Consider the following 97,761-nt stretch of genomic DNA (forward strand, 5'->3'; position numbering starts at 1 on the left):
CTAACCGATACTAATTGCTCGTGAGGCTTGATCCTATCATTTGAGTGGCTTGGGAGACTGAGCGACGAAGTGTGGATGTGCGACACAATTGAATACCGAATATATGTGGGCTGATCAAAGATCAGCCCAGGCTTCTTCTAGTTTGTACCAGTTTATGTCTGGTGGCCATAGCGAGGTGGTCCCACGCCTTCCCATCCCGAACAGGACCGTGAAACGCCTTAGCGCCGATGATAGTGTGGCATTCGCCATGTGAAAGTAGGACACCGCCAGACGCCCGATTGCGAAGCCCAGCTCAGACGAGCTGGGCTTTTGCATTGGTGTTGTCAGATCTTGCCAAGCCTCCCCATGGGAGGCTTTCGCGCGTCTGGGGCGCGCTGGAGGCAGAGTAAGCACAACGGCAGTGCCGTTTTCTCTATTTCCTTCTTGTTTCTCTTCTTTAGAGTTGTTCGAGGCTTTGTGTTCGGCAGCCTGCAGCCGGAGCGGCACTTTTCATCACCATGTCCTAATTGCCTGTGCAGTGAACTAAGTCGCTAACTATCATCTAATTAGATAGTTACTAAATAAAATTAAAAAACTTTATACCACTGTACCTTTATGTCACTACACTAGGAAAGGACGCGAATGAGCGAGCATCTGTGTCGGGAAGTGAATTGCGGCGAGTCTATCGGCCGACGGACGGTGATGAAAACCGCCTTGGGCGCCGCGGCGCTATTTGCCATGGGTGCCGGCGGGGGCCTGAACGGCGTGGCGTATGCGGCGTCTTTGAGCAAGTCCCAGCGAGATGCGATGACGCCGGAGCAAGTGCTGGCGGAGATGGCGAAAGGCAATGAGCGCTTCCGAAGCGGCAAGCCGATGCAGCACGACTACTTGGCGCAAAAGCGTTCCAGCGCCGAGGGGCAGTACCCCTCCGCGGTGGTGCTCAGCTGCATAGATTCGCGCGCGCCGGCGGAAATCGTGATGGATGCGGGCATCGGCGAAACCTTTAATTCCCGGGTTGCCGGCAATGTGGTGAATGACGATTTGTTGGGCAGCATGGAGTTTGCCTGTGCGGTTGCCGGCGCCAAAGTGGTGCTGGTGATGGGGCATACCGCCTGTGGCGCTATCAAGGGGGCTATCGATCACGTGGAGTTGGGCAATCTGACGGGTTTGCTGGCGCGCATTCGGCCGGCGGTTTCTCTAACCAAGTATGATGGCGAGCGCAGCAGCAAGAATGCGGAGTTTGTCGATGCGGTGGCGCGCAGCAATGTGCTGCATACCATTGATCAGATTCGCAAGCGCAGCGATGTGCTGGCCAAGCTGGAGAAAGAGGGCCGGATCAAGATTGCCGGCGCGATGTATCACCTGAACGGCGGCCGCCTCGAGTTTCTGTAAAGGTCGTTCACGAGAGCGTCTAGGGGATTTACTCCCCAGGCGCTTTCAGCAATTCTTCCATGCGGTCCTCCGAACAGACCTTGATGCCAGCTTGTCGCAACAGGCTGGCAGTCACACCTTCCCCGTCCTTGAGCTTGCCGGAAAATTCGCCGTCGTAGATGCGGAGCGTGCCGCATGAGGGGCTGTTTGCCTTCAACAGCGCCTGTCGGCAGCCATGGGCCTGAGCCAGGCGCAGGCTGGCCTGGGCTCCGCGCACAAAGGCGGCGCTGACATTTTCGCCGGCGGCGGTTTCCACCGTGGCCTGACCGCGCAGCGCGGCAGCGCCGTCGCCACCGCGCAGCTCCGCCGCGGGCCTGGGCGTAGGTAGGCCACCCATGCATTCTGGACAGGCGGGGATCAGGGTGAATTCCCGGCGCAATCGCGTCCAGTCATGTTCAGCCAGCGGTTTGGCCTTGCCGTCGTAGCGTACGGGCTGCCCCAGCAGGCAGGCGCTGATCAGCAGCGTAGGTTTCACTTCCATCGCGTTTCCAATAGCGCCGCCAGCTTGAGCGCGGCGGCGTGAAGTTCCTGTTCTTCCACTCCGGCGTAGCCAAGCACTAATCCGTTGCGGTCCACCGGGCCGATGAAGTGCTTGGTCAAAGGACGCAGCCATAGTTGCTGCCGGGCGGCGGCGGCGCTGAGTTCCCATTCATCGAAGCCGGTCGGCAACTGAGCGACCAAGTGCAAGCCGGCCTCGCCGGCGGACAGTGGCAGCGCGTCGCCCAGCGCGCGCTGCAGAGTGCCGCGCAGCAGGTGTTGCCGCAATTGGTAGAGCTCGCGCATATGCTTGATATGGCGGGCGAAATGACCTTGTTCTATGAAGTCGGCCAGCGCGGCTTGCACCTGGTAATTGCCCTCCCGGTACAAACGCGCCTGGACGCGGCGGAACGGCTCCACCAGCGTTTCGGGCAGGATCAGGTAGCCCAGTCCCAGCGCGGGAAACATGACTTTGCTGAAGGTTCCGAGATAAATGACGCGCTCGCTGTCGGCCAGCCCTTGCAGGGAGGCGATGGGGTGGGTGGTATAGCGGAATTCGCTATCGTAGTCGTCTTCTATGATCCAGCTGTCGTGTAGCTTGGCTAACTGAAGCAGCGCTAGTCGTCGTGCCAGCGACATGACGACGCCGGTTGGATATTGATGGGACGGGGTGATGTAAATCAGACGCGGAGGCGTGGCCTGATGCGCGGGCGACGGGGCCATGCCTTGGGCGTCAACGGGAACCGGGACGATGTTCAGTTCCGCTGCTCGCAGCGCGGCCTGCGCGCCGCTGTAGCCGGGATCTTCCACCCAGGCGTCGTCGCCGGGGTCGGCCAATAGCCGGGCCAGCAGTTCCAGTCCTTGCTGCGCGCCTTGGGTGATGACGATTTGCTCCGGCTGGCAGCGCACCGAGCGCGATAGATACAGGTATTGGCTGAGGGAGCGCTTGAGTTCGGGCAGACCGCCGTCGTGGCGGTAGTGCAGATGGTCCAGCTGCGGGCGTTGGATATGGTTTTGCAGGCAGCGCTGCCATTGGGCGTGGGGGAATTGTTTCAGCTCTGGCGTCCCAGGGGCGAAGGCGCCAGCCAGCCCAGTGGGCAGCGTGCAGTGGCCGGAGACGCGCTGGCCGCGTTGCGACAGCCCCGGGTGTTGCTGAGCGCGCTGCGGCGGCGCGGAACGCGGGCTGAATAAGGCCGCGACATAAGTGCCGGAGCCGTGACGGCTTTCCAGATAGCCTTCGGCGCCCAGTTGTTCATAGGCGTTGAGAATGGTGTTGCGGCCCAGAGCCAGTTCCGCCGCCAGCGCGCGGCTGGCCGGCAAGGGCGCGCCGCCGGCCAACTGACCGGCGCGGATCAGTTCGCGCAATAAGCGGTACAGCTGGCGAGCCAGGCTTTCCGCGCCTTGACGTTGCAGCCGCTGGCGCAGGAAATCGATCAACCACTCGGTGGACAAAGTGGTTCCTCCATATTTTGCATGGTGGCACTGTTTGGGGTATGACTTGTCGCTTAGGCTAACAGCATTTACAAGGCCACAGGAGAAAAAAATGTTGAGTCAGCAAGATTTTTACGCCGCCAAGCTGGCGTACGAGATGGACGCCGCCGATGTCTGGAGTGCTTTGCAAGCCGGAGAAAAATTGGTGTTGATCGACGCGCGCGCGGAAGAGGCCTTCCTTAAGGAAACCCTGCCCGGCGCCGTGTCCGTGCCGCATAGAACCATGGACGAGGCAAGCACCGCGCACTTGCCCAGAGATGCGGTTCTGGTGTCGTTCTGCGATGGCATCGGTTGCAATGCGTCGACCAAGGGGGCCATGAAACTGGCGCGTCTTGGCTTCAATGTGCGCGAATTGCAGGGCGGCCTGGATTGGTGGGTACGCGACGGCTATGCAACCACGGAGCGAGCTGGCGTCGCCGTGTCCTGCGCATGCTGAAGGGGACGGCGATGATTGAGGCGAGCATGGCGTCGGCGGGCACGGTCAATGCCTTGGGCCAGGCGGTGGGGCTGCCGGTGTCGGAGTGGCGCGAGGCGGCCTGGCCCCCTAAGACGGATCTGCGGGGAGAGTTCTGCCGGCTGGAACCGCTGCAGGCCGAGCGGCACGGCCCAGGCCTGTTCGCGTCGATGGGCGCGGACGCGGAGGGGCGCAACTGGACTTATCTGAGCTATGGCCCGTTTGCCGCTTACGCCGACTTCTCTGATTGGCTGGCCGAGCAGCAACGGCAGCGTGATCCGCACTTTTACGCGATCGTGGACGCTGTCAGCGGGGAGGCGCTGGGCGTAGCCGCCTATTTGCGCATTGACCCGAAGATGGGCTGCATCGAGGTGGGGCATCTGAATTTCTCTCCCTTGCTGCAGCGCAGGCCGGCGGCGACGGAAGCGATGTATCTATTGATGCGTCAGGCCTTCGCGCTGGGTTATCGCCGTTATGAATGGAAATGCGACGCCTTGAACCAGCCTTCACAGCGGGCGGCGCTAAGGCTGGGTTTCCGCTTCGAGGGTCTGTTTCGGCAGGCCATGGTTTACAAGGGGCGTAATCGCGATACCGCCTGGTTTTCCGTCCTGGATCACGAGTGGCCGGCATTGCGGCTGGGCTTCGAGAACTGGTTGTCCGCTGACAATTTCGACGCGGCGGGCGAGCAGCGTCGAACATTGGCGCAATGGAGGGGAGAGGATTGATTTGGCCAGCGGACTTCAAGCCGCCACGCTAGGCAGGTACAATGAGTGTTTGATTTATTGAATAGATTCGCTTGCCAGATGAAATCCCTGCCGCGTAATGCCCGCATCAAGGGCGAGCCGTTTTTGCCCAACCGCTTCATTTTTGGTGATGCCGTTGACGATCAGGGCCTGGAAGGTTCCGAGTACCTGATTCACACCGAAGCGCCGGCTTTTGTTTGCCGTTTGGTTGGCGACGACGACACGGACTTTCCCGGACGCGATCGCGAAGGTCTGACTAGCGCCATGCTGTTCGACGAGGCGGACAATGTGACGGTCTATGTCTGCAATCTGCGTCTGCGTTTATTCGACTTCAACTTCAGCAATGAAGACGAGATGCCGACCGTGGGCCAGTTGCAGGCGATCTGCGACGAAGCGATGCAAGCTTATCAGCGTCTGCACAAGGCCTATGCCGACCGCGAGGCCGCGGGGCCGGTTCCGCGCGAGATGCGCACCGGCCCTACCGAGCCGCTGCCTCCGGCGGAGCGCGGTCGAGCGGTGAAGCAATTGGTGGAGCTGGCGCGCCGCGCGGTGGATCAGCCCATGGAGCGCGCGCAGCTGGCAGGCGAGGTGCAGATGGCGCTGGCGGCCGGCGACCAGGCCGTGTTCACCGAGTCGCAACTGGCGCTGTTGTCCCAACCGGCCGCGCGTCAGTTGCTGGTCAATTGCGCGCGCGACGCAATCGCTTTCCCCGAGGTGATGCGCAAGGATGGCTCGGTGGTGTCGTTCGAACTCTGGGCCTTGCCGTTCGCGTTTTCACGCGCCCAGGGCGGCGTGTGGTGGCATTTCCCTCAGCTGGAGCGGCTGGAAGTGGCGCTGGCGGATGCACTGGAGGTGCCGGAGCAGTCGATACTGTGGATTTCGCCCACCTTGTTCTCTCTGGAGATGCTGAACGAACGCGCCTGCCAAGACCTGGTGCAGTTGGCGCCGGTGATGGATGCGGGTTGCGATTTCGCGCCGCTGGATCCGGACTCCTCGCGCGCCACATACGAGGCGGCGCGCAAGACCAACGAGCCGCAACTGGTGCTGGCCTGGATTCCCTTCTTGGTGGAGCGCGGGGCTTTGCCGCCGGAGCAGGCGCGCCGTTTGGCGCGCAAGGCACTGGATGCGGCGATGCCGCTGGTACAGCAGGCGGTGGGCGCCGAGATGGAATACGGCGAGGCCGAACTGTTCGCGCCCTTGCCCTGGTGGGAGGCGGTGCAGACCGGTGTACGAGCCTGGAACCGCAAGCGCCTGGGCGTGACCGCGGCCTTGCTGGCCGCGAGCGCGGGCGGGGTGCAAGAGCTGGAGGCTGTTGCGGAATATCAGCCGGAAATGCAGGGCTACGAAGTGGGCTTCCGCCTGCGCGGCCGAGAGGAAGTGGCGGCGCACGCGCCGTGGCTGGTGACGCCGGATGTGGCGCCTGAGCGCGACGAGGCCTGGCGGGATCTGGCTGAATGCCTGAAAGAGGCCGGGATTCCCCTGTCGGAGACCTTGGCCAAGTTCCACTAAGAGTGGCTAACAAAATACCTGATGCTGCGTTGCGCCGACTTGCCGTACTCAAGTACTGCCTGCGTCGGCGCGCCTTGCCTCAGCCGTGAAACTGATTTTTGTTAGCCGTACTTGTTCAATGTGTGCTGAGCTTCGGCGGTGCGGCCTTGGAAGGCTCTTCAGAGTGCTTGTGTACCGTGTGTACATTCCACTTCTTCTGCGCTTGCTCTTGCTCGCGAGATTTTGAACAGGTTCTAAGCGTCGCGACTGCGGCAATAAAAAACGGGCTGGATATCCAGCCCGTTTCGCATTGGCGGGGCGCTTTACTGGTCGATGCCGCCTAGCAGTACGTATTTGATTTCCAGATAGTCCTCGATGCCGTACTTGGAGCCTTCACGCCCCAGGCCGGATTGCTTGACGCCGCCGAAGGGCGCGGCCTCGTTGGACAGAATGCCGGTGTTGACCGCCACCATGCCGTATTCCAGACCTTCTGACACGCGGAAAATGCGGCCGATATCGCGGGCGTAGAAGTAGCTGGCCAGGCCGAACTCGGTGTCGTTGGCCATCCGGATCGCCTCTTCTTCGGAATGGAAGCGGAACAGCGGCGCCAGCGGGCCGAAGGTTTCCTCCTTGGCCACCTTCATTCGCGGCGTAACGTCGGTGATTACCGTCGGTTCGAAGAAGCTGTGACCCAGCGCGTGGCGCTTGCCGCCTGCCACCAGTTTGCCGCCCTTGGCCAGCGCGTCGGCGATGTGTTCTTCCACTTTGGCCACTGCGTTCATGTCTATCATCGGGCCTTGAGTGACGCCAGGTTCCAGACCGTTGCCCACTTTGAGCTTGGCCACCGCGGCGGCGAACTTCTCTGCGAAGGCGTCGTAGACGCCATCCTGCACCAGCAGACGGTTGGCGCAGACGCAGGTCTGGCCGGCGTTGCGGTATTTAGAGATGATGGCGCCTTCCACCGCGGCGTCGAGGTCGGCGTCGTCGAATACGATGAAGGGCGCGTTGCCGCCTAATTCCATCGACACTTTTTTGACGGTGTCCGCGCATTGAGCGATCAGCTTGCGGCCCACTTCGGTGGAGCCGGTGAAGGAGAATTTCTTTACCAAGTCGCTGCCGGTCAGCACCGCGCCGATTTCGCTGGAGCCGCCGGTGAGCACCGAGAACACGCCGGCGGGAATGCGCGCGCGTTCTGCAAGCACGGCCAGGGCCAGGGCCGAGAGCGGGGTCTGGCTGGCCGGGCGCACCACCATGGGGCAGCCGGCGGCCAGCGCCGGGGCCGCTTTGCGCGTGATCATCGCATTGGGGAAGTTCCACGGCGTGATCGCTGCGGTGACGCCGATCGCTTCCTTGTTGACCAGGATGCGCTTGTCGGCTCCGGGAGAAGGGATGGTGTCGCCGTACAGGCGCTTGGCTTCTTCAGCGTACCACTCGATATAGGACGCGCCGTAGGCGATTTCGCCCTTGGCTTCCGAGAGCGGCTTGCCCTGTTCGCTGGTGAGGATGACCGCCAGGTCGTCCTGATTCGCCATCACCAGATCGAACCAACGGCGCAGCAGGGCGGCGCGTTCTTTCGCCGGCTTGCGTTTCCAGAGAAGGAAGGCTTCAGCCGCGCCGGCCACGGCGCGCTCGGCCTCGGCCTTGCCCATTTTGGGCACGCTGGCGATAGTTTCGCCCGTGGCGGGGTTAGTGACGGGAATGGTTTCGCCGTTGTCGGCGTCTAGCCAGGCGCCGTTCACATAGCACTGCTGCTTCAGCAGCGCGGGGTCTTTCAAATTCAACATGGGTTCTCCAACGCAGAGATGTCGGACTAGGCCCGCGCCGGCGGCGCGGGCACGGCGCGGCCTTTAAGCTTTGAGCGCGGCTTCCAGCTTGGCCAGGGCTTCTTCGAACACCGCGTCTTCTATGGTCAGCGGGAACAGGAAGCGCACCACATTGGCGTAGACGCCGCAGGTCAGCAGGATCAGGCCGGATTCCAAGGCCTTGGTCTGTACTTTCTTGGCGAAGTCCGGGTCGGGTTGCGGGCTGCCGGGCTGATTGAATTCCACCGCCAGCATCGCGCCCAGCCCGCGGACCTCGGCGATCTGCGGCACCGCGCTCTTCAGGCCGTGCAGTTTTTCCTTCAGCAGCTCGCCCAGGCGGTTGGCGCGGTCCAGCAGCTTTTCTTCGGCGATGACGTCGATCACCGCCAGCGCTGCGGCCACCGCCAGCGGGTTGCCGGCATAGGTGCCGCCCAGGCCGCCGGGGGCGGGAGCGTCCATCAGCTCGGCCCGGCCGGTCAGCGCGGACAGCGGGAAACCGCCGGCCAGCGATTTGGCCATGGTGATCAGGTCGGCCTGCACCGGATAGTGCTCCATCGCGAACAGCTTGCCGGTGCGGGCGAAACCGGACTGCACTTCGTCGGCGATCAGCAGGATGCCGTGCTCGTCGCAAATCTTGCGCAGCCGGACCACCCACTCGCTGGGCGCGACGTAGAAACCGCCTTCGCCTTGCACCGGCTCAAAGATGATGGCGGCGACGCGTTTGGGGTCGACGTCGTACTTGAACAGCTTTTCCAGCCCGTTCAGGGAGTCTTCCACGGACACGCCGTGCAGCGCGTTGGGATAGGGAGCGTGATAGACGTCGCTGGGGAAGGGGCCGAAGCCCACTTTGTACGGAACCACCTTGCCGGTCAGCGCCATGCCCAGCAGGGTGCGGCCGTGGAAGGCCCCGCCGAAGGCGATCACCCCGGCGCGGCCGGTGGCGGCGCGCGCCACTTTCACCGCGTTTTCCACTGCTTCGGCACCGGTGGTGAACAGCGCGGTTTTCTTCGCGTGCTGGCCCGGCGTCAGTTGGTTCAGCCGCTCGGCAAGACGGATATAGGATTCGTACGGGACAACTTGATAGCAGGTGTGACTGAACCGGGACAGCTGTTCGGCGACCGCGGCCTGTACTTTGTCATGCAGATGGCCGGTATTCAATACGCCAATGCCGCCGGCGAAATCGATATAGCGTTTGCCGTCGGTATCCCAGACTTCGGCATTCTTGGCGCGCTCGGCAAAGAAGCCGCACATCACGCCCACGCCGCGCGGGGTGGCGTCGGCCTTGCGTTGCATCAAATCCTTATTGCTCATCTGCTATCTCCTCGACGTTGTGCGGTCGGCACCGCGTCTGGCGGACCGCCGCGAATCGGTGTCGGAGCGATGCCGGTCTATCGTGGCGCCGGCTGGCCGCTCCGTGGCTTGGCTTTCATTATTCTTGTCTGACCGTCTCAGCACCTGTTTACGATCTGTTGCGCGTTGGCGGAATAGTTTAGACAAGGGCGTTAAAAACGGTTTCGAAATGCGTACATTCCGCTCTCTTAGCCGCAATGCCTTGTCTCGCCCACGCTCGCGATATCGTAAGCACGTTCTCAGGCATTCTATGTTTGTGTTTAGCAAAAAGCTACACGCGCACTAAAAAATTAAACACCTGTTGCGCGGATGCCAGCGGAGGAGCGTGGAAGGGGCGGGGAGACGGCGGCCATGCCTGCTGGCATGGCTGCGGAGAGCCTAAGCCAAGGCGCGCCGACGCAGGCAGTACTTGAGTACGGCAAGGCGGCGCGCAGCATCAGGGGTTTGTTAGCCACTCTTAGCGGGGGTTAACGGCGGATGACGGCGTTGAGCTTGCTCAGTACCTCGCTATCCAATTGGCCGGCGGCTTGGGACAGCGACAGCCGCGCGATCAGATACTCATACTTGGCGGTGGCCAGGCTGGTGAGCGTCGAGTAGTAAGCCTGTTCGGCCTGCAGCAGGTCGATATTGGTGCGGATGCCCACTTCCTTGCCCAGGCGGGTGGACTCCACCTTGCTCTTGGCGGAGATCAGCAATTGCTCCTGAGCGCGCACCAGAGCCGCGCCGTTTGTAACGCCCAGGAAGGTGCGGCGCACGTCTTCGCGCACTTGGCGGCGGACGGCTTCCAGCTTGTCTTTGGCGGACTCCTGCTGCGCCGCCGCCTCGCGCACTTGCGAGTTGATGCCGCCGCCGGCGAACAAGGGCAGGGTGATGCCGACGCCTATGCTGCTGCCGCGGGTGTGAGGCTGCTGCATCGGGGCGCGGGTCTGGGTATCGCTGTAGCCGGCGGTCAGGCTGATCACCGGCAGGTGGCCGCCTTTTTTCTCGGTGACGTTCTTGCCGGCGATTTCCAGCGTTTGCTCGGCGGCCTTGATGCTCAGACTGTTGCGCAGGGCGATCCCGATCCAGGCTTCCAGGGTAGCCGGCGTCGGCAGTTCCAGCGGCAGCTTGTCCAACACCGGTTGGATGGTCTTGGGGTCCAGCCCGGTGATGCGGCGCAGATTGTTCTCCGCCAATTCCAGGCTGTTGATCGCCTTGATTTCCTGGGCCACCGCGCCGTCGTAGCCGGCTTGGGCTTCGTGGGTGTCGGTGATGGTGGCGGTGCCCACTTCGAAGGCGGTCTTGGCTTGTTCCAATTGTTGCTGGAACGTTTTCTTGCTGGCGCTGGTGGCGGACAGGGTGTCCTTGGCCAGCAGCACGTTGAAATAAGCTTGGGAGGTATCCAGGATCAGCTGTTGTTCAGCTGCGCCGTAGCTGGTTTCCGCTTGCTGAGTGGCCAGCTTGCCTTTTTGGTAGCCGGTGTATTTGCTGACATCGAACAGCGGCTGTTGCAAGTTGACGCCGTAGGTGGTGGAGTCGTAACCGCCTTGGCCCGCGGGTGCGATTGGATTGGTGTAATTGTAATTGGCGGTGGCGCCCACCTGGGGCATCAGCAGCGCGCGGCCTTGCGTCGCTTTTTCCCGGCCGGCGTCGAGGTCGGAGCGCGCGGCGGCGAAGTCCGCGTTGTAGTCGCGGGCGGCGCGCCAGGCTTCAACCAGGTCGAAGGCGTGGGCCGGCAGGGCGAAACCCAGCAGCAACAGGCTGCCCAGTAGGGGCAATCGGAATCGGGTCTTGTTCATTTGTGTTTATATGCTCGGTTTGTTTTGTCTCGTCGCGCGGCAAGGTGTCGTCAGGCCTGAGGCCGCCGTACCTTGAACCATTGCGCGTACAGCGCCGGCAGGAACAGCAGGGTTAGCACCGTGGCCACCAGCAGCCCGCCCATGATGGCCACGGCCATCGGTCCCCAGAACGTGCTGCGGCTCAGCGGGATCATCGCCAGGATGGCCGCCAATGCCGTCAGCATGATAGGTCTAAAACGTCTAATTGTGGAGCCGACAATAGCGTGCCAGGGATCGATGCCGTCGCGAATGTCGTGTTCGATCTGGTCAACTAGGATAACCGAGTTGCGCATGATCATGCCGGACAGCGCGATGACCCCCAGCATGGCGACGAAGCCGAACGGCGCGCTGAAAGCGATCAGGGTCAGCGTCACGCCTATCATGCCCAGCGGCGCGGTCAGCAGCACCATGATGCTGCGTTGCACGCTGTGCAGCTGCAACATCAGCAGGGTTATCACCACCACCAGCATCAACGGCGCCACCGCCGCAATGGCTTTTTGCGATTTGGCGCTGGATTCCATGCTGCCGCCGGTTTCGATGTGATAGCCCAGCGGCAGCGTCTGCTCCAGCGCTTGCATCTTGGGCAGCAGTTGCCGGGAGATGTCCGCGCCCTGGGCGCCTTCCGCCGGATCCGCGCTCACCGTGATGGCGGGCAGGCGGTTGCGCCGCCAGATGATGCTTTCTTCCGGCTGGTATTCGATGTGTCCTATCTGCGACACCGGCACAAAGCGGCCGCTGCCGGTTTGTATCATCAAGTTGCCGAGGCCGGCGACATTCTTGCGTTCGTCCGGATTGAGCCGCGCGACGATGGCGATGGCCTGGTCGCCTTCGCGGAAGCTGGTCACGGTGGCGCCGGAAATCAGCATCTGCAATTGCTGCGACAATTGCTGAGAGGACAGGCCGAGCGCGCGCGCCTTGTCCTGATCGATGCGGATGCGCAGGGCCTTCACCTGCTCGCCCCAGTTGATATTGACCTGGCGGGTGGATGGATGCGCGCGCATCAGCGCTTCCACCTGGGCGGCGATGGCGCGCACCTTGACGTGGTCCTCGCCCATCACCCGAAATTGCACCGCGTAGCCCACCGGCGGACCGTTCTCCAGCCGGGTCACCCGGCCGCGGACATTGGGGAAGTCGTTGTCGAATAGCTTTTCCAGCCGTTTCTTCACGTCTTCGCGCACATGTTCGTCCCGGGTCATCAACATCAGCTGCGCATAGTTCAAGTGTTGCAGCTGCTGATCCAGCGGCAGATAGAAACGCGGGCTGCCGCTGCCGACGTAGCTGGTGACGCTGACGATGTCCGGGTCGCGTTTGAGCAGGGCTTCCAGTTTTTCAACTTCGCGCTCGGTGGCCTGATGACTGGCGCCGCGCGGCAGCCACATGTCCACCATCAGTTCGGGCCTGTTGGACGAGGGGAAAAACTGTTGAGCCACCAGCAGCTTGAAGGCCAGCAGGGATAGCACGAAGGCGGCCAGCGTCAGGGCGATCACGGTCTTGCGCCGTTCCAGGCACCATTCCACCACCCTGCGGAAGCGGCGGTAGAACGGTTTGTCGTAAACATCGTGCGCCTCGTGGTGCTGGAGGTTTTCCGGCAACAGCTTGTAGCCCAGGTAGGGGGTGAACACCACCGCGACGATCCAGGACAGCACCAGCGCGATGCCGACCACGGCGAACAGGCTGAACACGTATTCGCCGGCGTTGGACTTGGCGATGCCCACGGGCAGGAAAGTGGCGGCGGTGATCAGGGTGCCGGTCAGCATGGGGAAGGCGGTGCTGGTGTAGGCGAAGGTGGCGGCCTGAAACTTGCTCCAGCCTTGTTCCAGCTTCAGTGCCATCATTTCCACCGCGATGATGGCGTCGTCCACCAGCAGCCCCAGCGCGATGATCAAGGAACCCAGCGAGATACGCTGCAGGTCGATATTGAAGAAATACATGGCCAGAAAAGTCATCGCTAGCACCAGCGGGATGGACAGCGCCACCACGATGCCGGTGCGCAGGCCCAGGCTGAAGAAGCTGACGGCCAGCACGATGACTACGGCCTCCACCAGCGAACGCATGAATTCGCCAACCGCGTTCTTGACCACCTTGGGCTGGTCGGAAACCGAATGGATTTCCAGGCCCACGGGCATCTTGGACTGGATCTGCAGCATGGCGGCATCCAGGTTTTTGCCCAAGCGCAGCACGTCGCCGCCGCCCTTCATGGTGATGGCCATGCCCAGCACCGGTTTGCCGTTGAAGCGCATGGTGCTGAGCGGCGGATCAATGTAGCCGCGTTTGACCGAGGCGATGTCGCCCAGGCGGAAGGTTTTGCCGTTGACGGTGACCGGGGTGGCGGCGATAGCCTCCACGCTGGCGTAGTTGCCGGTGGGGCGGACCCAGATGCGGTCGCTGGCAGTTTCGAACACGCCGGATGGCGTCATCGCGTTTTGTTGTTGCAAGGCTTTCCAGATGGCGCTGGTGTCCAGCCCCAGCGAAGCCAGCTTGGCGGTGGACAGGTCCACGTAGACGCGCTGCTCCTGCACGCCCAGCAGGCTGACCTTGGCCACGTCCGGCACGCGCAGGATCTCGCGTTTGGCGTCCTCCAGGTATTGGCGCACTTCCTCGTAGCTGAAACCGTCGCCGGCGAAGGCGTAGATATTGCCGAAGGTGTCGCCGAACTCGTCGTTGAAGAACGGTCCCTGGACTTCCGCGGGCAGGGTGGCGCGGATATCGCCTATCTTCTTGCGCACCTGGTACCACAGTTGTTGCACGTTCTTGGGCGGCACGTCTTCGCGCACCGAAATCAGCAGCAGGCTCTCGCCCGGTTTGGTATAGCTTTGGACGTAGTCAATCTCGCCCATCTCCTGCAGCTTTTCCTCCAGCTTGTTGGTGACCTGCTGTTCCATCTCCAATGTGCCGGCGCCGGGCCAGTAAGCTTGCACCAGCATGGCCTTGAAGGTGAATTCCGGGTCTTCCTTCTGGCCCAGCTGGGTGTAGGCCCAGACTCCGGCCAGCATCAGCATCACCATCAGGTAGCGCACCAAGGACTGGTGACGCAGCGCCCATTCCGACAGATTCAGTTTTTTCATGGCCGTCTCAGTGCTCCAACAGTTTCACGGCCTGGCCGTCGCGCAGCAGGTGGATGCCGGCGGTGACGATTTTGTCGCCAGGCCGCACGCCCTGGGACAGGGTGGCGGAGTCGGCGTCTACGCGGCTGACTGTCACCGCGCGGCGAGCGACCTTGCCGTTGGGGGCGATCAGCCAGACATAGTGCTTGCCCTGTTCGTCCAGCAAGGCGGTCAGCGGCAGCCGCATCTGCGCGTCCGCGGCGTTAGGCAAGGCGACGCTGGCGGTCATTCCCAATTGCAGGCGGCTGGAGTCGCCGCTGATGGCGACGCGGGCGGCGTAAGTGCGGGTAGCGGGATCGGCGTCGGCCGCCAGCTCGCGCAGCGTGCCTGACATCGGCGCGCCGCCGTTCCATAGACTCACCTGGAATTGGCCGGCGCGGCGCACCTTGTCCAGCGCGTTCTCCGGCACTTGGACCGCGACCTCGCGCGCGCCGTCCTGCGACAGTCTAGCCATGGCCTGACCGGCGGCCACGACCAGGCCGGGCTCGGCAACCATCTGGCTCAGCACGCCGTCGGCGTCCGCCACCAGGCTGGTGTAGCCGGTTTGATTGCGGCTGGCGGCGAGCTGCGCCTTGGCTTGATCCACCTTGGCCCGAGCGGCGTTGACCGCGTTCTGTTGCCCGTCCACCTGAGCCTGGCTGACGAACTGCTTGGCCAGCAGCTCGCGGTAGCGTTTCAGGTTCAGCTCTTGTTGGCCCAGGTCGGATTGCGCGGCGGCCAACTGAGCTTGTTTGGCCGACAGGTCCAGCGCGTAGTCGCTGGGGTCCAGCCGCGCCAGCACCTGACCTTTTTTCACCCGGTCGCCGCTATTGGCCAGCTTGGCCACCACTTTGCCGGCCACGCGGAAGGCCAGATTGGTCTCGTGACGGGCGCGGATTTCGCCGGAGTAGCTATCGCCTTGTTGCTGGGCGGTGGCGCCCGCCACCACGTAACGGACGGGGCGAGGCGCTTCCGGAGGCGCCTCCGGTTTGCCGCAGGCGGCGAGGGTCAGACTGACGATGCCTAGCCAGAGGCAGTGAGCGGCGGTTTTCATGTCAATTCTCACAGGTTGGATTCTTCAGGCCTTGCAGCACCAACTGCAAGGCTTCGCTCAGGTGCGCGCGGGAGTACTGATGCGAGTAGCCGCAAACATCGGGCACCACCTTGGCGAAGGAGTGGGCCCAGGTCATCGCCATCACCAGGGGGGCCAGCAGAGCGTCGCTGCTGCTGGCGATGGGCAGGACGCGGAATTCTCCGCTATCCATGCCGCGGCGCAGGATGTGCTCGATCATGCTCAGACAAGGGGAAATCACTTCCGTGGTGTAGAAGCGCGCCAGTTCCGGGAAGTTGGTGGCTTCGGCAATGGCCAGCTTGCACAGGCCGGCGGCGGGCGTGGCGCCCACTTCATCCCACCACTTGAGCAGGAGGATTTGCAGCAGCTCGCCCACCGGCCCCGTATGTTGTTGTTCCAGTTCTACGAAGGCGCTGAGCCGGCTGGATAGATGGTGGCGCACCATGGCTTTGAAGATCTCTTCCTTATTTTGGAAGTACAGATAAGGCGTGCCCTTGGTCACGCCGGCGGCGCGGGCGATGTCTTCCATCTTGGTGGCGCTGAAGCCTTTTTCTACAAACAGGGTCAGCGCGGCGTCCAGGATTTCGCTGGGACGCGCGTCTTTTTTGCGCTGCCAGCGCGAGGCGGGGACTTGTGCCATGGGGATATAGCTGAATATTGGTTCATTAATAAGTTGGACTGTATTGCAAAATGCCGTTGTTCTGCAATTAATAAATTACAGTTCATTAACCGGCTTGATTAAAATGCAACAGATCAGACCACTAGGTCAGAACCGTCATATCGCCGGCCGGCAACGGTCCGGCGCAACCATGGAGAACGCCGTGCCGACCGATGCAGCAGAAAAAGCCCTGATTCTTGCCGAAGCCCTGCCCTATATCCGCCGTTTCGCCGGCAAGACCCTGGTGATCAAGTACGGCGGCAACGCCATGACCGACGCGGCATTGAAAGAGGGTTTCGCCAAGGACGTGGTTTTGCTCAAGCTGGTGGGCATCAACCCGGTAGTGGTGCACGGCGGTGGGCCGCAGATCAACGAACTGTTGAACCGCGTTGGCAAGCAGGGCGAGTTCATTCAGGGCATGCGCGTGACCGACTCGGACACCATGGATTTGGTGGAAATGGTGCTGGGCGGCTTGGTGAACAAGGAAATCGTCTCGCTGATCAACAAGCACGGGGGCAAGGCGGTGGGCCTGACCGGCAAGGACGGGCATTTCATTCGCGCCAGCAAAATGTATTTGAAGTCCGAAACCGATGATGAGATCGACATCGGCCAGGTGGGCGAAATCTCCGGCATCGATCCGTCGCTGGTGTCTTTGCTGGACAGCCAGGACTTCATCCCGGTGGTGGCGCCCATAGGCGTCGGCGAAGACGGCGAAGCCTACAATATCAACGCCGACCTGGTGGCCGGCAAGCTGGCGGAGACTCTGGGCGCGGAAAAGCTGGTGTTGATGACCAATACCCCGGGCGTGTTGGACAAGAACGGCAAGTTGTTGACCGGCTTGTCCGCGCTGCAAGTGGACGGCTTGTTCGCCGACGGCACCATACATGGCGGCATGCTGCCCAAGATCAGCTCGGCGTTGGACGCGGCGCGCAACGGCGTCAATGCGGTGCACATCATCGATGGCCGCGTGCCGCATGCGCTGTTGCTGGAGATTCTGACCGACGCGGGCGTCGGCACCATGATCCGGGCCTGACGCGCCGCAAGGTCTCGGCTTGGGGATGGCGGGCAGGCTTGCGTGCTTACCGAGGCGTCGCAGCCTGCGCTATAGTGGATTGGTAGGCGCTCGTCCGCGTCGTCCGGCGGTGGGAGAGGGCTACGGGAACGGCCGGATTGCCGGTTTGAAAGGGGACATGCATGCAAACGGTAAGACAGTTGTTGGACAGCAAGCCAAACCGCGCCTTGGTCTATGTGAACCCGGAGAGCACGGTGTTCCAGGCTTTGCAGGTGATGGCGGAAAACGATATTGGAGCGGTGCTGGTGATGGAGGAGGGCGGCATCGTCGGCATCTTCTCCGAGCGCGATTACGCGCGGCGCATCGTGTTGCAGGGACGCACTTCCGCCGGCACCAAGGTGCGAGACATCATGACCAGCCGCGTGGTCTACGTGACGCCCAGCCAAACGTTGGACGACTGTATGGGCCTGATGACCGAAAAGCGCATTCGCCACCTGCCGGTATTGGAAGGCAGCGATGTGATGGGCATGTTGTCCATTGGCGACTTGGTCCGCGCCACCATAGAGGAGCAGGAGCAGGTGATCAATCACCTGGTCCATTACATCCAGTCCGCCTGAACCCGGCGAGCGGTCTCGCGCGCTTAGAGCCTGTTCAAAATCTAGCGAGCAAGAGCGAGACAAGGCGAAAACGGCCGAGAAAGCGGAGTGTACACACGGTACATGAGCATTTCGAAGCCGTACTCACCGTGCAACGCTCCACGACGCACAGCCAATCGTAAACAGGTTCTTAGCCCAGCGGTGCCAGCCGCTGACGCAAGGCCTTCAAGGCCGGCGCGATGCGTTCGCGCATCGCGCTTTCGTTCAAGGCGAAGGCCGGGCCGCTGGCGTTCAGCGCCATCGCCGGCTGGCCGGGCACGGCCAAGTGCACGCCCACCGCCATCACATCCGGCTCGTACTCTCCAAAGGACGCGGAATAGCCTTGGTGCAGATAGTCTTGGCGGGCCTCCTCCAAGCGCGCGCTGATTTCCCCCCATTCCGCGCCGTAGCGCGCGGCCAGCACCGGCTGCAGCTTGAGTTGCTCCGTCGCCGTCAAGCCGGCGTAATAAGCGCGGCCTATAGCGGTGGTGGCTAGCGGTACCCGCGAACCCACGGTCAGCTGTACCGAAATGCGCGCCGGGCTGCGGCAGGTCTCCAGATAGACCATATCGCTGCCGTCGCGCAGCGCCAGGCTGATGGACATGCCCTGTTCCAGAGCGAACTCGCGCATCAGCGGTCCGGCGATCTGGCGGATGTCGTAGCTGGCCAGGACAGTGGAGCCCAAAGCCAGCACAGCCAGCCCTAGCCGGTAGTGGCCGCTGGCCTCGTCCTGGGCCAGATAGCCCAGCCGGGTCAAGGTGTAGCTCAAACGCGACACTGTTGATTTGGGCAGGCCGGTGCGTTTGGCCAGCTCCTGGTTGGACAGCGCCAGCTCGCCAGGGCGAAACGCCGCCAGTACTTCCAGCCCGCGCGCCAGCGCGGTGACGAACAACCGGTCCTTATCTGTTTCCAAATCCATTGCATCCATCTTGTTTGGTGAGCCTCCGCTTGGGTTGCGCGCTGCGGGCGGGCGTCGAGTTTCGCAAAAACGCTTTACATCCGTCCAGACGGCGATTAGCCTATTCTGCAATGTGAAACCAAGTTCCGCAATGCGGAACAAGATAACGCGGAGACAGAACTTATGGCAGCCCCTTCCAGTCGCGCGCCGTTCAGTTGGGACGATCCTTTGCTTTTGGCGGAATGCCTGAGCGAAGAAGAACGCATGGTGCAGCAGAGCGCCCATGACTACTGTCAGGACAAGCTGTTTCCGCGGGTGTTGAGCGCCAACCGCGAAGAACGCTTCGACCGCGAAATCATCAACGAGATGGGCGAGCTCGGGCTGCTGGGTTGCACTATCGAAGGTTATGGCTGCGCAGGCCTCAGCCACGTGGCCTACGGCCTGGTGGCGCGCGAGGTGGAGCGGGTGGATTCCGGGTATCGCTCGGCGATGAGCGTGCAGTCCAGCCTGGTGATGCATCCGATCTGGGCTTACGGCTCGGACGCGCAGAAAGACAAATACCTGCCGCGATTGGCCAGCGGCGAATGGCTGGGCTGTTTCGGCCTGACCGAGCCAGACTCCGGCTCGGACCCGGCCAGCATGAAGACGCGGGCGCGCAAAGTGGACGGCGGCTATCTGCTCAACGGCAGCAAGATGTGGATCACCAACAGTCCGCAGGCCGATGTGTTTGTGGTTTGGGCCAAGGACGACGAGGACGAAATCCGCGGCTTCGTGTTGGAAAAAGGCATGGCGGGTCTATCCGCGCCCAAGATCCACGGCAAGTTTTCGCTGCGCGCCTCCATCACCGGCGAGATCGTGATGGACGATGTGCTGGTGCCGGAAGACGCCATCCTGCCGGGCGTCAAGGGCTTGAAAGGGCCGTTTGGCTGCCTGAACAAGGCGCGCTACGGCATCGCCTGGGGGGCGCTGGGCGCCGCCGAATTCTGCTGGCACGCGGCGCGTCAGTACACGCTGGACCGCAAGCAGTTTGGCCGCCCGCTGGCCGCCAACCAACTGATCCAGCTGAAGCTGGCCAATATGCAGACTGAGATCGCGCTGGGCCTGCACGCCGCGCTGCGCGTGGGACGTTTGATGGACGAGGGCAAGGCCGCGCCGGAAATGATCTCGCTGATCAAGCGCAACAACTGCGGTAAGGCGCTGGACATCGCCCGGCTGTCGCGCGACATGCACGGCGGCAACGGCATCGCCGACGAATTCCACGTAATCCGCCATGTGATGAACCTGGAGGCGGTCAACACTTACGAAGGCACGCACGATGTGCATGCCTTGATTCTGGGCCGAGCCCAGACCGGTATTCAGGCGTTCGCCTGATAAGCCGGCGCGGCCGGGAGGCCGGCCGCGCCGTTATTCCTGTCTGTCCTTGGAGGCCCGGCTTGCCGGGCCGCTTTTTTTCGATGGACCGATGTATCGGGAGACGCAGATGACGGGCGCGCTGGAAGGCATCAAGGTATTGGATTTGTCCAGGGTATTGGCCGGGCCGTGGACCGGCCAGTTGCTGGCCGACCTGGGCGCGGAAGTGATCAAGGTGGAGCGCCCGGGCTGCGGCGACGATACCCGGCAATGGGCGCCGCCCAGCCTGCCGGACGGTACCGCGGCCTATTTTCTGTGCGCCAACCGCGGCAAGAAATCGCTGACCGTGGACATCGCCAAGCCGGAGGGGCAGGAGATCGTCCGCCGGCTGGCCGCCGACGCCGACGTGCTGATCGAAAACTACAAGGTGGGCGGGCTGGCCAAATACGGGCTGGATTACGCCAGCCTGGCCGAACTCAACCCGCGGCTGGTGTACTGCTCGGTCACCGGCTTCGGTCAGGACGGACCGTACGCGCAGATGGCCGGCTACGACTACATCGTGCAGGGCATGTCCGGGTTGATGAGCATCACCGGTCCGGCCGACGGCGAACCCCACAAGGTGGGGGTGGCAGTCACCGATCTGTTCACCGGGCTCTACGCCGCCAACGCGATTCAGGCCGCCTTGTGGGCGCGGCAAGGCAGCGGTCGCGGTCAGCATATCGACATGGCTTTGTTCGACTGCGCGTTGGCGATGCTGGCCAACGTCAACATGAATTGGCTGGTGGGCGGCGCGGTGCCGCCGCGCCTGGGCAACGCCCATCCCAATATCGTGCCCTATCAGGTGTTCAAGTGCGCCGGCGACGGCCACTTCATCCTGGCCTGCGGCAACGACCGGCAGTTCCGCTCGGTCTGCGAACTGATTGGCCACCCGGAATTGGCCGACGATCCCCGCTTCGCCAGCAATCCGCAGCGCGTCGCGCACCGGGACGTGTTGGTGCCCTTGTTGACCGCCGGCTTCTTGGCCCAGCCGCGCGACGCCTGGCTGGCGCAACTGGACCAGGCGGGCGTCCCCTGCGGGCCGATCAACACCGTGGACGAGGCCTTCGCCGACCCGCAAATTCGGCACCGGCGGATGCAGATTGAACTGCCGGGTTTGGATGGCGAGGCGGTGCCTCTGGTGGCCTGCCCGATCAAACTGTCGGACACGCCGCCTCAATATCGCGACGCGCCGCCCCGGCTGGGACAGCACACCGACGCCTTGCTGGAGCAGGCCGGTTACGACGCAGAGGCTATCGCCCGTTTGCGCGGCGCGGGGGTGATCTGAAGCATGGAGATGCTTTCGGCATTTTAGGCGTCTGGGTGTCGCGCGCGGATTCGTGCGAAAATGCGCCGTCGAGTTGCCGCCGGCGGTCTGCGCCAGGGCAAGGTCCACCGTCATGTTGAATGAAATGCCTAGCGTGAAGAGCCGCTTCATTTTCGCCTGTTGTCTGCTTGCCGGGTTTTTGTCGAGCTCCGCGGCTTACGCGGCTCTGCCGACAATGCCCAAGCCCGCGGCGAAGCAGGCGGCTTCGGCGCCCGCTGTCAGCCTGACGGACAAGCTGGCCGAGGCGCAGCAGGCGCTGGATCAATTGGAAACCATCAAGCTGGACAAGCTGCCGGCCGGCGTGACGCCGGGAGAGCTGTTGTTTCGCCGTGCCTTGCTGGAGCGTCTGGTGGCGTCCTACGCCTGGCAGCTGGATCTCGCGGGCGAACGCGATCAGCGGCTGAGGCAGCAAGCCGAGGCCGAGGAGGCTTTACGGAACTGGAGCGGCTTCGCGCAAGCCGGCCCTTATCCGGTGTCCTTGGTGGAAGGCTTGCGCAGCCGCTTGCAGACTGGAGGCTGGGAGAAAGAGACCCAGCAGGCTCAGCAACTGATGCTGTCGCAGATGCAGGAAGCGATGCGCAACAGCCTCAAGCTTAATGAAGTGAGCTTGCGCCAGGCGCGGGAACAGTTGGAGGGCGCGGCTGCCGGAGAGGCCGAGGCGCTGCGCTGGAAGATGGACGGCGCGCGTTGGCGTCGCGACATCAGCGCGTCGGAGTTGCTGCAGTTCGATGCCTTGGGACAGGTGCTGCGCATCCGCCAGCAAACATTGCAGGCGCAGTTGGCACTTTGGCGCAAGCAACTGGACGGCATCGGCAAACAGGTACGCTTTCAGCCGGCCGAGCTGGACGGGGTGCAAAGGCGGCTGGGAGAGGAACGCCTGCGACTGGAGCGGGAAATGGGAGCGCATGAGCAGCGCCGCCGCCGGGCCAAGGCCGAGTTGGAGGAGTTGGAGAGGCAGCTGGCCGCGTTGAAGCTTAAAAAGGACGCGCCGGCGCAGGCTGCCCTGCTACAGGATTTGACCCAGCGCACTGTCGAGCAACGCCAGGCTCTGGACAATAGCGACCTCGCGGTGCAACTGACGCGCATCCGGCAAGAGGCCAACTCACAGGAAGGCGGTATTTGGGAATACCGCTACCAGCTGTACGCCGGCAAGGCGGCCAACCTGGCCGAAGTGGCCAGCGCCAGCCGCCAGGCCGGCGAGGAGTTGGGCGCGGTGCGCGACTATCTGCAAAAAGAGGCCGAGCTGACGATGGCCAAGATGGCGGACGTGCAGCATGAGATCGGCCTGGACCGCGGCAGCGGCCACGCGCTGGCCATGCTGCAACTGCTGCGCCAGCGGCTGGACATCGTCAACGCCGCTCAGCAGCCGGTGCAGGCGGCTTTGACCGGCATTCTGCTGCTGCAGCAGGAGTTCGATGTCGGCGCGCCGGCGGAGGGCACGCCGCAGGAGGTGTCCCGCCGGCTAAGCGAGCGCGTGTTGCAGGCGTCGCGGGCGCTGTGGAATTATGAGCTGTTCAGCGCCGACGACAGCGTGGAAATCAACGGCCAGAAAGTGCAGGCCACCCGCAGCGTGACCATCGGCAAGAGTCTGGGTGCCATCCTGGTGCTGCTGATAGGCTACGCCGCCAGCACTGCGCTGCTGCGCGCTTTGCGGCGTTTGGCCACGCATCGCTTGGGCGTGAGCGAAGCCGCCGCCAATATCTGGTGGCGTTGGAGTTATGTCTGCGTGATCGCTCTGCTGGTGGTGTTCGCGCTTAATCTGGTCAAGATTCCGCTGACGGTGTTCGCCTTCCTGGGCGGCGCCTTGGCGATCGGCATCGGCTTCGGCACTCAGAACCTGCTGAAGAACCTGATCAGCGGCGTGATGCTGCTGGTGGAGCGGCCGCTGAAAGTGGGCGATTTCGTTCAGGTCGGCGGCATCAGCGGCACCGTCAGCAGCATAGGGCTGCGTTCTTCGGTGGTGCGCGCCGGCGACGGCATCGAAACGCTGATCCCCAACTCCACCTTCGTGGAGAGCGCGGTGACCAACTGGACGTACAGCAACCGGCGAATTCGCCGGAAAATCGCCATCGGCGTGGCTTACGGCAACCCGCCGCGCGAGGTGTGCAATCTGTTGCTGGCGGAGGCGGAGCGTCATGGCCTGGTGCTCAAGGAACCGCCGCCTCGGGTGCTGTTCAGCAACTTCGGCGTCGACGCGCTGGAGTTTGAACTGGAATACTGGCTGGACATCGGCGACGCCGACTCCGTGCAGGTGGCCAGCGACTTGCGCCACATGATAGACGGCGCGCTGGCCAAGGCCGGCATCGAGCTGCCTTTTCCGCAGCGCGATGTGCATTTGCAACAGGGCGAGCCCTTACAGATTGAAGTCAGACGCGCGGGCGACGGTCGGGCGTCTGACAGTTTTTAAACGGTTGTTTGATTTTTGATCGCGCGCCATGCAACATGCATGCGGTAGCGGGGCTTTTGAACCCGGCGCGCGATTAAGGAGATGCAGTGGAACGCGATTACATGGAATACGATGTGGTGATCGTCGGCGGCGGCCCCTCCGGGCTGACCGCGGCGATTCGCCTGAAGCAACTGGCGGCGGAGCAGGGCCGGGAGGTCAGCGTCTGTCTATTGGAGAAGGGCTCGGAAATCGGCGCCCACATCCTGTCCGGCGCGGTGATCGAACCGCGGGTGCTCAATGAGCTGATTCCGGACTGGAAGGAAAAAGGCGCGCCGCTGAACACCGAGGCCAAGTCCGACCGCTTCCTGCTGCTGACTGAGACCGAATCCATCCAGCTGCCGACGCCGCCGCAGATGCACAACCACGGCAACTACATCGTCAGCCTCGGCAATTTCTGTCGCTGGCTCGGCCAGCAGGCCGAGGAGCTGGGCGTGGAGATCTACCCCGGCTTCGCCGCCGCCGAAGTGCTTTATCACGAAGACGGCTCGGTCAAGGGCGTGGCCACCGGCGACATGGGCATCGGCAAGGACGGCGAAAAGACCGACGCCTGGCAGCCCGGCATGGAGCTGTGGGCCAAGCAAACCATCTTCGCGGAAGGCTGTAGGGGCTCCTTGACCAAGGCCTTGTTTGAGCGTTTCCGCCTGCACGACGGTGCCGATCCGCAAACCTACGGCATCGGCATCAAGGAGTTGTGGGAAGTGAAGCCGGAACTGCACCAGCCGGGCAGCATCACCCATACCGTGGGCTGGCCGGTGGACACGGCCACCTACGGCGGCTCCTTCATGTACCACTTGGAGAACAACCAAGTGGTGGTGGGCTTCGTCATCGGCCTGGATTACCAGAACCCCTACCTGTCGCCGTTCGAGGAATTCCAGCGCTTCAAGACCCACCCGGCGATCCGCAAGGTGTTCGAGGGCGGCCGCCGTCTGTCCTACGGCGCGCGCGCCTTGACCGAAGGCGGCCTGCAAAGCCTGCCGCGGCTGACTTTCCCCGGCGGCTTGCTGGTGGGCGACACCGCCGGCTTCCTCAACGTGCCCAAGATCAAGGGCACGCACACCGCGATGCAGTCGGCGATGCTGGCGGCGGAAGCGGTGTTCGAACTGCTGGGCCAGGAGCAGCCCGCGCGCGAAGCCACCGCCTATAGCGAGAAGTTCAAGCAGAGCTGGCTGCATGAGGAGTTGCACCGAGTACGCAATATCCGGCCGTCGTTCCGCTGGGGCCTGTGGCCTGCGATGATTTATTCGGCGCTGGACACCTTCCTGTTCCGCGGCAAGGCCCCGTGGACGCTGCGTCATCACCAGGCCGACCATCAAAGCCTGAAGCCGGCCGACGAGTGCTCGCCCATCGCCTACCCCAAGCCGGACGGGGTGTTGACCTTCGATCGCCTGTCCTCGGTGTTCATCTCCAACACCAATCACGGAGAAGATCAGCCGCCGCATTTGAAGCTGAAGGACGCCAGCGTGCCGGTGGCGCTCAATCTGGCCAAATACGATGCGCCGGAACAGCGTTACTGCCCGGCCGGCGTTTACGAAATCGTCGGCCGCGAAGAAGGCGAGCCGCGCTTGCAGATCAATGCGCAGAACTGCGTGCATTGCAAGACCTGCGACATCAAGGACCCAAGCCAGAACATCGTCTGGACCACGCCGGAAGGCGGCGGCGGCCCCAACTATCCCAATATGTGAACGGGATGATTTGGCGAAACCCCGGAGCGCGCTCCGGGGTTTTTCTTGACAAGCCGGGCCGATTATTGGCAGCATGGACGACATGACTCAATCTTTCGCCTTCTTCAACAGCTATTTTTATTGGTACCGCACACCGGCGGCGCCAAGGGATGGCTGTGAACTGAAAGATTGATCCAGCACTAGTAAAGATTCCCGATAAATGCCGCCGCGCTACCGGCGGCATTTGTTTTTCCTCCCCGAAATACATGACCTCCGGAAGCCAGGCCAGACCCCAGGAGGTCCGTTCCATGAATGAAGTCAGCGATGCCGCGCAAATCGCGCGCCAGTCTTGGTCCCTGCTATGTCCTTGCGACGCCGTGCCGGTGAGAGTGTTGACCGACGGCGAACGCTACGCCAACCATCCGGCGCCGGACGCCGCGTGGATGGCCGCCGCGCGACGCGACGGCGGCGTGCTGGAAAGCCGCTTGCCGCAACTGCGCGCGATGGCCATGCTGCTGGCGGCGCAACGCTGGCGCGAACGGAGCGGGGAGACCTCTGCGCGGTTGGCCGATGCGGCGGATTGGCTGGCGGCGCGCATTCTGCTGCTGGGTCTCAGCCATGTGTTGGTGACGGCGGAGAGCTTTTCCCTGCTGGATTTGGCGAACCGTCGCTGCCGCGCGTGGTCCGAACAGACCGGCCAGCCGTTTGCGCCGGCGCTGCCCATCCTGGTGGCGGATGCCGGCGGCGAATCTTGCCTGCAAGCCTGGAGCCGCAGCGCCGAAGTGGCGCTGGCTTTGGCCGGCGGCAGAGCGGAGGCGGCATTGACGCGGCATTGCGAGCAGCGCTTGCAAGCGCTGCTGGCTAGGGTATCTTGTTAATTGTTTTGCATAAATTTTGAGCCGGGGAGGCATGATGTCGATGGACGTGATTACGCAAGAAGACGAACGCAAACTGAATAATCTGACCCTTGTGGTCTATATCCTGCAGGCAATCAGCCTGTTTGTCGGCCTGACCGGCCTGGTGGCGGTGATCATCAACTACGTCAAGCGCGACGATGCGCGCGGCACGCGCTATGAGAGCCATTTCAACTGGCAGATCCGCACTTTCTGGTGGGCCTTGCTCGGCACCGTGCTGGGCGTGGCCCTGGCCTGGATCCTGGTGGGCTTCGTGATCCTGGGCGTCACCTGGGTGTGGTACGTCTACCGCATTGTGCGCGGTTTTCTGAATTTCAACGACGGCAAGCCGATGCCGGAGTAAAGCGGTAAAAAAGGCGGGTGCGGACATGGATGATGCCCGGCGCCCGCAAGGGTTCTGCGCGAACCGGAAAATGGGCGGCGAACGCCGCTGGTTTTTGAAGGCCGCCTACATGCTAAACCCCGTGCCTGCTCGTCCCCAGCTAAACCCCGCCCGCGTTTGCGCCATGTCAAGCCGTAGCCGGGCAACGGGCATGGTCAGAGCGCCGCGGTTTTGGCACAATGCGCAACTTGCTTGAAGGGAGCCGCAATGCAAGCCGATGATTTGCAAAGCCTGGTGACCCGGGCCATGCCGTTTGGCAAACACAAGGGCACGCTGATCTGCGATCTGCCCGGCAACTATCTGAACTGGTTCGCCCGCGAAGGATTTCCCCCCGGCGAAATTGGCCGCCTGCTGCAATTGATGCAGGAGCTGGACCATAATGGTCTAACCTATCTACTTGATCCGATAAGAAAGCGCTAGAAGCATGGCAATCCAATGGTTCCCCGGCCATATGAACAAGGCCCGCAAGGATGTGGCCGAGCGATTGAAAGACATCGACGTGGTCATTGAAATGCTGGACGCGCGGCTGCCGGCTTCCAGCGCCAATCCCATGCTGGCGCGCATGGCCAAGGGCAAGCCGCGGCTGATGATTCTGAACAAGCAGGATCTGGCCGACGCCGCCGCCACTTCGCAGTGGCTGGAATGGTATCGCGCCAAGAAGAACACCCAGGCGCTGGGCATGGATGCCGGCGAACGCGCGCCCGCTCAGAAGCTGGTGGCGGCCTGCCGCGAGCTGGCGCCGACGCGCGGCGGCCTGGAAAAGCCGCTGCGGGTGTTGATCTGCGGCATCCCCAACGTTGGCAAATCCACGCTGATCAACAGCATGAGCAGCCGCAAGGTGGCCAAGACCGGCAATATGCCGGGCGTTACCAAGAACGAACAGCGCATCATTCTGGCCGACGACGTGGAGTTGTTCGACACCCCGGGCATGCTGTGGCCCAAGATCGAGGTGGAAGAGGGCGGCTACAATCTGGCGGCCAGCGGCGCGGTGGGCCGCAATGCGATGGACGAGGAGGAAGTGGCGCTGGAGCTGCTCAAGTATCTGCTCCAGCACTATGCGCCGGAATTGACCGCGCGCTACAAGCTGGACGACATCGCCGGCCAGCAGGACTGGCAGGTGCTGGAAATGATAGGCCGCAAGCGCGGCGCGGTGCAGTCCGGCGGCAAGATCAATGTGCAAAAGGCGGCCGAGATCGTGCTGACCGATTTTCGCGATGGCAATATTGGCCGCATCACGCTGGAACGTCCGGCCGAATGGCTGGCGTGGGAAAAGCGGGCCAAGGAGTTGGCCGCCATCCGGGCCGCCGAGCGCGAAGCCAGGCAACAGGAGAGAGACAGCAAGAAATCCGGCAGCCGTTGAGCCGGCGTCCATTCTCGCCCCGCCCATACGCGGCCCGATTCCGGGCCGCGTTTTATTTGCCTGGTCAAAGCGGCTGGCAGGGTTCGCTGAACCCATAGCCCACGCCCCGGGCCGCCAGGATGGGATTGTGCTGCGGCGCGATGCCGCTGAGTTTGCGCCGCAGCCGGCTGATCAAGGTTTCCAGCCGGCGCTCATCGTAGTGCAGGTAATTGGCGCCCAGCGCTTCCGCCAATTCGCGGCGGTGCGCCGGTTCCGGCGCGCGCCGCAGCATTGCGCTCAGCACTTGGTGTTCCGCGTGGGTCAGGTGCAACTGTTGGCCGTTGGGCGCGGTCAGCATGCGGTTGGCGGCGTGGTAGCGCCACCCGTCGGCGCGTTCCGCCGCGTCGCCGTCCAGCCGCCGCAGCACGCTGGCCAGCGTGGCCAGCAATTCCGCCAGCGGGGTGGGCTTGACCAGATAGGCGTCGGCGCCTTGCTGCAAGCCTTGAACCTTGTCGTCCAGCGCGCCGCGCGCGGTGAGCATGACTTGTCCCAGGCCTGGGTGGCTGGCGCGCAGCCTCCGGCTGAGCGCCATGCCGTCGATATCGGGCAAGCCCAGATCCAGAATCAGCAAGCGGCAGGGATGCTCGGCCAAGTGCCGCTCCAACTCCTGGCCGCAAGCCAGGCCGGTGGCTTGATAGCCGCAGCGTTTGAGCTGGAACAGCAACTCTTCGCGCAGGTCCGGATTGTCTTCAAGCAAGGCTATATGCGTCATGAGCGGCTTTCGGTAGATACAAGATGAAACTAGCGCCGTGAGGCCAGTCAGGGTCCAGGCCCAGTTCGCCGCCGTGCTGAACGGCGATGCGCCGCGCCAGATGGAGGCCTAGCCCCAGGCCGGGACGGTTGCTGGTCTCCGCCAGCCGAGTGAAACGCTGGAAAATCGCTTCTTCCTGGCCCGGCGCGATGCCGGGGCCGTGGTCGCTGATCTGCCAGACGATGCGGTCGGCTTGGCGGCGGATGCCGATTTGAATGGGGGTGTCCGGGTGCGCGTATTTCAGGGCGTTTTCCATCAGGTTCTGCAACAGCACCGACAGCAGCTGCGCGTCTCCGTAGAGCGGCATGCGCTCTTGGCCGATTTGCAGCCGGAACCGCCGCTGCTCATCCGCGTCCAGCTGTTCCAGGCTGTGGCGGGTCAGCTCCAGCAAGTCCAGCGATTGCGCGTGCAGTCTGGCGTCGCTCACATCGGCGCGGCCGTGTTGTTCGGCCAGCCGCATCAATTCCTGCATCCGCAGCAGCGCGCGCTGAATGCGCTCGTGGCGGGCCTGGCGCTGTGCGAGCACCGTCGGCTCCGGCGCGTCCTCCTCCAGCAGACGCAAGCTGCTGCTGGCGGCGTCAATGATGGCCACCGGGGTGCGGATTTCATGGGTGATCATCGCCAGCAGGTCGGTCTGCTCCTCGCGCGCCTCCCGCTGGCGCAGGCTATCGGCCTGGGCCTGGCTGGCCTGGTGCAGCGCCTCGATGCGTTCGCGCTCCAGCGTGCGCATGCGCAGGAACAGACCAATGTAGAGCAGGGTGATGGGCGGCAGGTCGGCCAGCCGGCCGTATTCCTGGATCCAGGATTGATACGGGATGTGCCCCAGGTGCAATAGCAGCGCGGGGATATTGAGCGCCAGATTGGTGGGCAGGTGCAGCGCGATCAGGCGGTCGCCGCTATCGTTGCGTTGCCATAGACGCCAGCAGACCGGCAAGGTCAGCAGATTGATGAAGATGACGGCGTAGAGCGTGACCGGAATGCTGTAGGCCAGGCCAAACGGCCAAAACAGCGCGCACAGCACGGTGGCGGCGCCGGTGGCGGCCTGCAACTGGTATAGCCGGTAGGTGCGCGGGTAGTCTCGCTTCAGCTCCAGCAGATGGGCGAAGTAGGCGCAACCCAGAATGACGGCGGCGCCCAGGCCGACGTAATTGCACAGCAGCGCGATCTTGGGCTGCTCCGGAAACAGCAGCAGGCGTGCCATGCCGTCGGTGGCGAATCGATGGCAGGCCACCGCCAGGATGTAGCCGAACAGCTTGGCGTGCTGCGCTTGGCGGGTGATCAGCCAGGCCGCCAGCGCTATCAGCACCATGGTGAGCATATAGCCGTAAATCAGGCCCAGTTGCAGCAGGCGCTCGTTGTGGTGGGCGACCAGATCCGGCTCGCTCCACAGGCGCGGCTGCGCGTTCAGAGCCAGGGACTGGATCTTGACGAACACGGTCTGTTCGTGCGGCTGCAGGGAAAAGCTGGCGGCCATCAGCGGCAGCTCCATCGCGGACATCGGCCGCCAGGAGCCGATGTCCTGCCTTCGCCAGCCGCCGTCTGGCAGGGGTTGAAATAAGCTTAAGCGGGCCAAATAGCTGGGGATCAGCTCCAGCCAGGGCCGTGGCGGCACATCATGTAGCTGGAGCCGCAGCCAGCAGGTGTCGTGGCCGTAGCCGCGCGCCAGTTTGCCGTCTGGCAGCGGCTGGAAACGCGCTTGCCAGCCGGGGCTGGATATTTGATTGATGCCGAGACCGGCGTCGGCGCTGCAAAAGGCGCTGGCGTCCCGTTCGCTGAACGAGCGGAAGCCGGCTTGCGCCGCGTTGACGGCGAAGAGCAGGCATAGCAAGAGCAAGATCGGCAACGCGCGAGGCATGGCTAAGCGGCTTGTAGTTTCAGATGGGGCGACATTGTGACGGCAATGTCATTTTTTGTCAGTGGCTACTACTTGGTGATTAGAAAAATTTCATACCGTAGTAGTTATAGCCATAAAAATGACTTTGGTATTTTCAGGCTTGTGCCGTTGCGGCTGAAGGCGGGATAAGCGGGGAATGGCCGCGGCCGTAGAGGCGGCATTCCGCCGCCAGCGCCAGCAGATTGGGATCGCGCTCGCGTTTGCTGGCCAAGAGTAAATGGATGTGCTGGGTCCGCCGATACGGCGCGGCCAGCGGAATCAGCTGCAACTGCGGGCTGAACAAGGCCACGCGGCGCGGCAACAAGGAATAGCCGATGCCGCCGCACACCAGATTGCTCAGCGAAAAAATGTCGGCCACCCGCATCACCACATTCGGCAGGACGCCGGCTATGGCGAAGGCTTGCATGAAATCCTGGCCGGTGGCGAAGCTGTCATGCAGGCTGACAAAAGGCAGCTTGGGCAGCGTGGCCAAATCGATGCTTTCGGATTGCCCCAAGGGCGAGTTGAGCGGCGCGGCGAAGCAGATTTCGTCTTCGAACATGGGGATGCTCACCCAGGCCGGGTCGGCGCGTGTTTCCCGCGCGACAATGACCACAGCGTCCAGCACGCCATCGGCCAGCTTTTGCCGCAGTTCCTGATTGGAGGCCAGCGTCAGGTCCACCGTCAATTGCGGCCTGCGTGTTTTCAGGCCCGCCAAAATGCGTGGCAGCGCGCCTGCGGTCAGCGAGTACAGTGCGCCCACCCGCAGCCTGGCCGAACCGAAGCCCGCAGCCTCCCGAGTCTGGCGCACGCCATGCTCCAACTCCAGCAAAGCCCGTTCAGCGCTGAGCAGCAAAGCCTGGGCGGACTCCAATGGAATCAGCCGGCGGCCGCTGCGCTGGAACAACGGGCAGGCCAAGGCTTGCTCCAGCGAGTGCAGGGCGCGGTGCACGCTGACCGGGCTTTGTCCCAGCGCTTCCGCCGCGCGGCTCATATTTCCCAAGCGCATGAAGGCCAGGAACACCCCCAGCTTTTTCAACGTGACTTCATCGTGCGTCCACATGCGACCTCCCAGCGGCTGGCTGAAGCCAATCATTAACTTATTAGTAATGATGCGCCAGTGTGCTTGATTGATGGCCGCGTTGCCAAGTCCTTAAGGTAGCTGCATCAAGTGAAGGCCTGGAGGATGGTTCATGGGCGATACGCGCGGCTGGGAACACCGGCGGCAGGACAAGCGGCGGCGAGTGGAGCGCTTGGGGGCGATGGCGAAGGGCAAGCTGTTGGCCGGCGCCGACATCGTCCCCGCTTTGCAGGCCTTGTTGCGGTCGGGCGACAAGGTGGTGCTGGAGGGCAACAACCAGAAACAGGCCGATTTCCTGTCGCGGGCCTTGGCGCAGCTGGACCCGGAGCGGGTGCGGGATTTGCACATGATCATGCCCTGCGTCAGCCGCAGCGAGCACCTGGACGCGTTCGAGCGCGGCATCGCCCGCCGGCTGGATTTTTCTTTCGCCGGGCCGCAAAGCCTGCGCATCAGCCAACTGTTGGAAGACGGCTTGTTGGAGATCGGCGCGATTCATACATATATCGAGCTGTATGCGCGGCTGCTAGTGGATTTGCAGCCCAATGTGGCCTTGGTGGCCGCTTTCAGCGCCGATCGCGCCGGCAATCTCTATACCGGTCCCAGCACCGAGGACACTCCGGCGCTGGTGGAGGCCGCCGCCTTCAGCAACGGCATCGTCATCGCCCAGGTCAACCAAGTGGTCGACGACGCATCCGAACTGCCGCGCGTCGACATCCCCGGCGACTGGATAGACTTCGTGGTGGCGGCGGATCGGCCTTTCCATATGGAGCCCTTGTTCACCCGCGATCCGCGCCACATCAAACCCTTGCAGGTTCAGATGGCGATGCTGGCGATACGCGGCATCTACCAGCGGCATCAGGTGCAGTCGCTGAATCACGGTATCGGCTTCAATACCGCCGCCATCGAATTGATCCTGCCCACCTATGGCGAGCGCTTGGGCTTGAAGGGGCGGATCTGCCGGCATTGGGCGCTGAATCCGCATCCGACGCTGATTCCCGCGATTGAGAGCGGCTGGGTCGACAGCGTGCACTGTTTTGGCAGTGAAGTGGGCATGGAGAACTACGTCGCGGCGCGGCCGGATGTGTTCTTTACCGGCCGCGACGGCGCTTTGCGCTCCAACCGCCTGCTGTGCCAACTGGCCGGGCAATACGGCGTGGATCTGTTCATCGGCGCCTCGCTGCAAGTCGATGGCGACGGCAACTCCTCTACCGTGACGAGTGGTCGCCTGGCTGGTTTTGGCGGCGCGCCCAATATGGGCCATGATCCGCGCGGCCGTCGTCACGCCACGCCGGCCTGGCTGGCCATGCGCCCCCCAGCGCCGGAACCGATGCTGGAGCGCGGCCGCAAGCTGGTGGTGCAGATGGTGGAAACCTTTCAGGAAAACATGCAGCCCACCTTCGTCGAAACGCTGGACGCGTTGGCGGTAGGCCGCAGCAGCGGCATGCCGCTGGCCCCGGTGATGATTTACGGGGACGACGTGACCCATCTTCTGACCGAGGACGGCATTGCCTATCTCTATCGGGCGGAATCGCTTGAGCAACGACAGCAGATGATCGCGGCGGTGGCTGGAGTCACGCCGGTAGGGTTGCGCAGCGATCCCGCGCAAAGGGCAAGCTTGCGCCGGCAGGGGCTGGTGGCCTTGCCGGAGGACCTGGGCGTGGCGCGTGGCGAGGCCGGCCGCGAATGGCTGGCGGCCAAAAGCATGGCCGAACTGGTGGAGTGGTCCGGCGGCCTGTACCGGCCTCCCGCGCGGTTTCGGAGCGGATGATGCCGGGCCGGATGAGCTGTGCTCCCGAGCCGAGGACAGGACATGTGTCGCCTACGGCTTTGGCCGACGCCGCCGTGGCGGCCTTGTTGGCGGAGGCGACATTGACGCCCAAGCCCGGCCTGGTCGACCTGCGAGGCGGCGGCGCGCACCGGGACATGGATTGGGCGCTGCTGTGCCGGTCGGCGCGGGCGCTGCGGCCTGGCTTTCTGGCCATGGCGGAGGCGGGAGAACAGGGAGCAGGAGAGGACCGATTGCCGGAGCTGCGCGCCCGGATCGGTGCGGCTGGAAGGCAAGCCGAGGCGGCGATGCTGGCCGCCAGCGGCGGCGTCAATACGCATCGCGGCGCGATTTGGGCTCTGGGTCTGCTGGTGACGGCCGCCGCCGCTTGGCCTGTGCTGCCGCTAAGGGCCTTGGGAGCGCGGGCTGGGGAGCTGGCGCGGGTCGAGGATGCCGGCGCGCCGCCGCTGCTTGCCTTGCCGGGTGGGCGCGTCTGTGCCCGCTATGGAGTGGGCGGCGCGCGCCATCAGGCGGCAGCCGGTTTCCCGCAGGTGATGGATCACGGACTGCCGGCCCTGCAAGCGGCGCGGCGGCGCGGCGCGGCTGAGACGCCGGCGCGGCTGGACGCGCTGCTGGCGATCATGCGGCAGCTGGACGACACCTGTTTATTGGCCCGAGGCGGCAGGTTCGGCCTGGAACTGGCGCAAGACGGCGCGGCGGCGGTATTGCAGGCGGGGGGCTGCGCCAGTCAAGAGGGATGGCGGCTGTTGTTGAAGCTGGACCAGCGCCTGCGCCGCCGCCGTTTGTCGCCGGGCGGCGCGGCGGATTTGCTGGCGGCGACCTTACTGTTGGACAGCCTGGCGCAGACGCAGGCAAGGGAGGACTACGAGATGGAACGCTACACATTCACTTACTCGGCAGCGGCTGGTCCTGGTGTCCGGCGGAGCTTGGCCGGGGTCGTGGGATCCGGGGATTTGGAGGTACTGCTGGAGCCGTCAACGTCCGGCGTGAGCCAAGTCATGGTGAGCACCGCCTTGGCGGGAACCGAACTCATTTGGCGCAGGGTGCTGGAGCGCGTGTTCGCTGAGACGGCCTGGCCGCCGGTCCGTTTGGAAATCCATGACTTCGGCGCCAGCCCCGGGGTGATCCGGTTGCGGCTGGCGCAAGCGCTGGAGACTGGCCGGCGGACAGGGGGCGACGATGGCCGCTGTTGAGATTCTGCAACGTGACCGCCTGAGCGAGCATGGCGCGCGCCAGCGGCTGAAAAAGCTGTTGGACCCCGGTAGTTTCCGAGAGCTGTTGGATCCGTTTCAGCGGCTGGAGTCGCCATGGCTGGAGCGGCAGGGCATCGTCGCTCAGTCCGACGACGGCGTGGTGGCGGCGCGAGGCCGGCTGGATGGCCATGAAGTCGCCGCGCTGGCGATAGAGGGCGCTTTCCTCGGCGGCAGCCTGGGCGAAGTCTCCGGCGCCAAGATCGCCGGCATGCTGGAACTGGCCGCCGAGGCCAACCGTCACGGCCGGCCGACGGCCGCCTTGCTATTGCTGGAAACCGGCGGAGTCAGGCTGCAGGAAGCGAATCTGGGCTTGGCCGCGATTGCCGATATCCATGCAGCCATCGTCGACCTGCGCCGCTACCGGCCGGTGATCGCGGTCAGCGTTGGACCGGTGGGGTGTTTTGGCGGCATGGGCATCGCCGCCGGCTTATGCAGCTATTTGTTGCTGACCCGCGAGGCGCGCCTGGGGCTGAATGGGCCGGCGGTGATCGAGCAAGAGGCCGGGCCAGCGGAGTACGACGCAAGCGACCGCGAGTTGATCTGGAGCCTGAGCGGCGGCGAGCAGCGCCATGCCACCGGCTTTGCCGATGTGTGTTGCGTCGATGACGCGGCGGCGATCCGCCGGCAAGTGCAGGACTGGTTGCGACGAGGCCCGCCGCCGCGGCACCGCAGCCAGCGCATTGATGATTACCGCGCGGTGCTGGCGCGGCTGGACGCGGCGGAACAGGCTGACGCGGGGCGAGCGCGGAGCGCGTTCTCCCTGACGCAAGGCGATGTCATGGAAGGAGGGCTGTGATGATGACTGGACAACAAGTCGCCGCGCAGGCGCAGGCTTTCTTTGACCGCGGCGAGCTGCGGCAAGCGTTGGCGCGGCGGGTGGCGATGGCGACCGAAAGCCAGGATCCGCAGGGCAGGGAGAGTTTGCTGCGGTATTTGCAAACTGAAATCGCGCCAGCCCTGAGCGCCATCGGTTTTACCTGCGAATTGCTCGACAATCCGGTGCAAGCCGATTGCCCGTTTTTGCTGGCGGAACGGCGGGAAGGGGCGGATTTGCCAACCTTGCTGTGTTACGGCCACGGCGACGTGGTGTTCGGGCAGGCGGAACATTGGCGCGAGGGCTTGCAGCCTTGGACGCTGCTTGAGGAGGGCGATCGCTGGTATGGCCGCGGCAGCGCCGACAACAAGGGTCAGCACACGATTAATTTCGCAGCCTTGCAACAGGTGTACCAGGCCAGGGGCGGGCGCTTGGGCTTTAACTGCAAGATCCTGTTCGAAATGGGCGAGGAAATCAGCTCTCCCGGCCTGGCGGAAATCTGTCTTCGGCATCGGCGGCGCTTGGCGGCGGATATTTTCATCGCCTCGGACGGCCCGCGTTTGAGCGCGGAACGGCCCACCCTGTTTTTAGGCTCTAGGGGCTGTATTAATTTTAGGCTCAGTCTGCAGGCGCGCCAACAGGCTTATCACTCCGGGAACTGGGGCGGTCTCTTGAGCAACCCCGCCATTCAATTGGCCAACGCCATCGCCTGCCTGGTGAATCAGCATGGGCAGATTCAGGTGAGCGCCTTGAAGCCTCCGGCGCTGAGCGCCGGCCTGAAGGCGTTGTTAAGCGATATTGCGCTTGAGCCGCAGCCTGGTGATCCGCTGATTGATCCGGACTGGGGCGAGGCCGGCTTAAGTCCGACGGAGAGACTTTACGGCTGGAATAGCCTGGAGGTGTTGTCTTTCCTGGCCGGGGATCCGGTGAAACCAGTCAATGCGATTCCTCCTTCCGCCGCTGCGGTGTGCCAGCTACGTTTCGTCGTAGGCACGGATTGGCAAGCCTGCGGTCAGCATGTGCGCAGGCATTTGGACGCGCATGGTTTTGAACAGGTGGAGGTTGAGGTATTGAGTAGCTCCCCCGCCACGCGTTTTGATCCGGAAAGCCGATTGGTGTCGTGGGCCTTGCAGATTATTCAACAAGCTTCCGGGAAAAAACCGGCCTTGCTGCCCAATATCGGCGGTTCGCTGCCGAACGAGGTGTTTGCCGACATCCTGCAACTGCCCACTTTATGGATTCCCCATTCCTATCCCGCTTGTGGCCAGCATGGCGCGAATGAACATATGTTGAAATCCATCGCCAGAGAAGGTTTGCAAATCATGACCCGGCTTTTTTGGGAATTGGGAGAGTCGGGAAAACATAGGGTGCCATTGTGCGGCAAGGATTTGGCCGAGCGGTGAAATAGGTGGTCATTTCAGGCATGGCTAACAATATATTGCCTGCGAATAGCGTTCGCCGGGCAAAGAGGATAGAACATGGCTAATTCTGTTGCGGTTGCGCCGAGTGAGGAAAAGCTGGGCAAGCCCAATTTATACCGTACCTTGATAGCCACATGCATAGGCAATGGCCTGGAGTGGTTTGATATCACCATTTATGTGTTTTTTGCCAGCTATATCGGCCATGCCTTTTTCCCTAGCGAGGATGTCAGCAATTCCCTGTTGATCACATTCGCCAGCTTTGGCATGTCTTTCATGATTCGCCCTTTGGGCGCGATTGTCTTGGGCGCTTATGCGGATAGGGCCGGTCGCAAGGCTTCTTTGCTGGTGTCGATCTCGCTGATGATGTTGGGCAGTTTGATGATTGCCGTGATGCCCGGTTATGCCGTCATCGGCATGGCCGCGCCGGTGCTGATCGTGCTGGCGCGGCTGATCCAGGGTTTCTCGGCGGGAGGGGAGTTTGGCAGCTCCACCGCTTTTCTGGTGGAACACTTCCCCGAGCGCAAGGCATTCATCGCCAGCTGGCAGTTTGCCACGCAAGGGGCCAGCACCTTGTTGGCGGCCGGGTTCGGCATGGGCTTGGCGAGCGCTTTGAGCGAGCAGGATATACAAGATTGGGGGTGGCGCATTCCCTTCTTTTTTGGCCTGCTGATCGGCCCGGTGGGGCTGTATATTAGGCGCCATATCGATGAATCTCCCGGTTTTCACCAGGGTTTGCAAGATGAGCAGCCGCTGAAAAATATATTTTTACGGCAAAAAACCTGATTTTTTACCGCTATCGGTTTAATGATGGTCTCCACCGCCATTAATTATGTCATTAGTTATATTCCCACCTATGCCACTCAAACCCTGAAGTTGCCCAGTCTTGACGCTTATACCTCCACCTTTGTCGGGGGAGTGATTCTGACGGTGGTCACCCCGCTGGCTGGACTGTGGGCGGAAAAAATAGGGCGTATGACTTTGATGAAATGGTCGGTGCTGCTGGTAGTGCTCACCACGTATCCAGGCTTCTATCTATTGGGCCAGCAGCTCAGTCAAACCAGTCTGATATTTTTGGTGATGTGGCTGGCTTTGCTCAAGGCGCTGTATTTTTCCGTGATTCCTTCGGTGATGGCGGATTTGTTTCCGCCGGCAAGCCGGGCCACAGGCATTGCCTTGAGTTACAACATCGCCGTGACTCTATTTGGCGGTTTTGCGCCATTGATCTGCATCTGGTTGATTAAATCGACCGGCGACGATTTGGCCCCTGCTTATTATCTGGTGGTTTTGGGGATATTCAGTTTGGCGGCGGTTTATCAGGCAAGGCGGAGTATTGAACAGAAAAAAACCGGCGCCGGCGTCGGTCTGGAATGAACTTGGCGACCATCGACTGAAGGAGGCGTGAAGAGATGGGAGAGCATGGGATATCGCGGAATCGGGCCAGCCGCTGGCTGGCGGCGCTGAGCGGTGCGCCAGCGCCGGACAGTGGCGCCTATGGCACGGCGCTGCGGGTGGTCGATGCCAGCCTGAGGGGACAGGCCGCGCGCTATATCGCCCTGACGCCGGATCCGGACAACCGCTTTGTTCGGGCCCGCCATGGGGAGGTGGGGCTGGAACAGGGCTGGGCGCTGGCGCAAGCGGTGAGGGATGGCATGGCGGCGGATGCCGGCTGCGCCGACAAACGCGCCATCATCGCGGTGATCGATACTCCGGGCCAGGCTTATGGCCGCCGAGAGGAGGCTTACGGCATCCACCTGGCCTTGGCGGCGGCAGTGGACGCCTATGCCAGCGCGCGGCTGGCCGGCCACCCGGTGATTGGCCTGATGGTTGGCCAGGCCATGTCCGGAGGCCTGCTCGCCCACGGTCATCAGGCCAATCGTTTGCTGGCCTTGGACGCCGCCGAGGTCATTACGCAGGCGATGGGCAAGCAGGCGGCGGCGCAGGTGACGCTGCGCTCGGTGGAGGCGCTGGAAGCCTTGGCTGCGGAGTTGCCGCCCATGGCTTACGACATCCGCAGTTATGCCGGCTTGGGGCTGCTGTGGCGCTTATTGCCGGTGGAGGCCATCGACGCCCCCACGGCGGCCGACATCGTTCGGGTTCGCATTGCCTTGGGCGAGGCCTTGGCCGATATCCGGCAGGCTGGCGATCAGGGCCGGCGGCAAGGCGCGGGGATGGCGCAAAGGGCGTCGCGCCTGGTGCGGCAACGGCTGCGCGAGCAATGGGAGCAGAGCTCATGGTGACTTATTGCGTGGTCTTACTGGCGGCCTGCGTTTTGTGTGGCCTGCCGCTGGGGGACGTGCTGGGGTGGCTGATCGGCGTCACAGCCGATGTCGGCGGCGTGGGCTTCTCCATGTTGCTGCTGATCGCCAGCAGCGAGTGGCTGCGTGGTCGGGGGGCGCTGGTAGTGTTTCACGCAGCGCAGCAGGTCGTAAATACGTTCTTAAGTCCCCAACCAATAGCAGGAGGCCGCTATGTCGCTTGAGACTTCTTCCCGTTCTCGCATTCAACAGGTGGCGGCAGCCATCATAGGCAATGCCTTGGAATGGTACGACTTCATCATCTACGGCTTCATGACTGGGGTGATTTCCAAGCAGTTCTTTCCCGCCGATGGTCAGGAGTACACCTCTTTGCTGCTCGCCACAGCCACTTTCGGCGCCGGTTTTGTGATGCGGCCGGTGGGCGGAGTGCTGTTGGGCGTCTACGCGGATCGCAAAGGCCGCAAGGCGGCATTGCAACTCATCATGGGATTGATGAGCCTGGCCATCCTCATCATTGTGCTGGCGCCGCCTTATGCCGCCATTGGAGTGGCCGCGCCGGCGCTCATTCTGCTGGCGCGCTTGATCCAGGGCTTCGCCACCGGCGGCGAGTACGCCAGCTCCACCGCTTTTCTGGTGGAAATGGCGCCGCCGGGCAAGCACGGCTTGTATGGTTCCTGGCAGTTGTTCGGCCAGTCGCTTGCGGTGTTGACCGGTGCGGCCATGGGCGCCTTGGTCAGCTATGCTTTCACCCCGCCGCAATTGGAGGCGTGGGCTTGGCGCTTGCCCTTTGTCTTTGGTTTGCTGATTGTGCCGGTGGGATTGTGGATGCGGCGTCATATGGAGGAAACCGAAGCCTTCGTCCACGCCAGCCGTCAGCCGGCCGCCACGCCGCTTGCGCTGGGTTTGGCCGGCAACATGGGGGGTATGTGGACGACGCTGGCGCTGATCGTGCCGGGCACCGCGGTGTTCTATGTGGTCCTGATCAGCATGCCTGGCTATGCCAGCCGTCAGTTTGGCCTGCCGCTGGAGCAGGCTTTCGCGGCCCAGACCGTTGCGGTGGCAGTGCTGACTCTGGTGACGCCGTTGTCCGGGTGGTGGTCGGACCGAATTGGACGGTGGCCGATCCTGCTGGGCGCGCAGGGGATGATGCTGCTGCTGGTCTATCCGCTGTTCTGGTGGCTGGAGCAGACGCCTAGCATTGAGCGTTTGCTGGCGGTTCAAGTGACCATGTGCGTGTTGCAAGGCCTGTGCAATGGCCCGGTACCGGCCGCGGTCAGCGAACTGTTCCCGGTCAAGGTGCGCTCCACGGCGATGTCGATTTCCTACAATCTGGCGGTGATGCTGTTTGGCGGTTTCGCGCCCTTCATCGTCACCTTGCTCACTCAGCACAGCGGCTCCTCATTGGCGCCGGCCTTCTATCTGATGTTCTGTCTGCCAATTGGACTGCTGGGCGCTTACCGGCTGCGCGCGCCGGCCCGCGCCGTCGGATTCGAGAACCGCGGCCAGCCGCCCCACAAGGAAGGAGCAAGCCGTGTTTAGGATCGAAACGCCTGCCGGCGTACGGGAAATTGTTGAGTTGGACGGGGGCGAGCTGTCCGCCGCCTTGCACGAGCGGCGCTTGTCCTGCCGCGATGCGATGCAGGCTTATCTGCAGCAGATTGAAACTCTGAATCCGGGCGTCAAGGCCGTGGTGTCGCTACAACCCGTCGACGTCTTGCTGGCTGAAGCCGAGCGTTGCGACGCCGAGCTGAGCCGCGGTTTCAGCCGCGGCTGGATGCATGGCTTCCCGCTGGCGGTCAAGGACCTGGCCGCCGCGCGCGGTTTGATCGCCAGCATGGGCTCGCCCCTGTATCGCGGCCAAGTGTCCACGCAGGACGACATCATGGTGGAGCGCATGCGTGCGGCGGGGGCCATCATTATCGGCAAGACCAACACACCGGAGTTCGGTGCCGGCTCCCATACTTACAACCCGGTATTCGGCGCTACCGGTAATGCCTATGATCCGGCGCGCAGCGCCGGCGGCAGCAGCGGCGGCGCTGCGGTGGCCCTGGCTTTGCGCATGCTGCCGGTGGCGGACGGCAGCGACATGATGGGCTCCTTGCGCAACCCGGCGGCGTTCAACAATATTTTTGGTTTCCGTCCCAGCGCCGGCGTCGCGCCGCTGGGCCCCTCGCCGGAGCTCTACCTTCAGCAACTCGCTACCGTGGGGCCGATGGCGCGGTCGGTGCCGGACCTGCTGGCCTTGCTGCGCATTCAGGCCGGGGCGGACCCGCGCGCCCCGCTGGCCTACGATCCGCCGGATTGGCGGCAGCCGTTGGAGCGTGACCTGCGCGGCGCGCGGCTGGGCTGGCTTGGCGACTACGATGGCTATTTGCCGATGGAAGACGGTGTGCTGGCGTTGTGCCGCGGCGCCTTGGCGGATTTCGAAGCGCTGGGTTGCGCGGTGGCGCCGGCGTCGCCGGCTTTTGATATGAGCGCGCTATGGCAAAGCTGGCAAACCTTGCGTCACTGGTTGGTGGCCGGCAGCTTGGAGCACCATTATCGCGACCCGGAGCAGCGACGGTTGTTGAAGCCGGAACTGAAATGGGAAATCGAGGGCGGACTTGGGCTGAGCGCGCTGGATGTCTATCAGGCGTCCAAGGTGCGCAGCGATTGGTATCGCGCCATGCTGGCGCTGTTCGAAGACTACGATTACTTGCTGTTGCCCAGCGCCCAAGTGTTTCCATTCGAGTTGGAGCGGGCCTGGCCTGAGCGGATTGCCGGTGTGCGGATGAGCAGCTACCACCGCTGGATGGAAGTCGTGCTGGCCGCGACCATGGCCGGCTTGCCGGCGGTCAGCGTGCCGGTGGGTTTTAATCGGCAAGGGTTGCCGATGGGCATGCAGATCATTGGGCGGCCGCGCGCGGATCTGGCGGTGTTGCAACTGGCCCATGGTTATGATCTGCGTACCGCCTGGACCCGCCGCAGGCCGCCGCCGGCTTTGAGGGCGGTCTGAGCATGCCTTGTTGGCGGGCGCATGATCTGCTGCGGGTGGGCGATGTCGCCGGACTGCGCTTGCCGGCGGGACGGCCGGACTGGCTGGCCGCGGGCCGGCCATTGGCCGATCTGGTGGTGGTGCGGCGCGATGTGCGCTCCGGCGGCGACATCCCCGTGGGCTTGCGCGCTTGGCGACGGGAACAGCGGCTGGCGGCCTGGCTGGCGCCGGAGGCGGTGGCGAAGCGGCTGAGCCCGGAAAGCCTGTTGGCGAGGCTGGACGATTGGAGCGGTTTCAGGCAGCCGGCCCTGTCGGCGCTGGCCGCGTTGCGGCCATGGATGGACGCGTGCGGCTGGGCCTGGGGGCCCACGGGTAGCTGCGGCTTTGCACTGGCCAGCGGTTTGCCGCTGCTGCGCGCGGACAGCGATCTGGATCTGCTGATCCGGCTGCCGAGCCGGCCTGACCCGGCGCGATTGAACGAGCTGCGGCGTTTGAATGCGTGGCGGGGGTGCCGGCTAGACGTGCAGATCGATGTCGGCCATGGCGGCTTCGCGTTGGTGGAATGGTTGTCGGCGCGTGGCGACGTGCTGTTGAAGACCGGGCGGGGGCCGCGCTTGCTTAGCGATCCCTGGAGGTGGGAGGACGGCCTGTGAGTGTGCTGTTTGCTTTTCCCGGACAAGGAGAGCGGCATGCCGGCATGCTGCGCCGCTTGCCGAATCACCCGCTGGTTGCGCAAACCTTGAGTCAGGCGGAGGAGATTCTGGCCGTCGATCCGTTGGTTCTGGATGGGGCGGCGGCCTTGCGCTCGACCCGCGCGCATCAGCTTTGCCTGCTGATCGCCGGCGTCGCGGCGACGCGCTTGTTGGCGGTCTCAGGCTGGCGACCGGCGATGGTGGCGGGGCTTTCCATCGGCGCCTGGCCCGCGGCGGTGGCGGCGCAAGGGCTCAGCTTCGACGACGCTCTGTGTTTGGTGGCCTTGCGCGGCGAATTGATGGAGACGGCTTTCCCCGCCGGCTACGGCATGCTGGCGGTGACCGGTTTGAGCCAAGCGCGCTTGGAGAGCCTGATCGCCGCGATACATAGCGCGGCGACGCCGCTGTATCTGGCCAATCTGAATAGTGATGTCCAGTTCGTGGCCGCTGGACATGAAAACGGCCTGATGGTGTTGGAGACAGCGGCCAAGGCGGCGGGAGCGCGAGCTTGCCGCCGTCTGGAGCTGGGCGTGCCGTCGCATTGCCCGCTGCTGACGCCGGCGGCCGAAGCATTGCGGGCGGCTATCGCCGGCGTGGAAATACGCGCCCCGGCCGTGCCCTATCTGAGCGTCGGACGCGCGCGGGTAGTGTTCGGCGCGGAGGCCCTGGCCGATGATCTGGCTTTCAATATGGCGAGGCAGCAGCGCTGGGCTGACGCGGCGCGCCACGCGTGGGAACGCGGCATGCGCATCTTGCTGGAGCTGCCGCCGGGGCGGGTGTTGAGCGGCCTGAGCCGGGAGACGTTCCGCGAGGGGAAAGTGCTGGCGTGCGAAGCGATGGATCTGGCGGTGCTTAGAGCCAGTTCAAAATCTAGCGAGCAAGAGCGAGACAAGGCGAAAACGGCTGAGAAAGCGGAATGGTCAAGTGGTACATGAGCATTTCGAAGCGGTACTCATCGTGTCACGCCTCGCGAAGCGCAGCAGATTATGAACAGACTCTTACGAACCTGTTCAAAGTCCTTTGAGTTCAAACAGGCCCTTGGCTACGAGCATCGATGAAGGATCGTTGCTCGCGGGTTGCGGTACTTGTCAGCGCCGCAGCAGCCATAGGCCGACAAGGACCACCAGCGCGCCCACGGCCTGGGCCAGCCACGCCGACCAGTGCTTGCCTGGTTCCAGGCAGGCCTCCTCTGGGTTTTGCGGATTGTAAAACACCTGCACGGCTTGGCTTGCCGGGTAGCGCTGAACGATTTCGAGCGCTTGTTGATCGCTGCTGCCGTAGCCGGGATTGGGGAAGCGCAGCCGCTCGGCGCGGTGGATACGGCCGGCCACGCGGTATTCATAGCGTACGACGGCGCGGTATTCCCTGCGATCCGAGCTGTCGCCGCCGCGAATAGGTCGCCAATCCACTTCGCTGGAGACAATTTGGCCGACGACGCTGGGCCAGCCGGCGGCTTCTTGCGCCTTGGCGGACTGCTGCCACAGATAGACGGAAATGGCCAAGCCGATGGCGATGACCAGCAGGGCGATGACTTTTTCGCTCATGGGGCGCGGATGCCTCGGTGAACGCGCCGGCGCGGCAGCGGCAGCTTGGCCCGCAGCCGATACAGCAGCGCCCAGCCGAACAGCGCGCTTAGCGCCGCCAGGATGAATTTGGCGCTGCCGATATCGCTGTCCCCGCCCTTGATCAGCACGGACTCGGCGGGGCTGCGCGGATTGTAGTAGACGGTGATCGCCTTGCCGGCGGGAAAGCGCCGCGTCAGGTCGTCGGCGTTGCTGCGGTCGCCGGGCAGGGCGTTGTCGACGGCGAACAGCCGGTCGCTGTGGTAGACCTGACCGCGCACCGTGTACAGGTATTGCACATGCGGCTGCCAGTAAAGTTGATCGGGGTGTTCGGCGCTGGACACTACCAGCATGCGGCTGCTCTCCACGTGGCCCGGCGCGTTGCGCCATTCGCGCAATTGATGGCTGGGTGTCAGCAAGACCGCGATCAAGCCCAGCAGGCTGGCGAGAAAGGCCAGCATCAGCGCGCTGACCCGGGCTTGCGGCGAGAGTTTCATGATGGGGTCAGACGGCTTGTCCGGGGTGCTCGAACCAGGTCAGCAGAATGGCCTGGGCCGCCACCTGATCCAGCGCCGGCTTCTGCTTGCGGCCGCGCACGCCTGCTTCTTCCAGCATGGATTCGGCCACCACCGAGGTCAGCCGTTCGTCCACCAGCCACACCGGCAGGCCGTAGCGGCCCTTGAGCCGGTTGGCGAAGCGGCGCGCCAGTTGCGTCATCTGGTGTTCGGTGCCGTCGATGTGCATCGGCAGCCCCACCACCAGCTGCGCCGGCCGCCATTCCGCGATTAAAGCGGCGATGGCGGCGAAGCGCGCGTCGTTGATTTCCGTGTCTATGGTGATGAGCGGGTGGGGAATGCCGAGCAGGGTGTCCCCGACGGCGACGCCAATGCGGCGCTCGCCGAAGTCGAATGCCAAGGCGCAACCTTCAGGCATGGCCGACATCCGTGGACAATAGGGAAGGATCGAAGCCCAGCAGCGCCATCGCGGCGTCGTAGCGCTCCTCGCAGGGCAGTCCGAAGATGATGTCCGGCCGCGCCGGCACCGTCAGCCAACCGTTGTCGGCGATTTCCTGCTCCAGCTGACCGGCGCTCCAGCCGGAATAACCCAGCGTGATCAGCATGCGGTCCGGCTGCTTGTGGTTTTCGGACACCGCCATCAGCACGTCCTTGGACGTGGTCAGCGCGATGTCGTCGGTGACCAGCAGGCTGGATTGCCAATTGCCCACCGGCATGTGCAGCACAAAGCCCCGGTCCGGCTGCACCGGGCCGCCGAAGTAAATCGGCTCGGCGCGGAGCGAGTCGCCGTCCAGCGGCAGATCGATCTGATCGAACAACTGCGCCATGGCGATGCCGGAAGGCTTGTTGACGATCAGGCCCATGGCGCCGTGCTCGCCATGCTCGCAGACGAAGACCAGCGAGCGAGAGAACAGCGGGTCCGCCATATTGGGCATGGCGATCAAGAATTGATTGGACAACGATAGCGGTTCCATGCGGCCATTATGGCATAAGTGGGCTGTCTGGGTAGATGCGGCTGCGCGACGCGCAACAGGTCCGCGCGCGACGCGCGGCCGGCGCGGGCAACTGCTAAAATGCCGATTTTCGCCCAGCCATTGCGAGGACATCTTGCGTCTCACCCACATCAAGCTTGCCGGTTTCAAGTCATTCGTCGATCCCACCAGCATTGCCGTGCCCGGTCAACTGGTGGCGGTGATCGGCCCCAATGGCTGCGGCAAGTCCAATGTGATAGACGCGGTGCGCTGGGTGCTGGGCGAGTCCTCGGCCAAGCAACTGCGCGGCGAATCGATGCAGGACGTGATCTTCAACGGTTCGTCCACGCGCAAGCCGGTTAGCCGCGCTTCGGTGGAACTGGTGTTCGACAACGGCGACGGCGCGCTCACCGGCGCATGGGGTCAGTACGCGGAGGTGGCGATCAAGCGGGTGCTGACCCGCCAGGGCGAATCCAGCTACTTCATCAACAACCAGCAAGTGCGCCGTCGCGACATCACGGATCTTTTCCTCGGCACCGGCGTGGGTGCCCGTGGCTACGCGGTGATCGAGCAGGGCATGATCTCCCGCATCATCGAGGCGCGGCCGGAAGAACTGCGCGCCTATCTGGAAGAAGCCGCCGGCGTGTCCAAGTACAAGGAGCGCCGCCGCGAAACCGAACACCGCATCGCGGACACCCGCGCCAATCTGGAACGCATCGCCGACTTGCGACAAGAGCTGGAGCGGCAGGTGGAGCGCTTGTCCGAACAGGCGGAGGTGGCCGCCCAATACCACGATCTGCGCGGCGCGCTGACCCATAAGCAAAACCTGCTGGCTCTGGCGCGACGGGAAGAGGCCGCGCGCAACGAGGCGGCGGCGCGCGGGGAACTGGCGCGTATTGAAACCGAAGAAGCGGCGCTGGAAGCGGCGGTCACCCATGTGGAGGCCGAGTCCGAAACCGTTCGCGAAAGCCATTTCGCCGCCAGCGACGAAGTGCACGAGGCGCAGCAGCGCTTGTTCGAGGCCAACGCCCAACTGGCGCGGCTGGAAGAGGCGCAGCGCCACCGAGAGCAAAACCGCGCCCGCGTCGACCGAGAGCTGAGTGCCGTGCGCACCGAGCGTCAGGTGCTGGCCGAAAGCCGCGGCCAAGTGAAGGCTGAGCTGGACGATTGGCTGCCGCGGCGCGAAGAAGCGCAGATGAGGCTGGAAGAGGCGCAGATGACGCTGGAAGACGGCGCCGACGAATTGCCCACCGCCGAGTCGGAATACCGCGCGATAGAGCAGCAGCTGAACGGGCTGACCGCGCAGCAGGCCAAGCTCAGCCGGGATCGAGACCTGGCGCGCCAGAACGGCGAGCATCAGCGTCGCAATCTGGAGCAGCTGTTCGGCCGCGAAGACGCGTTGCGCCGAGAACTGAGCGATTTGAATCTGCCGGACCAAGAGCGGCAGCAAGCCGCCGCCGCCGAAGTGGAACGCGCGCGCGGCGCGCTGGAGACGGTGCGAGGCCGGCTGGTGGCCGACGAGGCCAAGCAGGCGGACCTGGCCGCCGAGCGCGAAAAACTGGACGAACAACTGGCCGCGCTGCGCGGCGAACAGGCGCGGGCCGAGGCCGAGGCCGCCGCGCTGGCCGGAATGCTGGCGCGCGAGGCGGCCAGCGAGCAATTGGACGGCTGGCTGCAGCGCCGGGGCCTGGCCGAGGCGCCGCAGTTGTGGCAGAGCCTGCAGGTGGAGCCTAAATGGCAGCCGGCGCTGGAAGCGGCGCTGGGCGAACGCCTGGCCGCGCGCGCCGCAGCGCTGTCCGGCGAATTGCCGCCGGCGGCGCTGGCGTTGGCGGACGGCGCGACGGCGCGCGACTGGGAAGCGGAGCGCTCGTGGCCGACGCTGTTGCAACAGGTGCGAGCCGCCCAACCCTTCCAGGCCGCCTTGCAAGACTGGCTGGCCGGCGTCTACTTGGCCGGATCGTTGGACGAGGCACTGGCCTTGCGCGAGCAATTGCCGACCGGCGCTTGCCTGCTGACGCCGGAAGGCCACCGCGTTTACGCCGCCAGCCTGTGCCTGCACGCCGAAGCCGGCGGCGACGGCCTGATGGCGCGCAAGGCGCTGTTGGAAGCGGCCCAGGCGCGCTTGGAGACTTTGTCGCCGGAAATCGACGCCTTGCAGCGGCGCCGCGAATCATTGCAAAGCCGCGGCGGCATGCTGGCCGAGGCGGTGCGGGCGCAAAAGGGCGCGTTGACCCGTTTGGAGGCGGAGCTGAACGCGGCGACCCTGGAGCACGTCAAGCTGGACCAGGCCGCGCGCCAGGGCGCGGCGCGGCTGGCGGCGATCGAGGCCGAGCGCCGGCGCATCGCCGAAGAGGGCGAATTGGCGCGCCAGAGCATCGCCGAAGCCGAAATGCTGGGCGAAGAGACGGCGTTGACGCTGGAAGAACTCACGGTGCAATTGGAGGACATGCGAGTCGACCGGCTCAATGCCGAGACGGGTTTGCAGTTGGCGCGCAACAAGACGCGCGACGCCGAGCGCATGCTGCACGAGATCAAGCTGGAAATGAGCACCGCCGAGCAGAAGGTGGCGGAACTGGCGCGGCGAGGCCGCGAACTGGATGAGCGCGATCAGCAACTGGCCGAGCGTTTGGAGACTCTAGCCGAGGAAGCCGAGGCGGTGGAGGAGGCGGTGCCCGAAGAGGCCTTGCAACTGGCCTTGGCCGAACGCGAACAGCGCGAGCACAGCCTGGGCGCGGTGCGCGACCGGCTCAACGGCCTGACCGAGAAACTGCGCGAATTGACTCAGCAACAACAGCAAGCCAACGCCGCTTTGCCGGCGCTGCGCGAAGCGCGCTCGGACTGGTTGCTCAAGCACCAGGAGGCGAGGCTGGCGATGGAGCGTTTCGCCGAAGAACTGGCCAGCGCCGGGGCCGACGAAGCCGCGCTGATGGCCGATCTGAGCGAGTCGGTGAAGCCGAACGCGCTGGCCGCCGAGATCGCGCGGCTGGCGCGCGCGTTGGAAGGGCTGGGCGCTGTCAACCTGGCGGCGCTGGAAGAGCTGGATGAAGCCAGGAAGCGCGGCGACTACCTGGCCAATCAGTCCGAAGACCTGAATCAGGCAATGGCCACCTTGGAAGAGGCGATCGCCAAGATAGACGGCGAAACCCGCGAGATGCTGCAAGCCACTTACGATGCGGTCAACACCAAGATGCGCGAGTTTTTCCCCACGCTGTTTGGCGGCGGCCGCGCCGAGCTGGTGCTGACCGGCGAGGACTTGCTGGACGCCGGCGTGCAGATCATCGCCCAGCCGCCGGGCAAGAAGAACAGCACGATTCACCTGCTGTCCGGCGGAGAAAAGGCGCTGACTGCGATGAGCCTGGTGTTCTCGCTGTTCTCGCTGAACCCGGCGCCGTTCTGCCTGCTGGACGAGGTGGACGCGCCGCTGGACGACGCCAATACCAGCCGTTTCTGCGATCTGGTCAAGCAGATGTCGGAGCGAACCCAGTTTCTCTATATTTCTCATAACCGCCTGACCATGGAAATGGCCGAACAACTGGTGGGCGTGACCATGCAGGAACAGGGCGTCAGCCGCATTGTGGCGGTGGACATCGTGGAAGCGTTGAAAATGCGGGAAACCGCCTGAGAATCTGTTCAAAGTCTGCGGCGCTTCGTGAAGCTTTGCACGGTGAGTGCAAGCTCAAAATGCTCATGCACCACTTGACCATTGCGCTTTCTCAGCCGCTTTCGCCTTGTCTCACTCTAGCAGGCGAGGCTTTGAACAGGCTCTGAAGGCTCGAGCTGCCCGCAGACTGTTTTCATTAGTTTCGGTTTGACGGCGCGCAAACTGTAGCGCGCGCGCGAATGGCATACTGCGCAGCTTCCCGGCGGCAGCGGCCGCCGGACGATATCATTGCTGGATGAATAGGCATGACCGTAAGCATCAAGCGTTGGGAGCCTGAAAACCCTATTTTCTGGCTGCGCCGCGGGCGGCGCATCGCCAATCGCAATCTCTGGCTGTCCATCCTGTCGCTGCACCTGAACTTCAATATCTGGATGATGTGGAGCATGGTGGTGGTCAACCTGCCGGCGGTCGGGTTCGCGCTCAGCAATCAGCAGCAGTTCCTGCTGGTGTCGATTCCGCCGCTGGTCGGCGCCTTGATGAGGCTGTTGTACTCATGGATATGGAGCTGGGTGGGCGGCGGCCTGTGGCTGGGCATTTCCACCTTGCTGCTCTTGCTGCCGGCTTTGGGCGTGGCCACGGTGGTGCAGGATATTTCGACGCCGTTTCCCATGCTGTTGCTGGTGTCCGGCTTGTGCGGCATCGGCGGCGGCGCTAGCGCTTCCCATCTGTCCAATACCAGCTTTTTCTTTCCCAAGGCGGCCAAAGGGCTGGCGATGGGGTTGAACGCGGGGTTGGGAAATCTGGGCGTGTCGGTGGCGCAACTGGCGATCCCGGTGGTGATTCTGCTGCCCTTGTTCGGCGCGGCCGGCGGGCCGCAGATCTGGGGCGTTGGCGGCGCCGTGCACCCGGTGTGGCTGCAGAACGCCGGGTATCTGTGGCTGCCCTTCATCATCGTCATCGCGCTGGCCTGCTTGCTGTACGCGCATGATCTGCCCAAGCTGCGCATCACGCCGCATGATCAGCTGGACGCGATGCGCGATCCGCACACTTGGTATATCTGCCTGCTGTACATGGGCAGCTACGGCACTTTCCTCGGCTTCGCCGCCGCCTTTCCTCTGCTGGCGCGCAATATGTTCCCGCTGATCGATGTCACGCCCTACGCCTTTATCGGGCCCATGGTCTGCGCCTTGTCGCGGCCGCTGGGCGGCTGGATGGGCGACCACATCGGCGGCGGCATCGCCACCATGCTCAGCAACGGGGTGATGGCGCTGGCCACCGTCGGCGTTTATCTGAGCATGCCTTCCGCCGGCAACGGCGGTTCGTTCTGGCTGTTCCTCGCCATGTTTCAGTTGATTTTCTTCGCTGCGGGCGTGGGCAACGGTTCGTCTTTTCAATTGGCGCCCAAGGTTTTTCTGTTGCAAGCGGGCCAGCGGGCCAAGGCCGCGGGTCTGGACGTTGCGGAAGCCTACGCGCGCGGCGGGCGGCGCGGCGCGTCGGCGATGAATGTCAGTTCGGTGATGGCGGCGTTCGGCGGCTTCGTGATTCCCAAATCCTTCGGCAGCGCGCTGGCCGCCTTCGGCAGTTTCCTGCCGGCTTTCGGCATGTTCTTTGTGTTTTATCTGGTGTCCATGCTGGTGGCCTGGTGGCATTACAGCCGGCCGGGCAGCCGGATGCGTTGCTGAGGCGAAAGATGGGCGCGCGCCCTGTCTGTTGGGCTTTGTTGGCGTCGCTGGCGCTGCATGCCTTGCTGTTGTTCGCTTGGCAATGCCGTCCGCCTCAGCCAAGCGTGGCTGCGTTGACGCTGAGACTGGCGCAGCCCGCGGGCGGACCTGAGCCCGTTATCGCTCAAAATGCGGCCAAGGCCGGGAATCAGGCCGGCAACAAGGTTGAAAATAAAGCGGCGGCCAGGCTACGCCCCAAGCCAAGCGCCCGTTTTGCGGTGCCTCCGCTTTTACCTGAGGCCGGCCTGGCCGGGCCGGCGACAAGCGCCGTTGAGTCCGCCGGCGACAGTGGTGCGAAGAGCGGGGCCGCCGCGCAGCCGGGGGGCGGCGGCATATCGCAGGGCGGCGCGGACAGCGTGGCATTGTACCGCGCGGAATATCTTAACAATCCGCCGCCGGAATACCCGGAACGCTCGCGGGAAAACGGCGAGCAGGGCACGGTTTTACTGCGGGTGAGCGTTAGCGCCGCCGGCCGCGCCGGCGAGGTGACGGTGGCCGTCAGTAGCGGTTATCCGCGGCTGGACCGAGCGGCCAAGGCCGCGATGGAGCGTTGGCGCTTCGCGCCGGCCAAACGCAATGGCCAGGCGGTGGATTCGGTGTTGATGGTGCCGGTGCGTTTTCAGAGCCCTTGAGCCGTGGGCGCGGCCGGAATTGAAAATGCAATGGCGGCGAGGGCGCGGGCCGCATCGCGGGGCCGCGTCTCGCCGCCGGGTAAAGGGCGGTGACGGCTGGAGAGATTAAGCCGTGACTTCTTCCTGTTCCTCCAGCGCCAGGCTGAAGCCTTCGCGCAGACGGCCCAGTTCCTGGCAGAAACCGGACAGGTCGTGTTCGCCAAAGCGTTTGAAGGCGATCTGCATATAGTCGATATGAGCGGGGAAGGCCTGATCGAACAGACGTTCTCCGTGTTGGGTCAAGGAAACGAATACGCTGCGGCGATCGTTTGGCTGCATGGTGCGGGTAACCAGACCCTTGTCTTCCAGCCGGTCGATGACGCCGGTCAGCGTCCCTTTGGTGATCAACGTGCGGTCGGACAGCTCCTTGCAATTCATGCCCTTGCTATGGCCCAGGGTGGCGACCACGTCGAATTGCGGCGGAGTCAGGCCCAGCTGACGAATGTGCTGGCTGGCAAACTGTTCGAATGCCTGGTAGGTGCGCGCCAGCTCGTGGACCACCGGAAGGAAACTGGCTTGAGAAGTGTTTTTCATCGATCTATCCCTTGCTTTCCTAAGCAGTGTTTAAGACGATTTGGAATCATTCATTTGCATGAACACGAAATATTCTGGCACGAGATATTTCAGAGCGCCCCTGTCAGAAATGTCATCTGCCGGACCTTTCGGCACTGAAAATGACGTTCCGCTTCCATTTGGCCCGCTTGCGGCGGGCCGATTCGCGACGTACAACGGCTGGCTGGAGCCGTTCTACGCGGTCTGATGGAACCAGCAGGGGCGATTCGGCATCCAATTCAGGTTGAGAACCCGGTTTGAAGCGCCAAATTGCCCGCATCAGCTATCGCCCCGGCTTGATTTACGCTGGCGGCAAGGCATTTACGGCTAAATTGCCGCCAAATGATGCGCAAGCTGAGGCTTTCGTTATAATAACCGTGGTCTATCGCCGTTCTCGACTGGCCGAAACGCCAGATTCGAACGGTTTTGTTGCCGAATACTTAAAGGGAGGCTGTCGGCCCGGCTATTGCCGAATGACGCCGCATCGCGCATTGAGAGATGCGCCGGCGCGCGGCGAGGAGGCTGCCGACGGCTTCGATTATTCGCCTTAATGCGGACTGGCTGATGAGCGAATTACAGATTGGTGTATTGATACTGGGCGGCGCGGTGATCGCTCTGGTGTACGGATTCAATGCTTTTCAGGAATGGCGTTTTCGCAAGAAGACTCGCCAGGCCTTTACGCGCGGCCACGACGACGTGCTGCTGGACGTACCCAAGAACAATGTGCGCGACGGCGTGAGGCAGGACCGGATGGAACCGGTGCTGGTGGACGCCTCGCCGGAGCCGGACGATTACGCCGCGGCTTACTTTGAGCCGCAAATCCCCGTGGAGCCGGCGCGAGCCGAGCCTGACCGGCCGCGCGAGGCGGTCTTCGACGCGGTGCCGGTGGTGGAGGAAGAGGACGAAGCCCCGCAGATGGACTCCGCTGATCACCAGGCGCTGGTGGTGGCGATGCTGGACCCGTCTTTGGATTTCATCGCCGAAGTGGTGTTCCATGCGCCGCACGAGCTGGCGGCGATTCCGCGTTTCAACGTGGGCAAGCGCACCCAATTGATAGGCCGCACGGAAAAAGGCCTGTGGAAGCCGGCCGAAGCCCTGCCTGGAACCCGTTACAAGCAGATCAACGTCAGCATGCAGATGGTGGATCGCAGCGGTGCGGTAACTGAGCAGGAACTGGCCGGTTTCTGCCAACAAGTATCGCGTTTCGCCGAGGAGCACGACGCCGCGGTCAGCTTCCCGCAGCGTCAGCAGAAGCTGGTGGCGGCGCGCGAACTGGACCGTTTCTGCGCCGACGTGGACGTGCTGATCGGCATCAACATCGTGCCGCAGGGGCCGATAGAAGGCACCCGGCTGCGCAGTTTCGCCGAGGCCGCCGGCCTGCAACTGGAGCCGGACGGCGCCTTCCATTACCTGGCGGACTCCGGCAACACCCTGTATTCGCTGATGGCGGCCGACCAGATGCCGTTCACCTTCCACACGCTGCTGGACAAATCCTTCCCGGCGCTGACTCTGTTGTTCGACGTGCCGCGCGTGGCCGGCGGGGTCGAGGTGTTCGACCGGGCCGTGTATTTCGCGCGCCAGTTGGCGCAGGAGTTCGACGCCCAACTGGTGGACGACAACCGCCGTCCGCTGTCCGACGCCGGCCTGACCCGCATTCGCGACCAATTGCTGCACATCTACGGCAGCATGGACGACCGCGGCATCGCCCCCGGCAGCGTGGCCGCGTTGAGACTGTTTGCCTGAAGCCGGCAGGAAGCCCCGGTGTCGCCTTGCTGTCCAGCCGCTACACTGGGGTAATTGGCCCGCTCGATAATCTTCCGTTTCCAAGGCCGGCGCCACGCCGGCTTTTTCTGTTTGAGCCCGACTGAACATGAACACCCTCACCCCGCAACAGCGCGTAGCCGAACTGCATCAACTGCTGAATCGCTACGGCCACGAATACTATGTGCTGGACGCGCCCACGGTGCCGGACGCCGAATATGACCGCTTGTTCCGGGAGCTGCAGCAGCTGGAACAGGAGCACCCGGAACTGGCGAGCGCGGATTCGCCTACCCGACGCGTCGGCGGCGCGCCGCTGGACGAGTTCCAGCAAGTGACCCACAGCGTGCCCATGCTGTCGCTGTCCAACGCGTTTTCCGATATGCAGCTGAGCGAGCGCGAACAGCGCCATGAGGAACTGCTGCAGTTCGATGAGCGGGTGCGCAAGGGCCTGGACGCCGCGGAGGTGGAGTACGCCACAGAGCCCAAGTTCGACGGCCTGGCGATCTCTCTGCTTTACCGCGACGGCGTGCTGGTCCAGGCGGCTACTCGCGGAGACGGCGTGACGGGCGAAAACGTCACCGAGAACATCCGTACCGTGCGCGCGATTCCGCTGCGTTTGCCGGCTGGGGCCGCCGTGCCCAGCCTGCTGGAAGTGCGCGGTGAAGTGTTGATGCTGAAACAGGACTTCGACAAGCTCAACGCCGAGCAGGCGGCGCGCGGCGACAAGACCTTCGCCAATCCGCGCAACGCCGCTGCCGGCAGCCTGCGTCAGCTGGATTCGCGCATCACTGCTCAGCGCCGCTTGTCCTTCTTCGCCTATTCCATCGCTCAGGTGGAAGGCGCGGACTGGCCGGCCAGCCACAGCGCTGAAATGGCCTGGTTGCGCGAGCTGGGCTTCCCGGTGGTGGCCGAGGATTTGCGGCCGGTGGTGCGCGGCGTGGATGGCTTGATCGCTTATTACGAGCAGGTGAGGCAGCGACGTCCCGGCCTGCCTTTCGATATCGACGGCGTGGTGTACAAGGTCAACCAGCGCGCCTTGCAGGATGAACTGGGCTTTGTGTCGCGCGCGCCGCGCTGGGCCATCGCCCACAAGTTTCCGGCCGAGGAGGCGCTGACTCAAGTTGAGGCGATCGAGGAGCAAGTGGGCCGCACCGGCGCCATCACCCCGGTGGCGCGCTTGAAGCCGGTGTTCGTCGGCGGCGTCACCGTCACCAACGCTACCCTGCACAATGAGGACGAGGCGCGGCGCAAGGATGTGCGCGTCGGCGATACCGTGATTGTGCGCCGCGCCGGCGATGTGATCCCCGAGGTGGTGTCGGTGGTGCTGGAGCGCCGGCCAATGCAGCCGGCAGCCGGAGGCGATCTGTTCAGCGCCGGCGAAACGCCGCAATACCCCGCCTATCGTTTGCCGGCGGTCTGTCCGGTATGCGGCAGCCACGTGGTGCGCGAAGAGGGCGAGGCGGTGGCGCGCTGCTCAGGCGGCTTGTCCTGCCGCGCGCAGCGCAGCCAGGCGATTCAGCACTTCGCCGGCCGCCGCATGATGGATATCGACGGTCTTGGCGAACGCTATATCGACAAGCTGGTGGAGTACGACTATGTGCGTGGCGTGGCCGATCTGTATCGGCTGACGCTGGAAGACTTGCTGGAGATGAAGCGCCGCGCCGATGAGGACGAAGGCGTGACTCCGGAAACCGTCAAGGCGGGCAAGGTGGCGAGCAAGTGGGCGGAAAACCTGATCGAGGCGATCGCCGCCAGCCGACGGCCGCCGCTGGCGAGGTTGTTATTCGCGCTGGGCATCCGCCATGTGGGCGAATCCACCGCCAAAACCCTGGCCGATTGGCTGGGGACGATGAGCTTGATCCGCCGTTCGCCGGCGGCCTTGTTCGCGGCGTTGCCGGATATCGGCGGCGTGGTGGCGGAATCGCTGGCGGACTTTTTCGCCGAAGCCAATAACGAAGCCGCGCTGGACGCGTTGTTGAGTCATGTCGCCCCGGCCGACGAGCACGCGCCGTCCCCGCGCCTGGCCGAGCGCCTACAGCCGGCCGTGTTGCTGGCGCGGCTGGACATTCCGCGTTTGACCGAGGTGCGCAGCCAGCAATTGGCGGCGCAGATAGACGGCCTGGCCGCCTTGGCCGAACGCGAGCGGCGCGCACTGCTGGATCTGGAGTTGCCGGCCGAGGTGATCAACGCGCTGGCCGACTGGCTTGATTTGCCGGGCAAGCGCGACAGCCTGCGCGCCCTGGCCGCCTTGGTTGACGAGATCCTGGCGGCGCTGCCGGCGCAAGCCGCGTCGGCTGGCGTGCTGGAAGGCAAGACCCTGGTGCTGACCGGCACGTTGCCGTCCATGAGCCGGGATCAGGCCAAGGAGCTGATAGAGGCCGCCGGCGGCAAGGTGTCCGGCAGCGTCTCCAAGAAAACCCATTACGTCGTCGCGGGAGCGGAGGCCGGCAGCAAGCTGGCCAAGGCGGAAGAACTGGGCGTGGCGATTTTGGACGAAGCCGGCTTGCAAGCCTTGCTGGCCGGAGAGTAAGCCAAGGAGCGGATATGGCGGACCAAGCCTTCGAACAAGGCAATCAATTCGCGGCGGAAGGCCGCTGGCGCGAGGCGGAGCAGGCGTTTGATCAATGTCTGAGGCGGAACGCCAAGGATTGGCAGGCGCTGGCCAACCGCGCCAACGCCCGCCTGCGCCAAGGCGACAGCGCGCGCGCGCTGGACGACTACCTGGCGGCCGCCGCGCTCAATCCGCAGTCCGTCAACATCAAATGCAATCTGGCAGTGCTGCTCAAGGAATTGGGCGAATTGGAGCTGGCGGAGGCGCTGTTGCGCGAGGCGCTGGCGGCGGAGCCCGAGCATGCGGACGCCTGGAGCAACCTGGGCGTGGTTTTGCAGCACCGCTTGCAATATCAGGAAGCCATCGCCTGCCATTTGCGCGCCATCGAGCTGGCCGGCGTCAGTCCAGCGCGATGCAACAACCTGGGCTATGCCTGCACCTGCGCCTTATTGCTGGACGACGCCATCGCTGTGCTGCAAGGCGGTCTGGAACTGGACCCGGAAGACGCCAATCTGCGTTTCAGCCTGTCCATCGCGCTATTGCTGGCCGGCCGCTACGCCGAGGCCTGGCCGTATTACGAGGCGCGCTGGGAGGCCATTCTGCAGCCGCGTCACCGCGATCGGCGCTGGCAAGGCGAGGCGCTGGGCGCATCCACCTTGCTGCTCTGGGCTGAACAGGGCTTGGGCGACAGCCTGCAGATGGCGCGTTTCCTGCCGCGGTTGCGAGCCGAGCACCCGCGGGCGCGCCTGCTGTTGGCCTGCCCCAAAACCTTCCACCGCCTGTTCGCTCAATTCGACGGCGTGGAATTGTTGGAGCCGGAGGCCGCGCCGGTGTTCGATTGCCAACTGCCGCTGATGTCCTTGCCCGGCGTATTGGGCGTCACCTTGGACAATCTGCCGGCTCAGCCTTATCTGGCTGCGACGCCGGCCGCGACAATCCCGCCTCGCAGCGGCGGCCGTCCGCGCGTCGGCGTAGTGTGGGAGAGCGGGCAATGGGGCGTGGGCAAGGCCGATCATTGGCGTCGCCACAAATCGGTGCCGCCGGAAGAGTTCGCCGCGCTGTGCCGGCTGCCGGGCATCGATTTTGTTTCCCTGCAGCCGGGCGAGCCGCCTTCGGTTTTGCAAGGTTTGTTGGCCACGCCGGCCTTGAGCGATTTCGCCGACACCGCCGCCTGGGTGGCGGAGCTGGATCTGGTGATCACCGTGGATACCGCCGTCGCCCACCTGGCCGGGGCGATGGGCAAGCCGGTTTGGGTATTGATGCGCGCGGAAAGCGCGCCCTTCTTCCTGGCCGCCGGCGAGCGAGCCCCGTGGTACGACTCGATGCGGGTCTGGCGTCAGGCGGAGGCCGGCGTTTGGGGGCCGGTGCTGGAAAGCGCGGCTCAGGCGCTGGCGCGGGGTTTTCCCGCCGGTTTGTGAGGCTGGGACTTTCACCAGCGGGCCGCGGCGCGGTAGAATGCGCGCCTGTCAACGCTTGTTAACGAGAAATGGGTATGAAAAAAATCACGAAAGCGGTCTTTCCCGTTGCCGGGCTGGGCACCCGCTTCCTGCCGGCCACCAAGGCCAGCCCCAAGGAAATGCTGCCGGTGGTGGACAAACCGCTGATCCAGTACGCGGTGGAAGAGGCGATTGCCGCGGGCATGACCGAGCTGATTTTCATTACCGGCCGCAACAAGCGTTCGATTGAAGACCATTTCGACAAGGCTTACGAGCTGGAAACCGAACTGGAAAACAAGAACAAGCAGAAGCTGCTGGAAACCGTTCAGGGCATTATTCCGCCGTCGGTGTCCTGCATTTTCATCCGTCAGACCGAGGCGCTTGGGCTGGGCCACGCCGTGCTGTGCGCGCGACCGGTGGTAGGCGACGAGCCGTTCGCGGTGATCCTGGCCGACGACCTGATTGAAGGCGCGCCGGGCGCGATGGAGCAGATGGTCAAGCTGTTCGACGAAACCCATGCTTCGGTGCTGGGAGTGGAAACCGTGGCACCGGAAGAAACCAGTTCCTACGGCATCGTCAAGGTGGCGCCGGACGCGCGCGGCCATCAGCAAGTCGAGCACATTGTGGAAAAGCCGCGTCCGGAAGTGGCGCCGTCCAATCTGGCGGTGGTGGGCCGGTACATCCTGACCCCGCGCATCTTCGACAAGTTGGTCAACACCACGGCCGGCGCCGGCGGCGAAATCCAGCTGACCGACGGCATCGCGGCGCTGATGAAGGACGAGCCGGTGTTGGCGCTGCCGTTCAAGGGCGTGCGTTACGACTGCGGCTCCAAGCTGGGCTATCTTAAAGCCACGGTCAATTACGGTTTGCAGCATCATGAGGTGGGCGCCGAGTTCGCCGCCTATCTGCGCTCGCTGGCCAAGAACTAATCGTTTTTTCAATCACGCCGCTCCTGTTTTTTGATGATATGGGCAAGAGCGGCGTTTGCGTGTGTGAATCAAGGAGTCATCATGCCCAATATTGCCGAGGCCCGTGGCCTGATCAACAGCTCCGACGTGCTGTTTACCGCCGAGGAAGTCAGCGCGGCCGTTGACCGCATGGCGGTGGAAATCACCGAGGAACTGGGCGAAACTTATCCGCTGGTCTTGTCCGTGATGGGCGGCGCCGTGGTGTTTACCGGCCAGTTGCTGCCGCGCCTGGCTTTCCCGCTGGACTTTGACTACGTTCACGTGTCTCGCTACGGCGACAAGACCCAGGGCGGCGAGCTGGTGTGGAAACAAGCGCCCAAGGAAGATGTGCGCGACCGCGTGGTGCTGGTGTTGGACGACATCCTGGACGAAGGCCACACCATGGCGGCGATCCGCGACAAGGTAATGGCCATGGGCGCCAAGGCCTTCTACAGCGGCGTGTTCGCCAACAAGCTGATCAGCAAGGAAAAACCGATGCTGGCGGATTTCGTCGGTCTGGACGTACCGGACCGCTATGTGTTTGGTTACGGCATGGATGTGCGCGGCGCCTGGCGCAATCTGCCGGCGATCTACGCGTTGAAATAAGCGTAACTCGATAGCGAAAAATCCCCGGCTTGCTTGCGCGAGCCGGGGGTTTTTATTTTTGGACCGGGTCTCAGAGCGTGTTTACGCTCTTGCGAGCAAGAGCGAGACAAGACGAAAACGGCTGAGGAAGCGGAATGGTCGAGTGGTGCATGAGCATTTCGAAGGGGTGCTCACCGTGCAACGCTCCACAAGGCCCAGCAGATCGTAAACCGGTTCTCAGGCCCCGGCTGCCAGTGCCGTGGGCTTTTGTGCCTGCGCCAAGGCGGCGTTGACCTGCCAGTCGTTGCCGTTGCGCTGCAAACGCACTGGCCAGCGGTAGACCGCCAGCAGCCGCTCCGGCGTCAGCACCTGTTCCGGCGCGCCGGCCACCACCAGCCGGCCCTGTTCCAGCAAGGCCACGTGGTCGGCGTAGCTGGCGGCCAGCGCCAGATCGTGCAGTACCTGCACCACGGTGCGGCCCTGGCGGGACAGCTCCAGCAGCAGTTGTTGCAAGCGGTGCTGGTGGCGCAGGTCCAGGTGATTGGTGGGCTCGTCCAGCAGCAGCACCGGCGCTTGCTGCGCCAAGGCGCGGGCGATGGCCGCGCGCTGGCGTTCGCCGCCGGATAATTGATCCAACCGTTTGTCGGCGTAATCGTCCAGCTCCACCGTGCCCAGGGCATCAGCCACCGCGCTTTTGTCCTCAACCCGCGGGCGAGAGAAAGCGCCGAGGTAGGGCACGCGGCCCAGCATTACGAACTCGCGCACCGTCAGCGGAATGCCGGAGGGAATGTGCTGCGGCACCCAGGCGATGCGGCGGGCGCGCACCGCCGGCTCCATGCGGCCGACGCACTGGCCGGCCAGGCGCACCGCGCCGGCGCTGGGCGTGTCCAGGCCGGCCAGCAGCCGCATCAAGGTGGTTTTGCCGGCGCCGTTGGGGCCTAGCAGCGCGCTGACCCGGCCGGTGGGCAAATCCAGGTTGATGTCGTCCAGAATCCGCTTGCCGCCGATGTCGCAGGCCAGCTGGCGCACGCACAGGGTTGTGGTTTCAGCCATTGATCAGACTCCTTTGTTGTCGCCGGAACAGCCATACGAAGAACGGCGGGCCGGCGAATGCCGCCATCAGGCCCACAGGCAGATCAATGGGCCAGGCGATGGTGCGCGCCAGCGTGTCCACCGCCAGCAGGAACAAGGCGCCGGCCCAGGCCGACAGCAGGATCAGCCTGCGGCGGCAGCCGCCCATCAGCAGGGCCAGCGCGTTGGGGATCATCATGCCGACGAAGCCGATCACTCCGGACAGCGCTACCGCGCCGCCGGTGGCCAGCGCCGCGCCGACGGCGGTGAGCCGGCGGGTGCGACGCACGTCGATGCCCAGGGATTGGGCGGCGTCTTCGCCCAGTAGCAGGCAGTCCAGATCGCGGCCCACCGCGATCAGGATCAGCAAGCCCAGAGCGGCTACGCCCAGGCAGGCCAGCAGCCGTTCCGACGAAGCGGAGGACAGATTGCCGGCCAGCCAGCTGGTGGCGGCGCGCAGGGTCAGGTCGTCGGACATGAAAATCATCAGGCTGGTGACCGCGCCGCAGAAGGCGCCCACCACTAAGCCCATCAACAGCAGACCGGCCAGGCCGCCGCGGACCAGCCGCGACAGCAACAGGATCAGCCAGGTGGCCAGCAGGCCGCCGCCAAAGGCGGCCAGCGGCAAGGACAGGCCGGCGGCGCCGACGGCCAGCATGCCGACCACCGCCAGCGCCGCGCCGCTGGAGGTGCCGATCAGGCCGGGGTCGGCCAGCGGATTGCGAAACAGGGCTTGCAGCGCAGCGCCGCTGGCGGCCAGCGCCGCGCCCACGCCCAGCGCCGCGGCGATGCGCGGCAGCCGCAGCTGGGTCAGCAGCGGATCGTTGAAGTCCGGCCAGGCCAGGCCGTTGCCGCCGCTGGACAAGGCCAACAGCGGCAGCAGCAGGCTGGCGGCGATCAGGCCCAGCAACAAGCAGCGGCCGCGGTGGGGCGTGGCGGCGTCCAGGGTCAGCGCGCTCACATTTTCACCATCTGATCGACTACCGCCGGGCTGTTCAGGCCCACCATCATCGCGTCCTTGGCCGGCAGCAGGTAGATGCGGCCTTGTTTTCCGGCCGGCGTGGAAGCGATTTCCGGCCGTTTGGAGAAGGCCTCCTTGCCGCCGTGCACCGCGCCGGTGTGGCTGCCCAGAATGATCACGTCCGGCCGCAGGCTCTGCCAGGCGTCGCGCGCCATCGGTTTGAAGCCGGACAACTGGCTGGCGACGTTGACGCCGCCGGCGGCGCGGATCAGGGTGTCGGCGGCGGTGTCGCGGCCGGCCACCAGTTGGCCGTCATAGCTGACCAAGTAGCGCACGCCGCGCGCCGGGCGCGGCGTCATCTCGCGCTGCCAGCGGCTGGCCAGTTGCTGGGCGTGGGCGTCGCGGCCCAAGAGTTGCCCCACTTTGCGGATCGCGTCGGCGAAATCCGCGCCGTCCTCGCGGCGCGTCACTTCCTCGGCGCGCACCTGCAATTGGCGCAGCTGGGCCCACACCGTGGGCGGTTGCGCCTCGGCGCTGCCCAACACCAGAGTGGGTTTGAGCCGGGCGATGGTTTCGGCGTTCAGCGCGCGGGAGAAACCCACCACTTGCGCCTGGGCCAAAGCCGGCGCTTTGCTGGAACGGTCGCGGCCGACGACTTCCTTGCCGGCGTCCAGCGCCACTACGATATCGGCGATGTCGGGAGTCATGACCACGATGCGTTGTGCTGCCCAGACGGGCAAAGCGGCAGCCAGGCCCAGCAGAGCGGCGAAGGCGAATTTAGGCGACATCGGCGCGCTCCAGTACCGGCAGTTCGCCCAGCAGTTTGATCCATTCCACGCGTTCCGCTTGGCCTGGCTTGCGCTCGCCAAAGAAAGTGGCCAGCGACAGGCCCTGGTCGTCGAACAGTTCCAGCGAGGTCACCACGCCGTGGTCGCCCGGCTTGCGGGTGACCCAAGCCTCGGCAATCAGATCGGTGCGCAGATGCAGGTTGAAGTGAGAGTCCAGCACATTGAGCCAGTTGCCGACGATCTGCACATTGCGCACCGGTCCGGTGTGGATCTGGATCATGCCGCGGTTGCCGGCGAATACCATGATGGGGGCTTCGATATGGGCGGCGCGGCGCAGCAATTGCTCCACCGCTTCCGGCAGCACGCGCCAGGCCTGGCCTTCAGGCGCCAGGCGAAAGCCTTGTTGACGGGACACGCCCCAGCGGCGCAGGAAGGGGTGGAAGGCGTGCACGTCTTTAAGGCTCCGCCATTCCTGCTGGAAGCCGGCCTTGTCGATGGCCTCGTCGTCCAGCTCCTCCGCTTGGGCTTCCAGAGGGTCTATCCGCAGCGCTGTCTTGGGCGCGGCGAAGGCCTCCACTAGGCGCTGGTAGGCGATCACGTCGCTATTGGCGGTGAGATAGATCTTGTGCACCGCTTCGCCGAAGCGGTCGAAGAATTGCAGGCTGCGCTGTTCGCCGCGCGCGCCGGTCGTGGTGACCGCGAAGGCGTGCTGCCAATGGAACAGGAAAATGCGCAGGTCGATGACCGGGTTGATGGCCAGGCCGATCTTGCCGTCGATCTGCACATTGCGGTAATCGCCGGTGGTTTCATGCACGCAAGCGTGATTGCGCGTTAGCGCCATCACCGGGCCCAGGTGGCCGATCTGGCTCAAGATGTCGTTCCAATGCGGCTGCAGGGCTTGGCTCGCCGGATCGGCGGCCACCAGCTCGGCTTCGCTGACCCCCAGCGCGTCGGCGGCGTCGCGCGCGCGCAGTTTCGGCTGGCTGGCTTTCAGGATTTGGAAGCGATCCCACAGCTGGCTGAAGTCGGTCATATTCGGGTTCTCCTTGGAGCGATCAAAGGCGGGCGCCCGCCAAGGGGCGGGCGCTCGCGGTCAGAAGGTGTATTCGACGCTGGCGCTGACATTGCGGCCAGGCTGAGTGAACAGGTCCAGCGTGCGGTCGCTGCTGGTCTTGCCGCGCACGTCGGCGGCTTTCCAGTATTTCTGGTCGAAGACGTTGAACACGCCGGCGCGCAGCACCGTGTTCTTGGCCGGCTTCCAGTAAGCGGTCAGGTCCAGCACGGCGTAGCCGGGGGCCTTGAACGGCGGGGAGGTCTGGCTGCTGCCCAGTTGCTCGATATTGGGCAGGCGGTTGTTGGCGCTCGCCAGTTTCAGCAAGGCTTCGGCGCCGAAGACGGCTTGGTCATAGCGCAGGCCCAGCGTGGCGTTCAGCGGGGTAATGCTGGCCAAGGGCTCGTTCTTCTGCTTGTTCTGGCCATGGGTGTAGGCGATGGACGCCATCGCGCGCCAGCTCGGCGCGAAGCGCCAGGCGGCGCGGCCTTCCACGCCCTTGATCTCGACTTCGCCGATGTTCTGGTATTGGAAGGCGGACAAGCCGTTGATCATGCCGATGTCGGCACGATCGATGAAGTCCTTGTAGCGGTTGGCATAGGCGGTGACGCCGAAGTCAACGCTGTCCCACTGGCCTTTCAGCCCCAGTTCCACGCCCTGGCTGCTTTCAGACTTGAGATTGGGGTTGGGCAGCACTTGATAGCGTTGAATCAGGTTGGTGAAGGCCATATTGGCGTCGTCGAACGGCGGCGCGCGAAAGCCGGAGGAGAACTGCAGGAAGCCGGTGTAGTGATCGGCGAACGGCAGGCTCAGGCCCAGCTTGGGCGAGAAGGCGCTGTCCTTGAAGGTGGGCACCTGATAGTTCTTGGAGTTGCCGTTGGCGAAGGCCTGGTCCGGCTGCGGCGTCATCTTGTAGTGGTCCCAACGCAGAGAGGGCGAGGCCACCAAGCCGTTGCCGAACTTGATCTCGTCCTGGACAAAGAGACCGATGCGCTCGGAGCGGCTATCCGGGAAGGTCTTGTTGGGGTAGGTTTCCCCGTCGACGATATTGCTGGTGCTGCCGTTTGGATTGTATTGGGTCTTGATGCGCGGACGGCTGGTGTCGGTGCGGCTCAAGTCCGCGCCCCACAAGAGCTGGTGTTTGGCGGACAGCGCCTGGAAATTGTGCTCGGCTTCCAGGGTCAGGCCATAGCTATCCTGCTTGAAGCCGTAGTCGGACAAGATGCGCAGACCGTTGCTGCGCCATTCCGTGTTGGTGTCGGCATTGTCCAGCTTCTGATAGTAGGCTTTCACCGCCAGCCGGTCGAAAGCGCCCAGCTGCTTGCCTTCCCAGGCCAGCGACGCGCGGTCGCGCTGGGTGCGGTCTTTGGCCTGATTGTTGGTGACGACGTAGACATTGCGTCGGGCGGGGCCCAAGGCGTTGAGCAGATTGCTGTCGGTGTCGCGCCGGTAGTGCTCCAGCGTCAACTCCAGCCGCTGATTGGCGGCCGGCTTGAAGCCCAGCTTGGCCAGCACATTGTCGCTGTCCCAGCTTTGAGGATTCGGCTTGGTGCGCAGCGTGCCGCTGCTGTCGTTATTGCCCTGATTATCGGTTTCATGGCCGTTGCGGTGGGTGTAGAGCACCATCAGATCGCTGCGCTCGCCCTTGACGCCCACGCCGGCGCTGCTGCCCCAGCCATTATCGGCGGTGCCGCCAAAGCCCTTGACGCTGCCCCCCACGCCTTGCTCCTCCGGGACGAAATCGTCCACGGTCTTGGTGCGGTAGCCCACCACGCCGCCGATGGCGTCGGAGCCGTACAGGCTGGAGGTGGGGCCTTTGACGATGTCGATGGCGCGCAGGGTTTCCAGTTCCACGTAGTCGCGGCCGGAAACGGCTCCGTTATTGCTGCCGCCGCCGGCATAGGACTCCGGCAGGCGGATGCCGTCGATCAGCATCAGGATGCGGTTGCCGTCTATGCCGCGGATGGTGTAGCCGGCGTTGCCGCGGCGCGCCGGATCGGTGGCCACTTCCACGCCGGGTTCGTATTTGACCGCGTCGGCGATGTCGCGCACCAGTTGATCGTCCAGTTTGTGGCGCGAGATCACGCTGGCGTTGGGGGCGGTTTCCGCCAGCGGTTTGCTGCTGCGGTGAGCGGTGACCTGAACGGTCTCCAGTTCCGCCGGCGTTGCCGCCAGCGCGGGCCAGGCTGCGGCCAGGCTCAAAACCAAGGGGGTGGCGCGAAATAAGGCCATGGAAACTCCAAACTTCCTAAGGTTGGGTGCTTCCGCTGGCTGGCTGATTTTGGCTGGCTTGCGGTGTGTGTGGTCTGGGACCTATTTGATCAGGATGAGCTTGCCGTTGCGGGTCAACTGCAAGCGGTACATCTCGCCCTGATGTTCGATCAGGATTTCCTTGCCTTTGGCGAACAGCTCGCAGCTGCGCAGCACTGGCGACAGGCTGGCAGCGCCGGTTCCGGAGCCGGACTTGGAGGCGGTGTGGGCTTGCATGAATTTATCCATGGCCAAATGGTAACGATTCTCATTATCGAATTCAAGCTGGACAAGGCCGCGAGGCGAACGAAAAGGGCGGGCCTGTGGCGCGGGGGTCACAAAACGGCATGGCCGAGCCGGCGCAGGCCGGGGATAATGGCGGTTTTGCGCGGAGAGGCGGATGGAACTGAACGCTTTGATCAAGCCCTTGCCTTGCCCGGCGGGCGCGCCACAGGTCTTGAACTTGCACCGCGTGCGGCTGGATGTGGACTGGCCGGTGGACGAGGCGCTGCTGGCGGGCTTGAGCCAGGATGAGCGCAAGCGTTGCTTGCGCTATCTGCGCACCATCAATCAGTTGCAGTTCGCTCTGACCCGGCTGGCTTTACGACGGCTGTTGGCGCAAGAGACCGGCCTGGCGCCGGACGCGCTGGTGTTTGAGCTGGGCGAACACGGCAAGCCGGTCTTGGCTTGGCCTGGAGCGCCTGCCTTCAATGTGTCCCATTCCGGCGCTTACGCGCTGATCGCCATCGCGCGCGGCGGGCAGGTGGGGGTGGACATTGAAACGGTGCAGCCCATGCGCGACGTGCCGGCGCTGGCTGAGCAGACCTTGCAGCCGGTGGAGCTTGAGCTATGCGGGCACGGCCGGGACGTGGGGGCTTTTTTTCAATTGTGGACCATCAAGGAGGCGGTGCTGAAAGCCTGGGGCGTGGGCATTGCTCAGCATCTGTCCGCTTTCGCCGCCACCAAACTGACGCGGGGCGAACTGCCTTTGAGCATTGCCGAGCCTGGCCGCTGGCCGTCGACGCGGGCCTGGGCCTTGGAAGCGCCGGAGGGCTATGCGGCAACGCTGGCCTGGGCGGAGGGCTGAGAGAACCTGTTTACGATCTGCTGCGCGTCGGCGATACGGTGTTGAAAACGGCTTCGAAATGATCATGTGCCATGTGTACACTCCGCTTTCTCAGCTGTTTTCGCCTTGTCCCGCCTTAGCTCGCGAGATCGTAAACACGTTCTGAGGCGGGGCCGAAATGACAAAAAGCCCGTCATGTTGCCATGACGGGCTTTTTGAGAAAGCTGGCGTCCCCACGGGGAATCGAACCCCGGCTACCGCCGTGAAAGGGCGGTGTTCTAACCGCTAAACTATAGGGACTCAAATGGGGCGCACCCGGAGCGATTCGAACGCCCGACCCTCTGGTTCGTAGCCAGATACTCTATCCAACTGAGCTACGGGTGCTAGTGGCGTCCCCACGGGGAATCGAACCCCGGCTACCGCCGTGAAAGGGCGGTGTTCTAACCGCTAAACTATAGGGACACTAGTGTGGCGCACCCGGAGCGATTCGAACGCCCGACCCTCTGGTCGTAGCCAAATACTCTATCCAACTGAGCTACGGGTGCGCTGTTTCGCGAGACGTTGTGTCTTGCGAGAAGCGGAATAATATAGATCCGGCTTTTGAGCGTCAAGCATTTTTGAAAAAAATTTCACACGGACATGGCCTGGCGGATTGGGAATGTCGTTTCATGCCAACATGCTAAGCTGGTTTTCACGCCAAAGCCCCTTCCGGGGCTTTGGTCGTTGATTAGGAGCTTGTTCAAAGTCTCGCGAGCCAGGGCGAGACAAGGCGAAAACGAGCGAAAAAGCGGAATGTGCGAGGGGTACATGAGCATTTTGAGCTTGTACTCATCGTGCAACGCTTCACGTCGCGCAGCAGACTTTGAACAGGTTCTTAGGCGAGGTCCGGCATGGAGGCGGCGTGATTGCTCAGCGCGTCGGCGAGTTCGCTGTTGAGATGGGCTAGCACGGCGTCGCGCGCGCTGGCGATGAAGAAGTGGTCGCCGTCGAACCAGTGGACGCGCGTGGGCGAGGTGGTTTCCCGCTGCCAGCCTTCGGTTTGCTCCGGCAGGCGTTGTCGGTCGCCGCGCCCGGCCAGCACGGTGATGGGCAGGGAGAGCGGCGGGGCCGGCTGGTAGCGATAGGTTTCCACCAGTTCGAAGTCAGTGCGCAGGGTGGGCAGCAGCAGGTCCATCATTTCTCGATTGGCCAGGATTTCCGCCGGAGTGCCGTTGTAGTCGCGCAGCGCGTCGATGAAACCGTCGTTGTCCATCCGGTGCAGCATGCGGGGCGGCTGGCGGTGTTGCGGCGCGTCGCAGCCGGACACGATCAGCCGCTGCGGCAGGGGCCGGCCTTGGGCGCGCAGCAGCCGCGTCAATTCGAAGGCGATCAGCCCGCCCATGCTGTGGCCGAAGAAGACGAAAGGCGGGGCGTCGTCCAGCGGGAGCTCCCGCGCCAGCGCGTCCACCAGCGGCGGCAGCGCCTTGAAGCCGGCTTCGCGGAAGCGGGCGGCGCGGCCGGGCAGTTGCGCGGCGCAGACCTCCACTTCGGGAGGCAGCTTGCCTTGCCAGCCGGCATAGGCGCCGGCATGGCCGCCGGCGTAGGGAAAGCAGTACAGGCGCAGCCGCGGCGGCTGGCTGCCGGGCTGGCGCTGGAGCCAGGGTGAGGGGTGCATCGATTCAGTCTCCTGTTTGCAGTGAAGGGTTGGGGCGGAGCTCCGCCGGGCCTGAGCCGCCGGGCGCGCCGATGGCGCGCAGCCGGGGGCTGCACAGCGCCAGCACGGCGACGCCGATCAGCAGCAGGCCGGCGCCGGCGAACAAGGCGCGCACCGGCGCGGACGCCAGGCTCACGCCGGCCAGCGTGGTGGACAAGGGCGTGACCGCCGCCATCATGAACATCAAAAAACTCATGACCCGGCCGCGCATTTCCGCCGGGATGCGGGCCTGGATCCAGGCCATCAGACGAACTTGAACCAGGCCGCCCAAGAGGCCGATCAGGAACATCATCGCGCAACTGACGGCAAACGCGGGAGACAGACCCAGGCCGATGATCAGCGCGCCCATCAGAGCGTCGGCGCAGAATACCATCCATCCCAGCCGGCCCAGGGCCTTGAGCGGCAGCAGGCTGAGCAGGGCCATGCCCAGCAGGCTGCCGGCGCCTTGCGCGGACAGCAGGGTGCCGAAGTGGCCGGCGTCCAGGCCCATCGCGGTTTTGACCAGCAGCGGCAGGCCGATCTGGATGGGGCCGGCGGTCAGGAAGGCGATCACCGCCCAGTAGAAGAACAGCGCGCGAAGGGCGGCGTCGCCCCAGGTCCAGGCGGCGCCGCGGCGGATGGCGCGCAGTATGCCGGCGGCCGATTGCGCCGATGGCGCCTGTGCGGGGGCTGCGCGCGGCCGCAGGCGGCTGAGCATCAGGCCGGCGCTCAGGAAGCAGGCGGCGCCCAGCAGGAAAGCGAGGCCCAGGCCGCCGCCGGCGCGGACGCCGGGCAGGGCTATCAGCGCACCGGCCAGCATGGGGCCGGTCAGCAAGGTGAGCTGGTTGACCGCCATGAACACGGAGTTGGCCTGTTGCAGCTTTTCTTCCGGCACGGTGTTGGGCAGCAGAGCGGCGGCGGAAGGCCCGGTGAAGGCGGCGACCACGCCCATCGCCGCGGCGAAGGGGTAGAGCCAGGCCAGCGGCAGGCCGCCGCGGTAGGCGGCGTAGCCGAGCAGGGCCAGCAGCGCCGCGCAGCAGAGCAGCGAGCACTGAAACACCCGCCGCGGCGAGTACCGGTCCGCCACCGCGCCGCCGACGATGATGAACACCGCGCGCGGCAGCTCCATGGCGGTGACGATCAGGCCGAGGGCGAGGCCGTCGCCGCCCCGTTGCAGCACCAGCCAGGGCAGGGCGATCAGCGCGGTCTGCTGGCCCAGGATGGCGCAGAACCAGGCGGCGGAGAGCCAGAGAAAGCGCCGGTCGCGCCAGAGCGCGGGCTGGACGGGCATGGGCTTAGACATGGCGGGCCCTCATCGCGCTCTCCAGGCTCTCCGCCAGGCTGGCCGCATGTGGCTCGCGCAGCATGTCGGCGTGTTCGCCGGCGGCGCGGAATACTTGGACCGGGCCGGCGGCGTAGTCGGACCAGCCCAGGTCGGCCGGTCCGGCCGTGGCGGTGGCCAGGCCGTCGGTGACCCACACCGCCACCGGGCAGAGCGCGGGCCGCGGCTGGTGGCCGCGCAGGCTGAGCAGGTTGGCGCGGTAGACATCGAACATGGCTTCCACCCGGCGCGGGTCCATGCCTTGCGGGAACAGGCCGGAGTCTTGCACCCGCCGGCTCAGCAGCGCGAAGCGGCCGGCTCGGTCCAGCGGACGCAGCATGTCTTCCGAGACGGCCAGCGCTTTGCCGGTGGCGATTTCCACGGTGCGGCTCATATAGTGCAGCAGCCCGGCCTCGTCCTGGGGCAGTTCACTCAGGAAGCCGGCGTCCGGGCGCGGCGGCGCGTCCAGCGCTGCCAGCAGGCTGACTTCGGCGCCGGTCTCGACCAACCGCCGCGCCAGTTCCGCCGCCACCGCCGCGCCGAAGGAGTGGCCGGCCAGGATCAACGGTCCGGACAGGCCGGCTTGCAGCACCGCTGCGGCGTAGCGCGCGGCCATGGCCGCCACGCTGTCGTCGGACGCGACGGCCGGGTCCAGCCCCGCCGCTTGCAGGCCGTAGACGCGCCAGCGCGGCGACAGCCGCTCCACCAGTTTTTGATAGCCGATGATCTGGCCGGAACCATCGTGGACCAACAGCAAGGTGGCGTCGTCGCCGTCCGTGCGTATCGGTACCAGCACCGACGGCGGGGTGGCTTGGCCGGCCTCCTGAACCAGCCGTGCGAACTCGGCGACGGTGCCGGAGGTGAACAGCGAGGCCAGCGGCAGCTCCACGCCCAGTTCCTCGCGGACGCGGGACAGCAGTTGCAGCGTGAGCAGCGAGTGGCCGCCCATGTCGAAAAAGCTGTCGTCCACGCCTATGCTCGGCAGGCCCAGGGTGGCGGCGAACAGCGTGGCCAGTTGTTCTTCCAGCGGGGTGCTCGGCGCGCGGTAGGCGCGCGCGGCCAGTTCCGGCGCCGGCAGCGCGCGGCGGTCCAGCTTGCCGTTGGGCGTTTGCGGCAGGGCTGGAAGGCTGACCCAGGCGGTGGGAATCATGTATTCCGGCAATTGCTCCGCCAGCGCGCTGCGCAGCGCGGCGGTGTCGATCTCGCCGTTCGTCGGCACCAGATAGCCCACCAGCCGCGCGGCGGCGGGCGGCGCGTGGTGCAAGGCCACCGCGGCGGCGGCGATGCCGGGCTGCGCGCTGAGCGCGGCTTCGATCTCGCCGGTTTCGATGCGGTAGCCGCGCAGCTTCAGCTGTTGGTCGCCGCGACCCAGATATTCGATGCGGCCGTCGGCCAGCCAGCGGGCGCGGTCCCCGGTGCGGTAGATCCGCTCGCCGTCCCGGAAGGGGTTGGGGAGAAAGCGTTCCGCGGTCAGCCGCGGGCGGCGCAGATAGCCGCGGGCGACGCCGGGGCCGGCGAGATAGAGTTCGCCGGCCAGGCCGGGCGCCGTCGGCTGCAGCGCCTCGTCCAGGATGTAGGCGCGGTAGCCGGGGATGGCGCGGCCGATGTCGACGGGCTGGCCGTCGCGCAAGGCGATTTCCGTCGCGGTGCCCCAGACGGTGGCCTCGGTGGGGCCGTATTCGTTGTAGAAGCGTCGGCCCTCGCCTATCAGGTCGCCGGCCGTTACCGCTTCGCCGCCGAACAGCACCGCGCGCAGCGATCCGCCCCAGCCGGCGGGCTGGGCTTGCGCCACGGTCCGGTACAGCGAGGGCAGGCTGAGCCAGACGTCGGCCCGCTCGCGTTCCACCAGGCCGGCCAGATAGCCGGGTTCCAACTGGCCGCCGGCGCGGCTGACGATCAGCCGGCCGCCGCAGGCCAGCGACCAGAACAGCAGCGCCACCGAGCTATCGAAGGAGAAGGAGGGCAGCAGCAGGAAGGCGGTGCCCGGGCGCGACAGCTCCGCAGGATAGAAGGCGAGCCGGGCGGCGGTGGAGGCGTGGAGATTGCCGTGCTGGATCACCACGCCTTTGGGGGCGCCGGTGGAACCCGAGGTGTAGATCAGGTAGGCGGGGTGGCTGGGCCGCAGCGGGCGGACGCGCTCGCTGTCGGCGGGGTTGCCGTCATGCAGCGAGGCCAGGTGCTCTTGCAAGGCCGGGTCGTCCAGATCCAGCCGCGCCGCGCCGTCCGGCAGCGTTGCGTCGCTCAGGGTCAGCACGCAGCGCGGGGCGGCGTCCTTCAACATGAAGGCGATGCGGGCCGGAGGGTAGTCCAAGTCCAGCGGAAGATAGGCCGCGCCGGCTTTCAACGCTGCCAGCAAGGCCACCACGGTATCGGCGGAGCGCGGCAGCGCGATGGCGACGATGTCTTCCGGGCCGACGCCGAGGGCGAGCAGGCGTCGCGCCAGTTGATTGGCGCGGCGGTTGAGTTCGCCGTAGCTCAGGTTGCGGCGCTCGTCGCTCAAGGCCGTCGCCTCCGGCGCGGCGGCGGCGCTGGCCTCGATCAGGGGCAGCAGGGTGGCCGGCGCGGATGCCGCTTCGCCGTCTTGTTCCAGCAGCAGCCTGGTTTCGTCCGCGTCCAGCAGCGGCAGGCGCGACGGCGCTTGCTCCGGCTGCGCGGCCATGGTCAGCAGCAAGCGTTGCAAGCGGGAGGCCAGGCGGCGCGCGCCGGCTTCCTCGAACAGGTCGACGTCGTATTCCAGCATCGCCTGCAGGCCGCCGTCGGCTTCGTGCAGGGTCAGGGTCAGGTCGAAGCGCGGGGAGCTGTCGTCGCTGGACAGCGTTTCCAGCTCCAGCCCCGGCAGGCGCAGGGTGTCCAGCGGCGCGTTTTGCAGCACCAGCATGGTCTGGAACAGCGGGTTGCGCGTCAGCGAGCGATCCAGCCGCAGCGCGTCGACGATGGTTTCAAAGGGCAGGTCTTGCAGTTCGTAGGCTTCCAGCACCACATCGCGCACCCGCGCCAGCAATTGCAGCGCGCTGGGCGCGCCGGCCAAGTCGACGCGCAGCGCCAGGGTGTTGACGAAGCAGCCGATCAGGCCCTCCAGGTCCGCGTGCTGACGGTTGGCGATGGGGCTGCCTATCACCAGGTCGCGCTGGCCGCTGTAGCGCGACAGCAATTCGGCGTAGCCGGCCAGCAACACCATGAACAGCGTGCCGCCAGCGCGTTCGGCCAGCCGGCGCAGGCTCTGGGTTTCCGCCGGCGAGAAGCCGAAGCGGACGAAGCGCCCACGGCGCGGACGGCCGATGGCGCCCATGCCGCGCGGCCGGTCGCCCAGCAGTTCCAGTTCCGCCGGGGCGTCGGCCAGGCGCGTTTTCCAGCGCGCCAGCATGTGTTCGAAGCGCTCGCCGGCCAGGGCGTCGCGTTGCCATTGGGCGAAGTCGCCGTATTGGATGGGCAGGGCGGGCAGGCGGGGCGGGCGTTGCTCCAGCGCGGCGGCGTACAGTTCGCCGAACTCCCGCACCAGCACCCCCAGCGACCAGCCGTCGGACAGGGCGTGGTGCAGCGCGATCAGCAAAGCGGCGTCGTCCGGAGCGATGCGCAGCAGGGCGAAGCGCAGCGGCGGCGCGGCCTCCAGGTCGAATTTAGGTCTGGCGAAGGCTTCGGCGGCGCGGTTCAGCGCCGTTTCCAGGCTCTCGCCGGCGGTCACGCGCAGCGTCTGTTCTTGCAGTTCCGGCCCGTCGCCGTTTTCGACGATTTGCCGCAGCTCGCCGTCGCTCAGTTCGAAGCGGGTGCGTAGCGCCTCGTGGCGGCGGACCACGCCGGCCAGCGCGGCGCGCAGCGCGGGGAGGCTCAGGCGGCCGCGCAGGCGCAGGCCCTGGGCGATGTTGTAGACGCCGTTTTCGCTCTGGTCCAGCCGCTCCAGGAACCAGAAGCGTTGCTGGGCGAAGGAGGACGGCAGCGGCCGCGAGCGGTCCGCCAGGGGGATGCGGCGCTCCGGCGCGGAAGCCGACGCGGCCGGGTCTTCCAGCTCAACGCGTTCCGCCAGGGCAACGGCGAATTCGGCCACCGTCGGGTGTTCAAACAAGGTGCGCAGGGGCAGTTCGACGCCGAATTCTGCGCGCAGCCGGGACATGACCCGGGTGGCCAGCAGCGAATGGCCGCCGGCTTCGAAGAAGTTTTGTTCGCGGCCCAGGCCGCCGGCGCCCAGCACTTCGCCCCAGATGCGGGCCACTTCGCTTTCGGCGCGGCTGCGCGGCGGCGCACCGGCATCGACGCCGCCTTGTTCGGACTGGCCGGGTTCGGGCAGCGCGCGCCAATCCAGTTTGCCGCTATGGGTCAGCGGCAGCTTGTCCAGCGTGACGAAGGCGGCGGGCAGCATGTAGTCGGGCAGCCGCGCGGCGAGATGACGGCGCAATTCCGGCCCCAGCGCGTCGCGCGGCTGGCTTTGCGCCGGGGTGTTGAAGCAGTCGGCGGGCTCGCCGTCGTCGCCGCCGTCCAGCCGCTCCAGCGGCAGCGCGGGCAAGGCGTCGGCGGTGGCGGCCAGCGCCAGGTCGAACCGGCCGTCGGCGGCGTTTTCGCTCCAGCAGAGGCGCGCGGCCAGGCCGTCGGCGGCGGCAGCCGCCAACAGCTCCGCGGGCTCGGCGGCCTCGGTGACGTCAGACAGCGCTTGCGCCCGCCAGGGCTGGCCGTCGGCGGTTTCGTCGTCGGCCGCGTCCAGATCCAGCCAGGCGAGGAAGCGGTTGACCTCGGCGGCGCGGCGGTTGGCCAGGCCGGACCGCGGGCGCCGCGCATCAGGGGCGGGAGCGGCCTTAGGCGAGCCCTTGCTCAGCACCACGTCGTAGCGATAGGTGGTCAGTTCGCAGTCGCCGCCGTCTTCTTTCAGGCGGATTTCTATCGCGGCGATGTCGCCGCGGCGGCGCGCCAGCCGGCGGAACAGCGCCGGGTCCACCAGCAGTTCCTTTTCTTCCGCGATCAGCGCGTCCAGTTGACGGCGCAGTTCCGCCCGCGTCGGGCGGGCGACGGCGGGCAGGCGGTGCAGCAGGCGGCTGGCCTGGAAGTGCCGCAGCATGCCCAGGTGGCGCAGGTCGCCCAGCAGCAGTTTGCCGCCCGGACGCAGCCGCGCCAGCGCCTGGTCCACCACGTCCAGGAAGTAGGCGGCGTCGGGGAAGTATTGCGCCACGGAATTGATGATCACGGTGTCGAAGTCGTCCGGCAGGCCGGCCAGGTCGCGGGCTTCGCGCCGCTCCAGCTTCACCTGGTTCAGGCCGCGCGCGGCCACGGTGCGGCCCAGGCGTTCCAGCGCGCGGGCGGAGAAGTCCAGGCCGTGGTAGCGCTCGCTGTCCGGGGCGACGGCGAGCAACAGCATGCCGCTGCCGACGCCGATTTCCAGCACCCGGCGCGGATGCAACGCGCGGATGCGGCTCAGGATCTCGTCGCGCCAGCGCCGCATGTGGGCGGCGGGAATCAGGGCGTTGTCGTAGGAGTCGGTCCAGCCGACCAGATCAAGGTCGGCGTTCTCGGCTGGCGCGTCCTCGTAGATCATGTCGAAGGCGGGCAGCCAGCCCTTTTCCTTGTCCTTGGCGGCGGCGGCTTCCAGGCCGCTACGCTTGGCGACATAGGCGACCAGACGCGCCTGATCGCCTTCGCCGCGCACCACCACGGCGGCTTCCGCCACCGCTGGGTGCTGGCTGAGCAAGGCCTGGATTTCGGCGGTTTCGATGCGGAAGCCGCGCAGCTTGACCTGTTGGTCGGCGCGGCCGCGGTATTCCAGTTCGCCGCGCGGGGTGACGCGGGCCAGATCGCCGCTGCGGTAGAAGCGCAGGCCGCTGTCCAGGTGTGGGTCCGGCATGAAGCGTTGGGCGCTCAGCTCCGGCTGATTGACGTAGCCCAGCGCCACGCCGGCGCCGCCGACGTGGATTTCGCCCACCATGCCCGGCGGCACCGGCTGCAGCGCATCGTCCAGCAGGCGGATGCACAGGTCGGGGAGAGGCGCGCCGATCACGCTGCCCAGCTTGCGCTTGATCTCGGGCAGGCCGATGCGGCGGAAGGTCACGTGCACGGTGGTTTCGGTGATGCCGTACATATTGATCAACCGCGGGTAGTCGTCGCCGTGACGGTCCAGCCAGGGCTCCAGGCTGCTGAGGTCTAGCGCCTCGCCGCCGAAGACGAGGTAGCGCAGCGCCAGATCGCCTTCGCGCGGGTTTGCCTCCTCGGCGGCCATCAATTGGCGGAAGGCCGACGGGGTCTGGCTCAGCACGGTGACTTTTTCCTCGCACAACAGCTGGTAGAAGGCATCCGAGGAGCGGGCCAGCAGCGGCGGCACAATCAGCAGGACGCCGCCGTGGGCCAGCGCGCCCCAGATTTCCCACACGGAGAAGTCGAAGGCGTAGGAGTGGAACAGCGTCCACACTTCGCGCGGGCCGAACTGGAACAGCTCGGCGCTGCTGGAGAACAGCCGGGCGCAGTTGCGGTGGCTGACCGCCACGCCTTTAGGCCGGCCGGTGGAGCCGGAGGTGTAGATGATGTAGGCCAGGCCGTCCGGGTCGTCGCCGGCCGGCAGCGCCGCCGACGGCGCGGGCTCCGCCGCGTCCAGAGTCAGCAGCGGGCCGGCGAAGGGCGGCAGCGTAGGTGCCAGCGCCTCGGTGCTGAGCACGGCGCGCGCGCCGCTGTCCTCCAGGATGTAGCGGATGCGGTCGGCCGGATAGGCCGGGTCCATCGGCACATAGCCGGCGCCGGCCTTGAGCGCGGCCAGCACGCCGATCATCAGTTCGAACGAGGGCGTCAGCCACAGGCCGACGGGATCGCCGGGCCGCACGCCGGCAGCGGCCAGCCGCCGCGCGGCGGCGTCCGACAGCCGTTCCAGTTCGCCGTAACTGAGCTCCCTGCCGTCGCAGCGCAGCGCCGCGGCGTCGGCTTGCATCGCGGCAAAACGGCTGAAGGCGCGGTGCACCGGTTCGCCATCGCGCGCGGCGGCGCGCAGCGGCAGCGTCAGCAGGGAGGCGGCCTGTTGCGGCGTGGTCAGCGGCAGCGCGGCCAGCGGCGCGTCCGGCTGGCGGCTGGCGGCGTCCAGCAGAATCACCAGTTGTTCGGCGAAACGCTCGACGGAGAGCCGCTCGAACAGCGCGGTGTTGTAGGAGAAGGCGCCGGACAGGCCGTCCTCGGTCTCGCGCATGAACAGCTCAAGGTCGAAGCGGGCGGCTTCCTGGCTGAGCACCGGGGTCAGCCGCAGCCCGTCCAGCGTCGGCATCGCCGCCGGGATGTTGAGCAGGGTGAAGGCGACCTGGAACAGCGGGTTGCGGCTGGGGTCGCGGCTGGCTTGCCCCAGTGCGCCGACCAGCTGGTCGTAGGGCACCGCGGCGTGTTCGACGGCATCGCGCATGACGTCCGATTGCTTGCGGGCGAACTGGCGGAAGCTGTCTTCCGGGCCGATGCGGGCGCGGATCACCAGCATATTGGCGAAGAAGCCGATCAGCGCCTCGGTTTCCACCCGCTCGCGTCCGGCCAGCGAGGTGCCGATGGCCAGATCGTCCTGGCGGGCGTGGCGCGCCAGCAGCGCCTGGAAGGCGGACAGCAGCAGGCAGAACAGCGTGGTGCGCTCGGCCGCCGCCAGCCGGCGCAGGCGTTCCGCGGTGTCGGCGGGCACGGCGAAGCCCACGGTGGCGCCGTCGAAGCTTTGCACCGGCGGCCGGGGCTTGTCGGTGGGCAGCTCCAGCGTGGGCAGCCCGGCTAGCTGGGTTTTCCAATAGGCGAGGTCGGCATCCCAGCGGTCTTGTCGGCCGCAGGCGTGCTGCCAGCGCGCGTAGTCGAGGTACTGGATGGGCAGCTCTGGCAGATCCGGCGCGCGGCCGCGGCTGAGCGCGGCGTAGGCGCTGGCGGCTTCGTCCATCAGCACCGCCAGGGACCAGGCGTCGCCGACGATGTGGTGCAGGGTCAGCACTACCGCGTGTTCGTCCGCCGCCAGCTTCACCAGCGCGATGCGCAGCGGCTGGCCGGAGGACAGGTCGAAGGCGTGAGCGCTTTCCCGGCGCGCCAGCGTTTCCAGCCGGGACGCGGCTTCTTCGGCCGGCAAGGCGGACCAGTCCAGTCGATCGATAAAGGCGCGGCCGGCGGGCTGCGGGATTTGCGTCGCCACGCCGTTCACTTCGCGAATGGCGGTGCGCAGGGAAGCGTGGCGCGTCACCACGCAATCGAAAGCCCGGCATAGCGCGTCCGCCTGCAAGGCGCCGCTGAGGCGGAAGGCGGAGCAGATATTGTAGGCGGCGGCGCCGGCGCTGAGCTGGTGTAGAAACCAGAGCCGCTGCTGCTGAAAGGACAGCGGGCCGGAGGCGGCGTCGCCGCGCGGAATCCGTCCGCCGTCCACGGGCGCGGGGGACGGGGGCAAGACGTCCAGCTCTTGTTCCAGCAAATGGTCGAGAAGGTCCAGATCGTTATCGTTCCAATCGCTAACGCTCATTTCAATGGCTTTCCAGGTGATGTGTTGTCGTCGCCCATCGGGCTGCGCGTTTATCGCGCCCGATTTGATTTCGATTATTTTTCGAGGTCTGTAAAAATATTCAATTTGTGCGGTATATTCTTTGGCGGGTTTTGTGGGTCGGTATTCTCCGATTTAAACAATTCCAATTAGCAATGTTTTGGTTGAATAAATTATTTGTTTGGAACTGTCTTAATTTTCTAGCGACGGCATGGAGGTGCTTATGACGCAGGACGCAATGAATGAAACCAAATACATCGTGGTGATGAATCATGAGGAGCAATATTCGATATGGCCGGAATATCGTGAAATCCCCGCGGGCTGGCGTTCTCTTGGCGTCAGCGGAGGAGAACAGGAGTGTCTGGACTATATTGAAAAGAATTGGACGGATATGCGTCCGTTGAGCCTGAGACAATTCATGCAGGAAAATCAAACGGCTTCCCCTTCCGCTAATTAATGGTTGTTATGTGTTGTTTTTGAAGTCGCCGCATTGCGGCGACTTTTTCATTGCAAAGGCAGCCGCCGCGTCAGCCAGGGCAACAGCAGCCGGTTCAGCCGGGACAACAGCCGGTGGCGAAGGCCCAGCCAGTTAAGGTCCATGTGGTGACGGGCATAGCCGCCGTCGGGGTCGTTGGCCGGCGGCCAGGAGCTGCCGTCCGGCGTGGGCGAGCCGGGTTCGAAGTAATAGCCGGGGCAACACAGCGTGGCCGGGTCGTCCAGACAGCCGCTTTGCTGCGCGCACCAGGTGAAGAAGCGCGGGCCCACGGTGACGGCGGTGCGCATCGCCGGCGATTCGCGCAGCCTGGCCGGCATGGCCGGGTCCAGCGGCGCGGACTGGCCGGCCGCCAGCCGGTCCAGCACCGTGTTCCACAATGGGTGGCCGGGCGCGCTGCCTATCAGCGCGTTGTTGAAACCGTGGGTGCGCGACAAGATGAGCCGCCTTCCAGGCAGCAGCGGGTCTATGGGCCGCAGGTTTTCGATGTCCATGTCAATGTAGAAGCCGCCGTGCAGCGCCAGGAACAGGTAGCGCGCGGCGTCTATGCGTTGGATGTCGCGCTCGAAGCTGGCGTAGCGCGCGGCGAACCAAGGGTAGTGTTCGTCAACCAGCGCCTGCATCCGGGGAGCGTCCCAGAACACGAACTCCCAGTCTGGATGCCGCCGCATCCAGGTGTCGCGGTAGCGGCGATATTTGTCCGGCAGCGCGGCGGCGCCTTGATACCAGATCTGATGGATGCGGCGCGGAATGTCCGCGGCCGGGGTGGCGAGTGTCGGGTTCACGAGAAGGTGGCTCCGCCGTCGATCGCGATGATGCGGCCGTTGAAGTAGTCGCATTCGATGATGAATTTCAGCCCCTGCCAGATTTCGGCCGGCTCGGCCATGCGCCGCAGCGGCACCTGGGCGATCAGTTCCTCACGGGTGGCCGGCGCCAGGCCGGCGGCCATCGGGGTGTCGGTCAGGCCCGGGGCGATGCCGGCCACGCGAATGCCGAAGGGCGCCAGCTCCAGCGCCCAGGTCCGGGTGAGCGCGTCCAGGCCGGCCTTGGACGCCGCGTAGTTGGACTGGCCGGGATTGCCGGCGCTGGTGACCGAGGAGACGTTGACGATCAGGCCCGGCGTTTTGAGGCCGGACTCCACGCGAGCGGCGGCGAACTCGCGGCTCAGCAGATAAGGCGCGGTCAGGTTGGTTTCCAGCACCGCCCGCCATTGCGCGGTGGGCAGCTTGCGGACGAAGCCTTCCACGTCCAGCCTCACCAGCCAGCCGTCGCGCAGGATGCCGGCGTTGTTGACCAGCAGATTGGCCGGTTCCGCCTCTTCCGACGCGGTTTTCAGAAAAGCGCGGACCGCGGCCTCCTGGCTCACGTCCAGCACCGAGCCGCGCACCGAGCCGGGCAAGCCGGCGGCGTCTTCTTCCAGCCGGCGCAGGCCGGCGGCGTCCAGATCCGCGGCGTGGACCCGAGCGCCGGCGCGGGCCAGCTCCAGAGCGAAGGCGCGGCCGATGCCGCTGGCGGCGCCGCTGACGATGGCGTTGATGTGTTCCAGTTTCATTCTGCGGTTTCCATGGTGGAGGGTTGAGCGGCGGCCCGGCGCAGCGCGTCGCGCTCGGCGTCGGACATGCCGCGCAGCTTCAGGTAGACGGCGGCGATCTTGGCGGCCAGGCCGGGCGCGGACTCGCGCTCCGCCAGCAGCGCGGCCAGGGCGCGCGGGGTTTGGGCGTGGAAGGTGGCGCGCAGCGGCAGCGTCTGCCGGAATATTTTGTTGACGCGCACCTGGATGCGGGTGGCCAGCAGCGAATGGCCGCCCAGTTCGAAGAAGTCGTCGTCGGCGGCGATGCCGGCGCGTTCGAACACTTCTTCCCACAATGCGCACACCGCTTGCTCCAGCGCGCCCTGGGGGGCGCTGCCGGCGCGAGTCGGCGCGCTGGCGGCCGGTTCGGGCAGGGCCTTGCGGTCCAGCTTGCGGTTGGCGGTCAGCGGCAACTGTTCCAGGGTGACAAAGCGGCTGGGCAGCATATAGCCGGGCAGCGCGGAGGACAGCTGGGCGCGGACCCGCTGCAAGGCAGTCGGGTCGGCTTCGTCGCCGGCGCGCCAGGTGCCGCCGCCGTCCGGCACCAGGTAGGCCACCAGCCGCGCGTGGCCTTGCGGGTCGCGACGGATGGCCGCCGCCGCCTGGCGCACGCCGGGCAGTTCGCGCAGCCTGGTTTCCACTTCCTCCAGCTCCAGCCGGAAGCCGTTGAGCTTGGCTTGGCCGTCCAGCCGGCCCAGCACGCGGACGCTGCCGTCCGGCCGCAGGCAGGCTAGGTCGCCGCTGCGATAGACGCGGGCGCCGGGCCGGCCGGCCAGCGGGTCGGGGCGGAAACGGGCGGCGGTTTGCGCCGGCGCGCCCAGATAGCCCAAAGCCAGGCCGTCTCCGCCGATCTGCAGTTCGCCCGCCAGTTGCGGCGGCAGCGGCTGGCCGTGGTGGTCGGCCGCCCACAGCGTGGTACGGCGGATGGCGTGGCCGGCCGGCGGCGGCAGTTCCGCGCCGTCGACCCGGTGCAGGGCGGACCAGATGGTGGTTTCCGTGGGGCCGTAGACGTTCCACAGCGCGGCGCCGGCGTCCAGCAGCTCGCGGGCCAGGTCGGCGGGCAGCGCTTCGCCGCCGCACCAGGCGCGCAGCCCGGGCGCGGGCTTCCAGCCGGCTTCCAGCAGCATGCGCCAGCTGGCCGGCGTGGCCTGGATCACGCCGGCGCCGCGGCGCGAGGCCTCGGCGGCCAGCGCCGGGCCGTCGCCGCTGGCCGAAGCCGGCGCGATGGCGACCGTGCCGCCGCGAACCAGGGGCAACAGCAGTTCCAGCGCCGCGATGTCGAAGGACCAGGTGGTGACCGACAGCAACACGTCGTCCGTGCCGAAGCCGGGTTCGGCGCTGAAATGCCGCAGGATGTTGGCCAGCGAGCGATGGGCGATCTGCACGCCCTTGGGCCGGCCGGTGCTGCCGGAGGTGAACAGGGTGTAGGCCGGCGCTTCCGGGTGGAGCGCGTCGCCGGGCAAGGGAGCGTCGTCGCCGTCGGCTTGCGGCAGAGGCGTCGGCAGCGTCAGCAGTTTGGCGGACGCGGGCCAGCCGGTCTGCTCGCCGTCGACGAGGACCAGGCCGGGGCGGGCGTCTTCCAGGATGGCGTCGCGCCGCAGCGGCGGCAGCGCCGGGTCCAGCGGCAGGTATTGCGCGCCGGCCCACAGCGTGCCCAGCAGGGCGGTCAGCGCGCGTCCGTCCGGCGGCAAGGCCAGCGCCACGGTGTCGCCGGGAGCGACGCCGCGCTCCGCCAACCGGCGCGCCAGCGCGCGCGCGCCGTTCACCAGTTGGCGGTAGCTCAGCTCGCCGTCCTCGGCGGCGACCGCGATCTTGTCCGGGTTGAGCCGCGCGGCGGCGGTCAACATGGCTAGCACATTGTCGCCGCGCTCCGGCGGCGGGAAGGCGGCCGGAGGCGTCGGTTCGGCCAGACGCAGCTCGCCTACGCGGCCCGCGCCGCCGGCGATCTGCCTCAGCAGCCGCGGCAGCGCTTCCAGCAGCGCCGCGACGCGTTCCGGTTCGATGCGGCCGGCGTCGAATACGCCGTCCAGCTCAATGGCGTCGTCGTCCGGTTTGACGTAGAGGGTCAGCGGATAGTTGGACTGTTCGCGCGCGGAGGCCGCGCCCACGCGCAGCGCTTGGGCGGCGTCGCCGACCGAGGCGCGAATCGGGTAGTTCTCATAGACCAGCACCACGTCGAACAGCGCCTGGCGCGCGGACAGGCCGCTCCAGCGCTGAATGTCCACCAAGGCGCTGGACTCGAAGGGACCCAGACAGCTCTGGGCGTTCTGCAGCCGGTGGAGAAAATCGTCCACCGCTTGAGCGGCCGAGCAGTCGGCGCGCAAGGGCAGGGTGGAGATGAACAGGCCGACGGCGGCGTCGCAGCCGGGGAGCGATTCGGGCCGGCCGGCCATGGTGACGCCGAACACCAGGTCGTCGCAGCGGCCGACGCGGGACAGAGCCACCGCCAGCGCGCCCTGGAACAAGGTGTTGAGCGTGACTTTGCGCTCTCGCGCCGTCCGCCGCAGCCCGGCGGTCAGCGCGGAGTCCAGCCGCAGCGAATGGGCGCGCGGCTGGGGCGGGCCGCCGGCCGGCAGCAAGGCCAGATCGGCCGCGGCGGCGTAGCCGCTGAAGTAGTCGCGCCAGAAGTCTTCCTGGGCTTGGCTGTCGCTGTGAGCGCGCAGCCATTTGATGAAGCGCCCGAACGAGGGCGCCGGCGGCAGCGCCGCGCTCTGGCCTTGGCTCAGCCCGCGGTACAGGGCCAGGGCCTCGTCGAAGACGACGGCCATCGACCAGCCGTCCAGCAGCGCGTGGTGATGGGTCCAGACCAGCCGCCAAGGCGCGCCGTTCCGGGTCAGCAGCGCCAGGCGCATCAAGGGCGGGGCGTCCAGCGCGAAGCCGGCGGCGCGGTCGTCGGCCAGATAGCGTTCCAGCGCGGTCTCGTCCGGCGTTTCGCAGACGGAGAACGGCAGCGCGGGCGCGCGATGGACCCGTTGCAGCGGCGCGGCCAAGCCTTCCCAGGCGAAGCTGACGCGCAGCGCGTCGTGCCGGGCCAGCACCTGCTCCCAGGCTTGGCGCAGCAAGACCGGGTCCACCGCGCCGTCCAGTTCGGCGACCACTTGTTCTATGTAGACGCCGGCGGGGCCGGAAGAGGCTTCCATTCGCGAGTGGAACAGCATGCCTTCCTGCACCGGCGTCAGCGACCACAGGTCGACGATGTCGCCGCGCTCGCCCAGCGCCGCGGGCAGGCTGGCCTCATCCAGCGCGGCCAGCGGGAAGTCGTCCGGCGTCAGCGCCGCTGCCGCGGCGTCCGCGTCCAGGCTCAGCAGCGCGAGCAGCCGCTGCCGCATTTGCCGGGCGAGGGCCTCCACCGTCGCGCGCGGCAGCGTGGCGCGGCCGTAGTTCCAGCGCAGGGACAATTTGCCGTCGCTGACTAGGGCCACGATGTCGATCAGCCGGGGGCGCAAGCCATCCGGGTCTTCCATCGCGCCCACGGATTCCGGAGCAGGCGCCAGCGCGCCGTCGGCCGGTAGGCTGGCGTCGAACTGGCCCAGGTAGTTGAAGGCGATTTGCGGTTCCGGCATGGCGGCCAGCGCACGGGCGTCGGCCGCCTGACGCAGCGCGCCGTAGCCGGCGCCGCCGGCCGGCACCGCGCGCAAGGCCTGCTTGACCCGGCGCAGCAGCCGCGGAGGCGAAGCCTCGGCCAGGCTAGTCACGGTCAGCGGATACATGGCGGTGAACCAGCCCACGGTGCGGGAGAGGTCCAGGGCCTCGTCGTCTCGGCCGTGTCCTTCCATGGTGAGGACCAGCGTGTCGGCGTCCAGCCAATCGCGCAGCGCGCCCAGCGCCGCCGTCAGCAGCATTTCCTCGGCGCTGGCGCGCAGTGCTCCGCCGCGGAGCAGGGCGGCGGTATCGCCGCTGTCTAGCGACAGCTCCACGGTGTCGGTCATCCCGTAGCGGTTGTCGCGTGCCGCCTCCGCCGTCAGCGGGATGCGGACCGCGTCGGCGGCCAGCCGCGCCTGGTCTAGCCAGTAAGCGCGTTCTTCGGCGGAGGGCTCGAACGGGCGCAGAGCCCAATGGCCGAAGCCGACATTCGCCGGCATGGGGGTGACGCCGGCAAGCAGGCCGGCGAGATCTTGCAGCAGCACGCGCCAGGACACGCCGTCCACAATCAAATGATGGATGACCAGCAGCAGCCGGCCGGCTTCGCCGTCGCCGCAATCGAAGTGCACGGCTCGCAATAGCGGCCCGCGTTCCAGATCCAGCTCGCGCTGCGCCGCTTCGGCGCGGGCCTCGATGGCGGCGGCGCGTTCAGCGGCGGGCAGCGCGCTCAGATCGACGCGTTCCAGCCAGTCTTCTTCGCGCAAGGCCTCGCGCGGCGCGTAGTGTTGGCGCCAGCCGTCGGCACCGGCGGAGAAGCGCAGGCGGAAGGCGTCGTGGCTCTGTTCCAGCCGCAGCAGGGCGCTGCGCAGCGTCGGAGCGGAAATGCCGGCGGCCACGCTCAGCAGCAGCGCCTGGTTCCAGTGGCCGGGACGCGGCAGGGTGTCGACGCGTTCGAAGAACCAGCGTTGGGCCGGCGTCAGCGGAAGCGGAGCGCCTGGCGGAATGTCCTCCAGCTTGGCTTCCTGCCGCGCCGGGCGCGCTTGGGCGGCCAGCTCTGCGATGGTGGGGTGGCTGAAGATGTCGCGCGCGGCCAGCGTCAGGCCGGCCTGACGGGCCTGAGCCACGATTTGCAGGCCTAGGATGGAGTCCCCGCCCAATTGGAAGAAGTTGTCGTCGGCGCCGATGTCTTCGCGGCCCAGCGTTTGCCGCCAGATCGCGGCCAAAGCCTGTTCCTCAGGGGTATTGGGCGCGCGGCTGCGCATTGGGGCCGCCGCGTCCGCCTGCGGCGCGGGCAGCGCGGCGCGGTCGGTTTTGCCGTTGGCGCCGACCGGCCATTGCCGCAGCGCGATCAATTGCGCGGGCAGCATGTATTCCGGCAGACGCAGGCGTAGCGCCGCCAGGATGGCGGCTCGCCAGTCGCCGGCCTCGGCCTCCGGCGTCAGCCCTACGTAACCGGCCAGCTTGTCCGCGCCGGAGCGGTCGCGGTAGAGCGCGGCGGCGGCTTGGCGCACGCCGGGGCAGGCGGCGAGGCCGGCTTCGATCTCTTCCAGTTCCACGCGCTGGCCGCGCAGTTTGACTTGGCCGTCGGCGCGGCCCAGGTATTCCAGCACGCCGTCCGGCAGCAGGCGCACGATATCGCCGCTGCGGTACATGCGGCCGCCGGGCAGCGGCGACAGCGGGTCCGGGATAAAGCGCCGCGCGGTCTGCGCCGGCTGGCCCAGATAACCGCGGGCCAGGCCGCAGCCGGCGATGTACAGTTCGCCGCGCACGCCGGGGGGCACCGGATTGAGGCGGGCGTCCAGCACATGGAAGACGGCGCCGTCTATGGGGTGGCCGATGCCGATGGCGGCCGCGGGCGGGTCCGAGCGCAGGTATTCCGCGCTGGAGGCGTCGATGGCGGTTTCGGTGGGGCCGTAGAGGTTGACCAGCGGGATGTCCAGCGCGGCGTGGAAGCGGGCCAGGGTGGCGGCCGGCAGCGCTTCGCCGCCGACGAAGACCCGGCGCAGCGCGCGGCAGCCGGCGAAGTCCGGCATCGACAGCAGCACGGCCAGCAGGCTGGGCACCAACTGCAGCACGGTGACGCCTTGTTCGCGCACGGCGCGGATCAGGTAGTCCGGGTCGCGGTGTCCGTCCTCCGCCGCCAGCAGCAGCCGCGCGCCCTGGGTCAGCGGCGCCCAGAACTCCCAGACCGAGGCGTCGAAACCCACCGGGGTTTTCTGCAGCACCGCGTCGTCCGCGTCCAGCGGGTAGCGGCGGTTCATCCAGGCCATGTGGTTGTCCAGCGCGGCGCGGCCGACGGCGACGCCTTTGGGGCGGCCGCTGGAGCCGGAGGTGAACAGCAGGTAGGCCAGCGCGTCGCCATGGACGGGAGCGGCGGGGGCCGCCGCGTCTTCGTCGTTCAGATCGTCGGCCAGGTTCGCCTGCAAGACGGCGCAGCCGGGCGGCGCGTAAGCGGCGGGGTTCAGGCTGAGCAGCAGCGTCGGGGCGGCCTCCCGCAGGATTTCGCGGCGGCGTGCCTCGGGCTGGCCTCGGTCCAGCGGCAGATAGGCGGCGCCGGCCTTCAAGGTCGCCAGCATCGCCACCACCAGTTCGGGCGAGCGCGGCAAGTCCAGCGCCACCACCGCGTCCGGGCCAACGCCATGCGCCAACAGCCGGCGCGCCAGCCGGTTGGCCTGGCCGTCCAGCAGGGCGTAGCTCAGCGCCTCGCCGTTTCCGGCGACGGCGGGCGCGTCCGGTTGCCGCCGCGCGATGGCGGCGACCGCCTGCGGCACCGAGAAGGCCGCGAGACCGGCGGACGGTCCGCGTAGCGGCTCGACAGCGGTCTCCGTCAGCGCGGCGTCCAGGCAGAGGGCGTCGGGGTCTCGCGCCAGCGCGGCGGCGGCGGCCAGGTAGAGCCTGCCGATGGCGGCCACCTGCTCGTCGGGGAAGGCGGCGCGGTCGTAGGAAAAGCCCAGGGTGACGGCGCCCTCGGCGCGGCTGGCGCTGAAGGTGACGGCCAGCGGGATGTCCACCGCTTCCAGGCGGCTGCTGTCCAGCACCTCCAGGCCGCCGCTCTCGCTCAGTTCGCGGTAGACGTGGAAATCCACATAGTTGAACGAGGCGTCGAAGCGGGCGGCCTCGTCCAGTTTGAGGATTTCCGCCAGCGGGAAGAAGCGGCGGGGCAGGCTGTTTCCCTCCGCCGTCATGGTTTCCGCCAGCAGCGCGCGCCAACTGCCGCCAACGCGGACGCGCAGCGGCAGGGTGTTGAGGAAGAGGCCCAAGGCTTCGGCGCCGTCGGCGTCCGCCGGCCGGCCGTTGCTGACCAGGCCGGTGACGATTTCGTCCTGGCCGCACAAGCAGGCCAGCACGCGGGCGTGCACGGCCAGCAGCAGGGTTTTCAGCGGCATGCCGCTGTCCGCGGCCAGCCGGATCAGCGCCGCGGCGGTGGCGCTTGGCAAGCGCGTTTCCCGCGAGCCCACCCTGGCCTTGCCCGTCGGCGCGGCGCGTTGAGGCCAGCGCGGGATGGCGGCGGACGGCAGGCCTTTCAGTTGCGCGCGCCAGTAGTCTCGTTGCGCCGGATCGGCCAGCGCCGCGCGTTCGGCGGCGACGAATTCTCGGAAGGCCGCGCGCGGCGCCCGCGCGGGGCCGCCCTGGTCGCGCATCTTTTTGAACAAGGCCGCGCACAAGGTGGCTACGCTCCAGCCGTCCAGGATGGCGTGGTGGAAAGCCAGCGTTAGCTGCCACTCGTCCTCGGCCAGCCGCAGGCAGCCGACGCGCAGCAGCGGCGGCCGTTCCGGCGCGAAGCGCTGTTCGCTTAGCTGTCTCAGCTGGCTGGCGACGGCATCGTCCCGTTGCTGAGGAGAAAGGCCGCGCAGGTCGTCGATGTCCAGGCTGGGCGTCAGGTCGCGCCAAACCAGTTGCAGCGGCTGGGAGTAGCCGGCCAGCGCGAAGCCGGTGCGCAGCAGCGGGTGTTCGCGGCTCAGCTCCGCCAGCGCCCGGCGCAGGCGCTCCGGGTCGATATCGACGCGCAGCCGATGGGAGAACACGTCGTGGTACAGGTTGCGGCCGTCGTCGTATTCATTGTGGAAGAGCATGCCGGCCTGCAGTCTGGCCAGGGGCAGCGCGTCTTCCACCTCGGGCGGCAGCCGCGCGCGGTCCGCGGCGTCTATCAGCGCGAACGGCGGCAGTGCCGCGTCCGGCGCGGCCGTGCTTTCGGCTTCGCCTATCGCTTCGACGATGGCTTCGATGGTGCCGTGGCGGAAAATGTCCTGGATGCTCAACGGGCAGCCGCGTTCCTTGGCCAGCCCGGCGATGCGCACGCTGCGGATGGAATCTCCGCCCAGCGTGAAATAGTTGTCTCGGATGCCGACGCGCGGCAGGTCCAGCACCTGGCGCCAGATCTCCGCCAGCAGCTTTTGTCTGGGGGTGGCCGCTTCGACATAGGGCGTGTCCAGCGCCGAACGCGCGCCTTGCGGCGAGGGCAGCGCGCGCGCGTCAACCTTGCCGTTGAGGGTGAGCGGAAACTCGGTCAACGCGATGAAGACCGCCGGAATCATATGCGCCGGCAAGCGCGCGGCCAGATGGCGGCGCAGGGTTTCGGCGCCGGCCGCGGCGGGGTCGTCGGCGAGCAGATAGGCGATGAGTTGGTTGTCGGCGGCGACGAGATGGACATCGCGCACCGCCGGATGGCTCAGCAGCGCCGCGCGCACTTCGCCCAGCTCGATGCGGAAGCCGCGAATCTTCACTTGATGGTCGATGCGGCCGCAGTAGAGCAGCTCGCCGTCGGCGGTTCGCCGCGCCAGGTCGCCGGAACGGTAGCGCCGTTCCGCGCCGACGCCGGGAAAGCGTTCGGCGTTGAGTTGCGGGCGGTTCAGATAGCCGAGGCTGACGCCGGCGCCGCCGACCAGGATTTCGCCGGGCGCGCCCAGGGGAACGGGGTGGCCGCAGGGGTCGGCCAGTTCCAGGCTCAGGTCGTCCAGCGGCTCGCCTATCGGGCTGAGTTCGCCGCCGGCCTCAAGATCGGCGGCGCGGATGCGGCGGAAGGTGACGTGCACGGTGGTTTCGGTGATGCCGTACATATTGACCAGCTCGGGACGTTGATCGCCGCGTTGTTGGAACCAGGGCTCCAGACTGGCCAGTTCCAGCGCCTCGCCGCCGAAGATCACCCAGCGCAGCGCGGACGGCCGCGGCAGCGGCGCGGCGGCTTCGGCCGCTATCGCCAGTTTGAACGCCGACGGGGTCTGGTTCAGCACGGTGACGCCTTCGCGGCCCAGCAGTTCGACGAAGGCGGCCGGATCGCGGCTGAGCTCGCGCGGCACCACGACGCAGCGGCCGCCATGCAGCAGCGCACCCCAGATTTCCCATACCGAGAAATCGAAGGCGAAGGAGTGGAAATAGCTCCAGACGTCGCTTTCGTCGAAGGCGAAGTGGCGGGCGCTGGCGGAGAACAAGCGCAGCACGTTGCGGTGGGAAACCAGCACGCCCTTGGGCTGGCCGGTGGAGCCGGAAGTGTAGATCACGTAAGCGCCGTGCCCGGCTTCCAGGCCGGCGGGCGGCCGCGCCGCCGGCCTGGCGCCGCAGCCTATCTCCGCCAGCGACAGGCAGCGGTGTTCCGCCGGCAATCGCGGCTTGAGTTCGGCGTCGGTCAGCGTGAGGAGCGCTTGGCTGTCGGCCAGTTGGTAGGCCAGCCGCTCCGCCGGATAGTCCGGATCCAGCGGCAGATAGACGCCGCCGGCCAGCGTCACCCCCAGCATGGCGGCGATTTGTCCGGCGGAGCGCGGCAGGCAAATGCCTACCCTGACGCCGGGCTGCACGCCGTCTTGACGCAGCCGTTCCGCAATGGCGGCGGCCTGGGCGCGCAGTTGCCGGTAGCTCAGCGTCGCGGGGCCGTCGCTGACGGCGATGCGGTCCGGAAAGCGTTCGGCGGCGGCCAGGAAGGCGGCGGCCAGGGTGTCCGGCCCGCCGCGCGGGCCCGGCACGGACGGCTTGGCGGGTGAGGGGCGGACCAGGCCCAGCTCGCGCAGCGCGGTGTCCGGCCGCGCGGCGATCTGGCGCAGCAGTTCCAGATAGCCCTCCGCCAGCGCCGCGGCCGGAGCATCGTCCACGCGAGCGCGGTCGAAGCCCAGCTTCAAGCTCAGTCCGTCGGCGCCCGGCACCAGGGTCAGGGTCAGCGGGTAGTGAGTGCGCTCGCGCTGGGAGACGTCCGATATCCGGAAGCCCAAGCCGTCCGAGGGCAGGGCCTCGCCTATCGGGAAGTTGTCTATCGCCACCAGAGTTTCGAACAGCGGCTGACCGCGCGGCACGCCGCTGTGGCGCTGCACTTCGGCCAGATCGCTGTGCGACAGCGATTGCAGCTCCAACTGACGGCGTTGCACCTCGGCCAGCCATTGCGGCAACGCGGCGTCGGCCGGCACCGGCAAGCGCAGCGGCAGGGAGTTGATCAAGAGGCCCACCATGCCGTCCACGCCGGGCAGATCAATGGCCCGGCCGGACAGGGTGAGGCCGAAGACCACGTCGTCCTGGCGGCTGTACCGGCTGAGCAGGATGGCCCAGGCGCCCAGCAGCAGGCTGCCCGGGGAGACCCGGCAGCGTTCGGCGGCGGCCGCGAGGTCGCCGTCGGCGCGGTAGTCCAGCCGCATCTCGATCTGGCCGACGTCGGCGCCGGCCAGCGCGCCCGGCAGCGCCGGCCGGTCCAGGCCCAGCGGGGTGGGCGCGGCCAGATCGCCCAGCGCGGAGCGCCAGCGCTTGGCGGCGGCGTCCTGGTCCTGGCGGCCCAGCCAGCTGAGGTAGGCGGCGAAGGGCGGCGGCGCCGAGGGCAGCGCCGCGCCGGACAGCAGGGCGAAGTAATCGCGCATCAGGATGGGCAGCGACCAGCCGTCCAGCAGAATGTGATGATGGCTCCAGATCAGCCTCCATTCCTCTTGCCCGTAGCGCAGCAGGGTCAGCCGCATCAGCGGCGGCCGGTTCAGTTGGAAGCCGCGGCGGCGGTCTTCGTCCAACAGCGCTTCCAGCCGCCGTTCGCGCTCGGCGGGATCGTCCCGGCTCCAGTCGTGGACGTCCAGCGGCGTCCGCGCGTGGCGAAACACCACTTGGCGGGGCTCGGCCTGGCCCTTGGTGACGAAGGCGGTGCGCAGGATGGGGTGGCGCTCGGCCAGCCGCTCCAGCGCGTCGGCCATGGCGGCGGGATCCACCGCGCCGTCCAGCCGGCAGATCAATTGTTCGAAATAGACCGGGGAGCCGGGCGCGAACAAGGTGTGGAACAAGACGCCGCGCTGCAGCGGGCTCAGGGGCAGGATGTCCTGGATCTGGTCTTTGAGGTTCGGTGTGCTTGTCATGTTCATTCGATGTCGGTGAGGTCGTCCAGCAAGGCGGCCAATTCGTTCTCCTCCAGCGCGACGCCGGCGAAGTCCGAGGTGTGGTAGGCGACGGCGGGCAGGCCGCCGGCGCGGCAGAGCGCGGCCAGTTCTTCCAGCGCCAGCCGGCACTGTTCGGCCAGCGCCGGGGTTTCGTGGGCGTCGGCGTAGTCGAAGTCCAGCCGCAGGCGACCCTTCTCTATGCGGGTGTTGACGGCGATGGCGTGCGGCAGCCGCTGGCGCGGGTCTTGCGCCGGCCCGGCCTCTAGCGTCGACAGCCGCGCCCGCAGCCGCGGCAGCACGCCGTCGGCGGCGTCGTCCAGCCGGCCCAGGTAGTTGAAGCTGAGCGGCCGAGGCGGCGCCTGGTCCAGAGCGGCGGCCTGGGCCGGATCGCCCAGATAGCGCAGCACGCCGAAGCCGATGCCGCCGCCGGGCACGCCGCGCAGCGCGGCCTTGGCCGCCGCGGCCGCCGGCTCCCAGCCGTCGCCGGCCGGCTCTATGCGCAGCGGGTGCAGGCAGGTGAACCAGCCCACGCTGCGCGACAGATCGGGCGCGGGGCCGGCCGCCGCGTTGCGGCCGTGGTTTTCCAGGTCCAGAGCGAGCGCGGGCAGGCCGCTCAGCCGGCGCCAGGCCAGGGTCAGAGCCGCCAGCAGCAGTTCCTGCGGCTGGGCGCGGTAGCGTTCGGCGCCGCCCTCCAGCAGCGCGGCGCTGGCGTCGGCGTCCAGGCTGACCGTCGCGCGGCGGCGTTCCGCCACGCGGCCGACGGCGGCAAGTCCCGGCGGCGCGGTCAGCGGGGAGACGGCGCGTCGCCAGTAGTCGAACTCGCCGGCCAGCGCGGGCGCGTCGTCGGCCAGAGATTGCGCCCAGGCCCGGTAGCTGACGGGCACGGGAGGCAGCGAAGGTTCGGCGCCGTCCATGGCCTGGCCGTAGGCCTGGTCCAGGTCGTCCAGCAGAATGCGCCAGGACACCACGTCCACTACCCAGTGATGGGCGATCAGCAACAGCTCGGCGCGGCCGCCCGGCCCGGCCTCGATCAGCACGGCGCGCAGCAGCGGGCCGTTTTCCAGGTCCAGGGAAGCCTGCAGCCGCGCGCAGCGGGTTTGCAGCTCCGCCTCGCGGACGGCGGGCTCCGTCGCCCGCAGCGTCAGCGTTTCAAGCGGCGGCGCGGCGCGCGGCCCGTAATGCTGGCTCCAAGCGCCGTCGGGCGCGCGGCGCAGCCTCAGACGCAGCGCGTCGTGCCGCAAGGCCACGGCCGTCAGCGCCGCCTGCAAGGCGGCGGGGTCCGCGGCGGCGTCCAGGCTCAGCCGCAGGCTGAGGTTCCAGTGCTGCGGCGTGGGCCAGTCTTGTTGCAGGAACCAGCGCTGGATAGGCGCCAGCGGCGCCTCGGCCTGTTCCGGCTCCTCGATGTGCGCCCGCCGCGCGGCGGCGCCGGCCACGGCGGCCAGTCCGGCCACCGTGGGATGGGCGAACAGCGCGCGCGGTTCGATGTCGAAACCGGCCTGCTTGGCGCGAGAGACGATCTGCAGGGCCAGAATGGAGTCGCCGCCGACGGCGAAATAATTGTCGTGAACGCCAATGCCGCTCCGCCCCAGCGCCAAGCGCCAGATCTCCAGCAGCGCGGCCTCGGCCGGGTTCAGCGTCTTGTCCGCGTCCGGCGAGTCCGGCGCGGCCTCCTCCGGCGACGGCAGCGCCGCGCGGTCTATTTTGCCGGCGGGGGTCAACGGCCATTCCCGCACGCCGACGATGGCTTGCGGCAGTTCGTGGGCCGGCAGGCGGGCGGCCAGGTGCTCTCGCAGCGCGGAGGCGTCGAAGCCCGCTTCCGGCTTGAGCCGCGCGTAGGCCACCAGTTGGCGGCGCTCGCCGTCCAGGCGGATCAGCGCCAGCGCTTCGTCCACGTCCGGATGAGCGCTGAGCGCGGCGGCGACGCCGTCCAGTTCGATGCGGTAGCCGCGGTGTTTGACCTGGGCGCCAGCGCGGCCGAGGAAGCGGATGCCGCCGTCGGGCAGGTATTCGCCGAGGTCGCCGCTGCGGTACAGCCGCGCGCCGGGCAGGCCGGACACGGCGTCCGGCACGAAGCTGGCGGCGGTGCGGCCGGGCTGGCCGATATAGCCGCGCGCCAGCGCCTCGCCGCCGATGTGGATCTCGCCGGGCACGCCGGGCGGCACTAGCGCGCCCCAGCGGTCCAGCAGATAGAGGCGGACGCCGGCCATGCCGCGGCCTATGGACGGCAGCGGCTCCACGGCGTCGCAGACCCGCATGCTGGCGCAGACCGTGGCTTCGGTCGGGCCGTAGGCGTTGACCACGCGGCGGGCGGCGGCCCAGCGCGCCAGCAGGCCGGGCGCGGCGGCTTCGCCGGCGGCGATCAGGGTGCGCAGGCCGGGCAGATCGTCTTGATCCAACGCCGCCAGCAGCGCCGGGGGCAGGGTGGCGTGGGTCAGACCGTGGCGCTGCGCGGCGCGGCGCAGAGCGCCGGCCGGATCTTGCGCTGCGTCGGCCTCCTGCAGGCACAGGGCCGCGCCGCTGCCCAGCGCCATGAAGATTTCCGACACCGAGGCGTCGAAGCTCAGCGGGGCGAACTGATAGACCCGGCTGCCGGCGTCCACCTGGAACACTTCGCATTGGGCGCGGCAGAGATTGGCGACGCCGCGATGGCTGACGCCCACGCCCTTGGGCCAGCCGGTGGAGCCGGAGGTGTAGATGAGGTAGGCCAGGTTGTCGACGCCGGTGGCGCAGGGCGGGGCGGAGTCCGGCGCGGCGTCAGCAGCGTCTGGGGCGTCGTCCAGCAAGAGCAGGCTGGCGGGCAGCCGGCTCAACGTCGGCAACAGGCGGGTTTCGCTGAGCAGGATGGCGGCGCGGCTGTCTGCCAGCATGTAGTCCAGCCGCTCGGCAGGGTAGGCCGGGTCCAGCGGCAGATAGACGGCGCCGGCCTTCAGCGTGGCCAGCAGCGCGGTCACCGCGGCCGCGCCGCGCGGCAGCAGCACGCCCACCACGGTTTCCGGGCCGGCGCCCAGCGCTTGCAGCCGGTGGGCCAACTGGTTGGCGCGGGCGTCCAGCCCGGCGTAATCAAGCGCGCCGTTTTCGTCCAGCAGCGCCGGCGCGCGCGGAGCGGCGGCGGCTTGGCGCTCGAACAGGCGCTGCGCCAGTTGCGGCGAGGCCAGCGGGGGCTGGGCGGCGTCGGCTATCCGCGCCCGCCTCGCCTCCGCCGGCAGCAGCTCGATGGAGGCGACGGCGGCGTCCGGTGCGGCGACCAGGCCTTCCGCCACGGCGAGCAAGCCTTGCAGCAATGCCTCGGCCGCGGCGTCCGCGACGCGGCTGCGGTCGAAGGTGAGCTTGACGGTCAAGGCCGCGCCGGGGATCACGGCCAGCGTCAGCGGATAATTGGTGTGTTCGCTGAAGCGCGGAGTTTCAAAGCCCAGGCCGGCGGCCTCGTCGCGCAGCAGCGCGTCGGCGGGGTAGTTCTCGAAGACCAGCAGCGAGTCGAACAACTGGGCGTTGTCGCGGCCGGCCCAGCGCTGGACGTCCACCAGCCGGTTGTGGGCGTAGTCCTGCACCCGGGCTTGATTGGTCTGTACCTGGGCCAGCAGCGCGCGCGCGTCGGCGGCGGGGTTGAGCCGCACCCGCAGCGGCAAGGTGTTGATGAACAGCCCTATCATTTCGGCTATGCCGGGCAGATCGCCGTTGCGGCCGGACAAGGCGGTGCCGAAGACGATGTCCTCGCCGTGGCCGCTGCGCGCCAGGGTCAGCGCCCAGGCGGCCTGGAACAGGGTGTTCAGCGTGCTGGAGCAAGCCTGCATCGCGGCGGCGGCGCGCGCGCTCCATTCCGGCGACAGCCGGATTTCCCGTTCGACGAAGTCGGCGTCGCCGTCGGCGGGGCCGGCGAGCAGGGTGGGGTGTTCCAGCCCGGAAAAGTAACGACGCCAGAACCCTTCGTTCGAGCGGGCGCGGCGGCCGGCGCGGTCCAGCCAGCCGATATAGGCGGAGAACGGCCGCGCCGGCGGCAGGGCCGGGGTTTCGCCGCGGCTGAGCGTGCGGTACAGGGTCAGCAGCTCGCGGAAGAACAAGGGCAGCGACCAGCCGTCCAGCAGCAGGTGGTGATAGCTCCAGATCCAGCGCCAGCGGTCCTGGCCCAGCCGGATCAGCGCCAGCCGCATCAGCGGCGCGGCGTCCAGGGCGAAGGGCCGCGCGGCGTCTGCGGCCAGGTAGTCGGCCAGCGCGGTTTCGGGCTCGGCCAGATCGGACCAGTCCAGCCGGCTGATCGGCAGCGGCGCAGTGCGCATCGCCGCTTGCAGCGGCTGGGCCAGGCCCCGCCAGTGGAAGCTGGAGCGCAGCAGCGGATGGCGCGTCAGCATCGCGCGCCAGGCCTCGGCGAAGGCGTCCGGGTCCAGCGCGCCGTTGACCACGCTGCTGAGTTGTTCCAAGTAAGCGCCGTCGGCGGCGTCGGCCACGCTGTGGAACAGCATGCCCTGTTGCAGCGGGGACAGCGGATAGAGATCGTCGAAAGGGCCGGTCCGGCGCGCCAGCTCCTCGACGGCGGCCTGTTCCAGACGGGCCAGCGGGTAATCGGCGGCCAGCAGCGGCGCGGCTTCGATCTCGTCCAGCGCCAGCGCCAGTTCGCGGGCGAAGGCGTCGGCCCAGCCGGCGACGGTGGCCGGCTCGAACTGGCCGCCGGGGTAGCGCCAGTCCACGCGCAGCCTGCCGTCCAGCACGACCAGCACCAGATCCAGCGCGAAGGGGCGCAGGTTGTCGGCGGCGCGTTCTCCGGTAATCAACTCGGGCCGCAGTTGGAACCAGGCCTTGTCGACGCCGCGCGGCGCGCCCAGGTAGTTGAAACTGATTTCCGGCAGGCCGGCCGCCTCCAGTTGCCGGCGCGCGTCCAGGTCCGGCCCCAGCCAGCGCGCCTGGCCGTATTCCGGCGCGACGGGCGTTAGCCGCGACAATTGCGCGGTGATGGAAGCCAGGAGTTCGGCCGCGCCGGCGGTGGCGGCGTCGCCGGCCACGCTCAGCGGATACAGCGCGGTGAACCAGCCCACGGTGCGGGACAGGTCCAGACCGGATTCGGCGTCGCGGCCATGGTGTTCCATCGTCACAGCGAAGCGCGGCGCTTCGAGCCGGGGCGCCAGCGCGCGCCACAGCGCCAACAGCAGCAGGGCGCTGACGCGCTGGCCGGCTGCCCGGGCGCCGGCGGCCAGCAGGCGACCGGTCAAGGCCGCGTCCAGTTCGCGGCTGAGCAGCCGCGAGGCGGCTTCGGTATTGGCCGCAGGGGCGGCGGCGTCGCGGCGCAGCGTGGGGAAGCCGGCCTCGGCCTGGCTGAGCCAAGGCGCGGGGTCCGCCTCGGCGGCCTCGGCCCGTTGTTGTTCCGCCCAGCGGCGCCAGTGGGCTGGCACGGCGGGGAGTCGCGGCGTTTCGTCGCGCGCCAGCGCGTCCAGCGCCTGGTTCAGATCGTCCAGCAGAATGCCCCAGGACACCGCGTCCACCGCCAGGTGGTGGACGATCAGCGCCAGCACCGGCTCTTGTGGGCCGCGGCGCAGCAAGAGCGCGCGGGCCAGCGGGCCGGCGCTTGGGTCCAGCTCGCGCTGGACTTGTTCCAGCGCCGCGCGGGCGGCTTCGTCGCCGTCGTCTGTTAGTTCCAGTTCGCGGCAAGGCCAGCCGCCGGTCTCTTCGCTTAGCGCCGGCTCCGGCGTGAAGCGCAGGCGGAAGGCGTCGTGGCGCGCGGCCACGGCGTTGAGCGCGGCTTGCAGCCGGACTGCGTCCACGGGGCGGGCCAGTTGCAGCGCCAGCGCTTGGTTCCAGTGCCGCGGCTCGACCAGACCCAGGCCGGCGAACCAGCGCTGGATGGGCGTGGCCGGCAGCGGGCCGGCGGCCGCGGCTTCCTCCTCGGTCGCGGCCGTGCCGAGCGCGGCGGCCAGTTGGCGGATGGTGGGTTCCAGCAGCAGCTGGCGTGGGCTCAGCGGCAGGTCTTGCGCCCGCGCCCGGGCGACCACTTGCAGGGAGAGGATGGAGTCTCCGCCGAGGGCGAAGAAATTGTCGTCGATGCCGGGCGCGGGCACGGCGAGGACGTCGGCCCAGATTTGGGCGAGCCGGCGTTCCGCGTCGGAGCGGGGTTCGACGCGCGGCGCGTCGCTGGCGGCCTGCGCGGCCGGCAGCGCGGCGCGATCGATCTTGCCGTGGTGGGTCAGCGGGAAACGCTCCAGCGTCACGATGACGGCGGGCAGCATGTGTTCGGGCAGCTCGGCGGCCAGCGCGGCGCGCAGGGCGGCGGATTCGGCGTCGCCGACGGCATAGGCCACCAGCCGGGGTTCGCCGGCGGCGGGGCGGTCCAACAGGACCAGAGCCTCGCGCACGGCGGGCAGACGGCACAGCGCGGCTTCGATCTCGCCCAGCTCGATGCGGAAACCGCGCAGCTTGACCTGATGATCGGCGCGGCCCAGGTATTCGATCTCGCCGTCGGCGCGGCGGCGGGCGAGATCGCCGGAGCGATACA

General features: G+C 66.2%; 67 protein-coding genes, 4 tRNA genes and 1 rRNA gene. 38 read left to right on the forward strand and 34 right to left on the reverse strand.

Annotation, left to right across the window (positions count from 1 at the left end; translation table 11 throughout):
- Positions 1–157 precede the first annotated feature (157 nt).
- A 5S ribosomal RNA gene (gene rrf / locus BR71_RS12975) occupies positions 158–272 on the forward strand.
- Positions 273–621: 349 nt separating this feature from the next.
- Positions 622–1,371 (forward strand): carbonic anhydrase family protein, encoded by a 750-nt coding sequence (locus BR71_RS12980; protein ID WP_052370544.1) that lies wholly within the window; start codon positions 622–624, stop codon positions 1,369–1,371.
- 28 nt (positions 1,372–1,399) lie between these two features.
- Here BR71_RS12980 and BR71_RS12985 read toward each other — a convergent pair whose 3' ends face one another.
- Both BR71_RS12985 and pdxR read right to left on the reverse strand, forming a co-directional pair.
- Positions 1,400–1,891, reverse strand: a complete 492-nt coding sequence (locus tag BR71_RS12985) for a 2-thiouracil desulfurase family protein (RefSeq protein WP_043637992.1) — start codon at positions 1,889–1,891, stop codon at positions 1,400–1,402.
- Positions 1,882–3,339: a MocR-like pyridoxine biosynthesis transcription factor PdxR gene (pdxR, locus tag BR71_RS12990; protein ID WP_043637996.1), complete on the reverse strand. Its 1,458-nt coding sequence runs from the start codon at positions 3,337–3,339 to the stop codon at positions 1,882–1,884. Before pdxR ends, BR71_RS12985 begins: the two co-directional genes overlap by 10 nt.
- A gap of 91 nt (positions 3,340–3,430) precedes the next feature.
- Between pdxR and BR71_RS12995 the strand changes: the two genes are divergently transcribed.
- From BR71_RS12995 to BR71_RS13005, 3 genes are all read left to right on the forward strand, one after another.
- Positions 3,431–3,814: a rhodanese-like domain-containing protein gene (locus BR71_RS12995; protein WP_043637998.1), complete on the forward strand. Its 384-nt coding sequence runs from the start codon at positions 3,431–3,433 to the stop codon at positions 3,812–3,814.
- An 11-nt stretch (positions 3,815–3,825) separates the two neighbouring features.
- Entirely contained in the window at positions 3,826–4,557 is a 732-nt protein-coding gene (locus BR71_RS13000) for a GNAT family N-acetyltransferase (RefSeq protein WP_244269627.1), read from the forward strand.
- Between the two features lie 78 nt (positions 4,558–4,635).
- Positions 4,636–6,084, forward strand: coding sequence for a hypothetical protein (locus BR71_RS13005; protein ID WP_043638000.1), 1,449 nt, complete (start codon positions 4,636–4,638; stop codon positions 6,082–6,084).
- 302 nt (positions 6,085–6,386) lie between these two features.
- Here BR71_RS13005 and BR71_RS13010 read toward each other — a convergent pair whose 3' ends face one another.
- The 6 genes from BR71_RS13010 to BR71_RS13035 form a co-directional block, all read right to left on the reverse strand.
- The gene (locus BR71_RS13010) at positions 6,387–7,847 is read right to left on the reverse strand and encodes an NAD-dependent succinate-semialdehyde dehydrogenase (protein WP_043638004.1); all 1,461 of its coding nucleotides are present in this window, start codon (positions 7,845–7,847) and stop codon (positions 6,387–6,389) included.
- A 63-nt stretch (positions 7,848–7,910) separates the two neighbouring features.
- Positions 7,911–9,176, reverse strand: a complete 1,266-nt coding sequence (gene gabT / locus BR71_RS13015) for a 4-aminobutyrate--2-oxoglutarate transaminase (protein ID WP_043594182.1) — start codon at positions 9,174–9,176, stop codon at positions 7,911–7,913.
- A 506-nt stretch (positions 9,177–9,682) separates the two neighbouring features.
- Positions 9,683–10,993, reverse strand: a complete 1,311-nt coding sequence (locus tag BR71_RS13020; protein WP_043594180.1) for a TolC family outer membrane protein — start codon at positions 10,991–10,993, stop codon at positions 9,683–9,685.
- A 50-nt stretch (positions 10,994–11,043) separates the two neighbouring features.
- Positions 11,044–14,097 (reverse strand): efflux RND transporter permease subunit, encoded by a 3,054-nt coding sequence (locus tag BR71_RS13025; protein WP_043638006.1) that lies wholly within the window; start codon positions 14,095–14,097, stop codon positions 11,044–11,046.
- Positions 14,098–14,104: 7 nt separating this feature from the next.
- Positions 14,105–15,169 carry an efflux RND transporter periplasmic adaptor subunit gene (locus tag BR71_RS13030; protein ID WP_019100870.1) on the reverse strand — a complete coding sequence of 355 codons (1,065 nt, stop codon included), beginning with the start codon at positions 15,167–15,169 and terminating at the stop codon, positions 14,105–14,107.
- 1 nt (position 15,170) lies between these two features.
- The gene (locus BR71_RS13035) at positions 15,171–15,827 is read right to left on the reverse strand and encodes a TetR/AcrR family transcriptional regulator (RefSeq protein WP_043638010.1); all 657 of its coding nucleotides are present in this window, start codon (positions 15,825–15,827) and stop codon (positions 15,171–15,173) included.
- Between the two features lie 169 nt (positions 15,828–15,996).
- On the opposite strand from BR71_RS13035, the gene argB reads away from it, so the two are divergent.
- The gene (gene argB, locus BR71_RS13040) at positions 15,997–16,878 is read left to right on the forward strand and encodes an acetylglutamate kinase (protein ID WP_019100868.1); all 882 of its coding nucleotides are present in this window, start codon (positions 15,997–15,999) and stop codon (positions 16,876–16,878) included.
- Between the two features lie 161 nt (positions 16,879–17,039).
- On the forward strand, positions 17,040–17,474 hold the full coding sequence (locus BR71_RS13045) for a CBS domain-containing protein (protein ID WP_019100867.1): 435 nt from the start codon (positions 17,040–17,042) through the stop codon (positions 17,472–17,474).
- A gap of 169 nt (positions 17,475–17,643) precedes the next feature.
- Here the strand turns inward: BR71_RS13045 and BR71_RS13050 are convergent, their stop codons facing one another.
- Positions 17,644–18,411 carry an IclR family transcriptional regulator gene (locus BR71_RS13050; RefSeq protein WP_019100866.1) on the reverse strand — a complete coding sequence of 256 codons (768 nt, stop codon included), beginning with the start codon at positions 18,409–18,411 and terminating at the stop codon, positions 17,644–17,646.
- Between the two features lie 162 nt (positions 18,412–18,573).
- On the opposite strand from BR71_RS13050, the gene BR71_RS13055 reads away from it, so the two are divergent.
- The 8 genes from BR71_RS13055 to ylqF all read left to right on the forward strand — a co-directional run bounded on the left by BR71_RS13055 (position 18,574) and on the right by ylqF (position 27,866).
- Positions 18,574–19,761, forward strand: coding sequence for an acyl-CoA dehydrogenase (locus tag BR71_RS13055; protein WP_043594164.1), 1,188 nt, complete (start codon positions 18,574–18,576; stop codon positions 19,759–19,761).
- Positions 19,762–19,870: 109 nt separating this feature from the next.
- Positions 19,871–21,064 carry a CaiB/BaiF CoA transferase family protein gene (locus BR71_RS13060; protein WP_043638013.1) on the forward strand — a complete coding sequence of 398 codons (1,194 nt, stop codon included), beginning with the start codon at positions 19,871–19,873 and terminating at the stop codon, positions 21,062–21,064.
- 214 nt (positions 21,065–21,278) lie between these two features.
- A complete protein-coding gene (locus BR71_RS23000; protein WP_156038979.1) occupies positions 21,279–23,510 on the forward strand; it encodes a mechanosensitive ion channel domain-containing protein in 2,232 nt (743 codons plus the stop codon).
- 101 nt (positions 23,511–23,611) lie between these two features.
- Positions 23,612–25,231: an electron transfer flavoprotein-ubiquinone oxidoreductase gene (locus tag BR71_RS13070; protein ID WP_043638073.1), complete on the forward strand. Its 1,620-nt coding sequence runs from the start codon at positions 23,612–23,614 to the stop codon at positions 25,229–25,231.
- Between the two features lie 287 nt (positions 25,232–25,518).
- Positions 25,519–26,088 carry a hypothetical protein gene (locus BR71_RS23005; protein WP_019100861.1) on the forward strand — a complete coding sequence of 190 codons (570 nt, stop codon included), beginning with the start codon at positions 25,519–25,521 and terminating at the stop codon, positions 26,086–26,088.
- 40 nt (positions 26,089–26,128) lie between these two features.
- On the forward strand, positions 26,129–26,467 hold the full coding sequence (locus BR71_RS13080; RefSeq protein WP_043638081.1) for a DUF4870 family protein: 339 nt from the start codon (positions 26,129–26,131) through the stop codon (positions 26,465–26,467).
- A 246-nt stretch (positions 26,468–26,713) separates the two neighbouring features.
- Entirely contained in the window at positions 26,714–26,926 is a 213-nt protein-coding gene (locus BR71_RS13085) for a DUF3820 family protein (RefSeq protein ID WP_019100859.1), read from the forward strand.
- 4 nt (positions 26,927–26,930) lie between these two features.
- The gene (gene ylqF, locus BR71_RS13090; RefSeq protein ID WP_043638016.1) at positions 26,931–27,866 is read left to right on the forward strand and encodes a ribosome biogenesis GTPase YlqF; all 936 of its coding nucleotides are present in this window, start codon (positions 26,931–26,933) and stop codon (positions 27,864–27,866) included.
- A 64-nt stretch (positions 27,867–27,930) separates the two neighbouring features.
- Here ylqF and BR71_RS13095 read toward each other — a convergent pair whose 3' ends face one another.
- The 3 genes from BR71_RS13095 to BR71_RS13105 form a co-directional block, all read right to left on the reverse strand.
- On the reverse strand, positions 27,931–28,617 hold the full coding sequence (locus tag BR71_RS13095; RefSeq protein WP_081555504.1) for a response regulator transcription factor: 687 nt from the start codon (positions 28,615–28,617) through the stop codon (positions 27,931–27,933).
- Positions 28,595–30,511, reverse strand: coding sequence for a sensor histidine kinase (locus tag BR71_RS13100; RefSeq protein WP_043638018.1), 1,917 nt, complete (start codon positions 30,509–30,511; stop codon positions 28,595–28,597). The genes BR71_RS13095 and BR71_RS13100 overlap by 23 nt, the downstream gene beginning before the upstream one ends.
- A gap of 133 nt (positions 30,512–30,644) precedes the next feature.
- Positions 30,645–31,592 (reverse strand): LysR family transcriptional regulator, encoded by a 948-nt coding sequence (locus BR71_RS13105; RefSeq protein WP_043638086.1) that lies wholly within the window; start codon positions 31,590–31,592, stop codon positions 30,645–30,647.
- Between the two features lie 130 nt (positions 31,593–31,722).
- Between BR71_RS13105 and mdcA the strand changes: the two genes are divergently transcribed.
- From mdcA to mdcH, 12 genes are all read left to right on the forward strand, one after another.
- Positions 31,723–33,378: a malonate decarboxylase subunit alpha gene (gene mdcA / locus BR71_RS13110; protein ID WP_043638021.1), complete on the forward strand. Its 1,656-nt coding sequence runs from the start codon at positions 31,723–31,725 to the stop codon at positions 33,376–33,378.
- 44 nt (positions 33,379–33,422) lie between these two features.
- Positions 33,423–34,589: a triphosphoribosyl-dephospho-CoA synthase gene (locus BR71_RS13115; protein ID WP_244269628.1), complete on the forward strand. Its 1,167-nt coding sequence runs from the start codon at positions 33,423–33,425 to the stop codon at positions 34,587–34,589.
- On the forward strand, positions 34,576–35,445 hold the full coding sequence (locus tag BR71_RS13120) for a biotin-independent malonate decarboxylase subunit beta (RefSeq protein ID WP_052370547.1): 870 nt from the start codon (positions 34,576–34,578) through the stop codon (positions 35,443–35,445). Before BR71_RS13115 ends, BR71_RS13120 begins: the two co-directional genes overlap by 14 nt.
- Positions 35,445–36,866, forward strand: coding sequence for a M20 family metallopeptidase (locus tag BR71_RS13125; protein WP_203391128.1), 1,422 nt, complete (start codon positions 35,445–35,447; stop codon positions 36,864–36,866). The genes BR71_RS13120 and BR71_RS13125 overlap by 1 nt, the downstream gene beginning before the upstream one ends.
- A gap of 75 nt (positions 36,867–36,941) precedes the next feature.
- Positions 36,942–37,667 carry an MFS transporter gene (locus BR71_RS24630; RefSeq protein WP_208854871.1) on the forward strand — a complete coding sequence of 242 codons (726 nt, stop codon included), beginning with the start codon at positions 36,942–36,944 and terminating at the stop codon, positions 37,665–37,667.
- Positions 37,668–37,688: 21 nt separating this feature from the next.
- Positions 37,689–38,255 carry an MFS transporter gene (locus BR71_RS24635; RefSeq protein WP_208854872.1) on the forward strand — a complete coding sequence of 189 codons (567 nt, stop codon included), beginning with the start codon at positions 37,689–37,691 and terminating at the stop codon, positions 38,253–38,255.
- A 35-nt stretch (positions 38,256–38,290) separates the two neighbouring features.
- Positions 38,291–39,121, forward strand: a complete 831-nt coding sequence (mdcE, locus tag BR71_RS13135) for a biotin-independent malonate decarboxylase subunit gamma (protein WP_043638023.1) — start codon at positions 38,291–38,293, stop codon at positions 39,119–39,121.
- Complete coding sequence (locus tag BR71_RS13140) at positions 39,115–39,363, forward strand: malonate transporter subunit MadL (protein WP_052370548.1); 249 nt, start codon at positions 39,115–39,117, stop codon at positions 39,361–39,363. The genes mdcE and BR71_RS13140 overlap by 7 nt, the downstream gene beginning before the upstream one ends.
- Positions 39,353–40,678: an MFS transporter gene (locus tag BR71_RS13145; RefSeq protein ID WP_043638026.1), complete on the forward strand. Its 1,326-nt coding sequence runs from the start codon at positions 39,353–39,355 to the stop codon at positions 40,676–40,678. Before BR71_RS13140 ends, BR71_RS13145 begins: the two co-directional genes overlap by 11 nt.
- Positions 40,671–42,134, forward strand: a complete 1,464-nt coding sequence (locus BR71_RS13150) for an amidase (RefSeq protein ID WP_208854873.1) — start codon at positions 40,671–40,673, stop codon at positions 42,132–42,134. The genes BR71_RS13145 and BR71_RS13150 overlap by 8 nt, the downstream gene beginning before the upstream one ends.
- A 2-nt stretch (positions 42,135–42,136) precedes the next feature.
- Positions 42,137–42,766, forward strand: a complete 630-nt coding sequence (locus tag BR71_RS13155; protein ID WP_043638028.1) for a malonate decarboxylase holo-ACP synthase — start codon at positions 42,137–42,139, stop codon at positions 42,764–42,766.
- Positions 42,763–43,740, forward strand: coding sequence for a malonate decarboxylase subunit epsilon (mdcH, locus tag BR71_RS13160; RefSeq protein ID WP_052370549.1), 978 nt, complete (start codon positions 42,763–42,765; stop codon positions 43,738–43,740). Before BR71_RS13155 ends, mdcH begins: the two co-directional genes overlap by 4 nt.
- 153 nt (positions 43,741–43,893) lie before the next feature.
- Here the strand turns inward: mdcH and BR71_RS13165 are convergent, their stop codons facing one another.
- From BR71_RS13165 to BR71_RS13180, 4 genes are read right to left on the reverse strand one after another with little or no spacing between them, the layout of a single operon-like run.
- A complete protein-coding gene (locus tag BR71_RS13165) occupies positions 43,894–44,349 on the reverse strand; it encodes a DUF3592 domain-containing protein (RefSeq protein ID WP_043638030.1) in 456 nt (151 codons plus the stop codon).
- Positions 44,346–44,864, reverse strand: a complete 519-nt coding sequence (locus BR71_RS13170; RefSeq protein WP_081862652.1) for a DUF3592 domain-containing protein — start codon at positions 44,862–44,864, stop codon at positions 44,346–44,348. Before BR71_RS13170 ends, BR71_RS13165 begins: the two co-directional genes overlap by 4 nt.
- 7 nt (positions 44,865–44,871) lie before the next feature.
- Entirely contained in the window at positions 44,872–45,309 is a 438-nt protein-coding gene (gene ruvX / locus BR71_RS13175) for a Holliday junction resolvase RuvX (protein ID WP_043594155.1), read from the reverse strand.
- Complete coding sequence (locus tag BR71_RS13180) at positions 45,293–45,856, reverse strand: YqgE/AlgH family protein (RefSeq protein WP_043638035.1); 564 nt, start codon at positions 45,854–45,856, stop codon at positions 45,293–45,295. Before BR71_RS13180 ends, ruvX begins: the two co-directional genes overlap by 17 nt.
- On the opposite strand from BR71_RS13180, the gene smc reads away from it, so the two are divergent.
- The 3 genes from smc to BR71_RS24640 all read left to right on the forward strand — a co-directional run bounded on the left by smc (position 45,855) and on the right by BR71_RS24640 (position 51,807).
- Positions 45,855–49,475, forward strand: a complete 3,621-nt coding sequence (smc, locus tag BR71_RS13185; RefSeq protein ID WP_482764008.1) for a chromosome segregation protein SMC — start codon at positions 45,855–45,857, stop codon at positions 49,473–49,475. The genes BR71_RS13180 and smc overlap by 2 nt on opposite strands.
- Before the next feature lie 284 nt (positions 49,476–49,759).
- Positions 49,760–51,136: an MFS transporter gene (locus BR71_RS13190; protein WP_043638040.1), complete on the forward strand. Its 1,377-nt coding sequence runs from the start codon at positions 49,760–49,762 to the stop codon at positions 51,134–51,136.
- Positions 51,137–51,144: 8 nt separating this feature from the next.
- The gene (locus tag BR71_RS24640; RefSeq protein ID WP_052370550.1) at positions 51,145–51,807 is read left to right on the forward strand and encodes an energy transducer TonB; all 663 of its coding nucleotides are present in this window, start codon (positions 51,145–51,147) and stop codon (positions 51,805–51,807) included.
- 105 nt (positions 51,808–51,912) lie between these two features.
- Here the strand turns inward: BR71_RS24640 and BR71_RS13200 are convergent, their stop codons facing one another.
- Positions 51,913–52,380, reverse strand: a complete 468-nt coding sequence (locus BR71_RS13200; protein ID WP_019103187.1) for a MarR family winged helix-turn-helix transcriptional regulator — start codon at positions 52,378–52,380, stop codon at positions 51,913–51,915.
- 275 nt (positions 52,381–52,655) lie between these two features.
- Between BR71_RS13200 and BR71_RS24210 the strand changes: the two genes are divergently transcribed.
- The 6 genes from BR71_RS24210 to BR71_RS13225 all read left to right on the forward strand — a co-directional run bounded on the left by BR71_RS24210 (position 52,656) and on the right by BR71_RS13225 (position 59,699).
- The gene (locus BR71_RS24210) at positions 52,656–52,949 is read left to right on the forward strand and encodes a hypothetical protein (protein WP_156038981.1); all 294 of its coding nucleotides are present in this window, start codon (positions 52,656–52,658) and stop codon (positions 52,947–52,949) included.
- A gap of 13 nt (positions 52,950–52,962) precedes the next feature.
- Positions 52,963–54,141 carry a cell division protein ZipA C-terminal FtsZ-binding domain-containing protein gene (locus BR71_RS13205; protein WP_043638042.1) on the forward strand — a complete coding sequence of 393 codons (1,179 nt, stop codon included), beginning with the start codon at positions 52,963–52,965 and terminating at the stop codon, positions 54,139–54,141.
- 127 nt (positions 54,142–54,268) lie between these two features.
- Positions 54,269–56,689: an NAD-dependent DNA ligase LigA gene (gene ligA, locus BR71_RS13210; RefSeq protein WP_043638045.1), complete on the forward strand. Its 2,421-nt coding sequence runs from the start codon at positions 54,269–54,271 to the stop codon at positions 56,687–56,689.
- Positions 56,690–56,703: 14 nt separating this feature from the next.
- Positions 56,704–58,128, forward strand: a complete 1,425-nt coding sequence (locus tag BR71_RS13215; protein ID WP_043638048.1) for a tetratricopeptide repeat protein — start codon at positions 56,704–56,706, stop codon at positions 58,126–58,128.
- 74 nt (positions 58,129–58,202) lie between these two features.
- Positions 58,203–59,075: a UTP--glucose-1-phosphate uridylyltransferase GalU gene (gene galU / locus BR71_RS13220; RefSeq protein WP_043638050.1), complete on the forward strand. Its 873-nt coding sequence runs from the start codon at positions 58,203–58,205 to the stop codon at positions 59,073–59,075.
- Between the two features lie 81 nt (positions 59,076–59,156).
- Positions 59,157–59,699, forward strand: a complete 543-nt coding sequence (locus BR71_RS13225; protein WP_019103182.1) for a hypoxanthine-guanine phosphoribosyltransferase — start codon at positions 59,157–59,159, stop codon at positions 59,697–59,699.
- Between the two features lie 216 nt (positions 59,700–59,915).
- Here the strand turns inward: BR71_RS13225 and BR71_RS13230 are convergent, their stop codons facing one another.
- From BR71_RS13230 to hemP, 6 genes are all read right to left on the reverse strand, one after another.
- Positions 59,916–60,731 (reverse strand): ABC transporter ATP-binding protein, encoded by an 816-nt coding sequence (locus BR71_RS13230; protein ID WP_052370551.1) that lies wholly within the window; start codon positions 60,729–60,731, stop codon positions 59,916–59,918.
- A complete protein-coding gene (locus tag BR71_RS13235) occupies positions 60,724–61,710 on the reverse strand; it encodes a FecCD family ABC transporter permease (RefSeq protein WP_052370552.1) in 987 nt (328 codons plus the stop codon). The genes BR71_RS13230 and BR71_RS13235 overlap by 8 nt, the downstream gene beginning before the upstream one ends.
- Positions 61,707–62,498, reverse strand: coding sequence for a heme/hemin ABC transporter substrate-binding protein (locus tag BR71_RS13240; protein WP_043594143.1), 792 nt, complete (start codon positions 62,496–62,498; stop codon positions 61,707–61,709). The genes BR71_RS13235 and BR71_RS13240 overlap by 4 nt, the downstream gene beginning before the upstream one ends.
- Positions 62,488–63,531, reverse strand: a complete 1,044-nt coding sequence (locus BR71_RS13245) for a hemin-degrading factor (protein ID WP_043638053.1) — start codon at positions 63,529–63,531, stop codon at positions 62,488–62,490. The genes BR71_RS13240 and BR71_RS13245 overlap by 11 nt, the downstream gene beginning before the upstream one ends.
- A gap of 60 nt (positions 63,532–63,591) precedes the next feature.
- Positions 63,592–65,781 carry a TonB-dependent hemoglobin/transferrin/lactoferrin family receptor gene (locus tag BR71_RS13250; protein ID WP_043638055.1) on the reverse strand — a complete coding sequence of 730 codons (2,190 nt, stop codon included), beginning with the start codon at positions 65,779–65,781 and terminating at the stop codon, positions 63,592–63,594.
- Between the two features lie 81 nt (positions 65,782–65,862).
- Entirely contained in the window at positions 65,863–66,036 is a 174-nt protein-coding gene (hemP, locus tag BR71_RS13255) for a hemin uptake protein HemP (RefSeq protein WP_081555510.1), read from the reverse strand.
- A 163-nt stretch (positions 66,037–66,199) separates the two neighbouring features.
- On the opposite strand from hemP, the gene BR71_RS13260 reads away from it, so the two are divergent.
- The gene (locus BR71_RS13260) at positions 66,200–66,886 is read left to right on the forward strand and encodes a 4'-phosphopantetheinyl transferase family protein (protein WP_052370553.1); all 687 of its coding nucleotides are present in this window, start codon (positions 66,200–66,202) and stop codon (positions 66,884–66,886) included.
- Positions 66,887–67,090: 204 nt separating this feature from the next.
- On the opposite strand, the gene BR71_RS13265 is transcribed toward BR71_RS13260, so the two are convergent.
- The 7 genes from BR71_RS13265 to hmlG form a co-directional block, all read right to left on the reverse strand.
- A tRNA-Glu gene (locus BR71_RS13265) sits at positions 67,091–67,165 on the reverse strand.
- Positions 67,166–67,175: 10 nt separating this feature from the next.
- Positions 67,176–67,249: transfer RNA gene (locus BR71_RS13270), tRNA-Arg, on the reverse strand.
- Positions 67,250–67,252: 3 nt separating this feature from the next.
- A tRNA-Glu gene (locus tag BR71_RS13275) sits at positions 67,253–67,327 on the reverse strand.
- Between the two features lie 7 nt (positions 67,328–67,334).
- Positions 67,335–67,410: transfer RNA gene (locus tag BR71_RS13280), tRNA-OTHER, on the reverse strand.
- A gap of 329 nt (positions 67,411–67,739) precedes the next feature.
- Positions 67,740–68,519, reverse strand: a complete 780-nt coding sequence (locus BR71_RS13285; protein WP_052370554.1) for a thioesterase II family protein — start codon at positions 68,517–68,519, stop codon at positions 67,740–67,742.
- Between the two features lie 4 nt (positions 68,520–68,523).
- Positions 68,524–69,840 (reverse strand): jagaricin export MFS transporter HmlH, encoded by a 1,317-nt coding sequence (gene hmlH, locus BR71_RS13290; RefSeq protein WP_081862653.1) that lies wholly within the window; start codon positions 69,838–69,840, stop codon positions 68,524–68,526.
- Positions 69,833–78,286, reverse strand: coding sequence for a jagaricin-like haemolysin non-ribosomal peptide synthetase HmlG (gene hmlG, locus BR71_RS13295; protein ID WP_043638060.1), 8,454 nt, complete (start codon positions 78,284–78,286; stop codon positions 69,833–69,835). The genes hmlH and hmlG overlap by 8 nt, the downstream gene beginning before the upstream one ends.
- Before the next feature lie 241 nt (positions 78,287–78,527).
- On the opposite strand from hmlG, the gene BR71_RS13300 reads away from it, so the two are divergent.
- A complete protein-coding gene (locus BR71_RS13300) occupies positions 78,528–78,761 on the forward strand; it encodes an MbtH family protein (protein WP_043594131.1) in 234 nt (77 codons plus the stop codon).
- 47 nt (positions 78,762–78,808) lie between these two features.
- On the opposite strand, the gene BR71_RS13305 is transcribed toward BR71_RS13300, so the two are convergent.
- The 4 genes from BR71_RS13305 to hmlB form a co-directional block, all read right to left on the reverse strand.
- Entirely contained in the window at positions 78,809–79,582 is a 774-nt protein-coding gene (locus tag BR71_RS13305) for a glycosyltransferase family 32 protein (RefSeq protein WP_019102903.1), read from the reverse strand.
- Positions 79,579–80,349, reverse strand: coding sequence for an SDR family oxidoreductase HmlD (gene hmlD / locus BR71_RS13310; protein WP_043638061.1), 771 nt, complete (start codon positions 80,347–80,349; stop codon positions 79,579–79,581). Before hmlD ends, BR71_RS13305 begins: the two co-directional genes overlap by 4 nt.
- On the reverse strand, positions 80,346–91,268 hold the full coding sequence (gene hmlC / locus BR71_RS13315; protein ID WP_081862654.1) for a jagaricin-like haemolysin non-ribosomal peptide synthetase HmlC: 10,923 nt from the start codon (positions 91,266–91,268) through the stop codon (positions 80,346–80,348). The genes hmlD and hmlC overlap by 4 nt, the downstream gene beginning before the upstream one ends.
- Positions 91,265–97,761: jagaricin-like haemolysin non-ribosomal peptide synthetase HmlB (gene hmlB / locus BR71_RS13320; RefSeq protein WP_043638064.1), on the reverse strand; the 6,497-nt coding region annotated here is incomplete at its 5' end. The genes hmlB and hmlC, both read right to left, overlap by 4 nt.

Source organism: Chromobacterium haemolyticum DSM 19808 (assembly GCF_000711885.1).
Taxonomy (GTDB): domain Bacteria; phylum Pseudomonadota; class Gammaproteobacteria; order Burkholderiales; family Chromobacteriaceae; genus Chromobacterium; species Chromobacterium haemolyticum.

Excerpts from the sequence above, each read along its gene's own strand:
- BR71_RS12980 (WP_052370544.1), top strand. The coding sequence starts at position 622 with ATGAGCGAGCATCTGTGTCGGGAAGTGAATTGCGGCGAGTCTATCGGC.
- BR71_RS12985 (WP_043637992.1), bottom strand. The coding sequence starts at position 1,891 with ATGGAAGTGAAACCTACGCTGCTGATCAGCGCCTGCCTGCTGGGGCAG.
- BR71_RS12995 (WP_043637998.1), top strand. The coding sequence starts at position 3,431 with ATGTTGAGTCAGCAAGATTTTTACGCCGCCAAGCTGGCGTACGAGATG.
- BR71_RS13000 (WP_244269627.1), top strand. The coding sequence starts at position 3,826 with ATGATTGAGGCGAGCATGGCGTCGGCGGGCACGGTCAATGCCTTGGGC.
- BR71_RS13005 (WP_043638000.1), top strand. The coding sequence starts at position 4,636 with ATGAAATCCCTGCCGCGTAATGCCCGCATCAAGGGCGAGCCGTTTTTG.
- BR71_RS13010 (WP_043638004.1), bottom strand. The coding sequence starts at position 7,847 with ATGTTGAATTTGAAAGACCCCGCGCTGCTGAAGCAGCAGTGCTATGTG.
- gabT (WP_043594182.1), bottom strand. The coding sequence starts at position 9,176 with ATGAGCAATAAGGATTTGATGCAACGCAAGGCCGACGCCACCCCGCGC.
- BR71_RS13020 (WP_043594180.1), bottom strand. The coding sequence starts at position 10,993 with ATGAACAAGACCCGATTCCGATTGCCCCTACTGGGCAGCCTGTTGCTG.
- BR71_RS13025 (WP_043638006.1), bottom strand. The coding sequence starts at position 14,097 with ATGAAAAAACTGAATCTGTCGGAATGGGCGCTGCGTCACCAGTCCTTG.
- BR71_RS13030 (WP_019100870.1), bottom strand. The coding sequence starts at position 15,169 with ATGAAAACCGCCGCTCACTGCCTCTGGCTAGGCATCGTCAGTCTGACC.
- BR71_RS13035 (WP_043638010.1), bottom strand. The coding sequence starts at position 15,827 with ATGGCACAAGTCCCCGCCTCGCGCTGGCAGCGCAAAAAAGACGCGCGT.
- argB (WP_019100868.1), top strand. The coding sequence starts at position 15,997 with ATGGAGAACGCCGTGCCGACCGATGCAGCAGAAAAAGCCCTGATTCTT.
- BR71_RS13045 (WP_019100867.1), top strand. The coding sequence starts at position 17,040 with ATGCAAACGGTAAGACAGTTGTTGGACAGCAAGCCAAACCGCGCCTTG.
- BR71_RS13050 (WP_019100866.1), bottom strand. The coding sequence starts at position 18,411 with ATGGATTTGGAAACAGATAAGGACCGGTTGTTCGTCACCGCGCTGGCG.
- BR71_RS13055 (WP_043594164.1), top strand. The coding sequence starts at position 18,574 with ATGGCAGCCCCTTCCAGTCGCGCGCCGTTCAGTTGGGACGATCCTTTG.
- BR71_RS13060 (WP_043638013.1), top strand. The coding sequence starts at position 19,871 with ATGACGGGCGCGCTGGAAGGCATCAAGGTATTGGATTTGTCCAGGGTA.
- BR71_RS23000 (WP_156038979.1), top strand. The coding sequence starts at position 21,279 with ATGCCCAAGCCCGCGGCGAAGCAGGCGGCTTCGGCGCCCGCTGTCAGC.
- BR71_RS13070 (WP_043638073.1), top strand. The coding sequence starts at position 23,612 with ATGGAATACGATGTGGTGATCGTCGGCGGCGGCCCCTCCGGGCTGACC.
- BR71_RS23005 (WP_019100861.1), top strand. The coding sequence starts at position 25,519 with ATGAATGAAGTCAGCGATGCCGCGCAAATCGCGCGCCAGTCTTGGTCC.
- BR71_RS13080 (WP_043638081.1), top strand. The coding sequence starts at position 26,129 with ATGGACGTGATTACGCAAGAAGACGAACGCAAACTGAATAATCTGACC.
- BR71_RS13085 (WP_019100859.1), top strand. The coding sequence starts at position 26,714 with ATGCAAGCCGATGATTTGCAAAGCCTGGTGACCCGGGCCATGCCGTTT.
- ylqF (WP_043638016.1), top strand. The coding sequence starts at position 26,931 with ATGGCAATCCAATGGTTCCCCGGCCATATGAACAAGGCCCGCAAGGAT.
- BR71_RS13095 (WP_081555504.1), bottom strand. The coding sequence starts at position 28,617 with ATGACGCATATAGCCTTGCTTGAAGACAATCCGGACCTGCGCGAAGAG.
- BR71_RS13100 (WP_043638018.1), bottom strand. The coding sequence starts at position 30,511 with ATGCCTCGCGCGTTGCCGATCTTGCTCTTGCTATGCCTGCTCTTCGCC.
- BR71_RS13105 (WP_043638086.1), bottom strand. The coding sequence starts at position 31,592 with ATGTGGACGCACGATGAAGTCACGTTGAAAAAGCTGGGGGTGTTCCTG.
- mdcA (WP_043638021.1), top strand. The coding sequence starts at position 31,723 with ATGGGCGATACGCGCGGCTGGGAACACCGGCGGCAGGACAAGCGGCGG.
- BR71_RS13120 (WP_052370547.1), top strand. The coding sequence starts at position 34,576 with ATGGCCGCTGTTGAGATTCTGCAACGTGACCGCCTGAGCGAGCATGGC.
- BR71_RS13125 (WP_203391128.1), top strand. The coding sequence starts at position 35,445 with ATGATGACTGGACAACAAGTCGCCGCGCAGGCGCAGGCTTTCTTTGAC.
- BR71_RS24630 (WP_208854871.1), top strand. The coding sequence starts at position 36,942 with ATGGCTAATTCTGTTGCGGTTGCGCCGAGTGAGGAAAAGCTGGGCAAG.
- BR71_RS24635 (WP_208854872.1), top strand. The coding sequence starts at position 37,689 with ATGATGGTCTCCACCGCCATTAATTATGTCATTAGTTATATTCCCACC.
- mdcE (WP_043638023.1), top strand. The coding sequence starts at position 38,291 with ATGGGAGAGCATGGGATATCGCGGAATCGGGCCAGCCGCTGGCTGGCG.
- BR71_RS13140 (WP_052370548.1), top strand. The coding sequence starts at position 39,115 with ATGGTGACTTATTGCGTGGTCTTACTGGCGGCCTGCGTTTTGTGTGGC.
- BR71_RS13145 (WP_043638026.1), top strand. The coding sequence starts at position 39,353 with ATGTCGCTTGAGACTTCTTCCCGTTCTCGCATTCAACAGGTGGCGGCA.
- BR71_RS13155 (WP_043638028.1), top strand. The coding sequence starts at position 42,137 with ATGCCTTGTTGGCGGGCGCATGATCTGCTGCGGGTGGGCGATGTCGCC.
- BR71_RS13165 (WP_043638030.1), bottom strand. The coding sequence starts at position 44,349 with ATGAGCGAAAAAGTCATCGCCCTGCTGGTCATCGCCATCGGCTTGGCC.
- BR71_RS13170 (WP_081862652.1), bottom strand. The coding sequence starts at position 44,864 with ATGAAACTCTCGCCGCAAGCCCGGGTCAGCGCGCTGATGCTGGCCTTT.
- ruvX (WP_043594155.1), bottom strand. The coding sequence starts at position 45,309 with ATGTCGGCCATGCCTGAAGGTTGCGCCTTGGCATTCGACTTCGGCGAG.
- smc (WP_482764008.1), top strand. The coding sequence starts at position 45,855 with ATGCGGCCATTATGGCATAAGTGGGCTGTCTGGGTAGATGCGGCTGCG.
- BR71_RS13180 (WP_043638035.1), bottom strand. The coding sequence starts at position 45,856 with ATGGAACCGCTATCGTTGTCCAATCAATTCTTGATCGCCATGCCCAAT.
- BR71_RS13190 (WP_043638040.1), top strand. The coding sequence starts at position 49,760 with ATGACCGTAAGCATCAAGCGTTGGGAGCCTGAAAACCCTATTTTCTGG.
- BR71_RS24640 (WP_052370550.1), top strand. The coding sequence starts at position 51,145 with ATGGGCGCGCGCCCTGTCTGTTGGGCTTTGTTGGCGTCGCTGGCGCTG.
- BR71_RS13200 (WP_019103187.1), bottom strand. The coding sequence starts at position 52,380 with ATGAAAAACACTTCTCAAGCCAGTTTCCTTCCGGTGGTCCACGAGCTG.
- BR71_RS13205 (WP_043638042.1), top strand. The coding sequence starts at position 52,963 with ATGAGCGAATTACAGATTGGTGTATTGATACTGGGCGGCGCGGTGATC.
- ligA (WP_043638045.1), top strand. The coding sequence starts at position 54,269 with ATGAACACCCTCACCCCGCAACAGCGCGTAGCCGAACTGCATCAACTG.
- BR71_RS13215 (WP_043638048.1), top strand. The coding sequence starts at position 56,704 with ATGGCGGACCAAGCCTTCGAACAAGGCAATCAATTCGCGGCGGAAGGC.
- galU (WP_043638050.1), top strand. The coding sequence starts at position 58,203 with ATGAAAAAAATCACGAAAGCGGTCTTTCCCGTTGCCGGGCTGGGCACC.
- BR71_RS13225 (WP_019103182.1), top strand. The coding sequence starts at position 59,157 with ATGCCCAATATTGCCGAGGCCCGTGGCCTGATCAACAGCTCCGACGTG.
- BR71_RS13230 (WP_052370551.1), bottom strand. The coding sequence starts at position 60,731 with ATGGCTGAAACCACAACCCTGTGCGTGCGCCAGCTGGCCTGCGACATC.
- BR71_RS13240 (WP_043594143.1), bottom strand. The coding sequence starts at position 62,498 with ATGTCGCCTAAATTCGCCTTCGCCGCTCTGCTGGGCCTGGCTGCCGCT.
- BR71_RS13245 (WP_043638053.1), bottom strand. The coding sequence starts at position 63,531 with ATGACCGACTTCAGCCAGCTGTGGGATCGCTTCCAAATCCTGAAAGCC.
- BR71_RS13250 (WP_043638055.1), bottom strand. The coding sequence starts at position 65,781 with ATGGCCTTATTTCGCGCCACCCCCTTGGTTTTGAGCCTGGCCGCAGCC.
- hemP (WP_081555510.1), bottom strand. The coding sequence starts at position 66,036 with ATGCAAGCCCACACCGCCTCCAAGTCCGGCTCCGGAACCGGCGCTGCC.
- BR71_RS13260 (WP_052370553.1), top strand. The coding sequence starts at position 66,200 with ATGGAACTGAACGCTTTGATCAAGCCCTTGCCTTGCCCGGCGGGCGCG.
- BR71_RS13285 (WP_052370554.1), bottom strand. The coding sequence starts at position 68,519 with ATGCACCCCTCACCCTGGCTCCAGCGCCAGCCCGGCAGCCAGCCGCCG.
- hmlH (WP_081862653.1), bottom strand. The coding sequence starts at position 69,840 with ATGTCTAAGCCCATGCCCGTCCAGCCCGCGCTCTGGCGCGACCGGCGC.
- hmlG (WP_043638060.1), bottom strand. The coding sequence starts at position 78,286 with ATGAGCGTTAGCGATTGGAACGATAACGATCTGGACCTTCTCGACCAT.
- BR71_RS13300 (WP_043594131.1), top strand. The coding sequence starts at position 78,528 with ATGACGCAGGACGCAATGAATGAAACCAAATACATCGTGGTGATGAAT.
- hmlD (WP_043638061.1), bottom strand. The coding sequence starts at position 80,349 with ATGAAACTGGAACACATCAACGCCATCGTCAGCGGCGCCGCCAGCGGC.
- hmlC (WP_081862654.1), bottom strand. The coding sequence starts at position 91,268 with ATGAACATGACAAGCACACCGAACCTCAAAGACCAGATCCAGGACATC.